The organism is Methylobacterium brachiatum (assembly GCF_020523825.1).
Classification (GTDB): Bacteria; Pseudomonadota; Alphaproteobacteria; order Rhizobiales; family Beijerinckiaceae; genus Methylobacterium; species Methylobacterium brachiatum.
Map to the genome: position 1 here is coordinate 447,576 of NZ_JAJALK010000002.1, position 110,542 is coordinate 558,117.

Consider the following 110,542-nt stretch of genomic DNA (forward strand, 5'->3'; position numbering starts at 1 on the left):
GAGGCCCGGCTGCTCTCCGTCGCGCAGGCGGTCGATGCGCACGTCCGCGGCCTCGCGCCGGATCGTCGGCAGCCATGACCCTCGATCAGCTTCGCATCTTCGTGGCGGTGGCCGAGCGACAGCACGTGACGCGGGCCGCCGAGGCGCTGAACCTCGTCCAGTCGGCGGTCAGCACGGCGATCGCCAACATCGAGGGGCGGCACGCGACGAAGCTGTTTCACCGGGTTGGCCGCGGGATCGAGCTGACCGAAGCAGGGCGCGTGTTCCTCGTCGAGGCCCGCGCCGTGCTCGCCCGGGCCGAGGCCGCCGAACTTGTGCTCGCCGACCTCAGCGGCCTACGACGCGGGACGCTGGCGCTTTTTGCCAGCCAGACCATCGCCAGCGACTGGCTGCCTCGCCACCTCGTCGCCTTCCGCCGGGCCTACCCTGAGATCGCTATCCGGTTGGCGGTGGGCAACACCACCGACGCCGCCGACGCGGTGCGCGCGGGGCAGGCCGAACTCGGCTTCGTCGAGGGGGCGCTGGACGACCCGACGCTCGCAAGCACGACCATCGCCCAGGACAAACTCGTCCTCGTGGTCGCCCCAAACCATCCCTTCGCCGGGGCGGCTGCACTCGCACCCGAAGACCTCGCCGGGGCCGACTGGGTGCTGCGCGAAGCGGGATCGGGAACCCGCTCGGCCTTCGAGGCGACCCTGGGTGCGGCCGGCCTTGCCGCGGCCCAGCTCCGGGTCATGCTCGAACTGCCCTCGAACGAGGCAGTGCGCGCCGCCGTCGAGGCCGGGGGCGGGGCCGCCGTCCTGTCCGAGACCGTGGTCGCCGCAGCGCTTCGAACCGGGACCCTGGTGCGGGCGGCGTTCGACTTACCGAGCCGGCCGTTCCGGGTGCTGCGCCACAAGGAGCGCTACCGCAGCCGGGCCGCCGACGCGCTTCTCGACCTGATCGCGACGGCGAACATCAAATGAGCGAGCCCGCGAAACCAGTGCCCCCCGACGACCCGCGGGTGAGGCTCGCCGAGGACCGGACGGTGCTGGCAGCCGAGCGTACGTTCGTGGCGTGGCTTCGAACCGGGCTCGCCTTTCTGGGCGTCGGCTTGGCCGCGCAGCGCTTCCTGCGGGAGGTGCTGGCGGTCTGGCCGCTGAAGGTGCTGTCGCTCACGTTGATCGGCTGCGCGCTTGCCTCGTTCGCCGGCGCCGCATGGCGGGACCGGGCGATCCGGGCGCGTCTCGCCCATGCCGAGATCCCGATGATGCCGCGCATCCTCACCATCGGGATCGCGGCCTTGCTGATCGCGATCTCGGGCCTCGCGGCCACCGCCTTGCTCTGGGCGTGATGATCAGGCCACGGTGACCCGCACCCGGTGCCATGCGGCGCTAAGGTAGCCCTTGTAGTTCCAGGTGTCGTCGGGGGCGGCCGGCTGGGTCTGGCCGGCGGAGTCCCAGGCCCGCACCGCAAGTTCGTGCTCGCCGGCCGTCAGCTCGCGCTCGATCTCCCAGAATGTCCACGCGTAGGGCGCGTCGGCATCGCGGTCGATCCGGGCCTGCGCCCAGCTGCGGCCGCCATCCGTCGAGACGTCGACGCGGGCGACCGCGCGGTCGCTGGCGATGGCATAGCCGCGGATCGCGTGCCGGCCGGCCTTCAACGCCGCGCCGCGGGCGGGCTCGCAGATCGCGCTGTTGAGCGGCATCGCCTCGATGGTGATGCCGTGGGCGGGGTCCGCGGTCTCGGCCGTCACGTCGGGCGGAAACAGCTTGTAGTCGTCGGCCTGCATCGGGTTGTCGGAGGGCCGGTCCTGCACCGTGATCCGGGCGAGCCATTTCGGGCTGCGGATGCCGGCAAATCCCGGCACCACCACGCGCAACGGATGGCCGTGCTCGGGGGCGAGAGGCTCGCCGTTCATCGCGAAGGCAAGCAGCGTCTCGGGCGCCAGCGCCTTGGCGAGAGGGATCGAGGCGCCGAAGCGCGTGTCCGTGTCCGCGATCCGGTCGTGGCTCTCGAAGGCGACGTAGCGCTCTTCATCTGCATCGATGCCGGCCGCGCGCAGCACCTCGGCGAGCCGCACGCCGGTCCATTCCGCGTTGCCGATGGCACCGGGCGCCCACGGGTCACCGGAGACCGGCGCCACCGCCAGCATGTCGGCCCGTCTGTTGCCGGCGCATTGCATCACCGCCGTGACGGTGGCGTGCGCAAAGCGCGCCTTGAGTTCCGCGAGGGAGAGTTCGAGCGGCATGGTGACCATGCCATCTACCGTCAGGCGGTAGCTGTCGGCGTCGAGGTCCGGGATGTCGCCGTGGCTGCGGACGTAGAAGTCGGCCTGTTCGGTGAGGAACGCCGCCCGCAGGCGATCGAGCGGCGGCTCGGCGTTGTAGGGCGCCTTTCCGTGGACGATGAGGCGGTCCTTGCGCTGGAACAGGCGGAGCATGGGGTCTTTGTCCTGCGTACTTGACATGTCGACGACGAGAACGCGCCGGGGGCGATAAGGCCCCCGGCGCGCGTCGCCTCAGGGCTTCATTGTCGAGACCACCGCATTCTTCGCGCGATCGACCACGGCGACGCTGAGATCGCGGTTGAGGACGTAGGCGCGGGCGTTGTCGGCCGAGAACGCGATCGCCTGGCGCGGCTCGTTCAGGCCGGTCACCGTGGCGACAACCTTGAGGGTGCCGGTGTCGATCACTGAGAGTGAGTTGTCCTTGAGGTTGCCGGAATAGACGAAGCGACCGTCCGGTGTCAGTGCGGCTCCGTAGGGGTCCTTGCCCACCTCCACCTCGGAGGTGACTTTGCGGGCGGCGATATCGACCACGCCGATGGTATTGCGGCCGCTGTTGGCGGCAAACAGCGTCTTGCCGTCCTTGGTGATCGAGATGGCGCGCAGCTTGTCGAACCCAGCGATCTCGCCGGTGATCTTGTTGGTGGCGGTATCGACCAACGTGATTTTGTCGCCGAGGAAGTTCGTCACGAACACGGTCTTGCCGTCGGGCGACAGCTTCACGCCCTGGCGCGGCTGCGCGAAGCCGGGAATCACGGCATCTGCCAGCATAGTCTTGGTGTCGAACACGGTCAGCGTGCTCGCGGCCTCGTTGTTGACGTAGAGCTTGCCCCCGTCGGCCGAGAGCACGGTGCCGAAGACCCCGGGCCCGGCGGCGAGAACGCCGGCTTCCTTGCCGGTGGCGGTCTCGTAGACCGTGATCCGGCCGGTGCCGCTGTCGGAGACGTAGAAGCGGGCGCCGTCCGGCGCGAACACGATGTTGCGCGGCGTGACGAAGCCGTCGAGGCGGCGCAGCACCGTGCCCTTGGCGACGTCGTAGACGACGACGGCGCTCTCCTCGCTGTTCGATACAGCGGCGACGGTCCCGGCAGCGTTCAGCGCCAAGGCGTTGTTCTTGATCGCGCCGTCGAAACCAGCGGCGGACCCGGGCTGGCCCTGGGCGAGAAGCAAGGCAGCTCCGGCGAGGAAGGCGCGGAGACTGGTGCGGATATGGGTCATGAAGCGGGTCTCTTGGGCATGCGCGCTCGTTCGGCGGCCGGGGCCAGCCGTGCGGGCGGGTTCGAAATCGGATTGCGTCGTGCGGGACCGGTCCGGCCATGCATCGCCTTAAGGAGATGCCAGCGAGGGCGGTCTATTCCCCGAGGCCGGCGAAAAAACGCGGCGGCCTCGGGATTCGGGAGTTCAGGGGGTCGGCTTCAACGCCGTGAGGTAGTCGACGATGGTCTGCACGTCGGCCTGATCGACCGGAGCCTTGTAGATGTGGACCATCTTGTTCACGGTCTCGGTCCACTGCGCCTTCGTGAGCTTGGGCTGGGTCAACACCATCCCGGCCGAATGGCAGGCGAGGCAGTTGTTGTTGACCGCCTCGGCCCCGGGCCCGTCGGGGAAGATCCGGTCGGAGGTCGGCATCTCGATCGATTGCGAGGTGAAGCGCATCGGCTCGGGAGCCGGGGCGGCGAGCGCCACCAGGGGAGACAGTATGAGCGCGACGCTGAGGGCTGCAGAGCGGATCGGGGTCATGGCTGTTCTCCTCAAGCGGCCTGGAAGGACACGGTTTCTATACCGTTCTGCATGAAGCCGGCCCCGTTCCAGACCCGGTCCGTGGGCTGCGCGACGCCGTTGGTGTTGGTGCAGCGGACCTTCACCGTGTGGGTGCCGGCGGCCAACGCCGGCAGGCTGCCCTCGAAGCGGCGGAAGCTGTAGGGGCCCTCGTCCGCGCCGAGCTGTGCTGGAAACCACGTCGCGCCGCCGTCGCCGGAGAAGTCGACCGCCTTCACCCCGCAATCGCCGCCGAAAGCGATGCCGCGCAACGCCACCGGCGCGCCGGCCGTCACCTTGGCGCCATCCTGCAGGTTGGTGACGAACGAGCGCGGTACCATCTTGTTGATCGGCACCGTCTTGAAGCCGGTCTGGCCGGGCTTGATGTTGGCGCCCGGCACGTCCGGGATGCGGTAGGCGGTCTTCATCCAGTACTGGTCGTCGGGCTTGTCCAGCACCTCGATCTCCGACAACATCTTGACCCAGTAGGTCGAGTACCAGCCCGGCACCACGAGGCGAAGCGGGAAGCCGTTGAGAAGCGGCAATTGCTCGCCGTTCATCGCGTAGGCGATCATCACCTCACCGTCGTTGGCGTGGTCGAGATCGAGCGACTTCTTGAAGTCCGGCGCGTCGTCCACGACCGGCTCATCGAGGCCGCTGAAGCGCACCTGCACGGCACCGGCCTTCACCCCGGCCTTTTCGAGCACGTCCTTGAGGCGCACCCCGGTCCAGCGGGCGTTTCCCATCGAGCCGTTGGCCCATTGCGCGCCGGGAACCCGCGGCTCGAACAGCCCGCGGGAGTTGCCCGAGCACTGGTTGACCGCGGCGATCTCGAAGCGCGGCAGGCCGGCGATGGCATCGAGGGAGAGCGAGAGCTCCTTCTCGACATGACCGTGGACCTTGAGACGGAAGGTGCCGGCATCAACCTCGGTTGGGATCGAGGCCCAGTGCCAGCGCACGTAGAAGCGGTCGTTGGGGGTGAACACGCCCTCATCGAACACCGCAAACGGCGTCTCCAGCAGCGGCGGATGGGTACGCTGGAGGATCATCTCGCCCTTGCCGGGAAAGGCCGTCGTGAGATCCCGCACATCCGGGCCGCCGGGTAGCGGCAGCTTCACCGAGCCCGCGGCCCAGGCCGGCATCGCGGCGGCAAGGCTGCCGAGCCCGAGCCCGCCCAACAGGAGGCGGCGGTTCGTCGGTCTTTCCAATCCGTGCATCGTCTCTCCCTTCAAAGTTCGTCGGCGTCGATGCGTTCGAGGGCACCGGACCCGTGGCGATTCCTTGCGACTAGGGAGATGCTACGGGATGCGTTTAATTCCCACCAACGGTCTTTCGCGATGCGAACGATCTCCCAATGCGATGATTTGAGAATTTTGGATCTCCGCGCCGGTGGTGCCAGATATCGTCTCGACGTCAGACCGCCGGTGCTTCGACAGGCGCGGTCCTGCGACACCCGAACAAGGCGTGACGCTCGGCGAAACCGCGAAGGGCGACAATGCCGAGCGGTTCGAGGGCATGCGCCAGGCCGTGGAGGAAGGTGTCGGTGGCGATCAGCGGCGTGTCGTAGGTCTTGCACAGGCGCTCGACGCGAGCGAGCACGTTGAGATCGCGGCCGATCGCCGTGAAGTCGACCCGGTCGCCGCCGCCGATATTGCCGTAGGCGACCTCCCCAACATGAAGTGCGACGCCGACCTCAAAGGCAGCCCTGTCACCGTCGCGCAGGGTCGCAAGCGCATCGAGTGCGGCCTCGGCGGCACGCAAGGCGGCACGGCGCGCCTCGGCCTCGTCGCGATCGGCATCGAACACGGCCAGCAGCCCGTCACCAATATACTTTAGCACCTCGCCGCCTTCCGCCTCGACGGCCGGCACGATGGCATCGAACATCCGGTTGAGGGCGGCCACGACATGGTCGGGGCTTTGCCGGTCGGACAGTTCACCGAACCCGCGCAGATCGGTCAGCATCATCGCGGCCCGCATGAGGCGTACGTCGCCGCGCCGCACTGTGCCGGCCAGGATTTGCCGCGCCGGGTCGCGCCCGACATAGGCGCTCAGGACCGCGCCAAGCATGTCGTCGAGCGCCTTGATTTCGAACAGCAGCGAGAACGGCTCGACCAGCGCTAGCAACGTCTCGATCTCGATCGGCGTGAAGCCGCCCGGTCTCGCCGTGGCCCAGGAGGCGGCACCCATGCGTCCACGCGCGGCATGCAGCGGCGCGATGAGGTAGTCGGTCAGACCCTCGTTGCGAAGCTCGCCAAGCACGGGAAACGGCAGCGGCCCATCCCCGTCGAGACGGCATTGGAGTGGGGTCCGCGTCTCGACCACGTGCTCGACGGTGTTGCCGTGGAAGGTCGGCGTGCCCTCGATGCCGTGGCGGCGACGCAGGGCTAGGCTCGACGTTCCTGGATGCCAGACGCGCATCACCCACCGGAACGACGGATGCAGGGTCGGCGCGTGGGTGGTGGCGCGGGCCAGCGGCAGGCCAAGCCCCGAGAGGCACGCACTGAACCCATCGAGAAGGGCTGCCGCGTCCACCGCTTCGCGACCCGGCCCCATCAACCATCCCGTCGCCTGCGCGACTGCCTCGGATGAAGATTGGGACGAACGTGTCACGGCAATTCTTCCATCAAGGGGTCGGATCGATGCCATAGCGTGGATCAGACGAGGCCGAGCACATGGATCAGGCCGAGGCTGACGGCGCCGAGGGCAAGGAGCGAGGCGACCACAGCGAGGGTCACCCGCGCCCCGGCCTTGGCGACGCTGCGCACGTCGACCCCGAGGCCGAGTGCCGCCATCGAGACTACGGTCAGCACGTTGGCGGTCTCCGACATCGGCGCGAGCGCGACTTGCGGGATCAGCCCGGCCGAGCGGAGTCCCGCGAGCGCCAGGAAGGCGAGGATGAACCACGGCACCAGGCGGTGGATCGCGAGGCCGCCGGGGGCCGGGCGGTCGCCGGTTGTGACGCCGGGGGCGGCCTCGTCGGTCTCCTCGCGCAGCCGGCTCGCGCCGAGGGAGAGCATCAGAACGACCGGCCCGAGCATCAGCACCCGGACGAGCTTCACCAGGGTTCCGACCTGGACGCTGAGCGCCGCGACCGGCGCGGTGGCGGCGAGGACCTGCGGCACGGCGTAGACGGTGAGGCCGGCGAGCACGCCGTACTGCATCGGCGACAGGCCGAGCAGCGGCACCAGCAGCGGCAGGCCGAGCACCACCAGCACGCCCAGCACCGCGGTGAAGGCGATGGAGGCGGCGACGTCCTCGCCGTCGGCGCCGATCACCGGGGCGGTGGCGGCGATCGCCGAGTTGCCGCAGATCGAGTTGCCGCAGGCGACGAGGATCGCCATGCGCGAATGCAGTCCGAGCGCCCGGCCGATGCCGTAGCTCGACAGGATCGCGACCACGACGACGCCCGCGATGCCGAAGAGCAGGCCCGGGCCGGCGGCGAGGATCGTCGCGAGGCTGAGCGACGCGCCTAGCATTACGACCGCGATCTCCAGCACGGTCTTGGCCCCGAAGGCGATGCCGGGAAAGAAACGCTGCGACGGGGTCCAGGCGGTGCGGATCGCGCTCCCGAGGAGGATCGCCAGCACCAGGGCTTCGAGCCAAGCGCGACCGAACAGGTGCGTCTCGACGGCTTCGAAGCCGACCGCTGCGGCGGTAACTGCCACGCAGAGGCCCAGTCCTGGAAGGATGGCTCTCGTGCCGGCCAGGGCACGCATCGATCGAGGGTGGGAGACAAGTCTGGGGGCGGACATGGGTGGCTCCGATGTGATGCCGGAGAATCCCACTTCCCTTTCATTCACTCCAACGGAATGATTAGATAATTCCAATCACTTAATTAGATCAAATGGGGATCCCTTCGAAGCGTGAGGCGACCCATTCTTGGGGGCCTACAGGCGGATTCAACCGTCGATCCAGCGGGCCTCGATCGTCGTGTCCGCAGCAAACTCATAGATCCTGACGGAGCCCGTCGCGAGTTCGAGTTGCTCGACCTCCGCCGGGCTGAGGTCGTCGAGCGCCATAACGAGCGCCCGCAGGCAATTACCGTGGGCGACGACGAGCACGTCCCCGCCCATGACCGCCGGTAGGATGGATCGGAGGTAGCATGGCACGATGCGGGCGACGGTATCGCGCAGGCTCTCACCGTTCGGCGGCGCCTCGGCGTAGGAGCGCCGCCAGGTCTCGATCCGCTCCGCCCCCCAGCGCGCATCGGCGGCGGTCTTGTCGAGCCCGCTGAGGTCGCCGTAGTCTCGCTCGTCGAGCGCGGCGAAGCGTTGAGGGATTAATCCGGGTTGCCCGAGCGTATCGAGGATAAGCCGGCCGCTCACGACGGCCCGCGTCAGCGTCGAGGTGAAGGCATCGGAAAAGCGCCAGCTGCGCTCGGCCAAACGCCGCCCGGCTGCCACGGCTTCTATCCGACCCTGCTCGGTCAAGGGCGAGTCCAGCAATCCCGTGAACAGACCGGATCGGTTGGCTACGCTCTGGCCATGCCGGACCAGCACGAGACGTCGCGTGATTGGGGCTTTGCGATCGTGAATCACTCTGTCTCCCAAGGCAACGCACTTTCGCGTCGGTCGCATCGCCTCTGATGAAAACGGCATCCGGCTTTAACGAACTTCGACCCTGAGATGGGTTGGACCGTCCATCCGGAGACGGCGATTCATCCTAGGTCCGCTTTAGAACGTCTTGCGACCGAAAGCAGCCAAGCTGCTTCCCACCCATGCCAGCCCTAGGGATAGCTCACGTAGCATCTCGAACGTAGCGCGCCCCTACACCATCGCGGAGTGCATGGAGGTTATGGCCTGAACCGACCGGCGGAAGCGTAGAGGCTTGGGACCGCGGACTTGATCCTTGATGCGGCCCTCTCAACCGTCGCCGGAAACGAGCTTCTGCGCGGTCTTCCCGAAGGTGCAGACAAGCACCACCCCCCAAAGGCATCGAGGTGACACTGACGGCATCCCCCGCGTTAGGTCTATTCGACCGACCTACGGCGTGAACTCGTCATCCGCCCATCAGGTGACGTCGCGGACCAAGCCTGAAGTCCCGGGCTCCGGTCTGGCGCCTTCTGCCGGCTTTAGACCCGCGGGGCATCCGCTTGTCGCCTAGTGCGGTGCCGGCGCCCGGGCGTGAGCCGTCGCCAGCCAGCTGCGCAGCGCGTCCGGGTTGATCCACTCCGCCTCCATGGCCGCGGTGAGAGCCGAAGCTTAAGCGCTGGCAGCCATTTGACAGGAAAAGGAGCGACCGTACGTCACCATCGACCTTATCGACCGCCACCTTCACCACGACCGGGCGCCACCATTGGCCCGACATAGTTTTGCCTTTCCCGGTGGCCGGTTCGCCGGGAAACCCGTGATGTCGCGGGGGGCGAGCCGTGGCACTCACAGGGCCTAACCGCCAACCCCGGACGATGCCACGAATTTGCTGCCCGGGTTATGGAGCGGTCGGGGTGGCCGACGGAGAAGAGGTGGTTGTGACGCTGTCGACGGGCCTCCGTCAGCTGACCCAGCTCACCGAGCGGATGCGAGGGAAGGAAAGCCCGACGTCCCGTCGGCGTGGAAGCAAGGTCGGTGGCGTGCCGGAGGATAGGTGTGCGTGGCTGTCGGGCGCAGTTGCTCGGTGCTGAAACAGTTTTCCATCGAACTTTAATGATTTACACCCATATGGTTTGATCTGCCGCCCGCTGAGATCCGATCTGGCGCCAACAGAGGTTCTATCTTCGAGTTCGGCGGCGTGCTCATCGATGTGCGCCTTGATGCAGGCAGCTGAGCATCCTCGTGGACCGATCTTCGAGCCGTGTAGGCCCAGCCAACCGGGAGTCGGGTGTTTGATGGCGCAGAGGCGTAAAAGTCGGCTCTTTGTTGGCGCGAAGTCGGGCTTAGAGTGCTTGGCGCTGACGCTAAAGGGTTGATATTGTTGAGGGGGTAGTCGCGCGTTATCTGACGTCCTAGACCCTTCTCAACGATTGAGAACCACTCGGCCCGGAGACCGGCGGTGCCACCGCATGGGATCTCTGGGTAGCCGTTCACGACCCGTCCGCCACCTTATGTCCGCGGCCGCGATCCTCGGCACCGTCGTGCGCTGGCCTAGGTCCACCGGGAGGCCTCCGACCATCCCGCCGGGCTCGATCGCCGCGGCAGGGAGGCGAGCGCTCGATCGTGCTGGGCCAAACCGCGCGCTTCCACGCGACCGCGAAAGCTGGCATCCTAGGCCCGTGATCCTCTGGTTGGCCCTTCGGCGGCTGCTTCCGCTTCTGGCGGTTCTGAGCCTTGCCCTGACGCCGGTCGCCGCGCCCGCGGCGGTCGCCGGCATGCATGCGCCGATGGCCCAGGAGGCCGCGGCGCCGCATGGGCACGACCACGGGATGGCCATGGCCGAGGACGCCATGGCGGCCAGGCCGTGCTGCCCGCCCGAGGCGGCGCTGGCCGATCAGCCGGCGGATGGCGCCAAGGGCTGCCTCAAGGGCTGCCCGCTGATGGCCCTGTGCCTGGGCAGCCTCGCCTCCCTGCCGCCCTCCGGGATCGGCCTGCCGATGCCCCGCGCCGCTGGGGCGACCGCCTTCGCGCTCAGCGCCGAGGGGTTCGCCAGCGTCACCGGGACACCGCCGCCCGAGCCGCCCCGAGCCTGAACCCGATGAAGCGGGCCGCCGCGCCCGCGTGAGGCCGCACGCCCGTGCGGCCGGCCATCGTGTTCAGGAGATTCTGCGTGACCCTTCATTCTGTTGCCCAATCCTGGGCGCGCGCCTGCGCGGCCGCGCTCGTCGGCGTCGCCTTGACGGTCCCAGCCCGGGCCGCATCCGCGGATTACCGGTTCGAGCTCGTCACCCAGGAGGCCAAGGTCGGCGAGGCCGTCCTGACGGTCCGCCTGGTCGACACGCGCAGCGGCCAGCCGGTCACCAATGCGGTGATCTTCGCCAAGCGCATCGACATGGCCCCCGACAGCATGGACGAGATGACCTCGACCCTGGCGCAGCTCCCGTCCACGGAGCCGGGCCTCTACCGGTTCAAGACCAAGCTCACCATGGCGGGCGGCTGGCGGCTGTCGCTCGGGGCCAAGGTCCAGGGCGAGACCGGCACGGTGAGCGACAGGCTCGTCTTCCGGGCCGTGCCGTGAGCCGCGCGGCCTGGCTGGCAGGGACCCTCGCCGCCCTGGCGGCGGGGGGCGCCGGCTACGGGGCGGGGCGCATGGGCGGCCCCGATCCGATCCCGCTCTTCGCGCGGGCCTGGGCGGGCTTCGCCGCCGGGCCGGAGGCCCCGCCGGAGGCCGCCACCGGGCCGGTGGTCTATTACCAGGATCCGGACGGCAAGCCGGTCTACTCGCTGTCGCCGATGATGACCGAGGACGGGCGCCTGTTCCGGGCCGTCCAGGCCAGCGAGGATCTGCGCTTCGACCGGCCCGCCGCCGAGGACGGTTCGGGTCAGGCCGGGCCGGGGGCGGGCGACGGGCCCAAGAATTCCGGCCGGACGGTGCGCTACTACCGCAACCCGATGGGCCTGCCCGACACCTCGCCGGTACCCAAGAAGGACTCGATGGGGATGGACTACATCCCCGTCTATGACGGCGACGATCCGGACCCGAGCACCGTCATGGTCTCGCCGGGCCGGGTCCAGCGCACCGGCGTGCGCAGCGCCGTGGTCGAGCGCCGGGTCGTGTCCCGGCCGGTCCGGGTGCCCGGCACCGTGGCCCTCGACGAGCGCCGGGTCACCGTGGTGGCGACCCGGGCCGACGCCTATGTCGACCATGTCGAGGACGTCACCACCGGCGACCGGGTCCGGCAGGGGCAGCCCCTGGTCTCGGTCTACGCGCCGGAGATCAACGCCGCCGCCGCGCAGCTCATCGCCAATCCGGGCTTCGACGGCGCCCGCCGGCGCATCCGCAACCTCAACGTCTCGGAGGCGGTGATCGCCGAGATGGAGCGGACCCGGACGGTGCCCCGCGCCATCACCTGGGCCGCGCCCCGCGACGGGCTGGTGCTCGAGCGCCGGGCGGTGGAGGGCATGAAGGCCGCGGCCGGCGACACCCTGTTCCGGATCGCCGACCTGTCGCGGATCTGGGTCCTGGCCGACGTGCCGGAGCACGATCTCGCCGGCATCCGCGTCGGCCAGGCTGCCACCGTGCGGGTACCCGGCCGCAGCCTCACCGCCCGGGTGGAGGTGATCTACCCGCAGGTGAACCGGGAGACCCGTTCGACCCGCATCCGCATCGAACTGCCGAACCCGGACGGGCTGCTCCTGCCCGACATGTATGCGGATGTGGAGATCGCCACGGGCGCCACCGAGCCGGTGGTGGCGGTGCCCGAAGGGGCGGTGATCGAGACCGGGTCGCGCCAGGCGGTGCTGATCGATGGCGGGGAGGGCCGGTTCGCGCCCCGGGCGGTCGAGATCGGGCGGCGCGGCGACGGCTATGTCGAGATCCGCGCGGGCCTCAGGGCCGGCGAGCGGGTCGTCACCGCGGCGAATTTCCTGATCGACGCCGAGAGCAACCTGAAGGCGGCGCTGGCGAGCCTCGCCGCCCCGCCGACGGACGGGGAGGGCGGCCGATGATCGCCCGGCTGATCGCCTGGTCGGCGCGCAACCGCGTGCTCGTTCTGATCGGCACCGTCTTCGCGGTGGCGGCGGGATTCCAGGCCCTGCGCACCCTGCCGCTCGACGCCATCCCCGACCTCTCGGACGTGCAGACCATCGTCTACACCGAGTATCCGGGCCAGGCCCCGCAGGTGGTCGAGGACCAGGTCACCTACCCGCTGACCACCGCCATGCTGACCGTGCCGCGGGCCAAGGTGGTGCGCGGGGTCTCGATGTTCGGGGTCTCCTTCGTCTACGTGATCTTCGCGGACGGCACCGACCCGTACTGGGCGCGCTCGCGGGTGCTCGAATATCTCAACGGTCCGGCGAGCCGCCTGCCCGCCGGGGTGATCCCGACGCTGGGGCCCGACGCCACCGGGATCGGCTGGGTCTACCAATACGTGATCCAGGCCCGGCAGCGGACGCTGGCCGAGCTGCGCTCCCTGCAGGATTGGGTCGTCCGGTTCGCGGCCTCGCGCGGGGAGGGCGTCGCCGAGGTCGCCCCGGTGGGCGGCTTCGTCAAGCAGTACAGCGTCGTGGTCGACCCGAACCGCCTGCGCGCGCAGGGCATCAGCCTGAACCGCCTGCGCGACGCCATCCGGGCGAGCAACGCCGATGTCGGCGGCCGCACGGTCGAGCTGTCCGAGTTCGAGGTGGTGGTGCGCGGCCGGGGCTACCTCAAGAGCACCCAGGATATCGGCGCCGTCGTGCTCAAGACCGATGCCGGCACGCCGGTGCGGGTGCGCGACGTCGCCCGGGTGGAGATCGGGCCCGACGAGCGACGCGGGATCGCCGAGCTCGACGGGGCGGGCGAGGTCGCCGGCGGCATCGTCGTGCAGCGCTTCGGCGCCAACGCCCGCGCGGTCATCGCGAGCGTCAAGGATCGGCTGGCCGAGATCGCCAGGAGCCTGCCCTCGGGAACCGAGATCCTGCCGGTCTACGACCGGTCGCAGCTCATCGACGCGGCGATCGCCACGCTGACCCACACCCTGGTCGAGGAATGCGCGATCGTCGCCCTGGTCTGCCTGGTGTTCCTGCTGCACCTGCGCAGCGCGCTGGTGGCGATCCTGATGCTGCCGGTCGCGATCCTGATGGCGTTTTCGGCCATGCGGGCGCTCGGGCTCAGCGCCGACATCATGAGTCTGGGCGGCATCGCCATCGCGGTCGGGGCGATGATCGACGCCGCCATCGTGATGATCGAGAACGCCCACAAGCACCTGGAGCGCGCGCCCCCGGATCGGCCCCGGGCCGAGATCCTGGTCGGGGCCGCCGCCGAGGTCGGGCCGTCGCTGTTCCTGTCGCTCCTGGTGATCACGGTCTCGTTCCTGCCGATCTTCACCCTGGAGAGCCAGGAGGGCCGGCTGTTCGGGCCGCTCGCTTTCACCAAGACCTTCGCGATGGCGGCGGCCGCGCTGCTGTCGGTGACCCTGGTGCCGGCGCTGATGATCCTGTTCGTGCGCGGCCGGATCGTGCCGGAGCACCGCAACCCGGTGAACCGGCTGCTGGTCGGGATCTACCGGCCGCTGATCGCCGCGGTGCTGCGGGCCCGGATCCTGACGCTCCTCCTGGCGCTCGGGGTTCTCGCCGCCACGATCTGGCCGGCCCGCCAGCTCGGCTCGGAATTCATGCCGGAACTCAACGAGGGCACCCTGCTCTACATGCCCACCACGCTGCCGGGCCTCTCCGTCACCAAGGCGGCCGAGCTGCTGGCGACCCAGGATCGGATCATCAAGACGTTTCCGGAGGTCGCCTCGGTCTACGGCAAGGCGGGACGGGCCGGCACCGCGACCGATCCGGCGCCGCTCGAGATGTTCGAGACGATCATCCGCCTGAAGCCCCCGGAGGCGTGGCGGCCCGGCGTGACGCTGGCGAGCCTGCGGGCCGAGATGGACAAGGCGCTGCAATTTCCCGGCGTGTCCAACGCCTGGACCCAGCCGATCCGCGCCCGGATCGACATGCTGGCCACCGGCATCCGCACCCCCGTGGGCGTCAAGCTGTTCGGCCCCGATCTCGCCGCCCTGGAACCGGTCGCCCGGGCCGTGGAGGCGGCGATCCGCACGGTTCCGGGCACGACGAGCGCCTATGCCGAGCGGGTCATGGGCGGCACCTTCCTCGACGTCACCCCGGACCGGGAGGCGCTCGGCCGCTACGGGCTCACCGTCGGCGACGTCCAGGACGTGGTCGCTACGGCGCTCGGCGCGGCCACCGTCACCACCACCGTGGAGGGCCGCGAGCGCTACGGCGTCACCGTGCGCTACCCGCGCGCTCTCCGGTCCGACCCCCAGGCCATCGCCAACGACGTCCAGGTGGCGCTGCCCGCCGGCGGGACCGTGCCGCTCGGCGCGGTCGCGTCGATCCAGCTCGCGCGCGGGCCGACCGCGATCCGCACCGAGAACGGACGGCCCGTCCTCTACCTCTACGTCGACATCGCCGGGCGCGACCTCGGCGGCTATGTCGGGGAGGCGCGGGACGTGGTGGCGCGCGCCGTGCCGCTGCCGGAGGGGATGACGCTGCAGTGGAGCGGCCAGTTCGAGGCCCTGGAGCGGGCCGAGGCCAGGCTGCGGCTCGTCGTGCCGGCGACCCTGATGGTAATCGTCCTGCTGCTCTACCTGGTGTTCCGCCGCGTGACCGAGACGCTGATCGTCCTGCTGTCGCTGCCCTTCGCGCTGGTGGGCGGCGTCTGGCTGATGTGGGCGATGGGCTTCCACCTCTCGGTCGCGGTGGCGGTGGGGTTCATCGCCCTGGCCGGCGTCGCCGCCGAGACCGGGATCCTGATGCTGGTCTATCTCGACCAGGCGCTCACCGAGCGGCGCAGCGAGGCCGCGCGGGCCGGGCGCCCCCTCACCCGGGAGGACCTGCGCGCCGCCATCATGGTCGGGGCGGTGGAGCGGGTCCGCCCGAAGATGATGACCGTGGTGGCGATCATGGCCGGCCTGGTGCCGATCCTGTGGAGCACCGGCGCGGGGTCCGAGGTGATGCAGCGGATCGCCGTGCCGATGATCGGGGGCATGGCCTCCTCGACCCTCCTGACCCTGATCGTGATCCCGGCGGTCTACGCCCTGATCAAGGGCCGAGGCCTGCCCGCGGAGGCCGAGCTGGCGGCTGCGGAGCCGGTCCGGGCCGCGGCGTGACCGCGATGCAGGCGGAGTGGGGGCCGGAGCCGGGCGCGTCTCCCCCTGCGGGCCCGCGGAGTCACACATCGGGTCCGGCCGCCAGCCTGTGAAGCACACCGCGCTTTCCCCTCCCGGCAAAGCGGAGGCGGGAAGGCGGCGCCTCGCCCCGCGCCATGTGTGGACATCGCAGCCGACAGAGGGGCGGGGAAAGGCGTGATGTTTCAGTGACCTAATCTGGAACGGCCCACCGGATGAAGACGCCGGCCTTCAGGCCGCCTGGATGTCCCGCAGGAAGTCGTCGACCTCCCGCTTGACCTTCAGGGATTGCGCGGCCAGCTCGGCGGCGGCGTTCAGCACCTGCGCGGCGGCGCTGCCGGTCTCGGCCGAGGAGGCCAGCACCCGCGCCACGTTGGACGACACGTCCTGCGTGCCCCGGGCCGCCTCGCCGGCATTGCGCGAGATCTCGCTGGTCGCGGCGGTCTGCTGCACCACCGTCGAGGCGATCGCCCCGCTGATCTCGTTCACCGTCGCGATGGTGCGGGCGATCTGCTCGATCGCCTCCGCGGCCTGGCCGGTGGCCATCTGGATCGCCGCGATCTGGCCGCCGATCTCCTCGGTGGCGCGGGCCGTCTGGCCGGCGAGCTCCTTCACCTCGGCCGCCACCACGGCGAAACCGCGCCCCGCGTCGCCGGCGCGCGCCGCCTCGATCGTGGCGTTCAAGGCCAGCAGGTTGGTCTGCCCGGCGATCCCGGAGATCGTCGTCACCGCCGCGCCGATCTGCTCGGCGGCCATCCGCAGGCTGGCCATGGCGGCGTTCGTGGTCTCGGCCTCGTGGGACGCATGGCCGGCGACCTCGTTGGAGCGGATCACCTGCCGCTCGATCTCTTGCAGCGACGAGACCATCTCCTCGGCGGCCGCCGCCACGGTCTGAACATTGGTCGAGGCCTGCTCGGCGGCGGCGCTGGAGGCCACCGCCTGGTTGTTGGTGTCGTCGGCGACCTGGGTCATCGAGCGCGCCGTGGCGTCGAGTTCGTCGGCGGCCCCGGTGACGATGTCGAGCGAGGCCGCGACGTTCTGCTGGAAGGTCCTGACCAGCTGGTCGACCCGCTCGACCCGGCTGAGGCGGGCGGCCTGCTCGGCGGCCTGGGCGGCCTCCAGCTCGGCCCGGGCGATGGCGTTCTGGCGGAACACGTCCACCGCCTTGGCCATGGCGCCGATCTCGTCGTTGGCGTCCTGGGACGGCACCGCCACGCTGGTGTCGCCCTCGGCCAGGCGCTTCATCGCCCCGGTCATGGCGGTGACCGGCCGGACGATGCTGCGGGCGATCAGGAAGGCCAGCAGGCAGCCGAGCATGCCGGCCACGCCGATCAGGCCGATCTGCACCCACCAGGCATACGCCACTGTTGTGGTCGTCTCGCGGGCGATCTTGTCGACCGCGACGTTAAGCAACTCGCGCACCTTGCGGAGGAGCTGATCGATCGCCTCCATGTGCGGCTTGATGCCGGTCTCGAACACCGTCCTCGCGGTCTCCATCGCCCGGACGGTCACGTCGAAATTGCGGGCATAGGCCTCGAGCGCCTCGGCGACGGCCTGGACCTGCGGCGCGAAGGCGGTGGTCCCTTCGGCCGCCTTGAACGCCGCAAGCGCGGCCTTGGCCTTCTCGACATTCGTGGCGAAGGTCGCCGGTCCCTTCGGGTCGAAGGTGGCGAGGAACCGCCAGTTGGCGACGCGGACCAGCAGGATGGCGCTCTCGACGCTCTGGGCCTCGCCGAGCGTCGCGCCCCCGGCCTGCGCGCGCACCGCCGCCACCAGGACTTTCGTCGCCTGGGTCAGGGTGTCGCCACCCGTGAACAGGGCGTCCTTGGCCGCGCTCAGGCTGGCGCCGGCGGCAGCCAGGCGATCCAGCTCCGGCTTCAGCGCCCGGGCGTGATCGCGCGTTCCCGTGTAGAGCCGCCGCCCCTCGTCCGAGATCGCCAGGGCGCTCAGCTGGTCAGCGATGTCCTCGGCCTCGCGCCGAACGGGCTCCAGGGCGGCGATCCGCTCGGGCTTGGGCGTGACCTGGTTCTGCTCGACTTCGCCGGCCAGCTTTACCGCCAGGCTGTTCAACGTGAAGACCTGGCGGGCGATCATATCCAGTCGACCCCGCAGCGTGTATTGATCGTTGACGACGCCTTGTTGATAGAAAGAATAAACTCCAACAACGCCGCCAAGCAGCATCATAATTATAAACCCGGCATAGATCCGGAAGCTAATTCCAAATTTCATCACAAGAATCCCGACAAATTGCCAACTCGACTTCCCATATCGCAATCAAGAATGTCATACCAGCTTTGACATGTGTCAACACCCGCATACATTCTGGCGCAATCATCGTTCATATTTGAATGATCGATCAACAGGACGCGTCGATAAGATTATTCCGTCGAATATATTTATTTCCTTAGTGAGCACTCAAGCATCCGGCACAGCCTTTTGCGGCCGCGAAGCGGGGCGGGACGGCGGAGCGCGTCTTCAGCCGCCGCTCCCCCTCCGGTCGGGGACCGGATCCCCGCGGCGGCGCGGATCTTCCGGGATCCGATCGACCGAGGCCGCCGCGGTTCAGGCCGCCCGCCGGGGCCGATCCTGTGCCGGCGCCGCGGCGGGACCGGCTTTCCCGAACCGCGCGTAGAGCGCCGGCAGCACCACCAGGGTCAGCAGGGTCGCGCTGATCAGGCCGCCGATCACCACGGTGGCGAGCGGCCGCTGCACCTCCGCGCCGGTGCCGGTGGCCAGCGCCATCGGGACGAAGCCGAGCGAAGCGACCAGCGCCGTCATGGCCACGGGCCGCAGCCGGGTCAGGGCCCCCTCCAGGATCGCCGCCCGCAGCGGCCGGCCCTCGGCGACCAGCTGCTTGATGAAGCTCAGCATCACGAGGCCGTTCAGCACCGCCACCCCCGAGAGCGCGATGAACCCGACCGCGGCCGGCACCGACAGCGGCATCCCCCGCAGCCACAGGGCCGCGATGCCGCCGGTGAGCGCCAGCGGCACGGCGGAGAACACCAGGAGCGCGTCGCGGACGCTGCCCAGCGCCGAGGTCAGCAGCAGCAGGATCAGGACGAAGCAGGCCGGCACCACCAGGGTCAGGCGCCGCCGGGCCGAGGCGAGGTTCTCGAACTGGCCGCCCCAGGTCACGTAGGAGCCCGCCGGAAGCGCGACCTGCCCGGCGACCTTGGCTTGCGCCTCCGTCACCAGCGAGCCGATATCCCGGCCGCGGACATTGGCGGTGACGACGACGCGCCGCTGGCCGTTCTCCCGCGAGATCTGGTTGGGCCCCTCGGTCACCGAGAAGCGCGCGACCTGCCGCAGCAGCACGGAGGCGACCTTGCCGTTGGCCCCCGGGGGCAGGGGGACCGGCAGGTTCTCCAGGGCCTCGCGGTCCTCCCGGACGGCGTCGGTCAGGCGCACCACGATCGGGAAGCGCCGGTCGCCCTCGAACACGAAGCCCGCCTCCCGGCCGCCGATCGCCGCGCCGATCACCTCCTGGATCGCCCCGGTGCTGAGACCCAGCCGCGCCGCCTCGGTCCGGTCGATCCCGATCTCGAAGACCGGCAGGCCGGCGATCTGCTCGACCTTCACGTCGTCCGCCCCGTCGATGCCGCGCAGGATCGCGGCGATCTGGTTGGCGGTCTTGAGCATCGGCTCGAAGGCGTCGCCGAACACCTTGACGGCGAGGTCGCCCCTTGTCCCGGCGAGCAGCTCGTTGAAGCGCAGCTGGATCGGCTGGGAGAACTCGTAGACGTTGCCGGCGAGCGCGCCCACGGCGGCCTCGATCTGCGCCTGGAGCGCCGCCTTGGTGAACGCGGGATCGGGCCATTCCGCCTGGGGCTTCAGGATCACGAAGGTGTCCGACGCGCTGGGCGGCATCGGGTCGGAGGCGATCTCGGCGGTGCCGGTCTTCGAGAAGACGGTGGCCACCTGCGGGAAGGCCGCGACCGCCTGCTCGACCTTCAGCTGCATGGCCTGCGACTGGGTCAGGGCGGTCGAGGGGATCCGGCTGGCGTTGAGCGCGATGCTCTTCTCGTCGAGCAGCGGGATGAACTCGGTCCCGAGCCGGGTGGACAGGAGCGCCGCCCCGGCGAGCAGCAGCAGCGCCGCCCCCAGGACCGGCGCCGGCGCCCGGACCGCCCCGGCGAGCAGCGGCCGGTAGGCGGCCTTGAGGCCCCGGATCAGCCGGTTGTCGGCCTCGGTGACCCGCCCGGTGATCACGATGGCGATCAGGGCCGGCACGAAGGTCAGCGACAGCAGGAACGCGCAGGCCAGCGCGAGGATCACGGTCAGCGCCATCGGCTCGAACATCTTGCCCTCGACCCCCGTGAAGGTGAGGAGCGGCGCGTAGACCAGGATGATGATCGCCTGCCCGTAGAGGGACGGGCGGATCATCTCCTCGGCCGAGGCCCGGACCGTCTCCAGGCGCTCCGCCAGGTCGAGCCGGCGGCCGATGGCGTGCTGGCGCTCGGCGAGGTGGCGGAGCGCATTCTCGGTGATGATCACCGCCCCGTCGACGATCAGCCCGAAATCCAGGGCGCCGAGGCTCATCAGGTTGGCCGAGATTCTGGCCTCGACCATGCCGGTGACGGTCATCAGCATGGCGACCGGGATCACCAGGGCCGCGACCAGGGCGGCCCGGACGTTGCCGAGCAGCAGGACCAGCACCGCGATCACCAGGGCCGCGCCCTCGGCGAGGTTCTGGCCGACCGTGCGGATCGTGGCCTCGACCAGCACCGTCCGGTCGAGCACCGTCTGCACCACGATCCCGGGGGGCAGGGTGCGGCGGAGCTGGACCATGCGCGCGTCGACCGCGGCCGCCACCGTGCGGCTGTTCTCGCCGATCCGCATCAGGGCGGTGCCGATCACGGCCTCCCGACCGTCCGCGCTGCCCGAGCCGGTGCGCAATTCGCGCCCGAAGCGCAGGGCCGCGACGTCCCGGACCCGCACCGGCACGCCGCCGCGGGTGGCGACCACCACGTCGGCGATCGCCTCCATGCTCTCCAGGCGACCGGCGGCGCGGACCACGTAGCCCTCGCCATTGTCCTCCAGGTAGCGGGCGCCCTGGTTGGCGTTGTTGGCCTGGAGCGCCCGGACCACGTCCCCGAAGGACAGGTCGAGGGCGGTCAGCTTCGTCGGGTCCGGCTGGACGTGGTACTGCTTCTCGTAGCCGCCGATGCCGTCGACCCCGGCCACCCCCGGCACGGTCCGGATCTGGGGCCGGATGATCCAGTCCTGGACGGTGCGCAGATAGGCGTTCCGTTCCAGCTCCGTGGCGAGGCTCTGGCCCTCCGGGGTGCGGAAGCTGCCGTCCGGCTGCCAGCCCGGGCTGCCGACGGGCACGACATTCCGCTCATCCGGCTCCGCGTAGCGGACCGACCACATGGTGATCTCGCCCAAGCCGGTCGAGATCGGGCCCATATGCGGCTCGGCGCCGGGGGGCAGGTCGCCCTTCACCTGGGCCAGGCGCTCGGCGACCTGCTGGCGGGCGAAGTAGATGTCGAGCCGCTCGTCGAAGATTGCGGTGACCTGCGAGAAGCCGTTGCGCGAGAGCGAGCGGGTGTGATCGAGCCCCTTGATGCCGGCCAGCGCGGTCTCGACCGGGTAGGTCACCTGGCGCTCGATATCGACCGGCGACAGCGACGGCGCGAGCGTGTTGATCTGCACCTGGTTGTTGGTGATGTCCGGCACCGCGTCGATCGGCAGCCGGGTCAGCGCCGTGGCGCCGAAGCCCGAAGCCAGCAGCACGAGGAGCAGGACCAGCCAGCGCTGGCGGATCGAAACGTCGAGGATGCGGCTGAGCATGTCCGGCGCCTCAATCGTCGTGGCCGGCTTCGGCCTTGCCGAGCTCGGCCTTCAGCAGGAAGGTATTGCCGACCGCGATCGCCTCGCCGGGGGCGAGCCCGGCTTTGACCGCGTAGGCTTCATCGTCGGAGCGCCCCAGCTCGACCGGGCGCATCGCGAAGCCTTCCGGGGTCCGGACGAACACAACCCGCGCGCCCGCGACGGTCTGGAGCGCGGCCTTGGGCACCCGGACCGGCACGTCGTCCCGGGCGATCTCCAGCTCGGCGGTGACGAAGGTGCCGGGCCGCCAGGCGAGGTCGGCATTGGGCAGGGCGACCACGACCCGGGCCGAGCGGGTCTCCGGGTTGAGGAACGGGCTCACGAAGATCACCCGCCCCTCCGCGCGGCGGTTGTCGCCCTCCCGGCTCGGGGTGACGGTGACCCGCGCGCCCTCCTGGACCTGGGCGAGGTCGAGGGTCGGCACCGACAGCTCGATCCAGACCGTGGTGAGGTCGGCCAGCAGGTAGAGGTCGGCCGGGTCGCCCTCCTTGCCCACCGCCGAGCCGACATCGACCCGGCGCTCGACCACGCGGCCGGCGAGCGGCGCGCGCAGCTCGTAGCGGCGCAGGGTCGAGAGGGTCGGGGTCGCCTCGTCGCGCCTCTGCGCGGCCGCGACCTCGGCGGCGTCGAGCCCGAGCGCCGACAGCTTCTGGCGGGCGAGGTCGGCCCGCAGCCGGGTCTCGAGATACGCCGCGCGGGCGCTCTGGAAGGCGGATTCCGAGGCCGAGCGCGAGGCCAGCAGCTTCTGCTGGCGCTCGAAGTTGATGGTCTGGAGTTCGACCTGGACCAGGGCGGTCAGGTACTCGCTCTTGGCGTCGGCGACCTCCCGGCTGTCGAGCACGGCGACGACCTCGTCCTTCCGGACGGAATCGCCCAGGCGCTTGCGCATCTCCACCACGGTCCCGACCACCCGGGCGGGGACGCGGGCGATCCGGTCGGTGTCGGGGGTGATGGTGCCGGGGACGAGGAGGTGGCGCGCCAGGATCCCGCCGGTGACGGGCGCCACCGCGATGTCCTGCGCCGCGACCTGCTCGGGGCTCATCCGGATCACCCCCGCTTCGGCCTGCTCCGCGTGATCGTGGTCATGGTCGTGCCCGGCCTTCTCGGGCGCGGGGCCGGCGGCGGGCCCGGCCAGGCCGAGCGCCGCGAGGCCGTCCCGGACGAGCCCGGACGCGGCGGGAACGGCAGCGCCGATGACGATGCCGACGGCCAGGACGGCCGCGGAGACGAGGATGCGCATGGTGAGCCTGCTCGGCCGGGACCGCGGAGCAGCCGTGCGGCAGCTCCGGGGATTCCCGTTCAGGGGACGCGTGAGGGCGAGCCGGGCGCCGCATGGGCGGCCCGGCGAGGACGCGGGCCGACGCGCGGCCGCGTCGGCTCAGGCGCGGGGAGGCCGGGGCAGGCGGTCGGGGGCGATGGAGGGGAGGGGGCGGGCGACCCGGATCGCGACCGGCCGGCCGGGGATCGCCGCCGGGCCCGAGAACCCGGTCTCCAGGGGCGCGGCCTGGTGGCAGCCGCAATGGAGATGCGCGCCCATGCCGGGATCGACGGCGCCACCGGCCTCCGCGACGGACGGCCCGACGCTCCGCTCATGATGGCCGCCGGCATGGAACGCCAGATCCGCCGCCAGGCCGACGCCCGGCCCGGCCAGGCACAGGGCCAGGACGAGCGCGAGCCTGCGGGCGGCGATCGCCCACCAGCCGCGCGTCGAGCGCCCCTGCCGAACCCGAGATTCCATGGCGGCCGTTATGGGCGATCCGGCCTCGGACGCACAAGACCCGTCGCGAGCGGGCAGGGGGCCGACGGCCCGCGCGGGATCGTCCGCGGCGCGCGGTGACGGAGCCGGACGGGCCCCCGGGGAGGGCGGATGCCTGCCGTCGGCGCAGCCGGGCCCCCCACCCTTGAACCCGCCATTTCGACCGGGCACGGCACAAAAAAACCCCGCGTCCTAGGTGGGACGCGGGGCTGAAAGGCTGCACGGTCGTCGGAGCGCGGGGCTCCTGGATCGACCGGTCTCTCGGCCGTTATGGTTAAGGCCGGGTTACCGAGGGCTTACTTGCCGCTGGGGGCCGCGCCGCTGCCGGTGGCGCCGTTGCCGGTGCTGTTGCTGCCGGCGGGCGAACCGGAGGTCGAGGTGTTGCCGTTCGGCGTGCTCTGGGCGGCCGCCATCCCGGCGCTGCCGGCGACGAGGGCGAGGGCGAGAAGCGTGGTCTGAAGGGTACGGTTGGTCATGATACGCTCGACTTCCCAAGGGCCGGCCCCAGCCGGCATGCCCCCGATAACAGCCCTGGCACCGTGGCTGTTCCCGGCCGCGGGTTACACCGACAGGGCGGCGGCGCTGGCGGGCTCGTGCAGCGGGCAGCCGTTGTGCTCGGCCCGGAACCCTGCCGATTTCGGGTAGACCGCCCGGCGCGCCCGCATGATCGAGCCGAGCGGCCGGTGCGCCGCCAGGCCGTGCCACGGGCTGAAGGCGAGGCCGTCGTCCAGCGCCGCGGCCTTGGCCTCGCTCCAGGCCGCCTGGCGCGGCACGGTGATCCGCGCCACGACCCGGTAGGGGCTCTCGGTCTCGGGCCACGGCACCGAGGCATCCTCCACCGGCATCGTCGCCGGATCGGTCATGAGCTGCGCCCGCAGCTCCCAGACCCCGTCATGGGCGGCGAAATAGGCCGCCACCGCCTCGCGCAGGCCGTTCGGCTTGCCGTTGACGTTGAGCGGCGCGTGGGTGAGCGCGGTCAGCTCCGGGGAGACCGGCGCCACCGAGACCTTGGCGACGTAATCGCCCCAGCGCACGGGCACCTGGCTGTAGAAGGTCTCGCCGAGGATATGGGTCTCCGGATGGCCGCCCAGGGCGATCACCGCCGGGCTCTGGGTGCCCAGCCCCTCCAGCACCGTCTCGACGCCGCGCAGCAGGGCCGAGAGCCCCTTCTTGAACACCTGCGGGGTGTCGGTGGTGGCGGCCAGGAGCTTGAGGGTCTTCAGGAAGGCGGCGCCGTCCTTGGCCGTGAAGGCCGGGGCGTTGGCCATCACGAAATCCTGCGTCGCGCCCTCCGACCCGGGCAGGCGCTCGCCGGCCACGCCCAGGATCTTGAGGGCGAGGCCCCGGGGGGTCGAGACGCTGTCGTCGAGGATGTCGCCGGGATTGGTCGAGAGCCGCAGCACCACGTCGTGCGTCCCCGGCGTCGCGAAAGCGCCCTGGGCGAGCTCGGGCGGCAGGTCCGGCAGCACTTCGAGCCGGCCCAGGAGCAGGCCATGGGCCTTGGCGTGCACGCCGCGCACCGCGTGGCCGTAATCCTTCAGCGTCGTCGTCTGGATCTTGGCGAATTGCGCGATCATGCCGGCGTGGATCGCGTCCTCGTCGGGCTGCGGCGTCTCCAGGTCGGGGGTGTAGCGGGTGAACGGGGCCATGGGTCGGGTCGCTCCGGGCGGCGATTGCGCGTTGGAGCCTCAACCGATGTGTTTCCGTGCCGTTCCGACCCATTCCAATGACAAACGCCCCGGGCGCGGGGGCACCCGAGGCGTTTACCTACGTCAGCAAGGCCCGGCCAATCCGGCCGGGCGGTGCTGGTCTTAGTACGAGCCGAACTTGTAGTTCAGGCCGGCGCGGACCACGGCGAACTCGTCGTCGCGGCGACCGATGTTGTTGTAGACCACCGGGAAGTTGTTGGCGGCGTTGATCACAAACGCACCCTGGTTGCGGGTGTTGCGGTCGAGGTTGACGTACAGGCCTTCGACCTTGAGCGTCACGGCCGAGGACCGGAAGAAGTTCAGGAACGAGTCGACCGGGAGGGCGTATTCCATGCCGCCGCCGACGGTCCAGCCGGTGCGGAAGCTGTCGTTGCCGGCGAAGCCGCCGAACGAGCGGTCAGCGCTGCCCGAGCCGTAGGCGAAACCGCCGGTGCCGTACACCAGGACGCGGTCGAAGGCGTAGCCGAGACGGCCGCGCACGGTGCCGAAGAAGTCGAGGCTCGACAGGCCGCGCGGATCGGTCAGGTAGACGCCGGGGGCCAGCGGGCCGACCACGAAGGCGTTGTTCCGGCTGCGGCCGAAATCGAGGTACTGGGCGTCGGCCTCGACGCCGACCACCACGCCCGAACCCGGGGTGAACTGGAAGTTGTAGCCGACCTGGCCACCGCCGGAGAAACCTTCCTGGTTCCGCTGGCTGAAATAGGCCGTGGTGCCGGCGCCGTACGGGGCCGGGACGGCGAAGCTGGAGGTGTTGTTGCTGCTGGCGTCGAACGCGTAGCCGGCGTTGATACCGAAATAGGCGCCGGTCCAGGTGAACACGGGCACCGGGGTGAAGACGGGCGGCGGGGCGGCGCGACGCGGCAGGTCGGCGGCCGAAGCGGCGGCGGTCAGGGCGGTAAAGGCGGCCAACGAGGCCAGAAGCGTCTTCATGACTGGTCTTTCCCCAGCGAATGTTCCTATCGAGCGTGAAATTACCCGGTTTTCCACACTCAAGCTGTATCGCCGCTGCCACAGGTGTGGCGGAAGCCAAAGATCGCCCGATCCGGGCTCCGGCCGCGAACCATCCCGCCGCCGGCCCGTTGGCGCTCCACGGTAGCGGAGGCCCCCCCATGACCAAGCTGTTCATCGCCCAGATCCGCGACGCGGACGGAGACAAGCCGCTCGTGACGGTGCGGGCCGAGGCCGAGGGCGAGGCGCGCCTGTTCCTGGCCGCCGCCTACCCGGAGGCGGAGATCGCCAGCGTCACCGAGCCGAGCGACTGGACCAGCGACGCGGATACCGGCGCCCGGGCCGGCGACATCCGCGAGCATCCCGGCACAACCTGGCAGACGCCCTCGAGCCTCGCGGATTGACGCGCATTCGAGCGATGATCTTCACGGGCCGTCAGCCCGCATCGTCGAGGCTGGCGCGGTGATGTCCGGCGATCCCACACCCCGGCTGCTCGCAGCCGCGGCCGCCCTAACCGGCGCCGCCTTCCTGATGCTCCGCTCGGAGCCGTCCTGGACGGGGGTTCTGGTCGGCCTGGCCTGCCTCGCCCTCTGGGCGCTGGGCACCCTGGCGGCCAAGCCCGGCCGGACGCTCGCCCTGACCAAGCCGCCGCGCCCGATGGTGCTGGAGGCGGTCGTCGTCGAGACGCCCCGGTCCAGGCCGGAACTGCTGCCGGCCCCACCGCGCCCGGACCGCCAGGCGATCGCGGTGCGCCCGACACAACTTCCGGAGGTTCCGAGCCGTCGCCTTCGGGTGACCGAGCGGCGCATGCGCGGCCGGCGGTAGGGCCCTGTCGCACCCGTCGAAGACTTGGCGCGCGGACAGGCCGATCCGTCGAGGAGACGCGCCGTGGCGGCCGTCCGCTCGCGCAGCCCGCGACGAGTCCGCGACGCGAGCTTCTGCCGCAGGGCCGATGCCGGACATGCCGCGTTGCCCGCAGCCACCCGAGGAGACAGGCATGGCCGACAAGGCTGACGTGATCACCTACACCATCAAGCAGGCCCTGGCCGCCAAGGTCGACGACCATATCGAGATCGCCGTGGAGGCCGAGGACGGCACCACGCTGAAGCTCAAGGCCACCGCCGATCAGCTCGACGCCCTGGTCGGCGACCTGGAGACCATCCTGGACGCGGACGATTCGGAAGAGGAAGCCGCCTGAGGCAGGCCTCCGGGGCCGCCGCCGGGATACGCCCGGGCCGGCGGCCCTCTCTTATAAGACGTGTCCCGCTTACCGCTTCGCCTCGAGCGCCTGCATATCGAGCAGCGGAATCAGCGGTTCCAGGTCGATGATCGGGCCATCGACATCGAAGAACTCGCCCTCGCCGGGCAGGGTCAGTTCCTCCTCCTCGTCCCGCCGGCCGAACGGCAGGAGAGAGGAGAGCATCCCGAGGCACAAGGCTCCCGCGATGAGGGCAACCAGAATCGCGACACTCATGGCGGAACACTCGGGCGCAGCAGGCGAGCGGAATCAAGCCGCATCAAGATTAAGACGAAGTTCCTTAGGCATGCAACGCGAAACGTGACCGGGTCACGACCGCGCCGGGACCTTGTCCTGCTGGTGCTCGACCTCGTCGCGCACGCCGTGACCGGCCATCAGGATCTCGGTCATGAACGCCCCGATCGCCGCCACGGTGCAGATCAGGGCCGCGCCGAAGCAGGCGAACAGGATTGAGGCGGTCGCGGCATCGCGCATCGCCCCGACGAACAGGGTCAGCACCGCCAGCCCGATCAGGCAGCCGGCGAGCGAGGCGAGGACGACCGCCACATCGAGGACGAGGGAGCGCCGCCGCAGGAACGTCAGCCGGCGGGACAGGCGCACGGCCTCCGCCTCCGTCGCCCGGGCGATCTCCCCCGAGAGGGTATCGACCTTGTCGGAGATCCGGCCGAGCCGGGTGGAGAACACGTTCAGCAGGGTCGCGAGCGCCGAGAGGAGGAAGGCCGGCGCGAGCGCCACCTGGATGATGTGCGCGATGCTGTCGGGCTCGGTGGAGCTCAGGGAGAAGCCGAACATGGGCGCGCTAGGCTCGCGCGCCGGACGCGACCGCCCGGCCTTCGGCACCGTTCCCCGCGGCGGCGGATGATCTGGGATCCAGCATGCCGGGAGCGTCACCACAGGATGCCGGCCGAGCGCAACCCGATGCCCGCACCGACGGCCGGTATGCAGGGGCCGGGAGCGTTAATTAATCTTAACTGCGATCAACAGTCCCGGATGGGCTTGCGGGCCGCCGGCTACTCGGATCTAACAGAGGATGAAGCTTCCTGGTTGGTCCTGGGAATGTTCTCGAGCAAACTAAAGCCCCGTCAGCCCTGTGCGGCGGGGTTTTTTGCTGCCGGAAACGTCGAGATACAAATCTTCGGGCCGAAATCGGCCTTCTTGGGCGCGGGATGTGCTCAAGCGCACGCGCCCAACCACCGGTCCGGGGCGCCCAGGAGCGCTGTTGCAGCGCTGCACTATCGCGTGTCCTCAACCTGCCGTCTCTGTTGCCGGGCACACATCCCGCCGAACGGGAGACAGAGGACCAGATGATCAAGAAGCTTCTTCTCGCGAGCGCCGCCACGGCCCTCCTGACCGGCGCCGCCTCGGCCGCCGACCTGCCGCGTCGCGCCGCCCCGCCGCCCGTCTTCACCCCGGTGCCCGTGTTCACCTGGACCGGCGCCTATTTCGGTATCAACGCCGGCTACGCGTTCGACGCCAGCAGCCGCTCGAACAACTCCACCTTCGGCGTGCCCTTCCCCTACGCCGCCCCCGGCACCACCGCCACCTTCAGCAACCGCAGCCAGGACGGCTTCTCCGGCGGCGCCCAGGTCGGCTACAACGTCCAGTTCACCCCGGGCTCGGGCGTGGTGGTCGGCATCGAGGCCGACGCCCAGTACCTCGACTTCGGCCGCGGCCGGAACAACGCCTTCGTGAGCGGCGCCGTGGCCCCGGGCTACTACGTCACCGACCCGCGCGGCCTGTCGAGCCTCGACTACTTCGGCACCGTGCGCGGCCGTCTCGGCTACGCCTTCGACCGCACCCTCGTGTACGGCACCGGCGGCTTCGCCTACGGCTCGGGCAGCGCTGACCGCTCGTTCGGCGGCTACGCCGGCAACGACAGCTTCCGCACCGGCTACGCCGTCGGCGGCGGCATCGAGTACGCGCTCCCCACCGACTCGTTCCTGAACTTCTTCCGCTCGTCGGCCGTGACGCTCAAGGTCGAAGGCCTGTACGTCAACCTCGACCGCAACACCCGCAACCAGGGCGCGCTGGTGGTCAACGCCGCCAACAACTTCCCGGTCGCCTACAGCAATGTCGGCCGCCGCGACGACGAGTTCGCCGTGGTCCGCGCCGGCCTGAACTACAAGTTCGGCTCGTACTAAGACCCAGGACGCTCCCGGCCTCCGGGCCGGGAGCGTTTCGGATGGACGGGGGCCTCCCCAGGCCCCACGCCCGACCGGCCGCTTCGCCTCGGCACCCCGGCCCGATCGGTCGGGACGCCCAGGTCAGCACAAAGCCCCGGATGCCCATGGCGCCTGGGGCTTTGTGCTGTCTCAAGGAGAGGAGACCTGCGTTCCCCGTGCCGCCTCACCCGCGCCAGGGCGAATGGCGGATCACGCTGCAGAAGTTTCCGGCGTGGAAATGCGGCTCCTTGTCGGCGATCACATCGGCCTTGACATTGCCGAAGGTCGTGTCCGGCTTGTGCCGGATCCCTTCGTAGAAGGCCTGGATGATATCCTCCTTGAAATGCGGGGGCCGGGGATGCGCCCGCACGACGGCCTCGCGCTCGGCGTCGCTGTACTGGGCGTAGGTCAGCCCAAGCACGTCCATCTCGACCCCGGCGGTGACCAGGGCGACCACGGGATGCATGTGCTGCGGGATGCCCGGCGTGGTGTGCAGCGCGATGGCGGCCCACACCGTGTCGATATCGGCCTGGGCGATGCCGTAGCCGCGCAGGAAGTCCCGGGCCGCGTTGGCGCCGTCGACCTCGAAGCGCTCGGTCGCGCTGCTGTGCTGCGGCGTCAGCCCCATGTCGTGGAACATCGCGCCGACATAGAGCAGCTCCGGATCGTAGGTCAGGCCGCGCTGCTTCCCGGCCAGGGCACCGAAATAATAGACCCGGCTGGAATGGTGGAAGAGCAGCGGCGATTCCGTATCCCGGACGAGCTCGGTCACCGCGCGGGCGAGCGTGCTGTCGGGAATGGCGACGCCGTCGATGGGATGAGCCATGGCTTTCACTCCTTGCTGCCCCCGGGAGGTTAGCGCCGCGCGTTACGTCCGGAGTTGACGGAACACGTCCCAGACGGCCAAATCGCGCGTCCGGCGGACGTGAGGGCGTACAGCGTGGAGCGGAGACTCGTGATCGTCGCGGGACCGGGCGTGCAGATGCTCGACGTCTCCGGCCCGCTGGACGTGTTCGCGGAGGCGAATGTCCAGGCCGGGCGTGCCGTCTACCGGACCGAGATCGTGTCCGCGCAGGCCACCACGATCGCGACCTCGTCCGGCGCGCGGCTGCTCGCGGACCGGACGATCTTCGACGCCGATCCCGGGGCCCCCGACACGGTGCTGGTTGCGGGATCGCCGGACGCGCCGCATCGGCGTCCCGCCGCCGCCCTGCTCGACTGGTTGCGGCGCACGGCCCCATCGGCCCGGCGCTTCGGCTCGGTCTGCACCGGTGCCTTCGCGCTGGCCGAAGCCGGGCTGCTGGACGGGCGCCGGATCACCACCCATTGGGCGGCGGCCGACGCCCTGGCCCGACGCTACCCCGCGATCCGGGTCGAGCCGGACGCGATCCAGGTCCGCGACGGCCCGGTCTGCACCGCCGCCGGGGTGACGGCGGGCCTCGACCTGGCGGTGACCCTGGTCGAGGAGGATCTCGGCCGGGAGCTGGCTAAGCGCGTCGCCGCGCAGCTCGTGATGTTCTTCAAGCGGCCCGGCGGCCAGATGCAGTTCAGCCGCAGCGGCGCGGCCGAACCGTCGGGCCGGGCGGTGCTCCAGGAGGTCCAGCGCTGGATCGCGGCCGCCCCCGCGGAGGACCACAGCGTGGCCCGGCTGGCCGAACGGGCCGGCCTCAGCCCCCGGCACTTCGCGCGGCTGTTCCGGAGCGAGGTCGGCATGACCCCGGCCGACTGGGTCGAGGCCGCCCGGGTCGCGGCGGCGCGACGCCGCCTGGAAGCGGAGGGCCTCTCCCCCAAGCAAGTCGCCGCCCTGACCGGCTTCGCCAACGCCGACACCCTGCGCCGAGCCTTCGTGCGCCACGTCGGCATCACCCCGGCCGAATTCCGCAGGCGGAACGGCGTGGGGTGAGGTGGCTCGGTTCTAACAATCTACCATGATGGAGGCTTACATCGGTGGCGCCGAAGTGGGTGGCCTCGCCGTCTCGTTCGAGATTGGGGCAGGCCCTCGGCCGTTCATCGAATTCGTGATCGATTGGCCAGGGGCGCCCGAACGCGTCCACCCGGCAGCCGAGCGGGCCAGCCGGTGACGGATGACCCGCTCGGCGGACGCCGCGCAGCCCAGGCAGCGGCGCGTCAGCCGATTCAGGAGGCTGCGGGGCCCCGCACGTCCCCCTCGATCTCCGGCGCCGTCTGCCGGGGCCGGAGGCCGAACGGGGGTGGGCGAGCGCTCACGGGGTCGGCCTGCCGACGGCGCAAGGCCGTTACCGGCGGTTCGTCAGGCTGAACAGGGCGAAGCCGGCCAGCGCGGCGAGGCCGAGGGCGAGGGAGCGGTTGCCGTGCAGGAAGTCGGCCGCCTGCTCGCCGGCCTGGCGCAGATCGTTGCCCAGCGGCGAGCCGGTCAGGATGCGCTCGGCCCGATCCCGGTTCTCCTCCCGGGTGTTGATCGAGACCGCGAACACGTCGCCATGCCGCTCGATGTCGATGCTGTTGCGCGCAAACCCGGCACGGGCGAGGCGGTCGCGCGCCGATCGCGCGGCCTTCAGGGAGGGGACCGTTACTGAAGCCAAGGTGCTGTCCGACATCATGTTCTCCGTGCCGCGGGGCGGACCTCGTCGGGGTCGACCGCGCTCCTAGAAGGGCTAACCCCGCTGCGGCCTTCGGGGTCCTTGGCCACACGCCCCGGCCCGCAACCTCTGCGCGATGGCAGCGCCTCACCACCTCACCCACCGGAGGAGGTTTGGCGCCGGGATCCCGCTCCGGGGCGCAATGGACGCGGCCTCGCTGCGCGGCACCGAGGATCCCCGCGGAGGCCTCGCGCGCGGTTACGCACCGGAGCCCGGCGCAGGGCCATGTCCAGACGGGCCGATCGCCGTATAGGATCGGCGCGCGATGGATACGAAAGCTGAGGATGTCCTGAGTGGGCTCGCGCCGCTGCTGCGCGTGCGCCCACACTTGGACGATGTCTGCCGCTTCGGCGGAGCCTGGGCTGCCATCCATGAGCCCGAGCCGGCCGGGCAGGCGTATTTCCACATCGTCACGCGCGGCCGCGCCACGCTCCAGCGGCCGGGATCTGAGCCGTTGCATCTGGCCGCCGGGGACATCCTGCTTCTGCCGCGCGGCGATGCGCACACGATGCGCGATGCGGGACCGAACGCTGAGCCGCCTGTGCCGGTCGGCGTCCGGCATCACGGCACGCTCCGGTTCAAGACCAGCCTCGGCACCGAACCGGATGTCGAGCTGGTCTGCGGCCGCCTGCGGTTCGAAGCGGCGCCCCAGAGCCTGATCGTGGCCGCGTTGCCGGATCTCGTCGTGCTGCGCGTCGGCGAGCAACCGCTCTCCACCCGCTTCCACCCCCTGCTGGTGGGGATCCGCGAAGAGCTGAGCGACGTGCAGGCCGGAGCGGTCGCCATCGCCGAGAACCTGGCCAGCGCGCTGTTCATGCTGATGCTGCGCGCCCACCTCGACACCGCGGCCCCGGCCGAGGGTGTGCTGCGCCTTCTCGCCCAGCGGATGACGGCCCAGGCGGTGCTCGCCATGGTCGGCGATCCACGCCGTGCCTGGACGCTGGACGAACTCGCCTCCGCGGCAGCGGCGTCCCGGGCGAGCCTCGTGCGGGCCTTCCGCAAGGCGGCCGGCGTCGCGCCGCTGGCGTTCCTGACGGACCTCCGGCTCGGGCTGGCCCATCACCGGCTGCAGACCCAGCCGATCCCGCTGGATCGCCTCGCCGACGAGGTGGGGTACCAATCCGCGGCCGCGCTGAGCCGCGCCTTCCTGCGCAAATACGGACTCCGCCCCGGGCAGGCGCGCCACGGCGCGCACGCCGCGGCGTCAGCTTGATCCCCGCGGTCATCCGCTTGCGCCGGACGGTCATCGAGGACGGGACGGCCGCCGACTACCTTCCGTGTCATCACACAGGAGGTCGTCATGCACATGATGGATTGGAACACCTACCGGCAGCAGGTCACGGCCGGCGTCGGGCATTTCGCCAAGCTCAGCCCTGAGACGATCCGGGGCTACGGCGCCCTGAGCACGGCCGGCCAGAAGACCGATCAGCTCGATGCCAAGACCCGCGAGCTGATCGCCGTGGCCGTCGCGATCACGCTGCGCTGCGACGGCTGTATCACGGTCCACACCGACGCCGCGCGCAAGCTCGGTGCGACGGAAGCCGAGATCGCCGAAGCGCTCGGCGTCGCCACCAGCGTCAACGCGGGAGCGGCCGTCGTCTACGCGACGCGCGCCCTCGATGCCTATGCGGCGTCCTCCGAAGCCTGACCCCGCATTCTCCCCCTCGAGCGAAGGAATCGTGTCATGAACACGCACATCCGGCAGGTCCTCGGTCTGGTGTCCGGACCGGGCTCGAACCGCATCGGCCTCCAGGCGATGCGGCTGGCCATCGCGGTCATCTTTCTCTGGATCGGCGCTCTGAAGTTCGTGCCCTACGAGGCCGACAGCATCACGCCGTTCGTCGCCAACAGCCCGGTGATGTCGTTCTTCTACGCCCATCCCGATCAATACGCGCAGCACCTCACCCACGAGGGGGAACTCAAGCTGGCGGAGCGGACCTGGCAGGCGGCCAATCACACCTACGCGTTCTCCCGCGGCCTCGGGACCGTCGAGCTGCTGATCGGCGTGCTCGTCCTCGTCGGGATGGTGTCGCGGCGCCTCGGGCTGGCCGGCGCGGTGCTGGCTTTCCTCACGCCGGTCGTGACCCTGTCGTTCCTGGTCACCACGCCGGAGGCCTGGGTCTCGGCTTTGGGCGACGCCCAGCACGGCTTCCCGTACCTGTCGGGTGCAGGCCGGCTCGTCCTGAAGGATGTGACGCTGATGGCCGGCGCGTGGCTCGTGCTCGCCGACAGTGTGCGGGCCGTGCTCGACCACGACGCCCGGCGGCTCCCGGCCGCGGCCGGTTTCAGCCTCGCGAGGAAGGCGGCTTCGCGGTCGCTCCGAGCCTCGTAGCAACGAAAACACCCCGGGCGCGGGAGCGCCTGGGGTGTCGCCGACCTCGCGGCCGGTGTGATCGGGCTGGGGATGCGAAGGTCAACCGGATGGTTGCCCTCTCTGCGCAGCAGGCGAGGAGGAGGACCAACACCCCCTCGCCCGCCGCACCGTCTCCCGGCCCGGAGGCCGGGAGCGTCCTGGGTCTTAGTACGAGCCGAACTTGTAGTTCAGGCCGGCGCGGACCACGGCGAACTCGTCGTCGCGGCGGCCGACGTTGCTGTAGGCGACCGGGAAGTTGTTGGCGGCGTTGACCACCAGCGCGCCCTGGTTGCGGGTGTTGCGGTCGAGGTTGACGTACAGGCCTTCGACCTTGAGCGTCACGGCCGACGAGCGGAAGAAGTTCAGGAACGAGTCGGTGGGCAGCGCGTACTCGATGCCGCCGCCGACGGCGTAGCCGGTGCGGAAGCTGTCGTTGCCGGCGTAGCCACCGAACGAGCGGTCGGCGCTGCCCGAGCCGTAGGCGAAGCCGCCGGTGCCGTACACGAGGGTGCGGTCGAAGGCGTAGCCGAGACGGCCGCGCACGGTGCCGAAGTAGTCGAGGCTCGACAGGCCGCGCGGGTCGGTGACGTAGTAGCCCGGGGCCACGGCGCCGCTCACGAAGGCGTTGTTCCGGCCGCGGCCGAAGTCGAGATACTGGGCGTCGGCCTCGATGCCGACCACCACGCCCGAGCCCGGGGTGAACTGGACGTTGTAGCCGACCTGGGCGCCGCCGGAGAAGCCGTCCTGGCTGCGGTTGCTGAAGGTGGCGGTGGTGCCGGGGGCGGCGTAGGGGAAGGGCACGCCGAAGGTGGAGTTGTTCGAGCGGCTGCTGGCGTCGAAGGCGTAGCCGGCGTTGATACCGAAATAGGCGCCGGTCCAGGTGAACACGGGCACCGGGGTGAAGACGGGCGGCGGGGCGGCGCGACGCGGCAGGTCGGCGGCGGCAGCCGCGCCGGTCAGGGCGGTGAAGGCGGCCAGGGAGGCGATGAGCTTGGTCATGTTGGGCGGTCCAGGGTTTCTATCTGTCGGTAAGCCTACCGGCACGTGGACCAAATAGCTGTAGTTTTACGGACACACCCAGCGATAACGGCGCGGGCGACATAGTAAACCATTTATGAAGCCGCGATGGATTGCGAAATACATTGCGCTGTACTGGGCCCTGCACCACGACCTGGGACAAACCCGGCATCCGACTGTTGCCGCTGCCACCGGATCGACGATCTCCAGACTGTCCGGAGATGATGCGTGCGGATGCCGCTCCGCCGGAAAGCTCGGGGGTGCCCCATCCGGAGGGCCCCGCGCGCCTGTCGCCGGGACCGCTTCCTGCCGCGCTGGGATAGCGGGCGCCGGACCGGGGGGAGCCGCGCTCCGGGGGCCATGCCCGCGCGGGTTGCCCGCACCTGTGACACCGATGCCGGGACACGGGATGAGAGACGGCCGGTTTCCCTCATTCGACAGGTGGAGACCGATCCCCATGCCCAAACGCATCTTGATGGCCGCCACGGCCGCACTCCTCGCGACCCCGGCCCTAGCCCAAAGCATCCCGACACCTCCGAATACGACGGGCCATGCCTCGCCCGGAACGCCGGGCGTCGTCACCCAGCAGCCGGGATCCACCGGCGCCGAAGACGCGGCAACCATCTCGCCGACCGGCCGGCCGCAGGACGGCGCCGCCCCCGACTCGGCGGCGGGCGGGAATGCCGGGCAGCCCTCGCGCACCGGCACGACCGGCAGCGGCGGCGGCGGTGCCGGGAACGGTGGCGGGGGCTGAGCGCATCCGCATCGGGCGCGCGGCCCCGGTGACCGCCTGACCCGACGCGCCCGGTCGTCCGCGCGCCTTTCTATCAAGGATGGCGCCGGGTGGCCGTGGCTGCCTCCGGAGGTGGAAGCCGGATCGGCACCGACCACAGAACAAGTCCGTCCGAGCACGGTTGAGCATAGGCCAAACCAACACAGTGGAGGACGCTCACATGCGACGGCTCAATCTGATGTGCGGGGCTGCAGCCCTGGCAGCCCTCACCGTCTTCCCGGCCGTTGCGTTCGCCCAGGAAGGCGGCCCGTGCTCGGACGACATCGCCAGGCTGCGGCGGGACATGGACAAGCAGGTCGGAATGGGGGCGCCCACCTCCGAGCCGGATTACGGCCAGCGCAAGGGGCCTGAGAACGCGTCGGGCCAGCAAACGGCAGGCACGACCGGCGGCACCGCGAAACCGGTGGGCACGCCGGATACGGATCGGGCGCAGCAGGGCGGCGCCTCGCGCGAGAGCGGCGGCACGCCCGGGACGGTCGGCGGCGTATCGGGCCCCGTGGGCGCGGCGACGGGCAGCGGACAAGCGGACGGCATCGCCAGCAGTCGGGTCGCGACCTCGCCGGACGATGTCCGCCGGCAATCGGAGAACCGTCCGACCGCCGCGGCCGCCGCGGCGAAGGGCGGGGACCCCAAGGCCTCGCCGGGTTTGGCATCGGAGGACAAGGTTTCCCAGGCCAAGACGGCCCTGCAGCGGGCCGTCGATCTGAACGCCAAGGGGGACCAGAGCTGCCGCGACGCGGTCAAGGAAGCGCGCAACCTCCTGCCGCAACAGGGGCAGTGAGAGCCGGATCCGCGCGCGCCACAGCTGCGCTCGCCTTCGATCGGCCCATGGCATGATTGGTCCTGCCGACGGTGCACGCCGTCAGCAGGGCCCCGCCCTCGTGTTCCTCCAAGAGGCTCGGGTGGGGCCACGTCCCGGATCGACCGGTTCGCTGGCGCGCCGACGCCGCCCTCGAGCCGTTCCGTTGGGATCGCAGCATCGCGGTCGCCGGGGCCAGGAGCGGCGGATATTTCCAGCGATCAGTATTCGCCCGCGCTCACGCCGCCGCGAACACAGCATTGCCCCAATCGCAGTTCCAAGAGGGACCGGAAGGGGCGCCGGCGGCGCGCCTGATCGCGGGCGGCCCGGCGCGCCGCCCTTCGGCTGCGGACCCGGATCGAAACAGGGGCGCTGGGGATGCTGTTCATCTGGTCGGGCTGGGGGATCGTGGTCGTCCCCGTCGCGCTCGGCACCGCCGTCGCGGTCGGGGCCCTGGGCGGCCTCGCGTTGCGCGCCCTCGGCCATCCCGAACTCACCTTCCTCGCCGTCAGCCTCGGGCTGTTCGCGGCCGCGGCCGCCACCTGGATGGTCGGCCGACGCCTGAACAATACGCCGCCGCGCGCCCTCATCGACCCGGCCACGAACGCGCGCATCCTGCTCCGCCGCCGCCACACGCTGTTCTGGGTGCCGGCGCAGTACTGGTCCGTGCCCGTCGCGCTCGGCGCCCTCGTCCCGCTGCTGGCCCTCCGCACGCTCTGAGCGCGCTAGCCCCCACCCGCCCGACCGACCGTTCCAGGAGATGAGGATGCCGCGCGTCAGATCCGTGGTGAGGCCGCCACGGGGTCGCCTCACCGCAGCGTGTCTCGCCGCCGTGCTGGCGACGCCGGCCGCGGCCGTGACGCCGCTCACGCCGGTCGGCGTGGAGAGCTGCGACGCCTTCCTCGACGCCTACGCGCAATGCGCGGCGAGCCCCGGCGTGCCGGAGCCCGCCCGTCCCGGCATCCGCCAAGGCATCAACACGATGCGCGAGAGCTTCCGGGACTCGGTGGCCCGCAACCCGGCAGCCCGGCCGACCGTCGCCTATCAATGCGCCCAGGCCCACGAGGCCGTGCGCAAGAGCCTGGTCGACGCCTTCAAGTGCGATTTCCCCGCTTTGCCCGCGGCCTCGCAGGCGCTCCTGCAAGCGGCGCCCCCCGTGGCGGCCGCGCAGGCGCCCGCCCGGGCCGCGCCGCCGCCGCAGAGTCCCGAAGCGCAGGCGGTCGCGAAGGTGAACGCCTACACGGAGGCGCAGAACCATCTGGTGCGCTCCCACCCCCTGGAGCGCCAGCTCGCCGAATACCGGCGCGACAACGAGCGCGTGCTCAAGCTCGGCACCAAGCTGGGCGCCAACGCCTGGTACCATTTCGGCATCGTCGATTTCGACGGGGTGATCGACGAGTTGGAGAAGGCCGTCGCCCTGCCGGGAAGCATCCCCGAGGTCGATCCCCAGGCGGCTCGGCTGCTGGCGGCGCTGCGCGACGTCAACCCGACCCTCAAGGCCCTGACCCGCTACCAGACGACCCGGGAATTCAAGGAGGACGGATACACGTTCGCCCGCCAGCAGCACCCGATCCTCGTGCCCAAGGTCGAGGCGGCCGCCAAGGCGATGGATGCCTACGGCACCGCCCTGTTCGAGCGCGAGCTTGCCCGCGACGAGCGGCGGATGACCGCCCTGCCCGAGGATGCCCCCGCCCGCCGGCTCCTCGCGACCAGCCTCGCCCTGCGCCGGGCGGTGCAGCGCTTCGAGGCGCTGGGCCCGAAGGCCGACGTGGCGCCGTTCCTGGGGGCTTTGGGCGAGGTCTCGACCGCCAACCGGCAGCTCGGGACGAGTCTCGACGGCATGAGCCCGAAGCCGAGCGCGTCGTGCACGGGCTACGCCGACACCGTGGCCAGCGTGATCGGCCACGGCCGGGACGTGGCCCGGGACATCCGGGCGAAAGGCGACCCGAGCCAGCCGGCGCAATTGTTCAACGACACCTACAACCGCTCGGTGCGGGATCTCGAATCCTGCCAGCGGTCCGAGACCCGCGTCCGGCCCGGCTGAGGGCAGGCCCTTCGTCGCGAACGGAAGCGTATCGTGCAGGGGGGCGGTGGACCGGCACCAGCCCCCGCCGATCGCCGGGTTCCATGGCGGAGGCGACCGACCCGAGGTCGAGCGCGCCGCCGCGGAGCAGGTCAGCCGCCGCCGATACCGGTGGTCACCTTGCCGGTCCCCTTGCAGTCCGGGCAGGAGACGGTGTCGACCTTGCCGGTCCCGCTGCACGCGCGGCAGAGGTTCTCGCCCGTTCCGGGCGCGCCCGGAGGCGCCTCGTCGCCGGGTTTCGCGGCGTCTGACGTGCTCATGACCTGTCTCCTCCCTGTATCGAGAGGAAACCGGAGGGAGTCGAACCCCGTTCCCGCCTCTCGGCGAACGCCGGGCGCTCAGATCACGGGAGGCGAAGGCGGCGTCCCACCCGAACACAACGCAGGGATCTGCCGGATTCAACAGGCGCCCGCCGGCCGGACAGCCCGGCGCGAGACGATGCCACCGCGTTGCGTTGCCTGGCGACCCCGGTTGGGCTCGAACCAACGACCTGCCGCTTAGAAGGCGGCTGCTCTATCCAGCTGAGCTACGGAGTCTCGGGTGCCAGCGCCCTCAAAAGCCATGGGCTTGCCCGAGGGTCAAGCGTCTGGCCCCTCGGGGCCGGGTTCGTCGCCGCCGGCACCGTCCGTGCCCGGGCGGGGTTGCGGCGCGGGAGGGATCCGGACAGGGCGGGGCGCGGTTCATGCCGGGGCGCCGCGCGCCCGAACAGGAGTCCGAGGTTGGCTGGCCCGAATCCCTCCGCATCGCCCCCCGGGCGCGCCCCGCGCCGCCGGGCCGCCGGCCGGGGCAGCCTCGGCCGGCCCGGGGCGGATCTGCGGCGCCTGCCGACCGGCCTGGACCTGCGCAATATCCGGCTGGTCGAGGGCGTGCGCGCCGCCTTCGCGTTCGGCGTCGTCATCCTGATCAACATCTGGGTGCAGTGGCCGCCGCTGCTCACCATGGCGCTGGCCGCCAACCTCGCCTGCTTCTGCGACACGGGCGGGCCGATGCGGGTGCGCCTGCGGGTGCTGACCGCGTTCTCCCTGCTCGGCGGCCTGCTCTGGGCGGGGGTCGGCCTGCTGCAGCCCCTGGGGCTTCCGGTCGTGGTGCCGGTCGCCTGCGCGCTGATCTTCGCCTGCTCGTATGCCCGGGTCTGGAGCGTGCAGGCGCAAGCGGCCGGGAACGTGCTGGTGGTCGTGCTGTGCATCGCCCTCGACCGGCCGCTCACCCTGGAGCAGGCCGGGATCGTGGCGCTGATGTTCGCGGCGGGCGGGCTCTGGGCGACGCTGCTCGCCCTGGTGATCTGGCGCCTGCACCCGTACCGGCCGGCGCACCGGGCGGTGGCCGAAGTCTGGCACGGCCTGGCGCGGCTCTGCGGCGATCTCGAGCGGCTCGTCGCCCTGGGCGAGCCCGATGCGGCCGCGTTCGACGGGCATGCGCGCGGCCACCGGCGGGGCGTGCGCGCCAGCATCGAGACCGCCCGGACCATGATCCTCGACCTCGCCCGCTCGCGCGAGCGCGTCTCCGAGCGCACCGCCCAGGCGTTGCTGCGCCTGGAGAGCGCCGAGCAGATCTTCTCCGCGCTGATCGCGGTGGCGGAGCTGATCGAGAGCCGGCCCGCGCCGAGCCGGCGGGCCCTGACCAAGACCTTCCTGCGGCGGCTGCGCCCGCTGCTCGTCACCATCGCCCGGGCGATCCGCGACGATGCCAGCCTCGATCTCGGCCGGCTCGAACACTCCATCGCCCGGGCCGCGGAGGGCTTGGCGGAGGACGCGACCCTGGCGCGGCTGGCGGAGCGGATCGTCGGACGGGTGCGGATCGGCGCCAAGCTCTCGACGCCCGAGGGCTACCGGCCGGGCGGCACCCTCACGGACGGGCGCAGCCTCGACCGCTGGACCCGCTATGTCGAGCCGCTGGCGCAGAACTTCACCCTCGCCTCGCCGAATCTCCGGCACGCCCTGCGGGCCACCGCGGTCTCGGCGCCGGCGCTCGCCGCCACGCTGACCTATGCCGGCGCGTTCACCCACTGGCTGGTGATGACCGTGGTGCTGACCATGCAGCCGTTCTACGCCGCGACCTGGCAGCGGGCGCTGGAGCGGATCGGCGGCACGGTGCTGGGCGGGCTCGCGGGGGCGGTGCTGGCCTATTACGCCACGACCCCGCTGGTGGAGGCCGGGCTGATCCTCGTGCTCAGCGTGGTCGGCTTCGCGGCGCGCCAGATCTCCTACGGCTTCTTCGTCACCTGCCTGACCCCGCTGGTGGTGCTGCTGGTCGAGCTGTTGGAGCCCGGCCACAGCTCCTGGGAGATCGTCGGCATGCGCGCCGGCTTCACGGTGCTGGGCGGCCTGATCGCGGTGGCGAGCTGCCTGGTTCTGTGGCCGATCTGGGAGCCGGACCAGGTCCGGCAGGAATTGCGGCGGGCGCTCAAGGCCCATGCCGACTTCGCCGAGGCGGTGCTGCTTGCCGCCCCCGGGGAGGCGCGCGAGGCCGCGATCTCGGCCCGCGCCCGGGCGGCGGGCCTGGCCCTCAACGATCTGGAGGCGGCCCTGTCCCGGGCCCTGCAGCAGCCCCGGGCGGGCGGCCACCCGGAGGTGGAAGCCGCCATGGTGGCGGACGCGACCCTGCGCCGGATCAGCGCCCGGCTCACGGTGCTGCGTCACGCTCCCGAGGCGGCCGCCCCGGAGGCGCAAGGCTGGCGGAGCTGGATCGCCGCCACCCTGGCCGCGCTCGGGCAAGACCGGCCGCTCCCCGAGCGGCCCGATCTCGACCGGGGCCAGTCCCTGGCCCGTCTGGTGAGCCAGGTCGACCTGCTGACCGGGACGCTGCGCCCGGGCGAGCTGCGCGCGATCGACGTCGCCGGACCGCAGGGTGAGACCGCCGGGCGCGACGGTCGGGCCGTTCCGGCGACCTGACGGGCGGCGGGCCCTGGGCGATCCGGGACCCGCGCCGCCTCAGTACCGCGGCAGGGCGTTGGCCGGGCCGCCGGCATGCGGGCCGGCATAGCGGTAGGCGGAGGCCTGCGCCGGCCGGGTCCGATCCTGCTGCAGGACGCCGGCATTCCCGGCCCAGCCCGAATAGGCCGAGGCCGGATAGGGCGAATGCTTCGAGTCCAGCCCCTGCGCGAGGGCCGGCGAGGCAGCGGCGGCAAACAGGGCGGCGGCGGCGAACATGCGCATGGTCATGAGGATCTCCTATTGTCTGCGTCTGACTTCGACGGGAAGTCATCCGGTCAACCGTGTCGAGTGAGGAAGATCGTCGGTCCGGCGGTCTTGATCGCTCCGGCTTTGCTTGGCCGAATGTGACCTCTCAACCGGGATCCTCTGCCGGCGGTTCGACCGATGCCGTGCGCTGGCGCACGGTTGGCGCGCGGTCGACCCCGAATGCTTCACGCAGGATCCGAAGAGGCCGGTACGGACGGCGCTGAGGCGCGGCGCCCGGGACCGGAGCGGGGATGCGTCGCGCGAGGAAGCGTGCCACAGACCGCCCCGAAAGGGATGCCCCATGACCGGGAGCGCGCCAGGGACTCTGCCATGCGGTTGATCGTCGGCCTCGGAAACCCCGGTTCGCGCTACGCGAACAACCGGCACAATATCGGCTTCCTGGCCGTCGACGCGATCGCCCGCCAGCACCGGGCGAGCCCGTTCCGGCACCGGTTCCAGGGCGAGGCCGCCGAGGTGGTGCTGGGCACCGAGCGGGCGATCCTGCTCAAGCCCTCGACCTTCATGAACGAGTCCGGGCGCTCGGTCTCGGAGGCGCAGCGCTTCTACAAGATCCCGCTCGGCGACGTGATCGTGCTGCACGATGAGCTCGACCTCGCCCCGGCCAAGCTCCGGGTGAAGCTGGGCGGCGGCAATGCCGGGCATAACGGCCTGCGCTCGATCACCGCCCAATGCGGCAACGAGTATCGCCGGGTGCGGCTCGGCATCGGCCATCCCGGCGACAAGGCGCTGGTGCATTCCTACGTGCTCAACGATTTCGGCAAGGCCGAGCTGCCCTGGGTCGAGGATCTCTGCCACGCGGTCGCCGACCATGTGGCGCTGCTGGCGGCGGGCGAGGATGCGAGCTTCCAGAACAAGGTCCACCTCGCCATGGCCGGCCGGGGCTGGGACGAGGTGAAGACGCTCGGCGCCAAAAATTGACACGAAAACACGGGAACACGATATAGCCGGCAGAGGCTGCCATGAAGAACGTCACCGTGACGATGGACGAGGATCTGCTGCGCCGCGCCCGCGTGGCGGCGGCGCACGAGGGCAAGAGCCTGTCGCGCTTCGTCGCCGAGACGGTGGAGCAGCGCGTCGGCCGCCCCGTCTCGCAGAGCGAGGCCCTCGCGCAGTTCCTGGCCGGACCGCCGCTTCACGTCCTCGACGAGAATGGGCGCGCGCCGTCGCGCGACCAGCTCTACGATGAGTGAGCAGAGACCCGGGGCCCCGCGCGTCTTCATCGATTCGAACATCCTCCTCTATGCCCGGGATGACCGCTTCCCCGAGAAGCAGGAGCGAGCCCGGCTCTGGCTGGCGACGCTGTCGGCGCGAAACACCGCCGTGGTCAGCCCGCAAGTTCTCGGCGAGATTCACAACGCCCTTCTGCGGGGCCGGATTCGCGTCGCGGCCGACGAGGTGCGGCGGACGACCCTGGCGATCGAAACATGGTCGCACGGCGCGACGGACCTTGAGCTCATTGCGAGCGCATGGTCTCTGCGCGCTCAGACCGGCTTCCAGTGGTGGGACTGCGTCATCCTCGGCTCTGCGATCCGGGCGGGATGTCGCTACCTCCTCTCGGAGGATTTTCAACACGGCCGCGAGGTCGAGGGCATTACGATCGTGGACCCATTCCAGGCAGGTCCTGAAACGATCATGGCGGACCATTAGGACGGATCATGGGCTTCAAATGCGGCATCGTCGGCCTGCCGAACGTCGGCAAGTCGACCCTGTTCAACGCGCTGACGCAGACGGCGGCCGCCCAGGCGGCGAACTACCCGTTCTGCACCATCGAGCCGAATGTCGGCGAGGTGGCGGTGCCGGATCCGCGCCTGGACGACCTCGTCCGGATCGCGAGTTCGAAGGAAAAGATCCCGACGCGGCTGACCTTCGTGGACATTGCCGGGCTGGTGCGCGGCGCCTCCAAGGGCGAGGGCCTGGGCAACCAGTTCCTGGCCAACATCCGTGAGGTCGACGCCATCGCCCACGTGGTGCGGTGCTTCACCGACGGCGACGTCACCCATGTCGAGGGCAAGGTCGATCCGGCGGCCGATATCGAGACCATCGAGACCGAGCTGATGCTGGCCGATCTCGACAGCCTGGAGCGCCGGGCCGTCGCCCTGGAGAAGAAGGCCAAGGGCGCCGACAAGGAGGCCAAGGAGACCCTCGACCTCGTCAACCGCGCCCTGCCGCTGCTGCGCGAGGGCAAGCCGGCCCGCCTGGTCGAGCGCAAGCCGGACGAGGAGAAGCTGTTCCAGTCCCTCGGCCTGATGACCGCCAAGCCGGTCCTCTACGTCTGCAACGTCGACGAGGGTGATGCCGACAAGGGCAACGCCTATTCGGATTCGGTGTTCGCCCGGGCCAAGGCCGAGGGCGCCGTGGCGGTGGTGGTCTCGGCCAAGATCGAGAGCGAGATCGCCGTGATGCCGGAGGCCGACCAGGCCGAGTTCCTGGAGGCGGTGGGGCTGACCGAGCCCGGCCTCAACCGGGTGATCCGCGCCGGCTACGATCTCCTCGGACTCGTGACCTACTTCACGGTCGGCCCCAAGGAGGCCCGGGCCTGGACGATCACCAAGGGCACCCGTGCGCCCGGCGCCGCCGGGGTGATCCACTCGGATTTCGAGAAGGGCTTCATCCGCGCCGAGACCATCGCGTTCAAGGACTACACCACGCTCGGCGGTGAATCCGGCGCCCGGGATGCCGGCAAGCTGCGGCTGGAGGGCAAGGACTACGTGGTGCAGGACGGCGACGTGCTGCATTTCCGCTTCGCCAACTGAGCTCCTGACCCACCCGACGAGGCTGCCATGCCGGACCCCGCGGTCGAGGATTTTTCCGTCGGCGACGTGATCGTTGGCGAGCCCCTGACGGTCGGCCGCGACGACATCGTCGGCTTCGCGCGGGCCTTCGACTTCCAGCCGTTCCACCTCGACGAGGCGGCCGCGGAGGGGACCTTCGCGGGACGGCTGATCGCGTCGGGCTGGCACACGGCGGCGCTGGGGATGCGGCTGCTTCAGAAAGGGCCGTTCCGCGGCGGCTCCTCGCTCGGCGCGCCGGGGATCGACGAGCTGCGCTGGCTGGCGCCGGTCCTGCCCGGGGACGCCCTGACGCTGACCTTCCGGGTCGTCGGGATGCGGGATTCGGCCTCGAAGCCGGGGCTCGGCTTCGCGACCGCGGAACTCGCCCTCGGCAACCAGCGCGGCGAGACGGTGCTGACCCAGCGCTTCACCTTCATGCTGGCCCGGCGCGGCACCGATCCCCTGCCGCCGCGCCCGGTGGCGATCGGCGAGCCGGGGCCCGTGACCGAGCCGGAGGATGCCGAGATCCTGCCGTTCCTGCGCGACGCCGAGATCGGGATGGTCCGCGACCTCGGCGCCTACCCGTTCAGCGCCGCGGCGATCGTGGCCTTCGCCGAGGCCTACGACCCGCAGGCCTTCCATCTCGACCAGGCCGCGGCCAGCCGCAGCCATTTCGGCGGCCTCTGCGCCTCCGGCTGGCACACCGCCGCCGCCTACATGAACCGGCTGCTCACCACCCGCGCCCGCGACGCCGCCTACACGGCCACCCGCGGCCCCGTCCCGGAAGCCGGCCCCTCCCCGGGCTTCAAAAATATGCGCTGGCTCAAGCCGGTCTATGCGGGCGACACGGTCCGGTTCAGCACGAAGCTGACCGACAAGCGCGCCTCCGCCTCCCGCCCCGGCTGGGGCCTGGCGTTTGCCCGCAACACCGGCGTGAACCAGCGCGGCGAGCCGGTCTTTTCGTTCGACAGCGCCGTGTTCCATCGCTGGGAGCCGTGAGGGGCAGCGGTTCCCGCCCCCGCGCGTTGTCGCGTCGGACACGGAAGGGATCCCGCGCACATGTATCAGAAGAAGCTCGGCAACACGGGACTGTTCGTCTCGGAACTCTGCCTCGGCACGATGACCTTCGGCGGCGGCGGCGGGATGTGGCGCCAGATCGGTGCCCTCGACCAAGCGGAAGCCGGGCGTCTCGTCGGGCGGGCCCTCGATGCCGGCATCAACTTTCTCGATACGGCCGACGTCTACGCGGAAGGTCTCTCCGAAGAGATCACCGGCCAGGTTCTGCGCGACCTCAAGGTCTCGCGCGACAGCGTTGTCGTCGCCACCAAGGGCTACGGGCCCATGGGATCGGGCGCCAACGCCCGCGGCGCCTCGCGCCTGCACCTGATCGACGCCTGCAAGGCGAGCCTGAAGCGGCTGCAGCTCGACCATATCGACCTCTATCAGGTCCACGGCTTCGATCCGGCGACCCCGATCGAGGAGACGATGCGGGCCCTCGACATCCTCGTGCAGCACGGCCACGTCCGCTATGTCGGCGTGTCGAACTGGGCGGCGTGGCAGATCGTCAAAGCGCTCGGGATCAGCGAGCGGGCCGGGCTCGCCCGCTTCGAGACGCTGCAGGCCTACTATTCCATCGCGGGCCGCGACCTCGAGCGGGAGATCGTCCCGATGCTGCGCTCCGAGAACCTCGGTCTGCTGGTCTGGAGCCCTCTGGCGGGCGGCCTGCTGAGCGGCAAGTATTCCGGCGGAACGGGAGAGGGCCGGCGCGCGAGCTTCGATTTCCCGCCGGTCGACCGGGGCCGTGCGGATTCCTGCATCGACGCGATGCGGGTCGTCGCGGAGGTGCGGGGCGTTTCGGTGGCGCAGGTGGCGCTCGCCTGGCTCCTGCACCGCAAGGCGGTGACCAGCGTGATCGTCGGCGCCAAGCGCCTCGATCAGCTCGAGGACAACATCGCCGCGACCAAGCTCCAGCTCACCGCGGAAGAGCTCGATCGCCTCGACGCGGTGAGCGCGCTGCCGGCCGAGTATCCGGGCTGGATGTTCGAGCGCCAGAACGCCCGGGCTCAGCAGCTCGCCGAGTCCGGCCGGCCCGGCGAGCGGTGAGGCGGCTCACGCCGCCTTCCGGCGCTCCGGATACAGCCCGTAGAGCCCCTCTTCGCTCGCCTCGCAGATGCCGCGCTCGGTGATGATCCCGGTCACGAGGCGGGCCGGGGTCACGTCGAAGGCCGGGTTGGCCACCGGGCTGCCGGGGGAGACCACCTCGATCGTGGCGAAGCCGCCATCGGCCAGCCGGCCGGTCATGTGGGTGACCTCGCGGCCGTCGCGCTCCTCGATCGGGATCTCCTTCACGCCGTCGTGCAGCGTCCAGTCGATGGTCGAGAACGGCAGGGCCGCGTAGAACGGCACGCGGTTGTCGTGGGCGGCGAGCGCCTTCAGGTAGGTGCCGATCTTGTTGCAGACGTCGCCCGACGCCGTGGTCCGGTCCGAGCCGACGATGCACAGGTCGACCCCGCCATGCTGCATCAGGTGGCCGCCGGCATTGTCGGCGATCACCGTGTGCGGCACGCCGTGGCCGTGGAGCTCGAAGGCGGTGAGCGCCGCGCCCTGGCTGCGCGGCCGGGTCTCGTCCACCAGCACGTGGACCGGCACGCCGCGCTCGTGGGCGGCGTAGATCGGCGCCAGGGCGGTGCCCCAATCCACCGTCGCGAGCCAGCCGGCGTTGCAATGGGTCAGCACCGTGACCGGCCGCCCGCCGTTCGCCGCGTGCAGGTCGGCGATGATCTGGCCGCCATGGGCGCCGATCGAGCGGCAGCTCGCCACATCCTCCTCGGCGATGCGGCCGGCCTCCGCGAAGGCGCGGGCGAAGCGCTCGGCCGGCTGGATCTGCCGCAGGTTGCCGGCGACCCGATCGAGCGCCCAGCGCAGGTTGATCGCCGTCGGGCGGGTCGCGGCGAGCGCCGCCACCGCCCGGTCGATCCCCTCCATCGAGGGATCGGCCCGCATGGCGAGCGCCAGCCCGTAGGCCGCGGTGACGCCGATCAGCGGCGCGCCGCGCACGATCATGGTGCGGATCGCCAAAGCCGCATCGTCGAGCGTGGCGAGCCGCTTCAGCTCGAACGCGAAGGGCAGGCGCGTCTGGTCGATCACCTGGACGCTGACGCCGTCCGGGTCCGGGAAGATCGTGCGATAGGGCGTGCCGTCGATATGCATGGCGGTTTCTGTGCCATAGCGAGGCGGTTTTTGCACCACCCCGCGCCGGATCCCGCGCGATCCTGGGGGCGCGGGGTCAGGCTTCCTCAACCTTAGCAGGTCGTTAAGGCCGGCATGACTAGCCTCGGGCGAGAGAGTCCCCGTTCGCGTCCGGTCCCGCATGCGCTCGCTTCGCCGTCCCGCGTCGCCCTACGACACTTACGTCGACAGCGTTCGCCCGTTCCTGGGCAAGCGCCTGACGGAGCTCGGAGGGTTCGTGCTGTTCACCGGGGCGGTCGCCCTGACCGTCGCCCTGGCCACGTGGTCGATCGACGACCCGAGCCTCAACCACGCCACCGACCATCCGGCCCACAACGTGCTCGGCCAGCCGGGCGCCGTCGTGGCTGACCTCGCCATGCAGATCCTGGGGCTCGGCGCCCTCGCCTTCGTGTTGCCCCCCGTCCTCTGGGGCGTGCGGCTGATGCGCGAGCGCGACCTGCCGCAGGGAGGCATGCGCCTGGCGCTCTGGATCATCGGCTTCTGCGCGGCGAGCGCCGTGGCGAGCGCCCTGCCGCCCACGGCCCGCTGGCCGCTCCCGACCGGGCTCGGCGGCGTGGCCGGCGACGGCCTGCTGTCGATGGCCCGGGTGATCGTCGGGGCGGTGTCCTCGGCGGCCGCCCATCTCGTCGGCTTCGTCTACGCCGCGGTGGCGATCCTCAGCCTCACCGGCGCCTGCCGGTTCGGGACCGTCGAGGAGGAATCCTTCCACGACGAGCCCTATCCCGCCCGGCATCCGGCCCTGCGGGGCCGCGACGAGCGCGAGGATGCCGATGAGCCGAGCCTCGGCCTCGTGGGCATCGGCGCCCTCGCCCAGGGCCTGATGCGGATGCGCGTCGCCCTGGCGCGGCGGATCGAGACCTGGCGGACCGGCCGGGCCGAGCCGTTCGACAGCGCCTCGCCGGCGCTCGCGGCGCGCCGCGCCTTCACGGATGCGGACCTGCCCTGGGCCGAGCACCTGCCCGAGGCGCCGCAGGCGGGCCCGGAGCGGCGCGAGCCGGTGTTCGAGTCGCACGACGAGCCGGTCGCGGCGCCCGCCCGCCGGGTCGCCCTGCCGCCGGACGACGACGAGCCGGACGCGTTCGAGGCCCCTGCCCGGCCGGCGGCACCGCGCGCCCCGGAGCCGACCGCCTCGCGGGTCGCGGCGCCGGCCGCCGCGCCGGTCCCGGCCCGCCGGGCGCCCGCGCCGCAGATGCGGCCCGAGGATTACGCCCTGCCGGCCCTCGACCTGCTGGCCGCCCCGCGCGGTCCCTCGCCGGCGAGCCTGGTCTCGGCCGATGCCCTGGAGCAGAACGCGACCCTGCTCGAGGCGACGCTGGGCGATTTCGGCGTGCGCGGCGACATCCTGGCGGTGCGCCCCGGCCCGGTCGTGACCCTCTACGAGCTGGAGCCGGCCCCCGGCACCAAGTCGAGCCGCGTGATCGCGCTGGCCGACGATATCGCCCGGTCCATGTCGGCGGTCTCAGCCCGCGTCGCCGTGGTCCCTGGCCGCAACGCCATCGGCATTGAGTTGCCCAATGCCAAGCGCGAGACGGTGTTTCTGCGCGAGCTCCTGGCCTCCACGGATTTCGCCGAGAGCAAGCACAAGCTCGCCTTGTGCCTCGGCAAGAACATCGGCGGCGAGCCGATCATCGCCGACCTCGCCCGGATGCCGCACCTCCTGGTCGCCGGCACCACTGGCTCGGGCAAGTCGGTGGCGATCAACACCATGATCCTGTCGCTGCTCTACCGTCTGAAGCCGGAAGAGTGCCGTCTGATCATGGTCGATCCCAAGATGCTGGAACTGTCCGTCTATGACGGCATCCCGCACCTCCTCTCCCCCGTCGTGACCGACCCCAAGAAGGCGGTGATCGCCCTCAAATGGGCCGTGCGCGAGATGGAGGAGCGCTACAAGAAGATGTCCAAGATCGCGGTGCGGAACATCGACGGCTACAATGCCCGCGTCTCGGAGGCCGCCGCCCGCGGCGAGGTGCTGACCCGGACCGTGCAGACCGGCTTCGACCGGCAGACCGGCGAGGCGATCTACGAGGACGAGGCCATGGACCTCGCCCCCCTCCCCTACATCGTGATCGTGGTCGATGAGATGGCCGACCTGATGATGGTGGCGGGCAAGGACATCGAGGGCGCGATCCAGCGTTTGGCCCAGATGGCGCGTGCGGCCGGCATCCACCTGATCATGGCCACGCAACGCCCGTCGGTGGACGTGATCACCGGCACGATCAAGGCGAACTTCCCGACCCGGATCTCTTTCCAGGTCACCAGCAAGATCGACTCGCGCACGATCCTGGGCGAGATGGGCGCCGAGCAGCTGCTCGGTCAGGGCGACATGCTGTTCATGGCCGGCGGCGGGCGCACGACGCGCGTGCACGGGCCGTTCTGCTCGGACAGCGAGGTCGAGAGCGTGGTCGCCCACCTCAAGCGCCAGGGCCGCCCCTCCTACCTCGACGCCGTCACCGCCGACGACGAGGAGGCCGCCTCCGAGAAGGGCGCAAAGGGCAAGGCCGGCGCGGCCGAGCTGGAACTCGACGGTGCCGTGTTCGACCAGGGCTCCTTCGGCGAGGCCGGCGGCGACCTCTACGACCAGGCCGTGCAGGTGGTTCTGCGCGACCAGAAGGCGTCGACCAGCTACATCCAGCGCCGCCTCCAGATCGGCTACAACCGCGCCGCCTCCCTGATGGAGCGGATGGAGACCGAGGGCATCGTCGGCCCGGCCAACCACGCCGGCAAGCGCGAGATCCTGCTGGAGGAGGCTGCGGGCTGAGCCTCTTTGGGCTCGGCCGGGGGGCGGCTTCCTGTCGCCTCCGCGCCCCGATGCTCAGCCATCGCACCTTGCTGGCCGCGACAGGCCCCCTCTCCCGGGCGGGAGAGGGTTGGGGTGAGGGAAGCGCCCTCTCCGGATAGACCTGTCCCCTCACCCTGTCCCTCTCCCGCACGGGAGAGGGGACCCGCGCCTCATCCGGAGATGCCTGGACCCAGTCGTCCAGGGAAGAGGGGTTGGCAAAGACGCACGCGTCCGCCCGCCGGTCTCATCGGGAGCGATGCGTGAACCGCACGGTCCCGCGCGCAAGGCTTCGGGATCCCGGCTGAGGCAACGAAGGCAAAATCCCACGAAAAAATCGCCCCTCTCGCGGAACCTCCCCGCAAGGCAAACGTTACGCGCGTGCGAGGCTCGGAAACGAGCTCGCCTGTTGGGCGCCGGCCATGGTGTCCGGCGTCTCTTGTAGTCACGTTGCTCAATGGAGGATGTGGTTATGAGGACTTACGACGTTGCGCCCCTGTTCCGGTCGTCCATCGGGTTCGACCGTCTGTTCGAGCTGCTGAACCAGCCCGAGCGCGTCGAGACCACGGCCGCCTGGCCGCCCTACAACATCGAGAAGGTCGCGGACGACCAGTATCGGATCACCATGGCGGTTGCGGGCTTCACGCCCGACGAGATCGAGCTGACCCAGCAGGACACGGTGCTGCTCGTGTCGGGCCAGAAGAAGACGCCGGAGAACGAGCGGCAATACCTGCACCGCGGCATCGCGGCCCGCACGTTCCGTCAGACCTTCAACCTGGCCGACCACGTGAAGGTCGTGGGTGCGAACCTGGAGAACGGGCTCCTGACCGTCGAGCTCAAGCGCGAGGTGCCGGAGGCCCTGAAGCCCCGTCGCATCGCCATCGGCGGCGTCACGGCCACGTCCGGGCAGGACAACGCGCCCGCGCAGATCACCGAGAGCAAGGTCGCGCAGGCCAAGGCCGCCGAACCCCGGGTCGCCGAAGCCAAGGCCGCCTGATCGCGGCCGGTCCGAGCCCGGGCCGCCCGATCCGCGGACCGCCCGGGTTCCCCGCTTTGGACGAACGCCATCCCTCGGGGGCCCGCAGGCCCGCGGGCCGCCGACGGTCGATCCCATGAGATGCCCATGATGCCAAACTGAAGGAGGTCCCTATGAGCGTGAGAGATCTGATTCCGTGGAACCGCACGACCGGAACCCCGGCGCCGACCGCCCTGTCGAACGAGGCGGCCAATCCTTTCCTGACGCTCCACCGCGAGGTGAACCGCCTGTTCGACGACGTGTTCACCGGGTTCGGCTCGGTTCCGAGCCTGGCCAATCGCAGCTTCGGCTGGCCCAATGTCGAGCTGGTCGAGGCAGATGGCGGGCTGCGGCTCTCGGCCGAGCTTCCCGGCCTCGACGAGAAGGACGTCGAGCTCCTGGTCGAGGACGGCGTGCTGACCCTGCGGGGCGAGAAGCGCGCCGAGAACACCGACAAGGCGCGCGGCTACTCGGAGCGCAGCTACGGCCGCTTCGAGCGGGTGATCGCCCTGCCCTTCCCGGTCGAGGAAGAGAAGGTCGAAGCGTCGTTCCGCAACGGCGTGCTCACCGTGACGCTGCCGCGCTCGGAAAAGGCGCCGGAGCGGGGCCGCCGCATCGCCATCAACAGCGGCAACAACGGCGGCCAGAAGACGGCGCATTGAGGCGCGCCGCCGCTCGGGCGGGATCACGACGCCTGACGCGGTGGCCCGGCCCGGACCGGCAGGACGATCGAGCGAGGACCTGCCGGCCGTGCCGGCCGCCCTGGAGCCGGCCCAGACCGCCTGGCGGCCGGGGCCGGCTCTCGGTCCTTGGTCTGACGCGCTCGCCCGTGCCGAACCGCAATTCCCCGGGCGGCGAGCGGTTCAGCCTTCGCTGACGAGCAGGAGGGTCGCATGCAGCCAATCGATACAACCCCGATCGACACGCATATCGAGCGCCTCGGCCCGATGGCCGCGGCCAACCTGAGGGCGACCGCGGTCGACCCGTTCGAGGCCTTCGTGGCGCCGGGCGACGTGTTCCGGCATCCCCGGGAGGTCCTGTCCTATCCCGGCCTGTCGCGGGCCGAGAAGCGGGCGATCCTGGCCTCCTGGGCCTCGGACGCGCGCGCCGTGGATTCCTGCCCGACGCTGCGCTGCCTGCCCGGCTGCCGCGCCGAGCCGGTGCCGATCGACGACGTCCTGGCCGCGCTCCAGGCGCTGGACGGCACGCCCGCGCCCAGCGGACAGGCGACCGGCAAGGCGCGGATCCCGGTGGTGCTCGGCCGCCGCCTGCGGCGCGGCTTGGCAGCCCGGGACGCCGTGCTGAACTGAGACCCGGAGGCGATCGATGACGACCTTCGACCTGAAGGACCGCTATCGGTGGTCGGCCCGGCTCCGGCGCAGCCGGGCCGCGCCGCCGGCCGAGGCGGCGGAGCGGGCGACCTGGTCCACCCTCACGGGCTGGATCGCGTCCGCCGCCCTCTGCCTCGCCCTGGCGGCCCTCAGCCCGGCGCCGGCCATGCCCTGGGTCCTGGCGGGATTGCTGAGCGTGTCGGGCTTCGTCTGGCTCGGCGCCGCGATCACCCGGGCCGGGCCGCCGGCCAACGCCACGCACCTCACCGCCTGGGACGCCGCCCTCCTCGCCTTCGCGGCGAGCTTCGGCGTCCAATCCGCGGCGCGCCTCGGGCTGCTGGGCGCCTGAGCGCACCGCATCACCACCATCGCGCCGCCCGACGGCCCGGCTGTCGGGCGCCGCTTCAGGGAGGCACCTATGCAGACGACCATTCAGGATCGCGTGATCGGACTCGGACACAACAATCCCCCCGCCTTCATCGCCACGGCCCCGTGGCTCGCCGGCCGGAAGGCCCTGATCCGGCGCCAGCAGCGCCCGGTGGAGACCTCGGGCCGCGCCCGGGAAGGCACCTGGGTCCTCACCTTCGCGCGCGAGACGCCGCCCGAGATCGAGCCGCTGATGGGCTGGACCGGCGGCAGCGACCCCCTCGCCACGGATGTCCGGCTCACCTTCCCGACCCGGGCGCAGGCCATCGCGTATGCGGAGCGCCAGGGCCTCGACTACGATGCGGATCCGGACCCCGCCGAGGCACCCCGCAAACGCCCGGTCGGCGCGGCGCGCTCGGATGATCGGCGGCACCCCGAACGCGCGCCGCTTCGGGTGGTGCTCGGCCGGAAACAGGCGCCGGCCGCGCCGCCGGACTTTCCGGACGGGCCGGAGCTGGAACGGGCGCTGGTCAATCCGGCCGCGGTCTTCGCCACGCCGTCCGCCGTGCTGAACCACCCGCGGCTGCTGCGCGAAGGGAAGCGCGAAATCCTGCGGCGGTGGGCCTGGGACGAGTACCTGAAGGAGGTCGCCGCCGCCGAAGGCATGGCCGAGGGCGAGCCCTCGCAGCTCGAAGCGGTCAAGGCCGCGCTCCTGGCGCTCGGCGAGACCTGGCGTCCGAAACCCTCCGCCCCGGCGGTCGCCGTGCCGGTGCCGCAGGAGGACGAGGAGATGGTCCTCGCCGCGTGATCCACCTCAGGGCGGATCGAGGCCGAGCTCGGTCTTCAAGCCGGCCCAGCCGCGCCGGGTGACCTGCACGGCCCGCGTCGTCTCCGAGCGCCGCAGCCAGCCTTTCGCGCAGAGCTGGCGCATGAGCTGCACGCCGAGCGGACCGGCGAGATGGTGCTCGCGCTCGGTCCAATCGAGGCACGCCCGCGCCAGCCCATGCCGGCCCGGCCTGAGTTGGTGGACCTCCACGCCCAGGCCGGCGAACCAGGCGAGGCCGGCGGCTGGCAGATCGTAACGCTGGCCCTCCGCGGGGCTGAGATAGCCCCGCTCCACCAGGGCACCCGTGACGGCGACGCCCAGCCGACCGGCCAGGTGATCGTAGCAGCAGCGGGCGAATCCGAGGTCCCGCGCGTCCCGGGTTGAGGGCCTCGACCGGACAGGGCCCGTCGCGCCGATCGCCGCGAGCGATTCCAGCGCCAGGGCAACCTGGGAGCCGGCCAGGCGATAGTAGCGATGGCGGCCCTGGGTCTCGACTGCCAGGAGGCCGCCCGCCAGCAGCTTGCCGAGATGCGAACTCGCGGTCTGCGCCGTGACGCCGGCCGCCCAGGCCAGATCTCCGGCGGGCCGCGCCCGGCCATCGAGCAGTTGCATCAGCATCAGGGATCGCGCCGGGTCCGCGATCAGGAACGCCGCCGTGGCGAGACTCGGTTGCGGATTCATGGTCGATCTCCAGCGCAGCCGACCCATCCTGCCACCGGAGCGGCGTGGATGCTTCGACACGCATCGAAGCATCCGGCCTCAAGCCGCCTTTAGGATTCCGGTCATCGCTACCGATCCGAGGCCGCCATGACCGATACCACCGAGGCCGACATCCGCCACATCTACGAACGCTGGCACGCGACGGTGCGGGGCCGCGACATCGACGGTCTGACGGCACTCTATACGAGGACGCCGTCCTGGAGAGCCCGCTGGTCTTCGCCGAGTCGGGCGGCGGCGCCTCCGGGATCCTGAGGGGCAAGGCGGCGATCCGGCGCTTCTTCGATGCCTCGCTGCGCAAGCCCGGGAGCGTACTCGGCCGCTGGTACCGCACCGGCACTTTCTTCTCTGACGGCCGACAGCTCGTCTGGGAATATCCCCGCGCCACGCCGGAGGGCGATCAGGTCGATCTGGTCGAGGTGATGGATCTCGCGGCCGGGCTCATCGCCCACCACCGGGTCTATTGGGGCTGGGTCGGGTTCCGGGCGCTGGCACCGGGCCTGAACGGACCGGTCGGGTGATCGGTCGCCCTCGGCTCACGCCACCGAGAACCGGAATGTCGTGACCGCCCGGAACACCTCCCCCGGCCGCAGGACCGCGGAGGGGAAGCCCGGCTGGTTCGGGGCGTCCGGAAACCCTTGCGTCTCGAAGCAGACGCCGTCGCCGGAGCGGTAGATCCGGCCGGAGGGGCCGATCAGCGTACCGTCCAGGTTGTTGCCGGTGTAGAGCTGCAGGGCCGGCTGGGTGGTCGCCACGTCGAGCCGCCGGCCGCTGGCGGGATCGATGCAGGTCGCGGCCGGGCGCAGGGTGCCGGCGGGGCCGCGCAGCACGAAGGTGTGGTCGTAGCCCTTGGCGAAGGCCAGTTGCGGATCGCCGACCCGGATGCGCTCGCCCAGCGCGTGCGGGGTGCGGAAATCGAACGGGGTGCCGGCCAATGCCCGGATGTCGCCGGTGGGGACCTGCGTCGCGTCGGTGGGGGTGAACGCGTCGGCCTCGAGCTGGACCACGTGGTCGAGGACGCTGCCGGCCCCCTCCCCGGCGAGGTTGAAGTAGCTGTGATTGGTGAGGTTCAGGACCGTCGGCAGGTCGGTCACGGCCTCGTAAGCGATGCGCAGCACCCTGTCCTCGGGCAGGCTGTAGCGCACGCGGACGTCGAGATTGCCGGGAAAGCCCTCCTCGCCGTCGGGGGAGCGGCGGGCCAGGCTCAGGCTCGTGCCGTCGGCCGCCTCCACGCGCCAGAGATGGTTTCCGAAATTCCGGTCGCCGCCATGCAGGGTGTTGGGGCCCTCGTTCACCGGCAGCCGGTAGGTGTGGCCGTCGAGGCTGAAACGCCCGCCCGCGATGCGGTTGGCGTAGCGCCCGACCACGGCGCCGAAGCTCGGGCTCACCGTCTCGTAGCCCGCCAGCGTGTCGAGCCCGAGCACGACGTTGGCGCTGCGGCCGGCGCGGTCAGGCACCTCGATCGCCGTGATCACCGCGCCGAAATCGATGACGTGGACGCGCAAGGCTCCCCGGGCCAGCACGTGCCGGGTGACCGGCTGCCCGTCCGCGGTGACGCCGAAAAGGTCGCCCGGCATGCCGCGATCCCCGCTCAGCGCTTCCAGACGCCGAGCCGCTCGCTGCGCGCGTGGTCCTCGGCCGCCACGAGTTCCGGGCTCGCCTCCGGGGAGGCCCGGCCGCCGCCGTTGAACAGCACGACCTCGGACAGGTCGCGCCCGTTCACCAGGCAATTCATGGTCTCGCTGCCCGGTGCCGGCTGGCAGGTGACCGTGCGTCCGCCGATGTAGCGGGCCAGCTCGTCCGCCTGGCCGCCCCGCACCCACTCGACACCGAACAGATGCACGACTTTGCCGCCGACCTTCAGGGTCGCTGTGTCGATCACCTGGGCCGGGCCGGTGATGGCGTTCGCCGCGGGCGGCGGCGTGTCGGGCTCGGGCTCGCCGCCGGTCTCGGGCGGCGGCGTCACCGTGTCGGCGGCCGCGGGGGGGGATCCGGCCTGGGACGCCGTCTGCGGGGGATTCGTCGGCGCATTGGACGCCTGGGGCGGCGTCGGCTGGGTCGTCGGGGTGCTCGCGGAATCGGGCCGCGGGGGTTCTGGCTCGCGACCGGCCAGGACCAGCCCCGCCGCGACCACCGCCACCAACGCGGCCGTGCTCGCGCCCACGAGCCAGCGGCGATGCCGACGGCCGCTCTCATCCCCGATGCCGGTGCCGAAGCCGAGCCGATCGCGCAGCCGGGGCAGGCCGTCGCGCAACGTTTCGCCGAGCCGGCCCGGCCCCTCGTTCCACGCCGCGACCGGGTCCGAACCGCGCTCGGGCGCGGCGCTCTCCTCGGCGACGGGGTGGCCGAACCGCGTCCGCAAGCCCGTCCGCAGGCTCGCGAACCGGCCGGCCGCGTTCTGCGCCAGCACCCGCCCCTGCACCGAGGAGCGCTCGGCGAGCGAGCGGGCACGCTCGGATTGGGTCTCGACGAAGCGGGCCGTGGCCGCCTTCATCTCGTAGGCGCCGGTCAGGATCGGCGAATCCTTGGCCTCTTCCGCGACCGGTACGGGGGCCGGCTCGGGTTCCGCCGGCAGGAACAGGGCCGGGTGCCGCGCCTGAAGCTCGGCCACGAAATCCGCGAGCGTCATCGGCTCCGAGGTGCCCGGGCGCAGGCGTGGCACGCCGTGGCGGTCGAGCACCCGGTAGCCGTACGCCCCGGGCACGATCGCAGCCTCGGCCATGAGTTCGAGGGTCCGCACGGAGACCGGGCGCGGCCGCGCTCGGGCGATCGCCGTCCGGATCGCCTCGCGGAGGGCGGCGCGCTCCGGATCGTCGAGCGCCGGACGCGCCGGCGCCGCTTCCTGTTCCGCCACGGTTGAAGACGTCATAAACCCGATCCCGGCATCACCGTGCGCCGCACGGATGCCGCTTTACGCTTTGCCGGGCGAAGGGGCCAGGGTGCCGGCCTGGACGCTCCGGCGCAGGACCCGCCCGCTCTCGCCGACGATCACCGGGCGCGCCCCCGCGAAGCTCACCTCCAGGACCAGCTCGGCCGCCCCGGTGGAGATGGCGCCGCGATCCGGATTCGCGGTGCGGAAATCCACGATCGTGCGGATCGTGCAGGTCTCGGAATCGCAGGCGGTGCGGATCGACCGCGGCTCGTAGCGCCGCTCGGGCCAGCGCTGGACGAAGCTGCGCTTCTCGGCCACGAGGCCGGCCAGGGTGATCGGATGGCCGTAGAACCGTACCCGGCTCCCGTAGAAATGCGGCGCCGCGTCGACCATGGTCTCGCCTGAGCTCGAGACGGTGGCGAGGTAGTTCGCCGCGAGCGCCCGCGCGATGGCGGCCCGCTCGGCGGACGCCGCCGAGACCGGCGCCGGGGCGATGGCGGCCGGCGTGTCGGCGAGCCGGCGGGGATGCGCCGCATGGCGCCGCAGGGGCTCGCGGCTGGCCGGGCGTTCCAGCGCGGCCGCCCGTCTCGGGGCGGCGGCCCGGGTCGAAGCGGCCTTGGGTAGGGCGTCATCCGCGGGCTCGGGCTTGGCCGCCTGCCTGACCGGCTTCCGGTCCTGAGCCGGCGGCTTGGCCTGTTCCTGAGACGCGGCCTTCGTCGGCTCCTTGGCCGGGGTGGCCGGCGCGGAAGCCGCGGTACGTGCCGGCGGATCGACCCAGGAACTGGCAGACGTCGCCCCCTGCTGCTGGGCCGCGGCACCGCCGATGAGGGCCAGGGGCAGGATCACGCCGAGCGCGAGCGCACGGGCAGGGGTCGGAATGGTGGCGGACATCGGTGCCTTCCTGGCGGCCGGGGCGGACGTGATGAGAACGCGCCCGCATGCCGAAGCGGTTCCACGGGTGTTCCGGGCGCGCCCACGACTCTGCCGATCCGCAGGGCCAGCACCAGACGGGGATTGCGTGGATGACGGGGTTGCGCTCGCTCGTTTTGCCACCAAGTCGGGGACAATCTTGGCTGTCGCCCGTTCTAGGTTCTCCTCGGGCCATTCCGCCGCCCAGCACATCGAGGTTCCCGTGGCCCCACCCGAGACCGAGGCGACCTCAGACCTGCATCGGAGTCCCCGGTGAGCGCGGGGCAGCGTCGGGCGCTGCTGATCTGCAACGCGAAGGCCCGCAACGGCGGCCTCGACCTCGACGAGGTGCGCAGCATCCTGCGCGCCGGCGGGATCGAGCCGGTGGAGCCGCCGCCGGATGCCGATTGCCGGGACGAGATCCGGGCCCGCGCCAAGGACGTCGATCTCGTGATCCTCGGCGGCGGCGACGGCACCATGAACATGGCCGCGCCGGCCCTGGTGGAGAGCGGGCTGCCGCTCGCTATCCTGCCGCTGGGCACCGCCAACGATCTCGCCCGGTCCCTCGGCCTGCCGCTGGATCCGCTGGCGGCGGCCCGGTTCATCCCGACCGCCCAGCCGCGGCCGGTCGATCTCGGCTGGGTCAACGGCCACTATTATTTCAACGTCGCCAGCATCGGCTTCTCGGCCGAGCTCGCCGGCGAGCTCACGGCCGAATCGAAGAAGACCTGGGGGGTGTTCGGCTACGCGGTCGCGGCCATCCGGGTCTTGCGCCGGGTGCGGCCCTTCACCGTGACGATCGAGCATGACGGCACGACCGAGAAGGTGACCACCATCCAGGTCTCGGTCGGCAACGGCCGGCACTACGGCGGCGGCATGACCGTGGAGGAAGCCGCCACGGTCGATGACGGCAAGCTCGATTTCTACAGCCTCGAAGTCGCCCATTGGTGGCGGCTGATCGCGCTCCTGCCGGCCCTGCGCCGGGGCACCCAGGGACGCGCGGCGGACGTGCGCGCCTTCCAGACGCGGGAGATCAAGATCTCGACGCGCAGGCCCCGGCCGGTGAACACCGACGGCGAGCTGACCACGCACACGCCCGCCCATTTCAAGGTCGTCCCGAAGATCCTCCAGGTCTTCGCCCCCGACCCGGCGAGCCGCCCCGGCCCGTTCCACTTGACTGCCCTCGGCAGCCGCCTCTTCCCGACCAGCGAGACGCCCGAGCCGTGACCGACCTGATTCAGCTTGCCACGCAGCCGGCCGTCTGGGTCGCGCTCGCGACCCTCGTGGTGATGGAGGTCGTGCTCGGCGTCGACAATCTGATCTTCATCTCGATCCTGACCAACAAGCTGCCCGCCGATCAGCAGACCCGGGCGCGTCGGATCGGGATCGGGCTGGCCCTGATCCTGCGGCTCGGGCTGCTGGGAACGGTCGCGTTCATCGTGCACCTGACCGAGCCGGTCTTCTCGGTGCTGGGCCAGGACTTCTCCTGGCGCGACCTGATCCTGATCGGCGGCGGCCTGTTCCTGCTTTGGAAGGCCACCAAGGAGATCCACCACAGCGTCGATCCCGATGAGACCGGCGAGAAGACGGTCGGCGGCACGATCGGGTTCGGCGCGGCCATCGGCCAGATCCTGCTCCTCGATCTCGTGTTCTCGATCGACTCGATCATCACCGCGGTCGGCATGACCGAGCATGTGCCGGTGATGATGGTGGCTGTTGTCGTGGCGGTGATCGTGATGCTGGTAGCGGCCGAGCCGCTCTCGGCCTTCATCGCCCGCAACCCGACCGTGGTGATGCTGGCGCTGGGCTTCCTGATCATGATCGGCATGACGCTGATCGCCGAAGGGTTCGGCGCCCACGTGCCGAAGGGCTACATCTACACCGCCATGGCGTTCTCGGCCGGGGTCGAGGGCCTGAACATGCTGGCCCGCGGGCGTCGGCGGGCGGCGGGCGGAGGCCGGAACCAGGCCTGACCACGCGCCCGGAGAGGACGGGATCGACCATGCGGATCGCCGCGGCCCTGTGCGCCCTGCTCGTCTCCGCCCCGGCCCATGCGGAGCCCCGGATGACGCCCTCCCCCGCGACCCTGCACGACCTCGCCCCCACCGGCACGCTGCGGGCGGCGATCAATCTCGGAAATCCGGTGCTGGCCCAAGCCGGACCGGACGGCCCTACGGGCGTGTCGGTCGATCTCGCCCGGGCGCTGGCGCGGAAACTCGGCGTGCCGGTGGCCTTCGTGACGTTCCCCGGGGCGGGCGCGGTCTCGGGCTCGGCCGGATCCGGAACCTGGGACATCGGCTTCCTAGCGATCGACCCGAAGCGCGCCGAGGGCATCGCCTTCACGGCGCCCTACGTGCTGATTGCCGGCAGCTACCTCGTGCCGGCCGCCTCGCCGATCTCCAGCATGGAGGCCGTCGATCGCGACGGGATCCGCGTCTCGGTGGGGCGCGGCAGCGCCTACGACCTGTTCCTGACCCGCGCGCTGCGCCACGCCACCCTGGTGCGGGCGCCGACCTCGGCGGAGGCGATCACGGCCTTCGCCCGGGACGGCCTCGAGGTCGTCGCCGGGGTCCAGCAGCCGCTTGCCGCCCACGCGTCCACCCACAAGGCGGTGCGGCTGCTGCCGGGGCATTTCATGGCGATTCCGCAGGCGATGGGCCTGCCGGTCGGACGGGATGCGGGCGCGGCCTATCTGGCCGAATTCCTCGCGTGGGCGAAGGCAGACGGACTCGTCGCGCGGAGCTTGGAGGCCAACGGGCAGGATCCCGGGCTGGCGGCGCCGTAGGGATGAGGTTACGGCAAGTCCAATCCACCACCTCATCCTGAGGCGCGAGCGCAGCGAGCCTCGAAGGAGCCCTCCCGCCGGCCGCGCGATTCCTGGAGGCCTCCTTCGAGGCCTCCGCTTCGCTACGGCACCTCAGGATGAGGGGGTGCGCGGGATAGACAGGCCAATTCCCGGCCAATCATCACACCACCAAATTCACGATCCGCCCCGGCACCACGATCACCTTGCGCGGCGGCTTGCCCTCCAGGATCTTCTGGACCGTCTCCAGGGCTAGGGTGGCGGCTTCCACCGCCTTGGCGTCGGCGTCGCGCGGCACGGTCACGTCCGCCCGCTTCTTGCCGTTGATCTGGACCGGCAGGGTGACCTCGTCCTCGACCAGGAGGCCGGCTTCGGCCTCGGGCCACAGGGCCTGGGCGGCCAGGCCGGGCCGGCCGAGCACCGTCCAGCATTCCTCGGCGAGGTGCGGCATCATCGGGGCGATGAGCTGCACCAGGATCCCCGCCGCCTCCGTCGCCGCCGCGCGCGAGACCGGCCCGCGCAGCCCGTCCTCGAGGGCGTTGGCCAGGGTGTAGATATGGGCCACGCAGCGGTTGAAGCGCAGCCGCTCGATATCGTCCTGCACGGCGGCGAGGGCCCGGTGGGCGGCCTTGCGCAGGGTGAGGTCGGCCGCGCCGACACCGGTCGCCACCTGGGCGGCGTTGACCAGGCGCCAAACCTTCTGGACGAACCGGGCGGCGCCCTGCACGCCCTCCTCGCTCCAGATCACGTCGCGCTCGGGCGGCGAATCCGAGAGCACGAACCAGCGCGCGGTGTCGGCCCCGTAGCTCGCGATGATGTCGTCCGGGTCGACCACGTTCTTCTTGGACTTCGACATCTTCTCGATGGAGCCGATCGCGATCGGCGCCTGAGTTTTCACGTGAAACGCGCGGCGCTCGCCCTCCTCGGTGGAGAAGCGGATCTCGGCCGGAGGCACCCAGGCGCCGGTCGCGTCCTTGTAGGTCTCGTGGACGACCATGCCCTGCGTGAACAGGCCGGCGAAGGGCTCGGAGACGCCGGCCCAGCCGGTCTCGCGCATCGCCCGCATGAAGAACCGGGCGTAGAGCAGGTGCAGGATCGCGTGCTCGATGCCGCCGATATACTGGTCCACCGGCAGCCAGCGGTCGACAACCGCGCGGTCGGTGGGGGCGTCGGTCAGCCAGGGCGCGGTGAAGCGGGCATAGTACCAGGACGAATCGACGAACGTGTCCATCGTGTCGGTCTCGCGCCGGGCCGGCCCGCCGCATTGCGGGCACGGCACGTTGCGCCAGGCCTGGTCGCGCTCCAGCGGATTGCCGGGCTGGTCGAAGGACACCTCCTCGGGCAGTTGCACCGGCAGGTCAGAGACCGGCACCGGGACCGGGCCGCAGCTCTCGCAATGGATGATCGGGATCGGGCAGCCCCAGTAGCGCTGGCGCGAGACGCCCCAGTCGCGCAGGCGGAACTGGACCTTGCGCTTGGCAACCCCCTCGGCTTCCAGGCGCTGCGCCACGGCCTCGAAGGCCTCCGCGGTGGTCATGCCGTTGAGGAAGCGCGAATTGATCATCCGCCCGTCCTCGACATAGGCGGTGGTGGTGATCAGGAAGGCTTCCGGATCCTGGCCCTCGGGGCACACCACCGGGACGTTGCCGAGCCCGTACTTGTTGGAAAAGTCGAGGTCGCGCTGGTCGTGCGCCGGGCAGCCGAACACCGCGCCGGTGCCGTATTCCATCAGCACGAAATTCGCGACGTAGACCGGCAGCGTCCAGGCCGGGTCGAGGGGGTGGCGCACCGTGAGGCCGGTATCGAAGCCGAGTTTTTCCGCGGTGTCGATCGCCGCCTGGGCCGTGCCCGTGCGCCGGCATTCCTCGATGAAGGCCTGGAGATCCGGGTTATGCGCGGCGACCGTGGCGGCCAACGGATGGTCGGCGGCGATCGCCAGGAACCGGGCGCCGAACAGGGTGTCGGGCCGGGTGGTGTAGACCGTCACGGATTCGGCCGCACCCGCCGACGGCTGGGCGAGGACGAACCGGACCTCCAGACCCTCGGACCGGCCGATCCAGTTCTTCTGCATCAGCCGGACCTTTTCCGGCCAGCGGTCCAGACCGTCGAGGGCCGTGAGCAGGTCCTCGGCGAAGTCGGTGATCTTGAAGAACCACTGGGTCAGCTCGCGCTGCTCGACCAGGGCGCCGGAGCGCCAGCCGCGCCCGTCGATCACCTGCTCGTTGGCCAGCACCGTGTGATCGACCGGATCCCAGTTCACCTTGGCGGTGCGCCGGGTCACCAGACCCTTGTCCAGGAAATCGAGGAACATGCGCTGCTGGTGCTTGTAATAGTCGGGATCGCAGGTCGCGATCTCCCGGCTCCAGTCGAGCGACAGGCCCATGGCCTTCAGCTGGTCGCGCATCGACGCGATGTTGGCGTAGGTCCAGTCCCGCGGGTTGACCTTGCGCTCCATGGCGGCGTTCTCGGCCGGCAGACCGAACGCGTCCCAGCCCATCGGGTGGAGCACGTTGAAGCCCCGGGCACGCTTGTAGCGGGCGACCACGTCGCCCATCGCGTAGTTGCGCACATGGCCCATATGGATCCGTCCCGACGGGTACGGGAACATCTCCAGGACGTAGTATTTCGGGCGCCCGTCGGCGTTGTCGGTCTCGAACAGCTTCTGCTCGGCCCAGGCGGCCTGCCAGCGCGGCTCGGCATCCTTGGCGTTGTAGCGCTCGACGGCGGAGGGGGCGGTGCTGGTCATGGGTCCGGCTGGGTCAGGGGCTCGGCGGCTGATCGGGGCCAGCCGCGGCACGTTGCGGCCCAGTAGCATATCTGCGCCGGAGCCGGTCAACGGATGCAAGGAGCCGGGCTTGCGCGCGACGCACGACAGCTTAGGTCGGCGGACAACATACACGGTACACGAGAGGGCCCGCACCAGGTCGGTCCCACCCATCCCCCTCATCCTGAGGCGGCGGAGCGAAGCGGAGACCTCGAAGGAGGTTTCCAGCCAGCCGCGCGATCTCTGGAGGGCTCCTTCGAGGCCCAGCGATCTTCGATCGCTGGGCACCTCAGAATGAGGGGGTGGGTGGGATCGCCCTTCTCCTGGGACGGGCCCGGCAGCGACAGGACAAGCCCATGACGGACGACGCGATCACCGCCCCGAACGCCCCCCCGACGGACGGGATGGGCCAGCCGACCGCCAAGCCGCCGGTCGGCGAGGCCGATGTCGCCGCCGGGCTCGCCGAGGTCCGGGCCGCCATCGCGCAGGCGGCCGAGGATTCGGACCGCGACCCGGCGACGATTCAGCTCGTGGCGGTCTCCAAGACCGTGCCGGCGGCGGGCATCGTCCCGGCCCTGGAAGCGGGGCACCGGGTGTTCGGGGAGAACTACGTCCAGGAATCCACCGCGAAATGGCCGGCGCTGCGCGCCCGCTATCCGGATGTCGAGCTGCACCTCGTCGGGCCGCTGCAATCCAACAAGGCCCGCGAGGCGGTGGCCCTGTTCGACGTGATCCACTCCCTCGACCGGCTATCGCTGGCGGCCGCGCTCGCCAAGGAGATCGACCGCGCGGGCCGGGTCCCGAAGCTGCTGATCCAGGTCAATACCGGTGCGGAGCCGCAGAAGGGCGGGGTCCTGCCGGACCAGCTCGCCACCCTGCTGGCCGAATGCCGCGACACCCACGGCCTGGCGATCCAGGGCCTGATGTGCATCCCGCCCGCCGAGGATCCACCCTCGGCCCATTTCGCCCTGCTCGCCCGGCTGGCGCGCGAGCACAACCTGCCGATCCTCTCCATGGGCATGAGCGCCGATTTCCCGGCAGCGATCCAGCAGGGCGCCACCCATGTCCGGGTCGGGACGGCCATCTTCGGGGCTCGGGCCCGGAAGGCGTGAGGGCGACCTGATCTGAGGCGGTCGGCGGTCGACGTGCTGAACGGGCTATCAAATGTCGTGATCCGTGATATGCTTTTTCACGCATATATCGAGTCTCGGTCGCGGACTCATGGTCCTAGGCAAGAAGCCGCTTCGGGGCACAACATCGCGCATAGCGAATGCTCCTCACGAAGCTTGGTCGGTTTCATTTCTCGACGAGACTGTCGTTGCTGAAGTCGACGCCTGGCCGATCAAGCTTCGTGCTGCATTGGACCGGATCGTTGCGCGAATTGAGACGCGGGGCCTGCTGAGCCTCACCGAGGAGCATGCGAAACACATTCGGGGTCGGATCTGGGAATTGAGAGCTCGGACTGATGGCACCATCGGCCGTGCCCTCTACGTCACGGTGACTGGCAGGCGTGTGATCATCGTTCTCTGCGCGATCAAGAAAACACAGGCTACGCCGAAGCGATGGATCGATCTCGCCGAGGCTCGGGCCCGGAACATCGACACAGGAGAAACGGGGTGACGATTCCCTTCAAGACCGTCCGGGAACGCTGGCATGCGGATCCCGCCTATCGTGAGGCGCACGCAGCGATCGGACCCGAGATGGATCTCGGCTTCTCCATGGCGGAGGCACGGGCACGAGCCAAGCTGACCCAGGAAGAGGTCGCCCGGCGGATGCAGACATCCCAGGGGCAGATCGCCCGATGGGAGCGCGGACAGGTTATGCCATCGACCGCCTCGCTGCGCCGCTACGCCGAGGCCGTCGGTGCCCGCCTCCGGATTCAGCTCGAGGTCACGGAGGCCTAACGGCCCTCGTCACCCGATCCGCAGGTGTGTGCGCGGGCCGAGGCGCTTGAGCAGCCGCAGCAGGTCCGCCCGGGCGAGCGCCACGCAGCCCTCGGTGGGGCGGTAGCCGTCCCGGGCGATGTGCAGGAAGATCGCCGAGCCCCGCCCCTTCCGGATCGGGGCGCGGTTGTAGTCGAGGTCGATCACCACGTCGTAGAGCCCGTCGTCCCGCCACATCGACTCGGCGCTGACGCCCGGGGCCGGCAGGCGGATCGGCCGGTTGTAGCGGCGGTCCCGGCTTTCGTCGCACCAGCCGTCATCCGGGCGGGTCGCCCGCAGGGGTAACGCCGTCGGCGGCCGCAGGCCCAGATGATCCGGCCGGTAGGCGCCACCCCGCAGGCGGAAGCGTCCGCGCGGCGAGCCGCCGTCGCCCTCGCGCTTGTCGCAGACGATGCCGCCCGCCCCGAGGGCGCAGGGGATCACGGCCGGGCCGACCAGGAGTTGCCCCCGGCGGCGGTCGCCGACCATCGCCCGGACCCGGATCTCGCTCAAGGTCACGCGAACGGGTCCGGGCCGCTCACGCCGATGTCCACGCACCAAAGCCCCCTCCCCTGCCGGCGACACGCGCCCCGTCCGGCCCGCGCTGCCGCGGGTCTGGGACGGATCGGTGGGCGTTATGCCCGGTATCCAATACCGAAACCGCGAAAAATTGCGCGCAAGGCAATTTCCGGCCACAAACGCAGCCCTATCCTTGCCGTGGAACCCAGGCCGTCGAAGCCGGGATTCGGGAGCGAACCAGCCCACCGCCCTGCGACGGGGGGACCGAACGCCCTCGGATTCCGGAGCGCCGGCCCCGTTTCCCTGGAGCCAGCCGTGTTGTCACACGATGGGCGGCGTGCTCCAGATCCTTGTCATCGCACGCTGTTTCCGGACCTCGAATCGTCCGGTCCCGCAGCGTGTTCCAGGGCCCCGGACGATGTCGAATGTCTATCGCCTGCTGATCTGTGACGACGACGCGATCCTGCGCGACACGCTCACCGAGCAGCTCGATCTCTGCGAAGAATTCACCGTGGTCACCGAGGCCAATGCGGCGGATGCGGTCCGGCGGGTCGGGGCCGAGCGCATCGACCTGGCGGTGATGGATGTCGGCCTGCCCGATCTCGACGGGCGCGAGGCCGTGCGCCGGATGCGCGCCGGCGGCTTCCGCGGCCCGGTGATCATGCTCACCGCGCAGGATTCCGAGGCGGACCACGTCGAGGGCCTCGAGGCCGGCGCCAACGACTACGTCACCAAGCCGTTCAAGTTCGGCATCCTGCTCGCCCGGATCCGCGCGCATCTGCGCAGTCACGAGGCCTCCGAGGACGCGGTGTTCCAGATCGGCCCCTACACGTTCCGGCCCGGCGCCAAGCTGCTGGTCGGCGAGCGCGGCTCGAAGCTCAAGCTCACCGAGAAGGAGACCGCGATCCTGCGCTTCCTGTACCGGGCCGGCCGGGCCGTGGTGAACCGCGACACGCTGCTCGCCGAGGTCTGGGGCTACAACGCCCACGTCACCACGCACACGCTGGAGACGCACATCTACCGGCTGCGCCAGAAGATCGAGCCGAACCCCGCCACCGCGGCGATCCTCGTCACCGAGGGCGGCGGCTACAAGCTGCTGCCCTGATCGGCGCGCGTCAGGGCGAGACCCCGGAGCCGGGCCCGATTGCCACGCGATCGGAAACCGCTTTAGGGATTTGCGTGTAGGCGAGACCGAGGCTCGTTTGCGCGCAGGTGGTGGGGCGGTTCTTTGGGGCTCGACGACGACATCGCGATCCTCGCAGACGCGCCGCTGTTCGGCTTCCTCGACCGGGACGCCCTGCGCCTGCTGACCTTCGCGGCCGAGCGGCGCGAGCTGGCCGACGGCGACCTGCTGTTCGCCCGCGGCGACCCGGCCGATGGCGGCTTCGTGGTGATGTCGGGCACGATCCGGCTGGCGCCCCGGGTCCCGGATGCCGAGCCGGTGCGGGCCGGGCGCTCGGCGCTGATCGGGCAGCTCGCCTTGTTCGTGCGCGGGACCCGCCCGACCGAGGCCCGGGCCGAGGGCGCCGCCGAAGTCATGCGGATCACCCCCACGCTGATGCGCCGCGTGCTGGAGGAATTCCCCGCGGCCGCGCAATCCGTCTACGACACGCTGGCGATCGACTTGGTCGACCTGGTCGCCGATCTCGACCGGGTGCGGGTGCTGCTGGAGGATTGAGCGGGGTGGATTGCGGCTGCCCCGGGTGACAGCCCCGGTGCCCGCTTGTAAGCACGGGCTTCCGCAGAATGTCCCTCCGCAAGAGCAGCGTGCGCCCATGTCCACCTCCGACCTCGCCAAGACCATCGAGACGGCCTGGGAGGAGCGCGCCGGCATCTCGACATCCACGCAGGGCGCCGTGCGCGAGGCGGTCGAGGAGGCGCTGAACCTGCTCGATTCCGGCAAGGCCCGGGTCGCCGAGAAGAGCGGCAATCAGGATTGGGTCGTCAATCAGTGGCTGAAGAAGGCGGTTCTGCTGTCCTTCCGCCTCAACGACATGGCGGCGATCGAGGGCGGCCCCGGCGGCGCGCCCTGGTGGGACAAGGTCGCCTCCAAATTCGCCGGCTGGGGCGAGGCCGAGTTCCGCGCCGCGGGCCTGCGCGCCGTCCCGGGCTGCTTCGTGCGCCGCGGCTCCTACATTGCCCCGGGCGCCGTGCTGATGCCGAGCTTCGTCAATCTCGGCGCCCATGTCGGCGAGGGCACGATGGTCGACACCTGGGTGACGATCGGCTCCTGCGCGCAGGTGGGGAAGAACTGCCACATCTCCGGCGGCGCCGGCATCGCGGGCGTGCTCGAGCCGCTCCAGGCCAACCCGGTGATCATCGAGGACGATTGCTTCATCGGCGCCCGCGCCGAGGTTGCCGAGGGCGTGATCGTCGGCCAGGGCAGCGTGCTGTCCATGGGCGTCTATATCGGCGCCTCGACCAAGATCGTCGATCGCACCACCGGCGAGGTGATGTATGGCCGCGTGCCGCCCTACTCCGTGGTGGTGTCGGGCACGATGCCCGGCAAGGCGCTGCCGGACGGCACCCCGGGCCCGGGCCTGTACTGCGCGGTGATCGTCAAGCGCGTCGATGCCGGCACCCGCTCCAAGACCGCCATCAACGAGCTGCTGCGCACCTGATTCTTCGGGACTCGAGGACGGTCCGGTGGAAACGACGCGCAAGAACCTGGACCTGATCGTGGCGGGCCGGCCCGTGCCGACTCCCTGCGACGTGATCGGCACGGGGCGGGACGCGCTGCTGCTGCCGGCCCTGTCCACGATCTCGGATCGGGCCGAGATGCGCGACCTCGCCCACGCCCTCGGCTCGGCGTACCGCTGCCTGGTGCCCGACTGGCCGGGCTTCGGCGCCCGGCCGCGGACCCGCCTGCCGCTGGAGCCGGGCACCCTGCACGCCTTCCTGGACGCGCTGCTCGCCGCCGCCCCCGGCCCCTACGCGATCGGGATCGCGGCGGGTCATGCCGCCGGCTACCTGGTCGCCGCGGCGCGACGACACCCGAAAGCCTTCGAGCGCCTGGTGCTGGTGGCGCCGACCTGGCGCGGGCCGCTGCCCACAGCGATGCCGAGCCGGGCGCACTGGTTCCTGCGGATCCGCCGGGCCGTGGAGGCGCCGGTGCTCGGCGATGCGCTCTACCGGCTCAACATCAGCCCGCCGATCATCGGCCGGATGATGCGCGCCCATGTCTACGCCGATCCGGCCCACGTCACCCCGGCCCTGGTCCGGGCCAAGCACGCGGTCACCCGCCAGCGCAACGGCCGGTTCGGCACCGCCGCCTTCGTCACGGGCGGCCTCGACCCCGTGGGCGACCGCACCGCCTTCCTGGACCTGTTCGGCGACGGCCTGCCGCCGACCCTGGTGCTGCGCCCCGAGAAGGCCCCGCGCCGCTCCGGCGCCGAGATGGACGCGCTGATCGCCCACGGCCGGGTCACGGGCGTCCCGATCCCCGGGGCACTCAGCCCGCACGAGGAGTTCCCCAGCGCGGTAGCGGCCGCGATCCAGGCAATGTGACCTTCGTGAGCGTAGGCAAACAAGAAATCCATTGGCGGCATCAACAGATCTGGCTCAGAAGGTTGGATGGGATGCGACCGTCCGCCGATAGCCGGGAGAGCTGCCAGACCTGTGCAGTTTGAGCGTCTCATAAAATGCTTGATCACCGCACCCTCTGCACAAGACAGCGCGGAGGGTGATGTTTGTGAAACTCTTTGGATCGGCGTGAAATCAAATATTCCTATCCTGATGATTTACTCGCTTCCAACCCCGACGCAGGATCCCACTTGATTAGTGGTTTCATCGCGATATTTCTTTCATCGACTTCGTAAATCCCATCATAACTTACGCCGCTAAATTTTAATCCATTTTTGAAGAAAAATAGATGCGAGATTAGCTCCAGCAGAAACGTAAACGGCTTTTCATTTCGATACGTATTCGTCAGTCGAACGTAGTGCGCAGGGTTATTAATAAGATTCCATTTAGTATCTAAGAATCTTCGTATGAATGGCAAATAAAAATTGACATATTCAACCAAATGATCTCTCGAATGGAATCCAATGTAATTGCAAAAAAAGTCTGAGAAATATTTATATTGATCAATGTATCTCACACCATAAAATCCATCGATATATGCTATACCCTCATCCTTGATCCCGAGATACCCTACCAATTTATAGTAAGATAGGTCTTGAAAATTGGCTGGCCGATCGTAGGACGGCAGATATCCCCACCCATATTGTTCAAGCGATTCGAACGCTTCGGTCAACACACGTGAAAAATCAGCCGTGAGCATCGCGTTCTTTTCGAAAAAGCGCGATGATACCATGTAGAATGGATAAGTTGCGAAAGGTTTTTCCAGTTCTATAAGTAAAAATGACCATTCTGCGATCATCCTCGATCCAATTCCGGTTATACTCGGATTGATTAGCCTTTCCTCGACATGAAAATGATTGAATTCATCTGGCGCACCGGCCGCATCTACAAAATAGAATTTTGCGTTGATATCTGCTTCAAAGAATCTTGTATCGATCGGCCTTGATCGATCAACATGATTGAATTTATAAGCGGTTATCACATACAATGACCCAGGCTTTGAAATATTCACATCATTTTTCATCATAACTGCCCCGGCGTACGCAAGTGCTCCATTCACGCAACCTAGAAAATATCGATGTTTTAATTTTGGATCAAGTCAGGTGGCAATAAATTAGAATCAAACCCAGTTTAATAATTGTAAAAAATATAGCTATTAAATAATTCCCCCAAATAGCGCTCAAAAAAATAAAGAATCGAACGAATACGACTTGGCGCCCCGTATCGAGACGAGAACACTTTTCGAGGCTTTGAGGCGAGCGCGTTGTGCTGCCTTATCATTAGCAGCAAACCGAATTTTGGCCGGAGCGCGGAGGGAGGCCTTGCCCTATGAGCAACGCGGATGGCGACACTTCGAAGCGTGCGTGCTCTAACGATGCCTGACAAGACCGTCTGATCCGCCTCGGATTCATGAGGTCGCGGCGCGGATGGTTAAGGCCTGGATGCAGTCTGGCATCATAGGCTTCGTCGCTGCGTCGCTCGTGTGCATGGTATTGCGGCGGCCCGCTACGCAAGGCCGGTATGGCATCGGAGGGCGCTGTCCCAGCTCGCTCGCGTCCAGTCGATCTCACCGGTCGCCTGCAGGCGCTCCAGCCGTATCTGACGCAGACGGGCTACACGCCGGCGCTGGCCCATCGCGCAGGCGCAGCCCATCGCAGCTAGTCGCATCTCCCATGGAACGCCCGAGCGCGGGCCGAACAGGATGCCCGTCTGCGTAGCTTCGTTCTCGATTGGCCGCCGACCGCCGTTGGGACGGGGGCGGGTTGCGACAGACGCGCTGCAATCTGGGTCCGACGATCATCGGGCAGAAGCGCACGGGGCATAACCATCAACGCTTACCGCGCGATCCATCCCCCTTCTGCTGAACGCCCTGAGTGCAGGCCAGTGACAAGCCGGCCACCATTCGCAAACCAGCGGGTCAGAGATTTCTTGACGACGATCTTTGCGGGCCATCAGCTGCCCATAGTATCCGCGGTATAAAGTCGGCGATCCGTGATCAATTTTGGCGACATCGCGGCTGGACAGCGCACTGCACCTGTGCGCGGACTGAACCGTCCGGCCGAGCCGTTCGTTTGTCTGCGGGAGCGGCCCGCCTCCTTGCTCGACACCGCCACGGATCCGATGCTGCGCACCCTGTCCCTGCCGGCCCTCGCCGTCCTGATCGCCGCCGCGACACCTGTGCGCGCCGAGGATACGCCCTCCCCTGCCCCGTCGAACCCGCCGGCGGCGCCGTCCGTGGGCGCCGAAACGCTCAAGCCCGGCAAGCCGGCGGTGAAGCCCTATCTGGCCGACACGGCCGTTCCCGACGCCCTCCAGATCCTGCCGCCGCCGCCGGCCCACGATGCCCCCCTCGACAAGGCCGACCGGGCGGCCTTCAACGGCACCCGCGCCCTGAAGGGCAGCGCCCGCTGGGAGATCGCCGCCAACGACGTGTCGGAGGGCGCGACCGCAGTCCTCGACAATTTCGCCTGCGTGCTCGGCACCCGGCTCGACCAGACCCGGGTGCCGGCAGTGCTCAACCTCCTCGAGCGCGCCCGGCTCGACCTCGCGCGCGCGACCCGCGGGCCGAAGGTCCATTACCGCCGGCTGCGCCCCTTCGTGGGGAACGAGGCGCCGATCTGCGTCCAGCGGACCCAGGCGCTGACCGACAGCTTCAGCTACCCGTCCGGCCACGCGACCCAGGGCTGGGCCTACGCGCTGATCCTGGCCTCCCTGGTGCCCGAGAAGGCGACCCCGATCCTGGCTCGCGGCCGGGCCTATGGTGAGAGCCGGGTCGTGTGCGGGGTGCACTGGCTCAGCGACGTGGCGGCCGGGCGGATCACCGGCTCCTCGGTCCTCGCCACGCTGATGGGCGATCCGGGCTTCCGGGCCGACCTGGAGAAGGCCCGCACCGAGTTGCGCGGCGCCCTGTCCGGCGGCGGCACGGCACCCGACCAGGCCACCTGCACCCGCGAAGCGGAGGCCCTGCGCGAGCCGCCGCTGGAGTTCTGAATGCGAATAACTTCAGATTTTAACAGCTCTAAGTGTGTGATTTGCAACACATTTTTGGGTTGATCAACGACGCGTGAACGATGAATCCTGAGAGCGAAGCGCCGTCAAACAGCGCATCTCAGGGTTTGTCCATGTCCATGCGTACCGGCCGCCTCGGGCTGCTCCTCACCTCCACGGCTCTGGCCACCGCTGCCATCGCACCGCACGCCGCCGCGCAGGGCGCCAACGTGCAGCTCAACGAGATCTCGGTGGAGGCCGCCCGCCCGGCTTCCGCGCCGGCGGCCGGAGCCGGCTTCGGCGGAGCGAATGTCAGCGGCGGCGACGGCAACAGCGCGGCCACCAGTGGCGGGGGCGGCGGTCCGTCGGGGGTGACCGGCTATGTCGCGCGGGTGAGCCCCACCGCCACCAAGACCAACACACCGCTGATCGAGACCCCGCAATCGGTCTCCGTGGTCACGCGCGAGCAGCTCAACGATCGCAATGTGCAGGATCTGGCCCAGGCGATCGCCTACACGCCGGGTGTATCGAGCAGCGTGTTCGGCTTCGATCCGCGCTACGACGCCTTCTTCATCCGGGGCTTCAGTGCGACCTACAACGGCATTTTCCGCGACGGCCTACGCCTCAACGCCGTAGGCCTCACGATCCCGCGCAGCGAGCCCTATGGGCTGGAGGCGATCACCATCCTGCGGGGACCAGCCTCGGGGCTCTACGGTCTGGGCTCGCCCGGGGGCATCGTCGATTCGATCTCGAAGCGCCCGGTTTTCGTGCCCTTCGGCGAGGTACAGTTCCAGGCGGGCAATTACGACCGCTTCCAGGGCAATTTCGACATCGGCGGCCCGGTCGACGGCACCGATGGGACGGTGGCCTATCGCGTGACCGGCGTGAAGCGCCAGTCCAACACCTACCTGCCGGGCGGGGACGACGACCGCATCTTCATCGCCCCGTCCTTCACGTGGCGGCCGGATTCCGATACCAGCTTCACGTTCCTGAGCGAATACTTCGAATCCCGCCTGCCCGGCACGTCGTTCTTCTTCAACGATCCCGGCTTCAGGGTGACGAATTTCTACTCCGGCGACCCGGCATTCAACCAGTACAAGCAGCAGCAGTACCGCATCGGCTACGCGTTCGAGCACAAATTCTCGCCGGACCTGATCTTCCGCCAGAACTTCCGCTACTATGATGTCCGCGCCGACTACGATTACACGTCGATCACGCGTCTGAATCCCGCCCGGACCCTCGGCTCACGCAGCGCCGCCGCTTATCTGGACAGATTGAGCCAGATCTCCATCGACAACCAGCTCGAAGGCCACTTCGCCACCGGACCGATCCAGCACACCCTGATTGGCGGGGTTGATTATGCGCATTACGACTACACGCGCACCTTCGGCTCCGGTGCCGCGCCCGATCTCAACCTCCTGACGCTGAACTACGGGCAGCAGGTCATCGCCCGGCCGCGGTTTACGAACTTCCAGAGCCAAGCGCAGGACCAGGTCGGCGCCTACCTACAGGAGCAGGCCAAGTTCGGGCGCTTCGTCCTGACGCTCACCGGACGACACGACTGGGTGTTCCAGAACACCGCCGACCAAACCGCCGGTACGGTTTCCAACCAGGCTGACCGAGCCTTCTCCGGCCGGGTCGGCTTAAACTACCTGCTCACCGACTTCCTGGTGCCCTACGCCAGCTACGCGACGACGTTCACGCCCCAGGTCGGCATCGACGTGAACGGGAACCCGTTCAAGCCCGCGACCGGCGATCAGATCGAGGCCGGCGTGAAGGCGGCAATCCCCAACACCAACATCACGGGTTCCTTTGCTGGGTTCGACATCGTCCAGTCCTCGCTGCTGCGCCAGGATCCGAACAACATCGCCAACGTCGTCGCCAGCGGCTCGGTCGAATCCAAGGGATTCGAGGCCGAGTTGACGGCCAATTTCGCGCCTGGGACCAACCTAACGCTGTCCTACACCCATCTCGACTTCCGGTTCCTGCGCCAGACCTCGCTGGTCACCGGCCAGCCGATCGACGGCAATGCCCTCTCAGGCATCCCGGGCGATACGTTCACCGCCTTTGCGACCTACTTGTTCCCGCCCGCGTCGCCGCTCGCCGGTCTGCAACTCGGCGGCGGCATCCGTTATGCCAGCACGAGCTTCGCCGACGATGAGAACACGGTCCGCAACCCCACCGTTACCCTGTTCGACGCACTGATCGCCTATGACTTTGCGGCCCTCGATCCGAAGTACAAAGGTTTCCGCGCGCAGATCAACGCATCCAATATCTTCGACCGTAGCTACACAAATTGCCAGGCCGGCTTCTGCTACCGCGGCGCGCCCGCCACGGTGATCGGCAGCCTGATCTACCGCTGGTAGACGCCGGACCGGGCTGGGGCAGGGGAGCATGGCAGGTCCCCGCTCCCGGCATTGGAGGTCGGCGGCACATCCGTCCTAAGGCCGGAGCATAATCCTCCGACTTGGGCCGCCCATGCTCTCGACCCTCCTGGTCGTGCTGCCGATCTTCGCGCTGATCTTTTCGGGCTGGCTGGCCCGGCGGCTCGGCGTGCTCGGCGCTGCCGCGACCACCGAACTCAACCGCTTCGTGGTGTTCCTGGCCCTGCCGGCGCTGCTGTTCGACGTCACCGCGCAGGTCCATTGGAGCGAGATCTGGAAGCCCGGCTTCATCGGCGCCTTCGGGTTGAGCAGCCTGGCGGTCTTCGCGGTCACCGTGCTGCTCCGGCGGGCCGGAGGGCATCCGCTCAGCGATGCCGCCGTGGACGGGCTCAATGCCGGCTATCCCAATACCGGCTTCATGGGCTTCCCCGTGGCACTGCTCGCCTTCGGCCCGGAGGCGCTGGCCCCGACCACCGTGGCGGCGATCCTGACGGTCTGCGGGGTGTTCGCCGTCGCGATCGTGCTGATCGAGATCGGGCTCCGGCGCGAGGCGCGCGGTGCCGGTCGGGACCGGCCGGGCGTTCCGGTCTGGCTCGCGGCCGGCCGGTCGCTGATCCGCAACCCGCTCCTGGTCTCACCGGCGCTCGGCGCCCTGATACCGATTGCCGGCCTCACCCTGCCGGCGTCGGTCGAGTCCTTCCTGAAGCTCCTCGGCGGGGCCGCCTCACCCTGCGCCCTGGTGGCGCTCGGCCTGTTCCTGGCCCAGAAGCGCCGGCCCGGAGCCGCGCAGCCCCGGGCGGCCGCCCTGCTGGTCGGCCTCAAGCTCGTCGGGCAGCCCGCGCTCGCCTACGCGCTCGGCCGTTACCTGTTCGACCTGCCGCCGCTGCTGCTGCATGTCGCGGTGCTGATGGCCGCCCTGCCCACCGGGACCGGCCCGTTCATGCTGGCGGAGTTCTACCGCCGGGAGGCCGACCTCACCTCCACGGTGGTGCTGGTCTCGACGATCCTGTCGATCCTCACGGTCTCGGGCTATCTGGCGACAGTTTGAAACGACACGACCACGCTCTTGCCGCAGACAAATCGTAACGGTTGCTGCGTAGCGTCATGGCGCGGCCCTCCGGGTCCGCGCTAAACACGATCGAACAGAGCGGGGCGGACGGCGACGTGATGGTGCGTTCGGGAGTATCGGTTGCGGGCCGGATCGGCCGCCTCGCCTGCGTCGCCGGCCTGGCGCTGAGCCTGTCGGCCTGCTTCCGCCCCCTCTACGGACCGACCGCCTCCGGCGAGACCGTGCAGGCGCTGCTCGCCGCCGTGCAGGTCGACGACGTGGCGATGGCTCAGGGCCAGGAGCGGCTCGGGCATTACCTGCGCAGCGAGCTAATCTTCGAGCTCGACGGATCGGGCCAGCCCGCGAGCAAGCGCTACCGGCTGAAGCTCTCGGGCTCCGAGATCGTGCAGACCCCGATCGTCTCCTCCACCACCGGCCGCGCCGAGGCCGGCACGCTGGTGGCCAACATCAAGTACAGCCTGGAGGATATGGCCGGCGCCAAGGTCTACACAGAGGGCGTGGCGACCTCGACCGCGACCTACGACCGCTCGGTCCAGCGCTTCGCCAGCCAGCGGGCGGCGCGCGACGCCGAGATCCGCCTGGCCAGCGTGCTGGCGGACCAGATCAAGACGCGCTTGGCCGCCGTGCTCTCGACCAAGCCGTGAGCCGACTTTGACCGCGGTCAGGGCGGGCGAGATCGAGGGGCTGATCCGGCGCGGGCCGGATCCGCGCATCCCGGTGATCCTGGTCTACGGGCCTGATACCGGCCTCGTCACCGAACGCGCCCGCAAGCTCGCCGAGGACTTCGTCACCGACCCGGGCGATCCCTTCGCGCTGGTGCGGATCGACGGCGACACCCTCGCCTCCGATCCCGGCCGGCTCTGCGACGAGGCCGGGACGATGGGACTGTTCGGCGGCCGCCGGTCGATCTGGGTGCGGCCGGGCAGCCGCAACTACGCGCCGGCGGTCGAGGCGGTGCTGGGTGCCGCGGTGGCCGATGCCCGCATCGTCGTCGAGGGCGGCGACCTCGCGAAGAACAACCCGTTGCGCGTCCTCTGCGAGCGCTCGCCCAAGGCGCTGGCGATTCCCTGCTACGCGGATGACGAGCGCACGCTCTCCGACCTGATCGAGCGCACCCTGCAGGAGCGCGGCCTGCGCATCGACCGCGCCGCCCGGGAGGTCCTGGCCCGCAGCCTCGGCGGTGACCGCCGGGCCAGCCTGATGGAGATCGAGAAGCTCGCCCTCTACGCGGCCGGGGAGGGGCACGGGGACACGGTCGTCACCCTCGACCATGTCGAGGCCATCACCAGCGATGTGGCGGCCAGCGTGCTCAACACCCTGATCGACGCCGCCTTCGACGGCCGTCGCGAGGCGGTGGAGCGCGACTATCGGCGCTTCCGGCACGAGGGCCTGGATCCCGGCGTGGTGCTCGGCTCGGCCCTGCGGCACGCCCTGACCCTGCTGGCGACCCGCCTCGACAATCCCGACAAGACCCCGGCCCTGATGGCGGCCTCGTGGCGGGGGCTGCATTTCAAGCGCAAGGCCAGCATCGAGGGGCAGCTCGCCACCTGGCCGGCCGGTACCCTCCGGCAGGCGGTCAAGGCCCTTCAGGACGCGATCCTGGCCTGCCGGCGGGCCGAGCCGGAGCTGGCGCACGCCCTGGCCTCCGCGGCGCTGCTGCGGGTGGCGGAAGCGGGCGCCCGGCGGCGGCGTTAGGCCATCCAGCAGTTTCGCCTTCGACAAGGCAGATTGCCTGCATCCATCCCATCCGCGCCCTCATCCTGAGGTGGGCCCGCGCAGCGGGCGCCTCGAAGGAGCCCTCCAGACGCCTCTGCGATCCCTGGAGCTCTCCTTCGAGGCCTTCGCTTCGCTCCGTCACCTCAGGATGAGGGAAGGGGTGGGATGGACGCCGGAAAGAAGCTTTCCTCAGCTCTCCTCCGACACCTTGAACCGGTTGAGCAGCGCCTCGAGCTCGTCCCGGGTCTCGTAGCGGATCCGGATCTCGCCCGAGGCCTCGTCCTTGGGCTTGTAGGTCACCTCGACCCCCAGGGCCCGGCGGATCCGCAATTCCAGGTCGCGCACCGGGGCAGGGCGCTCGGCGGAGAGGCGCGGGCGGCCGGGGCGGGGGGTATCGGGGGCCGCAGCCTCGGCCGCCTCGGCGGCCGCCACCGCCTCGACCTCGCGCACCGACAGGCCCTCGGCCACGACCCGGCGGGCCAGGGTCTCGGGATCGCGCACCGCCAGGAGCGCGCGGGCATGGCCGGCCGTGAGCTCCCCGGCGGTGACCCGGTCCTGCACGGCGGGCGGCAGGTTGAGCAGCCGCAACGTGTTGGCGAGGTGGCTGCGGCTCTTGCCGAGGATCTCGGCCAGTTCCTTCTGCGTATAGGCGAAGTCCTGCATCAGGCGCTCGTAGCCCGAGGCTTCCTCGATCGGGTTGAGGTCGGAGCGCTGGACGTTCTCCAGGATGGCGAATTCCAGGGAGGCGCGATCGTCGATCTCGACGATCACCACCGGCACCTCGTCGAGCCCGGCCTTCTGGGACGCCCGCCAGCGGCGCTCGCCGGCCACGATCTCGAAGGCGCCCGGCACATCGGCCAGCGGCCGCACCACGATCGGCTGGATGATGCCGCGCTGGGTGATCGAGGTCGCCAGTTCCGCGAGTTCCGCCTCGCCGAAGCTCCGGCGCGGGTTGCGCGGGTTCGGGCGCAGGAACTCCACCGGGACCTTCCGCTGCGGCTCGATCTTGCCGTCGGTCTTGGCCGCCTGTCCGGCATCGCCGAAATCGCCGATCAGCGCCGCGAGCCCGCGCCCGAGACGGGGTCGTGCCCCCTCCTCCGCCATCCTTGTCACCCGTGTCACGCTCCGCACTCGATCCGTCCGAATAGGAAAAGGATCACACAATCACGCCGCCGCCGGCACGCGGCCTTCACGCTGGATCACCTCGGAGGCGAGGCGCAGATACGCCTGGCTGCCGGCGCATTTCAAATCGTAGAGCAAAGCCGGCTTGCCGTGGGACGGCGCCTCGGAGATGCGGACGTTCCGGGGGATCACGGTCTCGTAGACCTTGTCGCCCATGAAACCGCGGACATCCGCCACCACCTGGGCGGAGAGGTTGTTGCGCGGGTCGAACATCGTCAGCACGATGCCCTGGATGGTCAGCTTCGGGTTCAGGGCGCCGCGGACCTGCTCGACGGTGCGCAGCAACTGGCTCAGGCCCTCCAGGGCGAAGAACTCGCATTGCAGCGGCACCAAAACCGCGTCGGCGGCGGCCAGCGCGTTGATGGTCAACAGGTTGAGCGAGGGCGGACAATCGATCAGCACGTAGCTGATCCGCTCCAGACCCTTGGCCTGGGCGATGTCCTTCAGCACGCCGCGCAGCCGGTGGGCGCGGTCGGGCAGGGTGGCCAGCTCCATCTCCAGGCCGAGGAGATCCATGGTGGAGGGCGCGATCGACAGGCGCGGCACCGCCGTGGGGATCACCGCCTCGGCGAGCGACGCCTCGCCGGTCATGACGTCGTAAGTCGAGACCTGGCGGCGGGCCCGGTCGATCCCCAGCCCCGTGGAGGCGTTGCCCTGCGGGTCGAGGTCGAGCACCAGCACGTCCTCGCCGATCGCCGCTAGGGCCGTGCCGAGGTTGATCGCCGTGGTGGTCTTGCCGACGCCGCCCTTCTGGTTGGCCAGCGCCAGGATCCGCAGGGGATGTCTCACGGACGGTCTTTCGGCAGGGGTTAAGACGGGATCGCTGGACGGATCCACGGACCGGTCGGCGGAATCGCCGAGGATCGCTTCGGTCATCGATGGCTCGGGGCGGCGAGGGCAGTGACGCGCACGATCCGGGCTTCGGAATCAGTCCGGCTCGGCACGAGGTCGTTAACGACTCTCCACTGCGCGGCCGCCTGGGTCAATTCAGCTTGCACGTCCCGGCCCTTCGGAAACAGGCCGGTGGTGCCCGTTTTCAACAGCGGCTCCGTCCAGGCGAGGAGCTGCGTCATGGGCGCGAGCGCGCGCGCGCAGACGATGTCGACGCCCTGATACTCGCCGATCACCGCCTCGATCCGGGCGTTGCGTACCCGCGCCGGCGCACCGGTGAGGCGGGCGGTCTCGGTGAGGAAGGCGCATTTGCGCGCGTTGCTCTCGACCAGTTCGACCTGGATGCCGCGCTCGCGGCCCGCGATGGCGAGGATCAGGCCCGGGATGCCGGCGCCGGAGCCGAGATCCAGCCAGGTCCGGGCCTCTGGGGCGAGGTCGAGCAGCTGGAGCGCGTCATCGATATGGCGGCTCCAGACCTCCTCAAGCGTGGCGGGGCCGACGAGGTTCTTGATCGGCTGCCAGCGCCGGAGCTGCGCGACGTAAAGGTCCAGCAGCTCGGCTGTTTCACGTGAAACACCGGAGGCGGCGAGGATTCGGGTTCGGTCCGGATCGCTCATGGGACGCGCCGTCCGGCATCGGGCGCGGCCCGTCGGGCATGGGCGGCCAACAAGGTGAGGGCGGCCGGCGTCACACCCTCGATCCGGGCGGCCTGGCCGAGGGTGCCCGGCCGGACGGTCTCGAGCTTCACCCGCATCTCGTTCGAGAGCCCGCTGATCCCGGCATAATCCAGGCTCGCGGGCAGCCGCACCGCCTCGTCGCGCCGGAAGGCGGCGATGTCGGCGTTCTGCCGGTCGAGATAGACCGCGTAGGTCGCATCGGTCTTGAGGCGGTCCGCGATCCGGGGCGCGGTCTCGGCCAGCTCCGGCCAGATCGCGGCGAGCTGCGCCCAGGTGATCTCGGGATAGGCGAGCAGCTGGAACGCGCTGCGGCGTATGCCGTCGCGGTTCAGCATGATCCCGTGCACGGCGGCCTGGCTCGGGGTCAGGCTCACGGCATCGAGCCGGGCCCGCGACGCCTGCAATTCCTGCTGCGCGGCCGCGAAATGGTCGGCCCGATGCCCGCCGACGCAGCCCAGCGCGAGGCCCCGCGGCGTCAGCCGCTCGTCGGCATTGTCGACCCGCAGGGACAGGCGGTACTCGGAGCGCGAGGTGAACATCCGGTACGGCTCGCTGACCCCGTGGGTCACGAGGTCGTCGATCATCACACCGAGATAGGATTCGGCCCGGTCGAAAGCCGCGAGGTCGAGACCGCCGGCGCGCCGGGCGGCGTTGAGCCCGGCCACGAGACCCTGGCCGGCCGCCTCCTCGTAGCCGGTGGTGCCGTTGATCTGGCCGGCCAGGAACAGGCCGGGCAGGCGCTTCACCTGAAGCCCGGTATCGAGCTCGCGCGGATCGACGTAATCGTACTCGATGGCGTAGCCTGGCCGCAGGATCGCGGCGTGCTCCAGCCCCGGGATCAGCCGGATGATCTCGCGCTGGACCTCCTCGGGCAGGGCCGTGGAGATGCCGTTCGGGTAGATGGTCGGGTCGTCCAGCCCCTCCGGCTCGAGGAAGATCTGGTGCCCCTCCCGGTCGCCGAAGCGCACGACCTTGTCCTCGATCGACGGGCAGTAGCGCGGCCCCCGGCTGGCGATGCCGCCGGAATACATCGGCGAGCGGTGCAGGTTGGCGCGGATCAGGTCGTGGACCGCCTGGGTGGTCCGGGTGATGCCGCAGCGGATCTGCGGCGTGGTGATTTTCTCCGTCAGCGTCGAGAACGGCACAGGCTCGGCATCGGCCTCCTGCATCTCCAGGCCCGACCAGTCGATGGTCCGGCCGTCGAGGCGGGGCGGGGTGCCGGTCTTCAGGCGGCCGAGCCGCAGGCCGAGCCGGTCGAGGGTCTGGGCCAGCCCGATCGCCGGCGCCTCGCCGACGCGGCCGGCGGGGATCTGGCGCTCGCCGATATGGATCAGTCCGCGCAGAAAGGTGCCTGTGGTCAGCACCACGGCGGCGCAGGTGATCACCCGCCCATCCGCCAGCACGACGCCGGAGAGGCGGCCCTCCGGGTCGCGGATGAGGTCCTCGCAGGCGCCTGCCACCACCGTGAGGCCCGCGGTCTCGGCCACGGCCGCCTGCATGGCCGCGGCGTAGAGCTTGCGGTCGGCCTGGGTGCGGGGGCCGCGCACGGCCGGTCCCTTCCGGCGGTTAAGCAGGCGAAACTGGATGCCGGCCGCGTCGGCGACCCGGCCCATCAGCCCGTCGAGGGCATCGACCTCGCGCACGAGATGGCCCTTGCCGAGCCCCCCGATGGCGGGATTGCACGACATGGCCCCGATCGTGGCGGGGTCGTGGGTGACCAGGGCCGTGCGGGCGCCGCAGCGCGCCGCGGCTGCGGCCGCCTCGACGCCGGCATGGCCGCCGCCGACGACCACGACGTCGAACCGGTCGGATGAGGTGGTGAGCATGCGAGTGATTACGCGGGCGCAGCGGGAGCGGTCAACGCGTCCGGCAAGCGCTGGGGATGCGCGCGGTCGGTGGGGCGGCCTTCGCCCGGCCGCCGACCGATGCGCTTCCGCTGAGGCCCCTTACGACGAGGCCGGGGAGGGGGACAAGCCGGTGAGAGAGAACGCCGCTCAGCCGGTCATCGCCGTGGCGGTGTAGCCGGCCTTCGTCAGCGCATCCGCGATGACCAGGGCCTGGGCATCGGTGCGGATCGCGACACGCCCGGCTTCGCGGTCGACCTGGATCTCGGCCGCCGGGTCGATCCGGTTGACCGTACGGGTCACCGCGGCAGCGCAGCCGTCGCAGGTCATCCCCTCCACCTGCATCAGCAGGTCGGCGCGCATCTCGTTCATCCGGGCCTCCATGAACCGTATCATCGGCATGTCGGGGCGGAGCACGGCCGGCGCAAGCGTCAGAACTGCGCCGGCATGCGGAACGCGTAGTCGACCTTGAGGCCGAACTGGTACTGGTCGGGATTGCCGAACGGGCGCCGCACCAGGGGGCTGTCGCCCGAGGCGCCCAGGATGCGGGTGTAGCCGGCATAGGCCGTGTAGGCCCAGGTCTCGCTCTGCGTGTAGGTCACGGCGCCGAGCACGCCCGCCGAGTAGAACCCGCCGGGATTGTACGGGACGACCCGGCCATTGAGCGCGGCCTCGGCCGGCGACACGCCGAAATACTTCCGGGCGTAGCTGGCATCGCCGATGTTGAGGCGCGGGCCGATCGAGAACAGGAACGGGCCCGTGGGCATCAGGTAGTCGGCCGCCACCGAGCCGACCGTGCCGTGATGCCCGTACACGCCCTGGCGGATCTCCACGCGCGTGCGGATGGAGGGGGAGGGGTAGAACTCCGCGAACATCCCGGGCTCGAGGGCGATGCGCGCGTCCCGGAAGCCGAGCAGGTGGCGTCGGTCGTCGCCGTAATAGCGGCCGGGCACGATGCGGGCGGTCGGCCCGATGCTGAACATGGGGTTGTCGTAGACCGAGACGCTGAAGCCGTCATCCGGTGTCGAGAAGCGGCGCGGCTCGCCGGCCTTGCGGATGTCGATCCCGGGATAGCCGACCGCGGTGTAGTCCGAGGCGCCGGGATAGCGCGGGATCGCCTGGAGCGAGGCGCTGACCGTGACGATCCAGGTGCTGGGATCGACGGCATTCGGATCGACCCGCGTGAAGACCGGTCCCGAGCGGGAGGATGCCGACCCGAGATCAGCCGCGACGGTCGGCGCAGCACCGAAGGCGAGAACGAGGGCGCCGACGGACGAGCCGACGCGACGGAAAGAACGGAGCATCGGAACGCTTGGAGACACTGTGGTCATAGCCACGCTTTATGGCGCCTTTTCTTTCCGTTCACATGAGCGCGCAGTGCAACCCTCTTCCGAGCATTCGCAAACCGCCGGGACGTGGCGATTCCGCAACGTTCCCGCTTGCGCCGGCACCACACAATGCGGAATTCGCCGTCCCTCGCCTTGCCGTGGGGGCCGCGCGGCGACAAAGATCGACGAATCGGTCTTCGCCCGCCGAATCATCCCGGGACTTCCCCCGGCGGCCGGTGCGTGACCCTGGTAGGTGTTCTGACGATGGTCCCGGTCCTCGGCCGGTACGCGGGGCTGTTGGCGGCCGGGCTCCTGGCGCTCGTCGTGCTCGGGCCGCTGGCGGTGTTCGCGCCGCTCATGAGTGCCCTGGCGCTCGGTGGGCTCGCCGCCGTCGCGGCCGGCATCGCCCAGGCGCGTACCGCCTCCCTGAAGGCACGCTGCGAGAAGCTGTCCGGCGAGGTCGATCTGCTGTCCCGGCGCCTGCTGAAGGCCGAGACCGCCGCCGTGCCGCCGCGGCCGGAGTCCGGCGACGCCGCGCTCCGGGCCGAGGTCGAGGAACTGACCGTCGAGCTCGGGCTGCTCAGCGGCATCGTCCGTGACCTGACCACGGTGGTCAGCACCCAGGATTCCGAGATCGCCAGCCTCAAGGCCCGGCCCGAGCCGCGCCCGGAGCTGCCGCCCGCTGCTGTGCCGGAGCCGGCGCAGGCCCAGACCGCCCCGGAACCCGACGGCCCGGCGCTCACGAGCCGTCCGCATCCAATCCCGCCGGCAGCCCCGAGCGAGCGGGTCCCGGCCGCCCAGCCGCTCACGCGGGAACTGCCCCCCGAGCCGGCACCGGCACCGCGGCCGATCCCGCCCCGTCCCGTCGCCCGCGCGCCCGCCCCCTGGGTCGAGAGCGAGGCGGAGATCGTCCGGGCCTTCGAGGCGGACGCGCTCGAGATCCACCTGCAACCGGTGGTGACCCTGCCCCAGCGCAAGGTGACGGCCTACGAGGCCCTGGCCCGCCTGCGGGTCGACGGCCGCCTCGTCGAGCCGGAGGCGTTCCTGCCGGTGCTGGAGCGCTACGGCCGCACCACCGAGCTCGACCGGCGCATGCTGCAGCGGGCCTCCATCGTGGTGCGCCACCTCGCCCGCCGGGGCAGCGAGACCCTGCTGACCTACGGCCTGTCCCCGCTCTCGCTGTTCGAGCCCGGCCTGCTGCGGGAGCTGGCGCGCACGGTCGCGGACGATCCCGCCCTGGCGGGGCTGGTGATCGCCCTGCCGCAGGCCAGCTGGAACGGCCTCGATGGCGGGCAGCGCGGCCTGCTCCTGTCCCTGCGCGGCCGGATCGGGTTCAGCCTCGACCGGGCGGAGGATTTACGCTTCGACGTGGCCCAGCTCGCCGGGCTCGGGGTCGGCCAGGTCAAGGTGCCCGCCGACATGCTGCTGCGTCCCGGGGCGGACCGGCGGCTCCTGTCGGACATCGCGATCGAGGATCTCGCCCCGGCTTTGGCCCGGGCCGGCATCCGCCTGGTCGCGACCGGCGTCACCGACGAGGCGGACGTGCCGGACCTGATCGACCTCGACATTCCGTACGGCCAGGGTGCGGCCTTCGCGGCGCCGCGGCCCGTGCGCGCCGAGGTCCTGGCCGCACCGCCCGAGGCCCCGCCGCCCCCGCCGGTGGAGCCGGAGCCGGAGCGGCGGCCGTTCCGCTCGGTCCTGCGCCGGGCGGTCTGAGCGCCGCCCGTCACCAGTAGATCTGCAGACGCCCCAGGATCGTGTCGACCGAGAAGGGTGCGGTCCCCAGCGCGTCGGACTGGGCCGCGCCCGGCTGCACGCGACCGTGGATGACGTTCGCGATCAGGCGCAGGTTCGGCTCCGGGTACCAGCTCAGGCCCAGGGTCACGTCCCGCTCGGCGCCGCCGCGAAAGCCCCGGGCGTTCAGCTCGATGGCGCTGTAACGGGCGGACAGCTCGAAGACGCCGATCCCGCCCCGGGAGATTCGCTGGTCGTCGCGCGGCTGGATGCCCTTGAACGTCGCGTAGGTCGTGCCGCCCTTCGGGACCAGCGCGTAGGCCCGGCCCGCGCCGTTCAGCACCCAGCCGGCCTCGACATAGCCGCCCTGGAACCCGAGGCTCGGAAGGGCGCCGCCCGGCCCGGCGAACCGATCGATGGCGGCGTGGATATACTCCGCCTGCACCAGGATCGGGCCGTTGCGATAGGCGAACTCGGCGCCGATCCGCGACACGCGCGCCGCGTCCGGCAGGTCACCGGTATCGACGAAGGGCCGGGCGAACAGGAACGCCTCGGCCGGGGTGGAGAAGTTGAACGCGCCATCGCCCCGGGCGCGGCTCTGGACGATGCCGGCCACCCCGAGATGCAGGGTCTCGCGTTCCTCCAGGATCGGCGCCACGGTGGCACGGCCCGCAGCCGCCACCCCGTCGCCGGTGATGCCGTTGCTGGCCGCGTCGCCGAACACGCTCGCGACGGCGGTCCAGGCCTGACCGTGATGCCCGATCGCGAAGCCGAAGCGCCGGTCCGGCACGAAGGCGTTGGCCAGGGAGCGCTCGGCGAACAGCGTGTCGTTATTGCTCTGCAGCCATTCGAGGCTGAACGGCACCTTCATGTTGCCGAGAGTCAGGATCGTGTCCGGCAGCCCCTTCCAAGCGACGAACGCGTCGTTGATCGGCAGGATCGGGTCGCTGAAATCGTACTGGAAGGCGACGACCCAATCCTTCCCGATGGTCAGCGTCGGCTCGATCCAGGAGCGCCGCACCGCCACGGTGTCGGGGAAGGTCGCGCCCAGGCCGGGCCGGCTGAAGCGCGCCGCGCCGGCATCGATGTGCAGGCGGCCGCCGATCTGGAGCTTCACCTCCGGCTCGGGGAAGCTGAGCGTCAGGCCCTTCGGGTCGTAGCGCAGGCGCTCGCCATACGGGCCGGCCATGCCCTCGATCGCGTCATCGGCCGCGTCGGCGGGCGAGGCAGCCGCCAGCGATAGGAGCAGGAGGGCAGGGGCGCGGCGCATTCCCATCACCGGGCACAGAGCAGGTTGACGGGCGCGCGCCAATCACATCGGGGAGGGAATGCGCGAATCAGCGAGCCCGTGGCCCGGCGGACACGGCGCCTCAGTCCCGGGCCGCCCCGTCCAGCTGCGCCCGGATGTAGCGCCCCGCGCTCGCCAGCGACCGCCGCCCGGCCGCCACCTCCGGGTAGAACAGGTGCCAGGCGTGGATCATGTGCGGCCAGACCTGCAGCGTGACGGCCACGTCCGCCGCCGCCGCGACGCCGGCGAGCCGCAAGGCGTCGTCGAGCAGGGTCTCCGCGGAGCCGACCTGGATCAGCGTCGGGGGCAGGCCGGCGAGGTCCGCGTAGATCGGGGAGACCAGCGGGTCGCGCGGGTCGGTGCCGTTGAGATAGGCGCTCGCCAGCTCGGCCAGGTAGGCCCGGCTGATCAGCGGATCGACCGACGCCTTGGCGTCCAGGCTGCCGCCGGTGAGCGCGAGATCGGTCCAGGGCGAGCTGAGCCACAGGCAGCCGGGCAGCGGCAGGCCCCGCTCCCGCAGGGACAGGATGGCCGCCACGGCGAGGCCGCCGCCCGCGCTCTCGCCGGCCAGCGCGATGCGCTCGGGCGTGAACCCCGATTCGAGCAGGAACCGGTAGCCGGCCAGGGCATCACCGATCGCCGCCGGGAACGGGTGCTCGGGCGCAAGTCGATAGGCGAGGGCGAGGGTGCGCGTTCCGGCCTCCCGGCCGGCCTGGGCCACGACGTGGCGATGGCTCGCCAGCGACCCGGAGACGTAGCCGCCCCCGTGCAGGAACAGGATCACCCGGTCCCGATCCGCCCCCGGCGTCGCGGTCCATTCCGCGGGCAGGTCGCGTATCTTCGTGGGCTGGACATAAACATCGTCGGGCAGCGGGTCGTTCGCCCCGAGCGCATCCACGCGGGCGCGACGGGCCGCGAGATCGGCCGGGCGCGGGCTGGCGGCGAGGCGGGCGCGGATCCGGTCGATGTCGCTCACATCGGGCGAGGGGGTGGGCATCGGCGGGTCTCGGCGCGGCGGGCATTGGCGTCACGATGGCCGGGGCCGCGTGATCGGCCCAGATGAGCGCGATCCGGATGCTGACGCAACGGGGTTCGGCCGGGCGAAGGGATTGCAGGGCTCCGCCCGGCACCGGCACAAGGTCGACGACCCTCTGAAGCCGGGGGTTATTTGCCGATGCAGCCGGTCCGGCGAGGGGTCAGATCGATGCGATCCCGACTCCCCCGATCCTGAGGTGCGAGCGCAGGGAGCCACAGGATGGGGGGTCGGAACGACCGGCCGAGCGGCCCTTCAGACCGCGACGTTATCGATCAGCCGGGTCCGGCCGAGGAACGCGGCGACGAGAACCCGGGCGGGTCCGTCCACCCGCTCGACAGGTGCCAGGGTCCGGGCATCGCAGACCGCGAGATACTGCACCTGGAAGCCCGCGGCCTCCAAGGCGGCGCGACCCGCGGCGATCGGCGCCGCGACCGGGGTGCCGTCTCGGGCCGTGGCGGCGATCTCGGCCAGCACCGCGTGGAGTCTCGGCGCCACCGTCCGCTCCTCGGGCGAGAGGTAGCGGTTGCGCGACGACAGAGCGAGGCCGTCCGCCTCGCGCACCGTCGGCACGCCCTGGATCTCCACCGGGACGTCGAGATCGGCCACCGCCTGCTGGATCACCCGAAGCTGCTGAAAATCCTTCTCGCCGAACAGGGCGACGTCGGGCCCGACCTGGTTCAGCAGCTTGGTCACCACCGTGGCGACCCCGGAGAAATGCCCGGGCCGGAGCGGGCCGCACAGCCCTTCGGTCAGGCCCGCGACATCGATCCGGGTGCTGAAGCCCGGCGGGTACATGGTCTCCACGGCGGGCGTCCAGGCGGCGTCGGCGCCGGCCTGGCCGAGCAGCGCCAGGTCGGCCTCGAGATCGCGCGGGTAGCGCGAGAAATCCTCGTTCGGGCCGAACTGGGTCGGGTTGACGAAGATGCTCGCGACGACCCGCCGGCCGATCCGCCGGCCCTCCGCCACAAGGGCGAGATGGCCCTCGTGCAGCGCTCCCATGGTCGGCACCAGGACGACCCGCTCGCCGGCACGCCGCCAATCGGCCACGCTCCGGCGCAGGGAGGCGAGATCGCTGAAACGCTGGGGGATCGATTCGGACACGGGTCAGGCTCCGCGGCGGGGCGCCGATCTAGAGCATGATCCGCGGGCGCGAAAGCCGCCTAGGCCGGTTCAGGGGCAGTAGGGCAGGAGCGACCGGCCGAACGGGTCGTCCACGCCGAGCGGCGGCGTGAAGCCGTAATAGCTCGGATGCGACAGGCCGTATTCCGAGCCGACGTAACTCGGATCGTCCGGCGCGTTGGTCGGCACCGGCACGCGACGGGGCGTGCAGCCCACCGGGACGGCTCGGCTGCGGATGGCGTAGACGGGCCGGCGCTCGATCCCGTCGTTGCGCGGGAAGAAGCGTGGGCCGCTGCGGGTGATGGCCTCGTAGCCGCCGGGCCCATCGAGATCCGCCCCGCGGGCGCCAGGCGCGGCGACCAGCAGAGCGAGGCCGAGGGCCGTCCCGATCCCGTGCCGCACCGTCCCCTGCATGCCGAACCCGTCCCCGATACCGGCCCAGGGTGCGGGAGCAGGGTAAACAGGGACTTACGCGAGCGGCGTTCCTAGACCAGCGCCACCACCAGAGCCGACAGCGCGGTCACCAGATCCCCCTCCGTCAGGCGGATCTGCAGGCCGCGCCCGCCACCATTGATGTGGATCTCGGCGACCGGGTTCGACAGCGAGCCGGCATCGATCGCGGTCGGAAAGACCCGCTTCTGTCCGAGCGGACTGATGCCGCCGACATGGTAGCCGGTGAGGCGTTCGGCATCCGCGGGTTTGAGCATCGCGGCCGTCTTGCCGGAAAAGGCCGCCGCCACCCGCTTCATTGACACCTCCTTGTCGGAGGCCACCAGCAGGCAGACCGTCTTTCCGTCCACCGCCGCCATCAGGGTCTTCAGGACCCTGCCGGGCTCGACACCCAGCGCCTCCGCGGCCTGAAGGCCGATGCGCGGCGCCTCGGGATCGTAATCGTAGGCGTGCAGGCTGTAGCGGAGACCAAGCCTGTCCAGGGCCTGGGTCGCTCGGGTCGTCTTAGCGGGCGTCTTCGCCATCTCGGTCTCGGCTCACGCGGCGCCGGCCCGGGCGGCGACGAGGCGGCCGATCTCCGCATGGGCCGCCTCGACGACCTCCGTCGGGGCCTGGGCCCCGGTGACGTACACGCAGGCGAGGATCGGCGCACGCCCCGGCGGTCGCAGGATCGCGACGTCGTTGACCGTGCCGTGATCGCCGGTGCCGGTCTTGTCGCCGACGGTCCAATCCGGCGGCAGCCCGGCCCGCAGGCGCTTGAACCCAGTCTGGGACGCGACCATCCAGGCTTCCAGCCGCGCGCGCGAGGCCGCCGACAGGCTCGGTCCGAGGAGCAGGCGCGCGAGCGTGGCGCGCATCGCCTCCGGGCTGGTTGTGTCGCGCGGGTCGCCTTGCAGGGCGGTGTTCAGGGTGGGCTCATTGCGGTCGAGGCGGGTCACCGTATCGCCGATGCCGCGCAACCAGAGGGTCAGCGCCTGCGGGCCGCCCAGCGCCGCCAGCAGCAGGTTGGCGGCGCTGTTGTCGCTCCATTCGAGCGCGGCGGCGCAGAGATCCGCGACGGTCATGTGCCCGGTGCCGCCGCCGGCCTCCAGGCCCTTCCGGATCACCGGCGCGTAGCTCAGAAGAACGTCGTTCCCGTAGGTGACGAGCCTGTCGAGGGATTCAGTGCCCGCATCGACCCGTGCCAGCACGCAAGCCGCGGCCAGGACCTTGAAGGTGCTGCACATCGGGAACAGTTCATCCGCACGATGGCGCAGGAAGACGCGCTCCTGCGTTCCGGCCGAGACACCGAGGCGTCCGCCGAGCCGCTTCTCGATCGCCGCGAGTGCAGATTCGATTGCCTCGGCCTGCGCATGTCCGCGTCGCAGGATCAGCGGCGCCGTGAGGGCGCCGAGGCAGGCGGCGCGGCGGGTCCAGGACGTCATGGCGCGATTCGATCTTCCGAGGGCATCGGCAGCTCAGGTGATGGCCGAGCTTGGCCATTCCGTGGCCGCGGATGGAGTGGCCGCGCCGAAATCGTTACAGGGGCGGGACGCCGTGTTTCACGTGAAACGCGCCCTCCGGATCCATGCGGATGCCGACATCTGCCAACGCCATGATCGAGACGGAAACCCTCTTCGCCCCAGCCAGCGGCTTCGGCCGCGCCGCCGTCTCGGTGATCCGTGTGAGCGGCCCGGCGGCGGGGCACGTGCTGGTCGCCCTGGGCGGCACGCTCCCGCCGCCCCGGCGCCTGTCGTTGCGAACCTTGCGCGATCCCGCGGACGGCACCGAGCTCGACCGGGCGCTGGTCGCGTGGTTCCCGGGGCCCGACACCTATAGCGGCGAGGACATGGCCGAGCTGCACCTGCATGGCGGCACGGCAGTCCGCATGGGGGTCCTCACCGCCCTGGCCCGGATGCCCGGATGCCGGGCCGCCGGGCCAGGCGCCTTCACCCGCCGGGCGGTGCTCAACGGCCGGATGGACCTGGCCGAGGCCGAGGCGGTCGCCGACCTGATCGACGCCGAGACCGAGGGACAGCGCCGCCAGGCTCTGCGCCAGCTCGACGGCGCGCTCAGCCGCCAGGTCGCGGCGTGGCGGGAGGAAGCGATCGACTGCCTCGCCGCCGCCGAGGCCGCCCTCGATTTCGCCGATGAGGGCGATGTCGACGATGTCGGCCTCGACGCCGCCCTGTTCAGCCGTGCCGACGCCCTGCGCCAGGACATCGCAAAAGCCCTGCAGGATGGCCGCCGGGGCGAGCGCCTGCGCGAAGGTTTTTCCGTCGTCCTGGCCGGGGAACCGAATGCCGGAAAATCGACCCTGCTCAATGCCCTGAGCCGGCGGGACGTGGCGATCGTATCCGATGTGCCCGGGACCACCCGGGACGCCATCGAGGTGCGCCTGGATCTCGGCGGCCTCCCGGTATTCCTCGTCGATACCGCGGGCCTGCGCGACACCGCCGAGCCGGTGGAGGCGGAAGGCATCCGCCGCAGCCGCGCCCGGATCGGCGCCGCCGATCTGATCCTGGCCCTCGTCCGACCGGGCGGGACCACGCCGGACCTCGGCGCGTCCGCAATTCGAACGCTGACCGTGCACACCAAGGCGGATCTCTTTGCCGGCTCATTAGAGCCGTCGCCCTCCGGGGCGATCGCCGTCTCGGCACGGACCGGCGCCGGCTTGGAGTCCTTGCTCGACGCGATCCAGGCCGAGGCTCAGGCGGGGCTCGGAACCGGGGATGCGCTGGTCACTCGAGCCCGCCACCGGGCGGCGCTCGAAGCCTGCATCACGCATCTCGACCGGTTGCTCGCAGGGGAGGGGGCCCTGCCCGAACTCGCCGCTGAGGACCTGCGGCTCGCCGTCCGATCCCTCGGCGAGGTCGCCGGTCATGTCGGTGTCGAGGACGTCCTGGACCGGCTGTTCTCGGGGTTTTGCATCGGAAAGTAATTTCCATAGCCGGCATATTATTTACGGAAGTCCGTTCGTCCCGCGATGCTCCTGCAAGGGGAAGAGCGGCCTCTCCCACCCAACCCCCTGACCCTGAGCTGCCGCGTCAGCGGCTTCGCAGGACGCCTCCGGTCCACCGCGCGATCCCCGAAAACCTTCTGCAAGCGCGAACGGTCTTCGAGCGCCCGGCACCTCAGGACAGGGGGAGATCTGGAGCCCTGCCGGTTTCGGACCTCAAGCGGTGAGGATCAGGCGTCGCCGGTCCTCTCCGACCCGGCTCTATTGCGGGATCCGCAGGATCCGCGGGCGCCAGATCCCAAGCACGACGTTGGCGGTAGCCACTGCCAGCAGCACCCAGAGCGTCCCGCGCTCACCCTCGAGCGAGGCCGCCAAGGCTGTGGGATCGAGGAGACCCGCCAATGCCTGGGCGCTCTGCTCGGCCTCGCGCCTCATCGGGCCCTGCACGTAGACCAGGCCGCCCTCGAACATCAGGACGCCGGTGGCGAGCTTCACCCATGCCCAGCCGGCGTTGAGGTAGCCGCGGTTGAGCGCCATCGCCAGCAGCCCCGACAGCAGGGTCACGGCGAGCGACGGCAGGAACACCCAGGTGGCGACGGCCCCCATGGCACCCCGGATCGCGGCGTAGCCGGGGAGGGCGGCCGGCGCCGGGGCGAGGGCCAGCATCACGACCAGGGAAGCCATCGCGCCCAACACGCCGGCGGCGCCCATCGTGTGCAGGAACTTCAGCAGGCGTCGCACGGCGTCTTTGCCCCGGCCCAATCCACGCCAGCTTAGCGTCGGATCCCGCGCCGGCGTGAGGCCTTAAGGTCGCGCCCGGGGGCCCTCAGCTGCGCAGCCCCGGCGCCTCCTGACCGGTGCGGGCGACGTATTCGGTGTAGCCGCCGCCATACTGGTGGATGCCCTCCGGGGTCACCTCCAGCACCCGGTTGGACAGGGCCGCCAGGAAGTGCCGGTCGTGCGAGACGAACAGCATCGTGCCCTCGTAGGCGCCGAGCGCCGCGATCAGCATCTCCTTGGTGCCCATGTCGAGGTGGTTGGTCGGCTCGTCGAGCACCAGAAAATTCGGCGGGTCGTAGAGCATCAGGGCCATCACCAGCCGGGCCTTCTCACCGCCCGAGAGCACCCGGCAGCGCTTCTCGACGTCGTCGCCCGAGAAGCCGAAGCAGCCGGCCAGCGCCCGGAGCGAACCCTGGCCCGCCTGCGGGAACGCCTCCTCCAGAGTCTGGAACACGGTGCGGTCGCCGTCGAGCAGGTCCATGGCGTGCTGGGCGAAGTAGCCGAGCTTGACGCTGCCGCCGACCGTGACCGAGCCGTCATCCGGCTCGGTGGTGCCGGTGACGAGCTTCAGGAGCGTCGACTTGCCGGCGCCGTTGATGCCCATCACGCACCAGCGCTCCTTGCGGCGCACCGAGAAGTCGAGCCCCTCATAGATCGTGCGGCTGCCGTAGCGCTTGTGCACGCCCTTGAGCATCACGACGTCGTCGCCCGAGCGCGGCGCCGGCTGGAACTCGAAGGCCACGGATTGCCGCCGCCGGGGCGGCTCGACGCGCTCGATCTTGTCGAGCTTCTTCACCCGGCTCTGCACCTGGGCGGCGTGGGAGGCCCGGGCCTTGAACCGCTCGATGAAGGCGATCTCCTTGGCGAGCATCGCCTGCTGGCGCTCGAACTGCGCCTGTTGCTGGGCCTCGTTCAGCTTCCGCTGGCCCTCGTAGAAGGCGTAATCGCCCGAGAAGGTGGTCAGCGCGCCGCCGTCGATCTCGATCACCTTGGTGACGATCCGGTTCATGAACTCGCGGTCGTGCGAGGTCATGAGCAGCGCGCCGTCATAGGCCTTCAGGAACGATTCGAGCCAGATCAGGCTCTCGATGTCGAGATGGTTCGAGGGCTCGTCCAGCAGCATCACGTCCGGGCGCATCAGGAGGATGCGGGCGAGCGCCACGCGCATCTTCCAGCCCCCCGAGAGGGCGCCGACATCGCCCTCCATCATCTCCTGGCTGAAGCTGAGGCCGTCCAGCACCTCGCGGGCCCGGCCTTCCAGAGCATAGCCGTCGAGCTCCTCGAACCGGGCCTGGACCTCGCCGTAGCGCTCGACCAGGGCATCCATCTCGTCGGTGCGGTCCGGGTCGGCCAGCGCCGCGCCGAGCTCGGCGAGCTCCGCCGCCACCGCGCTCACCGGGCCGGCGCCGTCCATCACCTCGGTGACCACGCTGCGGCCGGACATCTCGCCGACATCCTGGCTGAAATACCCGATGGTGATGCCCCGGTCGGCGGAGACCTGGCCCTCGTCGGGCTGCTCCTGGCCGATGATCATCCGGAACAGGGTGGTCTTGCCGGCCCCGTTGGGCCCCACGAGCCCGACCTTCTCGCCCCGCTGGAGGGCGGCCGAGGCCTCGATGAAGACGAGCTGCCGCCCGTTCTGCTTGGTGATTTTGTCCAGGCGTATCATGAAGGCTGGTGACTGTGTCCGGGGGAGATCGCTCCGGGCCGCTTACGGCATGGATCGAGACGGCGCAAAGACGGAGCCGGGATCGCGGGCTTTCGGCTGCTTCATGCAACGCAGCTCCGGTATCGGGAGCCGAGCGCCGGCTGGGCCGTTGCCCGGTGCGACGCCTTCGGTTGGGCATCATCCTTCCCTAGAAGCCGGCAAACACCTTTCGGGCCGCGGCCCTTGAGACGAGGAACACGATGCTGTTCGGTTGGTGGAAGACGAGCCTGGACATGGCCATGCTGGGGCTGGAAGCGCAGGGGGTGATCGCCCAGCGCATGGCGATGTTCGCGGTGGGCGGCCCGGCCGCGCAGCTCGAGGCGCAGCGCATGGTCACGGAGAAGATCATGGCGGCGAGCGAAGCGGCCCTGATGGTCGCCTCCGGCGCCTCCAACAGCAAGGTGATCCGCAGCTACCGCCGGAAGGTCCAGGCCAACGCGAAGCGGCTGAGCGAGCGCTGAGGGACTGTTCAGCTCGCAGCGTCATTGCGAGCGTAGCCAAGCAACCCAGTGTAGCGCGGGCCCTCAGATCATCGCGGATCCCTAGGTTGCTTCGCTACGCTCGCAATGACGGATGGACCACCGGCCGGTTCCGTCTCAGTTGTTCGCCGTCCGGAACGTGTCGCAGGCCTTGGTCTGGCCGCTCTTGAAGCCGGCAGTGAACCAGCGCTGGCGCTGCGCCGAGGAGCCGTGGGTGAAGGAATCCGGCACCACGTAGCCCTGCGAGCGCTTCTGGAGCGAATCGTCGCCGATCTGGGCGGCCGCGTTCAGGGCCTCGTCGATATCGCCCTGCTCGAGCTCGGCGTACTTGTCGTTGGAGTTCTTGGCCCAGACGCCGGCGAGGCAATCGGCCATCAGCTCGATCCGCACCGACAGGGCGTTCGCCTCGGCCTTGCTGGAGGCCTGCTGCTGGCGGGCCTGGACCTTGCCGAGGATCCCGAGCACGTCCTGGACGTGGTGGCCGACCTCGTGGGCGATGACGTAGGCGTAGGCGAAGTCACCCTTCACGCCGAACTTGGTCGCCATCTCCTTGAAGAAGCCGGTGTCGAGATAAACTTTCTTGTCGAGCGGGCAGTAGAACGGCCCCATGGCGGCCTGGGCCGAGCCGCAGCCCGAGCGGGTGCCGCCGGTGTAGAGCACCAAGGTCGTCGGGGTGTATTGCTTGCCGGTCTGCTGCGGCAGGATCTGGCTCCACACGTCCTCGGTGTTGCCCAGGATCTTCGAGGCGAACCGGCCGCTCTCATCCGTGGGCGCCTGGCGGCGCCTGGCCTGCGTCTGCGGGTCGGCCTGCTGTTCCTGATGGCCGCGGCCGCCGATCTGCTGCGCGCCCCCGATCAGGATCGCCGGGTTGATGCCGGTGAAGTAGCCGATGATCATCAGCACCACGATGGTGCCGATCCCGAGGCCGCCGGCACCGCCGCCCGGGAAGCCCATGCCACCGCCGCCACCCTCGCCGCGGCGGTCTTCGACGTTGTCGGAGCTGCGTAGATCGTCCCAGCGCATGGTCCCGTCCTGATGCCGCGCCCACCGGTTCCGGCAGGGCACGGTTCCTACCTGTGCATCGCCTATGTCCGAAAGCCGGCAGACACCGTTCGGGACGAAGCTCTAATGACGGGAGGGAACGCCCGGTTCCGCGCCCATGGTCAAGCTTTTCCGTCGAGCAAGGCGCGCAGGGCCCGGAAATCCCGCCAGGCCAGGCGCTTCTGCACCGGCTGGCGCAGCAGGAAGGCCGGGTGGAGCGTGGCGAGCAGCTTCGCCTCGCGGGTCGGCAGCTTGTAGGGGAACAGCCGGCCGCGGGTGCGCAGGATGCCGTCCTTGGTGCCGGTCAGGGTCTGAGTCGCCGGCGCACCGAGGCAGACGATCACCTCGGGATCGACCAGCTCGATCTGGCGCTCCACGAAGGGGCGGCACACGGCCACCTCCTGGGGGGTCGGGTTGCGGTTGCCCGGGGGCCGCCAGGGCACGATGTTGCCGATATAGGCGCTGGTCCGGTCGAGGCCGATCGCCGCCATCATCTTGTCGAGGAGCTGGCCCGACCGGCCCATGAACGGCTTGCCGATCCGGTCCTCGTCGGCCCCCGGCGCCTCACCCAAGAACATCACCCGGGCCTCGGGGTTGCCGTCGGCGAAGACCAGGTTCTTGGCGGTGAAGCGCAGCGGGCAGGCGTCGAAATCCGCCAGGATCTTTTCCAGCTCGGCGAGGCTCTTGGCCTCGCGCGCCCGGGCTCGCGCATCGCTCGCCGCCTCGTCCGGCTGGGCGCTCGCCGCGCGCCCGAAGGTCCGGGCCGGGGCTGCCGGCGGCGGCGAGCCCGGGGGCGGCACGAGGGAATTGGACTGGGCAACGGGCCGGGGCGCTTCGGCTTGGCGCCGGGGCGCCCGCAGGGTCGGGGCCGGCATGTCGGCCTCGCCGAACCGGTCATGCGGCTGCTCGTCGAGGGCCGCGTCCGCGCCGGCCTCCACGTGGAAGTCGAGATAGGCGATGAGGTCGGCTTGCGCGTCGTTGGGGCTCGGCATGCTGATCAGCATGTGGGGCGCTCGATGCCTGTGGACAACTCCTGAAACCCGCTCGACGGCAAGGACTTGCGTGACCGAACGGCGCGGCCCCGGCCGCCGTGCCGCGCATGCCCGTTACCGCTGAGTCGCCCCGAACCCGTCCGCATTCCCCACCCATGCGGCATAGGGGAGCTTTCGCTCAAGTCCGGGCTCCGGCAGCTTGCCTTTCCAGTCTGGAATCGCTTGAGACGGCAGCACGCAATGCCGATCCGGCAACGGATCGGGCCAATCGACAAGAAAACAGGAGGCTCGACGATGGCGCTGCCCGAACGCGAAAGCATGGATTTCGACGTGGTCGTGGTCGGCGCCGGCCCGGCCGGGCTCGCCACCGCGATCCGCCTGAAGCAGCGCGCCGCCGAGATCGGCGAGGAGATCTCCGTCGTCGTGGTCGAGAAGGGCTCGGAGGTCGGCGCCCACATCCTGTCGGGTGCGGTGATCGACCCGATCGGCCTCGACCGGCTGCTGCCGGACTGGCGCACCGATCCGGAGCGGCCGCTGAAGACCGAGGTCCAGCGCGACGAGTTCATGATGCTCACCAAGAACAGCGGCATCACCCTGCCGAACGTGTTCTTCCCCAAGCTCATGTCGAACCACGGCAATTTCGTCGGCTCGCTGTCGAACACCTGCAAGTATCTGGGCGTCCAGGCCGAGGCGCTCGGCGTCGAGATCTATCCGGGCTTCCCGGCCTCCGAGGTGCTGTTCGACGAGTCCGGCGCGGTGGCGGGCATCGCCACGGGCGATCTTGGGATCGGCAGGTCGGGCGAGCCGCGCGACGACTACACCCGCGGCATGGAGCTGCGCGGCAAGTACACGGTGTTCGGCGAGGGCGCCCGGGGCAACCTGACCAAGGGGCTGGTCCAGCGCTTTGCCCTCAACCGGCACAGCGACCACCAGAAATACGGGCTCGGCGTGAAGGAGCTCTGGCAGCTGCCGGATTCCACCTTCGAGCCGGGGCTGGTGCGCCACACGATGGGCTGGCCCCTGCCCAACAAGGCCGGCGGCGGCTCCTGGCTCTACCATTTCGACGACAACCTGCTCTCGGTCGGCTTCGTCACGCACCTGAACTACGAGAACCCGACCCTGTCGCCGTTCGAGGAGTTCCAGCGCTTCAAGACCCACCCGATGATCGCCGAGACCTTCGTGGGCGCCAAGCGGATCGGCTACGGCGCGCGCGCCATCATGGAGGGCGGCTGGCAATCGGTGCCCAAGCTGGTCTTCCCGGGCGGCTGCCTGGTCGGCTGCTCGGCCGGCTTCGTCAACGTGCCGCGGATCAAGGGGTCGCACAACGCGATCCTGTCCGGGATGCAGGCGGCCGACGCCATCGCGGACGCCCTGAAGGCCGGCCGGGCCGGCGACGAGCTCACCGCCTACGAGGCCGGCTGGCGCGACAGCCCGATCGGGCAGGACCTCAAGGCCGTGCGCAACGTCAAGCCGCTCTGGTCGCGCTACGGCACCCTGGTGGGCGTCGGCCTCGGCGGGGTCGACATGTGGGCCACCAGCCTGCTCGGCGCCTCGCCGTTCGGCACGCTCAAGCACGGCAAGCCGGACCATGCCTGCCTCAAGCCGCTCTCGGAGGTGACGCCGATCACCTACCCGAAGCCCGACGGCAAGCTGACCTTCGACCGGCTCTCCTCGGTCTATCTCTCGAACACCAACCACGAGGAGGACCAGCCGCCGCACCTCAAGGTCCGCGACATGGAGCTCCAGAAGCGCTCCGAGCACGACGTCTACGGCGGCCCCTCGGCCCGCTACTGCCCGGCCGGTGTCTACGAATGGGTGGAGGATGCCGCCGCCAGCGACGGCGTGCGCTACCAGATCAACGCGCAGAACTGCGTCCACTGCAAGACCTGCGATATCAAGGACCCGAACCAGAACATCGATTGGGTGACCCCGGAGGGGCCGGGCGGGCCGAACTATCCGAATATGTGAGGGCGTCGGGCCGGGAGGGCGCGGCGCCATCCTTTCGCCTTGCGGGGCTGGCGGGATGGGTTCAGTGTCCCCGGCGTTTTTCACGGGGATAACCCGCCATTCTCGCGCCCGGCCCCTTGGCTGGCCGGCGCCCAGGAGCCGCGACCGGTTCATGATGACAACACGCGCCCGCCGGAGCGTCTCGGCGCTCGCCCTGCTGCTCGCCGCCGGTCTGCCCCAGACCGTGCTCGCCGCACAGCCGCGGGAATCGAGCCCGGTGCTGGATTACGAGCCCGCGGAATCCCTGGAGGGCAACTTCCTGTCCGCCTACATCGCCGGCGCGTCCCGGGACACGGCGGCGGCGGCGACCTTCTACCGGGAGGCGGTCAAGGCCGATCCGCGCAATGCCGAGCTGGTCGAGCGCGCCTTCATCTCGCTCTTGGCCGACGGCGCCCTGCCGGATGCGTTCCGGGCCGCCGAGAAGCTGATCGCACGCGATCCGACCAACGGGCTCGCCAACCTCTCCCTCGGGGTGCGCCAGATCAAGGCCGGCCAGTGGGCCGCCGCCCGCCAGAATTTTTCCCGCAGCGGCCGCGGTGCGGCCACCGACCTGACCGCGACCCTGCTGACTGCCTGGTCCTATGCCGGCGCGGGCGACGGCAAGAAGGCGCTGGAGACGGTCAACAAGCTCCGGGGCGAGCGCTACTACAACACCTTCCGCGACTACCATGCCGGCCTGATCGCCTCGGTGATCGGCGACAACGCCGAGGCCGAGCGTCGCCTCAAGGCCGCCTACGAGGCCGACCGCAACACCCTGCGCATCGTCGACGCCTATGCCCGGCTCGAGGCCAGCCTCGGCCGCACCGACCTGGCGATCCAGGCCTATTCCGACTTCGACCAGCTCTCGCCGCGCCACCCGCTGGTGCGCGATGCCCTGGACAAGCTGAAGGACGGCAAGCCCCTGACCCGGCTGATCGGCACCGCCCAGGAGGGCGCCGCCGAGGTGCTCTACGGGCTCGGCTCGGCGGGCTCGACGCAGGGCGACGAGCTGCCCGCGGTGATCTACCTGCGGCTGGCGCTCTACCTCGCTCCGGACCACGCCCTCGCCCGGCTGACGCTCGCCGACACCCTCGACCGGATGAAGCAGACCGAGCGGGCCAACGAGGCCTACGCGCAGATCCCCGCGACCTCGCCGCTCAAGCTCAACGCCGACATCCAGATCGGCCTCAACCTCGAGCAGATGGGCAAGGGCGACGAGGCGCTCGCCCATCTCGACGCCGCCATGAAGGCGCATCCCGACGACATCGACGTGATCACCGCGCTGGGGAACGTCCAGCGGGCGCGCAAGAAGTACGAGGAGGCGGCCGCCACCTATTCCCGCGCCATCGCGCTGATCGGCGACCGGCCGCTGTCGAATTACTGGACGACCTTCTACTTCCGCGGCACAGCCTACGAGCGCGCCAAGCAATGGCCCAAGGCCGAGGCCGACCTGAAGAAGGCCCTGTCCCTGGTGCCGGCGAGCCAGCCGGCCGCCAAGGCGCAGGTGATGAACTACCTCGGCTATTCCTGGGTCGACCAGAAGATCAACATCGACGAGGCGTTCAAGCTGCTGCAGCAGGCCGCCGATGCCAGCCCCCGGGACGGCATGATCGTCGACAGCTTGGGCTGGGCCTATTACCGCCTCGGCCGCTGGGACGATGCGGTGCGCGAGCTGGAGAAGGCGGTCGAGCTGAAGCCCGGCGACCCGACCATCAACGACCACCTCGGCGACGCCTATTGGCGGGCGGGCCGGCGCCTCGAGGGCAAGTTCCAGTGGCAGCACGCCAAGGACCTGAACCCCGAGCCGGACGACCTCGCGCAGATCAACGAGAAGCTCAAGGACGGCCTGCCCGACACCGAGAAGCCGACCGCCACCGCCGAGACCACGCCGGCTCCGGTCGCCGTGCCGCACAACGCCGAGAACCCGGAACTGCCCAAGGGCGCGCCGCAGCCGCACGAGGCGCCGGGCGCCGCCGACAAGGCCAAGAAGTCCGGGGGCTGAAACCCCTCAGGGCCGCATCCTCTCCGGCGCGGCAAGAGTAATTTGTCGGCCGGCTCATAAAAATCGACGGGCATTTCCGTCCGGTTTGACGCACAGTGCTGCCGCTGCTCGCGGGGCGGCCTCGCCGTGCGTCCGCGCCCGTGCGAGACCGGCGCGACACGTCATCGTGAGGCAAGATCCCCGTACGATAACAGTCGACGGGTGGGCGGGCGCCGTGCCCGCGGAGCCAGGGAGGAACGCCCATGCCCTCAGATATCGAGATCGCCCGCGCGGCGACGCTCAAGCCGATCGCGCAGGTCGCCGAGAAGCTCGGCATCCCGGATGCGGCGCTGCACAATTACGGCAAGCACATCGCCAAGCTCGACCACGGCTACATCGCCGGGCTCGAGGGCAAGGCGCCCGGCAAGCTCGTGCTGGTGACGGCGATCTCGCCGACCCCGGCGGGCGAGGGCAAGACCACCACCACGGTGGGCCTCGGCGACGCGCTGAACCGCATCGGCGAGAAGACCATGATCTGCCTGCGCGAGCCCTCGCTCGGCCCCTGCTTCGGCATGAAGGGCGGGGCGGCCGGCGGCGGCAAGGCGCAGGTCGTGCCGATGGAGCAGATCAACCTGCACTTCACCGGAGATTTCCACGCCATCACCTCGGCCCACAGCCTCGCGGCCGCGCTGATCGACAACCACGTCTACTGGGCCAACGAGCTCAACATCGACGTGCGCCGCATCCATTGGCGCCGCGTCGTCGACATGAACGACCGGGCCCTGCGCCAGATCACCCAGTCGCTCGGCGGCGTCGCCAACGGCTTCCCCCGGGAGGACGGGTTCGACATCACCGTCGCCTCCGAGGTGATGGCGGTGTTCTGCCTCGCCAAGGACCTCGCCGACCTGGAGGAGCGCCTCGGACGGATCGTCATCGCCGAGACCCGCGACCGCAAGCTCGTCACCCTGAAGGACGTGAAGGCCACCGGTGCCATGACGGTGCTGCTCAAGGACGCCCTGCAGCCGAACCTGGTGCAGACGCTGGAGGGCAACCCGGCGCTGATCCATGGCGGCCCCTTCGCCAACATCGCCCATGGCTGCAACTCGGTGATCGCGACCCGGGCCGGCCTGCGGCTCGCCGACTACACCGTGACCGAGGCCGGGTTCGGCGCCGATCTCGGCGCGGAGAAGTTCCTGGACATCAAGTGCCGGCAGGCCGGCCTGACGCCCTCGGCGGTCGTGGTGGTGGCCACGATCCGCGCCCTCAAGATGCATGGCGGCGTCGACAAGAAGAGCCTCGGCGGCGAGAATATCGGCGCCCTGGAGAAGGGGTTCGCCAACCTCGCCCGGCACGTGACCAACCTGCGGGGCTTCGGCCTGCCCGTGGTGGTGGCGGTCAACCACTTCTACGCCGACACCGATGCCGAGCATGCCCGGCTCAAGGAGCTGTGCCGCGAGCGTCTCGATGTCGAGGCGATCACCTGCCGCCACTGGGCCGAGGGCGGCGCCGGCGCCGAGGATCTCGCCCGGGCCGTGGTGCAGCTCGCCGCCGCCGAGCCCGCCCCGATCCGCTACGCCTACGAGACCGAGGCGCCGCTCACCGACAAGATCCGGGCGATCGCCACCAAGCTGTATGGCGCCGCCGACATCCAGATCGAGACCAAGGCCGCGGGCAAGCTCGCCACCTTCGAGAAGGACGGCTACGGCCACCTGCCGATCTGCATGGCCAAGACCCAGTACTCGTTCTCCACCGACCCGAGCCTGATGGGCGCCCCCGAGGGCCACGTCGTCGGCGTGCGCGACGTCCGCCTCTCGGCGGGCGCGGGCTTCGTGGTGGCGATCTGCGGGGAGATCATGACCATGCCCGGCCTGCCCCGGGTCCCGGCCGCCGACACGATCCGCCTGGATGCCGACGGGCAGATCGACGGGTTGTTCTGAGCCGGAGCGCTCGGGCCGCCTTTCTGCGGGCTACGATGTTCACACATCGGTTCGTGTAGGCGCGACGCGCCCCCTCTCCCGCACGGGAGAGGGGACCCGAGCCTCATTCGGCGAGGTGTGAATCCGGTAGCCCCTTCCAGGCAGAAGGACTGGGTTACCGCTTCAAATCACACTTTTTCAGCTGAGCTGGCTCGGTTTACTGAGAAGGCCCTCACGAGGTCTCGCGACGAGCAGAAACATCAGTCGAGATCAGCGCCTTGAGCGAGGTCGCGCGTGTGGGGAAACTCCACCGCCACGTTTTCGACGCCTGCCGGTTGGCCCAGGGTTTGGGTGATGAAGTTTTGTCCCTCGGCCGCAGCCTTCTCGGCGCGGTCGGTATCGTGTTCGGATTCTCCGCCGGAGCGAGTGGCGATCGTCATGGGCGGCCTCCCCAACCTCGGCGCAGCTTCGTAGCAACGCCTACGAACTTCAGCCTTCAAGTCTCACCGAGACCGGGCAGGGTTCCACCCTGCACCCGCAAAAGGTCCCGGACCTTTTGAATCCGGATCCTTCGAGCCTCACCCCACTCCGAACAACGCCTTCGCCAGCCGCGAATGGTCCTCCCGCAGGCGGACCGCATCGACACCGAGCGGCTGGCCGTCGATCACCCGCCATTGACCCGCCACCATCACCCGGTCGGCCCGGGTCGCGCCGCACAGGACCAGGGCGGCCAGCGGATCGTGGGCGCCGGAGAAGCGCAACTCGTCCAGGGTGAACAGGGCGAGGTCGGCCTCGCGGCCCGGCTCGATCCGGCCAATATCGGAGCGGCCCAGGCAGGCGGCCGAGCCCTCGGTGGCCCAGCGGAGCGCATCGAGATGGGTCACGGTCTCGGCTCCGTAGGTGAGCCGGTTCAGCATCAGCGCGTGGCGCACCCCCTCCATCAGGTTCGAGCTGTCGTTCGAGGCCGACCCGTCGACGCCGAGGCCGACGGGCGAGCCCGCCGCCTCCAGCTCGCAGGTGCGGCAATGGCCGGACGCGAGGGTCATGTTCGAGGTGGGGCAATGGCAGACGCCGACCCCGGCCTTGCCGAGCCGGGCGACCTCGGCATCGTTGAAATGGATGCCGTGGGCGAGCCAGACCCGGTCGCTCATCCAGCCGACCTCCTCCAGGTAATCCACCGGACGGCAGCCGAACATCGACAGGCAGAACTGGTCCTCGTCGAGCGTCTCGCCGAGATGGGTGTGCAGGCGGCAGCCGTGCCGGGCGGCGAGGTCCGCGCTCTCGCGCATCAGCCGCTTCGTCACCGCGAAGGGCGAGCAGGGCGCCAGCCCGACCTGCACCATCGCCCCGGGGGCCGGGTCGTGGAACAGGTTCAGCACCCGCTCGCAATCGGCCAGGATCGTGTCGTCGTCCTGCGTCAGCGTCTCGGGGGGCAGGCCGCCCTCGCGATCGGACAGGCTCATCGAGCCGCGGGTGATGGCGGCGCGGATCCCGAGGCTGCGCGCCTCCTCGACCTGGATGTCGACCGACTGCTCCAGCCCCTTCGGGAACAGGTAATGGTGGTCGCCCGCCGTGGTGCAGCCCGACAGCAGCAGCTCGGTATAGGCGACCCGGGTGGCGAGCCGGAACGCCTCCGGGGTGATCCGACCCCAGACCGTGTAGAGCGCCTTCAGCCACGGAAACAGCGGCTTGTTGATCGCGATCGGGTGCGCCCGCGTCAGGGTCTGGAACGCGTGGTGATGCGTGTTGACGAGGCCCGGGATGACCACGTGGCGCGAGGCGTCGAAGGTCTCGTCCACCGGGGCGGCCGGCTGGGCGCCGACGGCGACGCGCTCGACGATCCGGCTCCCGGCCACCACGATGCCGCCCCCGGCCTCCGCCGCCAGGATGGCCAGCGGATCGCGGATCCAGACCCGGCGGGCCCGTGCGTCGGCGTCGCTCATGCTGTTCCCCTCGGGTCCCGGTATCGGACCGGTCCGGTATCGGACCCGGAGCGGCGGCCGGCAAGCCCCGGATCGGTCCGGCATGGCTGTCTCGCGCGCGGGCGTCCTCGGGCTTGACGCTCCCGGGCGGCGCTGAGACATGTCAGCGGGACTGACCTTCTTGCCATCCGGACGGTCCCCACGTGACGGCCTGCCCCCCGTGACCTCATCGGCACAGCGCGACGGCCTCGGCGTCTCCGGGCTCTCTGCCGCGCCCGGTCCCGCCACGCCGAGTCCTGTCACGGCGAGTCCTGTCACGCCGAGTCCTGTCACGCCGAGCCCCGCACCCCGCCGGGCCGACGGCGTCGCGGCGGCTCCGGCGCATGGCCTCGGCAGCGACGACCTGATCGAGCTCCTGTTCTTCGCCTACCGGGATTTCGTCGGCGATCCCGACCGGATCCTGGCCGCCTACGGCTTCGGCCGGGCGCATCACCGGGTGCTGCATTTCGTCGACCGCTATCCGGGTCTGACCATCGCGGAGCTGCTCGACATCCTGCGGATCACCAAGCAGAGCCTCAACCGGGTCCTGAAGGACCTGATCGGCCAGGGCTACGTCGCGCAGAAGACCGGCCCGAGCGACCGGCGCCAGCGCCTGCTGTATTGCACGCCGTCCGGTGCGGAGCTGGCCGCGGACCTCACCCGGGTCCAGGCCCGGCGCCTCGCCCGGGCGCTCGCCGCCCCGGACGCGCTGGGCTCCCCGGAGGATTTCCTGATGGCGATGATCGAGCCGGAGGATCGCGCGGCGGTGCGACGCCTGATGGCCCGGCGCGGATCCAGCGCGGGTGGCGACGCGTGACGGCCGCCCCCCGGGCCGACCTGCCCGACACGGCGCCGCACGTCCTCGTGGTCGACGACGACCGGCGCCTGCGCGAATTGCTCGCCCGCTACCTGACCGACCAGGGGTTCCGCGTCACCGTGGCGGCCAGCGCCGCCGAGGCCCGGGCCCGGGCCCAGAGCGTCGTGTTCGACGCGATGGTGCTCGACGTGATGATGCCCGGCGAGAACGGCTTCGACTACGCCCGCAGCGTCCGCGAGACCTCCCGGGTGCCGATCCTGATGCTCACCGCCCGCTCCAACCCGAACGACCGGGTGATGGGCCTGGAGATCGGCGCCGACGATTACCTGCCCAAGCCGTTCGAGCCCCGGGAGCTGACCCTCCGGCTCAACAACATCATCAAGCGCAGCGTCGGCCCGCGCGAGGCGGCCGAGGCCGTGACCTTCGGGCCGTTCGCGTTCCGCATCGACCGGGGCGAACTGCGCCGGGACGACGCGCTGATCCGCATCACCGAGCGCGAGCGCGAGATCCTGACCATCCTGGCCGCGGCCGGCGGCGCCAATGTCGAGCGCGAGCAGCTCGCCGGCCCCGGGGGCGCCGCCGCGGAGCGCACGGTCGACGTGCAGATCAACCGCCTGCGCCGCAAGACCGAGGTCGATCCCGCCAACCCGGTCTTCCTGCAGACGGTGCGGGGCGTCGGCTACCGGCTCGCGGTGGATTGAGGCCGGCTCGTCAGACGAGACGCGGCTCTCCGGGCTTCAGCTTCAGGCCCTTGGAGACCCGGGTGGAGAGGCTGCCCACGACAGCGACCACCATGGGCCCCTCGGCCAGGGCGCGGACCGCCTCGATCGCCGCCTCGGCATTGGGCTTCATGACCGCGTAGACCGCGGGAGCGGGTTTGGGACCCGACCGGCCGCGACGGCCGGATCGCTCCGGGGTCATGGACACCAGGTAGGTCGTGTAGCGGCTCCGTGCGCGTCCAGGCATGTCTCAGCATGTGGCATGTCGGCTAATTATCGCCAAAGCCCGACGCTGCGGCGGAGCCGGGGCGGAGGCGATGACGGACGGCACAGGGCGAATCCCGTGCCGCACGAGACCGCCCGATCCCGCCATACCGCATCCGGCGCCATGCGCGACGGATTTCGTGCGGATGCGCAGCGGCTTTGTGCCGGACAGACGCGCGGCGGTGCGGTCAGGCCAGGCTGAGGTCGAAGCCGGGCAGCGGCAGGCCGGACAGACGCGCGGTCCAGACCTGCCCGGGCGCGACCGGCAGGGCGTCGGTCAGCGTCCCGGTCGTGACGACCTCGCCGGCCGCGAGGGGTGGGCTACCAAGATCCTTAGCCAGCACATCGACGAGGTGCCGGAGCGCCGCCAGGGGGCCGCCCCCGAGCACGTTGCCGGCACTGCCCCGGTCGGCGACCACACCGTCGCGCAGAAGTTCGACGGAAAAGCCCGCCAGCCCGTCGCTCCAGCTGTGCGCCGCGTCCGGGTCGATCCGGACGCGCTCGCCGAGCACCAGCAGGCCGTGCAGACCGAAGGCCGCCACCGTGTCGGGGGCGGCGAAGCGCCAGCCGGGGAACAGCGACTGCACGATCTCGAAGCCCTGGGCGACCCAGGCGAGGCAACCGGTCAGCGCCGCGTCGTCCATGCCGGGCTCCGGCACCCGGGCAAGCCCGAACACGATCTCCGGCTCGATCCGCGGCTCGACCAGGGCGGCGAGCGGGACCGGGCCGGTCAGGGCGGCGTGGTCGTGCAGGGTCGTGTCGTAGACATGTCCCCAGATCGGCGCGTGGACGCCGTAGGTTTCCCAGAGGGTCGTGTTGGTGAAGCCGATCTTGCGGCCCACCGGCTTTTCGCCCCGCCCCGCGCGCAGGCGCCTGACCTCCTCGGCCACCCGGTAGGCCGCCGCGAGGTCGAGGCCGGAATCCCAGCCGGTCAGGGGCGCGATCTGCCGGCGATGCTCGTGCGCCGCCAGGATCGTGCGGGCATGGGTGGCGGCGGGGACGGGATCGCTCATCCCCGCTCTGTAGCATGGCCGCCGGGGCCGGTGCTCTACCAGACCAGCCGCTCGATCACCGCGTCCGGATGCACCGCCTGGCGGCCGAGCCACTCGGCGACGTCGCCGAGGCGATGGTGCTCGGCCGAGACGCCGAGTTCCTCGGCATGGATGCCGCGGGCCACCAGCAGGCTGGCGATGCCGAAGCCACGGGCGCCGGCGATGTCGGTGCGGATCGCGTCGCCGATCGCCATCACCCGGGCCGGATCCACCGGCGCACCCGTGAGCTCGGCCCCCTTGGCCAGCGCCGCCTCGTAGACCGGGCGGTGCGGCTTGCCGGCATAGATCACGGCGCCGCCGAGCTCGGCATAGGCCGCCGCGAGCAGGCCCGCGCAGGGGATCAGCCGGTTGCCGCTCTCGACCACGAGGTCGGGATTGGCACAGATCATCGTCAGCCCCCGGGCCGCCAGCCGCATGAGCTCGTCGCGGTAATCGTCGGCGGTCTCGCTGCGATCATCGAACAGGCCGGTGCAGACCACGAGGTCGGCCTCCTCCTCCGGGACGAGGCTGAGATCGAGGCCCTGGAAGATCCCGAGGTCGCGCTCCGGCCCGAGATGCCGGATCCGCGCCCCCGGGCGTGCGGCAATCAACTCGCGGGTGAGGTCCCCCGAAGTCAGGATCGCGTCGTAGGCCTCGCGCGGCACGCCGAACCGGTCGAGGATGCGGCCCACCCCGTCCCCGGGCCGGGGCGCGTTCGAGACCAGGACCACCCGGCGCGGCCGCGCACCCGGCAGGCCGCGGAACCGGATCAGCGCCTCGCCGGCCGGGACATGGGCCTTCTGGCCGTCATGCAGCACGCCCCAGACGTCGCAGAGGAGCAGGTCGTAGCGCTCCGCCACCTGCGCGAGGCCGTCGAGGGTCGGGATCGGTGCGGTCATGGATGGGTCCGGTCACGGTTTCAAAAGGTCCGGGACCTTTTGCGGGTGCAGGGCCGCGCCCTGCAAGTCTCCGGACGCGCGCGCGTTTACTGCGGCCCGAGCCGATGCGCGGCGAAGAAGTCGAGCATCGCCCGCGAGGCGTCGGGCCCGTCCGTATCGGTGTAGCTGCCTTCGGGGCGGCCACCGGACCAGGCATGGCCGGCGCCGCGCACCCGCCAATCCTCGACCATGACCCGACCGGCCTCGTCCTGGTAGCGGGTGCGGGTGAACGGGTGGCCGCGGCCCTCGAAGGTCTCGGACCGGGCCGTCAGGCCGGCGACGTTGGCCTGGGCCAGCACCTGATCCGCGTTGCGCACGCTCACGGTGCCGTCATCCTCGCCGTGGAACACGATGGTGGGGATGCGCTGGCCGACGGGCGCTGCGCCGAAGGACGGCGCGGTGCCCAGGCCCGGCGCGCCGACCTGCATGGCCATCAAGGCCGAGCCGAGATCGCGGGCGCAGCCGGCCGCGAGACCCGAATGCACGCCCACCGCGGCGTAGAGATCCGGATAGGCCCGGGCGATGTTCAGGGCGGCCGCGCCGCCCGCCGACATGCCGGCGATGTAGACCCGGGTCGGGTCGATCGGGTGAGCCGCCATCACGG

The 110,542-nt window shown here is 70.4% G+C and carries 107 protein-coding genes, 1 tRNA gene and 1 pseudogene (2 of these 109 only partly in view); 56 read left to right on the plus strand and 53 right to left on the minus strand.

Annotated features, from left to right (window positions below):
- The 3 genes in view from LGR69_RS05795 to LGR69_RS05805 are tightly spaced (each overlapping or abutting the next) and all read left to right on the plus strand, a layout consistent with a single transcriptional unit that may run on beyond the window.
- On the plus strand, positions 1–78 hold the 3' portion of the coding sequence (locus tag LGR69_RS05795) for an anti-sigma factor family protein (protein WP_007557745.1). It extends 732 nt beyond the left edge of the window; 78 of the gene's 810 nt are visible here — the last part of the coding sequence; the start codon falls outside the window, past its left edge; its stop codon occupies positions 76–78.
- A complete protein-coding gene (locus tag LGR69_RS05800) occupies positions 75–965 on the plus strand; it encodes a LysR family transcriptional regulator (protein WP_007557747.1) in 891 nt (296 codons plus the stop codon). Before LGR69_RS05795 ends, LGR69_RS05800 begins: the two co-directional genes overlap by 4 nt.
- Positions 962–1,333 carry a YidH family protein gene (locus LGR69_RS05805; RefSeq protein ID WP_007557749.1) on the plus strand — a complete coding sequence of 124 codons (372 nt, stop codon included), beginning with the start codon at positions 962–964 and terminating at the stop codon, positions 1,331–1,333. Before LGR69_RS05800 ends, LGR69_RS05805 begins: the two co-directional genes overlap by 4 nt.
- Positions 1,334–1,336: 3 nt before the next feature.
- Here the strand turns inward: LGR69_RS05805 and LGR69_RS05810 are convergent, their stop codons facing one another.
- The 7 genes from LGR69_RS05810 to LGR69_RS05840 all read right to left on the minus strand — a co-directional run bounded on the left by LGR69_RS05810 (position 1,337) and on the right by LGR69_RS05840 (position 8,538).
- On the minus strand, positions 1,337–2,422 hold the full coding sequence (locus LGR69_RS05810) for a sulfite oxidase (RefSeq protein ID WP_007557751.1): 1,086 nt from the start codon (positions 2,420–2,422) through the stop codon (positions 1,337–1,339).
- A 78-nt stretch (positions 2,423–2,500) separates the two neighbouring features.
- Entirely contained in the window at positions 2,501–3,484 is a 984-nt protein-coding gene (locus tag LGR69_RS05815; protein ID WP_007557753.1) for a beta-propeller fold lactonase family protein, read from the minus strand.
- A 183-nt stretch (positions 3,485–3,667) separates the two neighbouring features.
- On the minus strand, positions 3,668–4,006 hold the full coding sequence (locus tag LGR69_RS05820) for a c-type cytochrome (RefSeq protein ID WP_007557755.1): 339 nt from the start codon (positions 4,004–4,006) through the stop codon (positions 3,668–3,670).
- An 11-nt stretch (positions 4,007–4,017) separates the two neighbouring features.
- Positions 4,018–5,241, minus strand: coding sequence for a molybdopterin-dependent oxidoreductase (locus LGR69_RS05825; protein ID WP_007557757.1), 1,224 nt, complete (start codon positions 5,239–5,241; stop codon positions 4,018–4,020).
- Between the two features lie 196 nt (positions 5,242–5,437).
- Entirely contained in the window at positions 5,438–6,577 is a 1,140-nt protein-coding gene (locus LGR69_RS05830; protein WP_007557758.1) for an adenylate/guanylate cyclase domain-containing protein, read from the minus strand.
- Positions 6,578–6,678: 101 nt separating this feature from the next.
- Positions 6,679–7,740, minus strand: coding sequence for a YeiH family protein (locus tag LGR69_RS05835; RefSeq protein WP_047170696.1), 1,062 nt, complete (start codon positions 7,738–7,740; stop codon positions 6,679–6,681).
- A gap of 183 nt (positions 7,741–7,923) precedes the next feature.
- Entirely contained in the window at positions 7,924–8,538 is a 615-nt protein-coding gene (locus LGR69_RS05840) for a 2,3-bisphosphoglycerate-dependent phosphoglycerate mutase (protein WP_193375331.1), read from the minus strand.
- 1,694 nt (positions 8,539–10,232) lie between these two features.
- On the opposite strand from LGR69_RS05840, the gene LGR69_RS05845 reads away from it, so the two are divergent.
- From LGR69_RS05845 to LGR69_RS05860, 4 genes are all read left to right on the plus strand, one after another.
- Positions 10,233–10,646: a hypothetical protein gene (locus LGR69_RS05845; protein WP_230365444.1), complete on the plus strand. Its 414-nt coding sequence runs from the start codon at positions 10,233–10,235 to the stop codon at positions 10,644–10,646.
- Between the two features lie 77 nt (positions 10,647–10,723).
- Positions 10,724–11,131, plus strand: a complete 408-nt coding sequence (locus tag LGR69_RS05850) for a FixH family protein (protein ID WP_230365445.1) — start codon at positions 10,724–10,726, stop codon at positions 11,129–11,131.
- Entirely contained in the window at positions 11,128–12,561 is a 1,434-nt protein-coding gene (locus LGR69_RS05855) for an efflux RND transporter periplasmic adaptor subunit (RefSeq protein ID WP_230365446.1), read from the plus strand. Before LGR69_RS05850 ends, LGR69_RS05855 begins: the two co-directional genes overlap by 4 nt.
- Positions 12,558–15,713 carry an efflux RND transporter permease subunit gene (locus tag LGR69_RS05860; protein WP_230365447.1) on the plus strand — a complete coding sequence of 1,052 codons (3,156 nt, stop codon included), beginning with the start codon at positions 12,558–12,560 and terminating at the stop codon, positions 15,711–15,713. The genes LGR69_RS05855 and LGR69_RS05860 overlap by 4 nt, the downstream gene beginning before the upstream one ends.
- A gap of 249 nt (positions 15,714–15,962) precedes the next feature.
- On the opposite strand, the gene LGR69_RS05865 is transcribed toward LGR69_RS05860, so the two are convergent.
- From LGR69_RS05865 to LGR69_RS05895, 7 genes are all read right to left on the minus strand, one after another.
- Positions 15,963–17,960 (minus strand): methyl-accepting chemotaxis protein, encoded by a 1,998-nt coding sequence (locus LGR69_RS05865; RefSeq protein WP_230365448.1) that lies wholly within the window; start codon positions 17,958–17,960, stop codon positions 15,963–15,965.
- Between the two features lie 333 nt (positions 17,961–18,293).
- Positions 18,294–21,524 carry an efflux RND transporter permease subunit gene (locus LGR69_RS05870; RefSeq protein WP_230365449.1) on the minus strand — a complete coding sequence of 1,077 codons (3,231 nt, stop codon included), beginning with the start codon at positions 21,522–21,524 and terminating at the stop codon, positions 18,294–18,296.
- Positions 21,525–21,534: 10 nt separating this feature from the next.
- On the minus strand, positions 21,535–22,803 hold the full coding sequence (locus LGR69_RS05875; protein ID WP_230365450.1) for an efflux RND transporter periplasmic adaptor subunit: 1,269 nt from the start codon (positions 22,801–22,803) through the stop codon (positions 21,535–21,537).
- A gap of 138 nt (positions 22,804–22,941) precedes the next feature.
- Complete coding sequence (locus LGR69_RS05880; RefSeq protein WP_230365451.1) at positions 22,942–23,301, minus strand: hypothetical protein; 360 nt, start codon at positions 23,299–23,301, stop codon at positions 22,942–22,944.
- A gap of 314 nt (positions 23,302–23,615) precedes the next feature.
- On the minus strand, positions 23,616–23,795 hold the full coding sequence (locus LGR69_RS05885) for a hypothetical protein (RefSeq protein WP_230365452.1): 180 nt from the start codon (positions 23,793–23,795) through the stop codon (positions 23,616–23,618).
- Between the two features lie 84 nt (positions 23,796–23,879).
- On the minus strand, positions 23,880–24,968 hold the full coding sequence (locus tag LGR69_RS05890) for a catalase family protein (RefSeq protein WP_230365453.1): 1,089 nt from the start codon (positions 24,966–24,968) through the stop codon (positions 23,880–23,882).
- Positions 24,969–25,130: 162 nt separating this feature from the next.
- The gene (locus tag LGR69_RS05895) at positions 25,131–25,958 is read right to left on the minus strand and encodes an outer membrane protein (protein WP_050735579.1); all 828 of its coding nucleotides are present in this window, start codon (positions 25,956–25,958) and stop codon (positions 25,131–25,133) included.
- A gap of 179 nt (positions 25,959–26,137) precedes the next feature.
- On the opposite strand from LGR69_RS05895, the gene LGR69_RS05900 reads away from it, so the two are divergent.
- The 3 genes from LGR69_RS05900 (at position 26,138) to LGR69_RS05910 (ending at position 27,174) form a co-directional block, all read left to right on the plus strand.
- On the plus strand, positions 26,138–26,380 hold the full coding sequence (locus LGR69_RS05900) for a hypothetical protein (protein ID WP_007566988.1): 243 nt from the start codon (positions 26,138–26,140) through the stop codon (positions 26,378–26,380).
- Positions 26,381–26,441: 61 nt separating this feature from the next.
- A complete protein-coding gene (locus LGR69_RS05905; protein WP_230365454.1) occupies positions 26,442–26,801 on the plus strand; it encodes an energy transducer TonB in 360 nt (119 codons plus the stop codon).
- 172 nt (positions 26,802–26,973) lie between these two features.
- A complete protein-coding gene (locus LGR69_RS05910) occupies positions 26,974–27,174 on the plus strand; it encodes a hypothetical protein (protein WP_007566985.1) in 201 nt (66 codons plus the stop codon).
- A gap of 69 nt (positions 27,175–27,243) precedes the next feature.
- On the opposite strand, the gene LGR69_RS05915 is transcribed toward LGR69_RS05910, so the two are convergent.
- Together LGR69_RS05915 and LGR69_RS05920 are read right to left on the minus strand one after the other, a co-directional pair.
- Positions 27,244–27,450 (minus strand): hypothetical protein, encoded by a 207-nt coding sequence (locus tag LGR69_RS05915; protein ID WP_091865202.1) that lies wholly within the window; start codon positions 27,448–27,450, stop codon positions 27,244–27,246.
- Between the two features lie 93 nt (positions 27,451–27,543).
- Entirely contained in the window at positions 27,544–28,026 is a 483-nt protein-coding gene (locus LGR69_RS05920) for a DUF2721 domain-containing protein (RefSeq protein ID WP_007566981.1), read from the minus strand.
- A 512-nt stretch (positions 28,027–28,538) separates the two neighbouring features.
- On the opposite strand from LGR69_RS05920, the gene LGR69_RS05925 reads away from it, so the two are divergent.
- Complete coding sequence (locus tag LGR69_RS05925; protein WP_091864142.1) at positions 28,539–29,375, plus strand: outer membrane protein; 837 nt, start codon at positions 28,539–28,541, stop codon at positions 29,373–29,375.
- A gap of 205 nt (positions 29,376–29,580) precedes the next feature.
- On the opposite strand, the gene LGR69_RS05930 is transcribed toward LGR69_RS05925, so the two are convergent.
- Entirely contained in the window at positions 29,581–30,222 is a 642-nt protein-coding gene (locus tag LGR69_RS05930) for an HD domain-containing protein (protein WP_230365455.1), read from the minus strand.
- Positions 30,223–30,336: 114 nt separating this feature from the next.
- On the opposite strand from LGR69_RS05930, the gene LGR69_RS05935 reads away from it, so the two are divergent.
- Positions 30,337–31,299, plus strand: a complete 963-nt coding sequence (locus LGR69_RS05935) for a GlxA family transcriptional regulator (RefSeq protein WP_230365456.1) — start codon at positions 30,337–30,339, stop codon at positions 31,297–31,299.
- Positions 31,300–31,651: 352 nt separating this feature from the next.
- Here LGR69_RS05935 and LGR69_RS05940 read toward each other — a convergent pair whose 3' ends face one another.
- Positions 31,652–31,972, minus strand: a complete 321-nt coding sequence (locus tag LGR69_RS05940; RefSeq protein ID WP_007569243.1) for a hypothetical protein — start codon at positions 31,970–31,972, stop codon at positions 31,652–31,654.
- Positions 31,973–32,279: 307 nt separating this feature from the next.
- Between LGR69_RS05940 and LGR69_RS05945 the strand changes: the two genes are divergently transcribed.
- The 3 genes from LGR69_RS05945 to rclC all read left to right on the plus strand — a co-directional run bounded on the left by LGR69_RS05945 (position 32,280) and on the right by rclC (position 34,346).
- Positions 32,280–33,227, plus strand: a complete 948-nt coding sequence (locus LGR69_RS05945; protein WP_230365457.1) for a cupin domain-containing protein — start codon at positions 32,280–32,282, stop codon at positions 33,225–33,227.
- 87 nt (positions 33,228–33,314) lie between these two features.
- Positions 33,315–33,662 (plus strand): carboxymuconolactone decarboxylase family protein, encoded by a 348-nt coding sequence (locus LGR69_RS05950; protein WP_091864147.1) that lies wholly within the window; start codon positions 33,315–33,317, stop codon positions 33,660–33,662.
- A gap of 36 nt (positions 33,663–33,698) precedes the next feature.
- Complete coding sequence (gene rclC / locus LGR69_RS05955; RefSeq protein ID WP_230365458.1) at positions 33,699–34,346, plus strand: reactive chlorine resistance membrane protein RclC; 648 nt, start codon at positions 33,699–33,701, stop codon at positions 34,344–34,346.
- 186 nt (positions 34,347–34,532) lie between these two features.
- Here the strand turns inward: rclC and LGR69_RS05960 are convergent, their stop codons facing one another.
- A complete protein-coding gene (locus LGR69_RS05960; protein ID WP_230365459.1) occupies positions 34,533–35,366 on the minus strand; it encodes an outer membrane protein in 834 nt (277 codons plus the stop codon).
- A 475-nt stretch (positions 35,367–35,841) separates the two neighbouring features.
- Between LGR69_RS05960 and LGR69_RS05965 the strand changes: the two genes are divergently transcribed.
- The 4 genes from LGR69_RS05965 to LGR69_RS05980 all read left to right on the plus strand — a co-directional run bounded on the left by LGR69_RS05965 (position 35,842) and on the right by LGR69_RS05980 (position 39,020).
- On the plus strand, positions 35,842–36,138 hold the full coding sequence (locus tag LGR69_RS05965; protein ID WP_230365460.1) for a hypothetical protein: 297 nt from the start codon (positions 35,842–35,844) through the stop codon (positions 36,136–36,138).
- Positions 36,139–36,337: 199 nt separating this feature from the next.
- Positions 36,338–36,958: a hypothetical protein gene (locus LGR69_RS05970; RefSeq protein ID WP_230365461.1), complete on the plus strand. Its 621-nt coding sequence runs from the start codon at positions 36,338–36,340 to the stop codon at positions 36,956–36,958.
- Between the two features lie 396 nt (positions 36,959–37,354).
- A complete protein-coding gene (locus tag LGR69_RS05975) occupies positions 37,355–37,696 on the plus strand; it encodes a hypothetical protein (protein ID WP_230365462.1) in 342 nt (113 codons plus the stop codon).
- A gap of 46 nt (positions 37,697–37,742) precedes the next feature.
- Positions 37,743–39,020, plus strand: coding sequence for a DUF3829 domain-containing protein (locus LGR69_RS05980; RefSeq protein WP_230365463.1), 1,278 nt, complete (start codon positions 37,743–37,745; stop codon positions 39,018–39,020).
- Between the two features lie 131 nt (positions 39,021–39,151).
- Here LGR69_RS05980 and LGR69_RS05985 read toward each other — a convergent pair whose 3' ends face one another.
- Positions 39,152–39,319 (minus strand): hypothetical protein, encoded by a 168-nt coding sequence (locus LGR69_RS05985; RefSeq protein WP_007559184.1) that lies wholly within the window; start codon positions 39,317–39,319, stop codon positions 39,152–39,154.
- A 199-nt stretch (positions 39,320–39,518) separates the two neighbouring features.
- Positions 39,519–39,595, minus strand: a tRNA-Arg gene (locus LGR69_RS05990).
- 183 nt (positions 39,596–39,778) lie between these two features.
- On the opposite strand from LGR69_RS05990, the gene LGR69_RS05995 reads away from it, so the two are divergent.
- On the plus strand, positions 39,779–41,950 hold the full coding sequence (locus LGR69_RS05995) for an FUSC family protein (protein WP_230365464.1): 2,172 nt from the start codon (positions 39,779–39,781) through the stop codon (positions 41,948–41,950).
- A 39-nt stretch (positions 41,951–41,989) separates the two neighbouring features.
- Here the strand turns inward: LGR69_RS05995 and LGR69_RS06000 are convergent, their stop codons facing one another.
- Positions 41,990–42,220 carry a hypothetical protein gene (locus LGR69_RS06000; protein WP_007559187.1) on the minus strand — a complete coding sequence of 77 codons (231 nt, stop codon included), beginning with the start codon at positions 42,218–42,220 and terminating at the stop codon, positions 41,990–41,992.
- 348 nt (positions 42,221–42,568) lie between these two features.
- Between LGR69_RS06000 and pth the strand changes: the two genes are divergently transcribed.
- The 6 genes from pth to LGR69_RS06030 are packed head-to-tail and all read left to right on the plus strand — an operon-like array spanning position 42,569 to position 47,133.
- Positions 42,569–43,177 (plus strand): aminoacyl-tRNA hydrolase, encoded by a 609-nt coding sequence (gene pth, locus LGR69_RS06005; protein ID WP_007559188.1) that lies wholly within the window; start codon positions 42,569–42,571, stop codon positions 43,175–43,177.
- A 41-nt stretch (positions 43,178–43,218) separates the two neighbouring features.
- Positions 43,219–43,449, plus strand: coding sequence for a hypothetical protein (locus LGR69_RS06010; protein WP_007559190.1), 231 nt, complete (start codon positions 43,219–43,221; stop codon positions 43,447–43,449).
- Positions 43,409–43,906, plus strand: coding sequence for a PIN domain-containing protein (locus LGR69_RS06015; protein WP_081496925.1), 498 nt, complete (start codon positions 43,409–43,411; stop codon positions 43,904–43,906). The genes LGR69_RS06010 and LGR69_RS06015 overlap by 41 nt, the downstream gene beginning before the upstream one ends.
- Before the next feature lie 8 nt (positions 43,907–43,914).
- Positions 43,915–45,012, plus strand: coding sequence for a redox-regulated ATPase YchF (gene ychF / locus LGR69_RS06020; protein ID WP_007559194.1), 1,098 nt, complete (start codon positions 43,915–43,917; stop codon positions 45,010–45,012).
- A 27-nt stretch (positions 45,013–45,039) separates the two neighbouring features.
- The gene (locus LGR69_RS06025; RefSeq protein WP_007559195.1) at positions 45,040–46,029 is read left to right on the plus strand and encodes a MaoC/PaaZ C-terminal domain-containing protein; all 990 of its coding nucleotides are present in this window, start codon (positions 45,040–45,042) and stop codon (positions 46,027–46,029) included.
- 60 nt (positions 46,030–46,089) lie between these two features.
- Positions 46,090–47,133 (plus strand): aldo/keto reductase, encoded by a 1,044-nt coding sequence (locus tag LGR69_RS06030; RefSeq protein ID WP_230365465.1) that lies wholly within the window; start codon positions 46,090–46,092, stop codon positions 47,131–47,133.
- A gap of 6 nt (positions 47,134–47,139) precedes the next feature.
- Here the strand turns inward: LGR69_RS06030 and mtnA are convergent, their stop codons facing one another.
- Positions 47,140–48,240 carry an S-methyl-5-thioribose-1-phosphate isomerase gene (gene mtnA / locus LGR69_RS06035; protein ID WP_230365466.1) on the minus strand — a complete coding sequence of 367 codons (1,101 nt, stop codon included), beginning with the start codon at positions 48,238–48,240 and terminating at the stop codon, positions 47,140–47,142.
- 160 nt (positions 48,241–48,400) lie between these two features.
- On the opposite strand from mtnA, the gene LGR69_RS06040 reads away from it, so the two are divergent.
- From LGR69_RS06040 to LGR69_RS06065, 6 genes are all read left to right on the plus strand, one after another.
- Positions 48,401–51,037, plus strand: a complete 2,637-nt coding sequence (locus tag LGR69_RS06040) for a DNA translocase FtsK (RefSeq protein ID WP_230365467.1) — start codon at positions 48,401–48,403, stop codon at positions 51,035–51,037.
- A 490-nt stretch (positions 51,038–51,527) separates the two neighbouring features.
- Complete coding sequence (locus tag LGR69_RS06045) at positions 51,528–52,052, plus strand: Hsp20 family protein (protein ID WP_007563478.1); 525 nt, start codon at positions 51,528–51,530, stop codon at positions 52,050–52,052.
- A 152-nt stretch (positions 52,053–52,204) separates the two neighbouring features.
- A complete protein-coding gene (locus tag LGR69_RS06050; protein ID WP_007563476.1) occupies positions 52,205–52,732 on the plus strand; it encodes an Hsp20/alpha crystallin family protein in 528 nt (175 codons plus the stop codon).
- Positions 52,733–52,963: 231 nt separating this feature from the next.
- On the plus strand, positions 52,964–53,380 hold the full coding sequence (locus LGR69_RS06055; protein WP_230365468.1) for a hypothetical protein: 417 nt from the start codon (positions 52,964–52,966) through the stop codon (positions 53,378–53,380).
- A 16-nt stretch (positions 53,381–53,396) separates the two neighbouring features.
- Positions 53,397–53,750, plus strand: a complete 354-nt coding sequence (locus LGR69_RS06060; RefSeq protein WP_091863478.1) for a hypothetical protein — start codon at positions 53,397–53,399, stop codon at positions 53,748–53,750.
- 69 nt (positions 53,751–53,819) lie between these two features.
- Complete coding sequence (locus tag LGR69_RS06065; RefSeq protein ID WP_230365469.1) at positions 53,820–54,575, plus strand: NADH dehydrogenase ubiquinone Fe-S protein 4; 756 nt, start codon at positions 53,820–53,822, stop codon at positions 54,573–54,575.
- A 6-nt stretch (positions 54,576–54,581) separates the two neighbouring features.
- Here LGR69_RS06065 and LGR69_RS06070 read toward each other — a convergent pair whose 3' ends face one another.
- Positions 54,582–55,274, minus strand: coding sequence for an ArsR/SmtB family transcription factor (locus tag LGR69_RS06070; RefSeq protein ID WP_230365470.1), 693 nt, complete (start codon positions 55,272–55,274; stop codon positions 54,582–54,584).
- 44 nt (positions 55,275–55,318) lie between these two features.
- Between LGR69_RS06070 and LGR69_RS06075 the strand changes: the two genes are divergently transcribed.
- Positions 55,319–55,831, plus strand: a complete 513-nt coding sequence (locus tag LGR69_RS06075) for a nuclear transport factor 2-like protein (RefSeq protein WP_230365471.1) — start codon at positions 55,319–55,321, stop codon at positions 55,829–55,831.
- A 15-nt stretch (positions 55,832–55,846) separates the two neighbouring features.
- On the opposite strand, the gene LGR69_RS06080 is transcribed toward LGR69_RS06075, so the two are convergent.
- Genes LGR69_RS06080 through LGR69_RS06090 form a run of 3 tightly spaced genes read right to left on the minus strand, consistent with a single transcriptional unit; the run spans position 55,847 to position 59,073 of the window.
- Positions 55,847–56,887 (minus strand): aldose epimerase family protein, encoded by a 1,041-nt coding sequence (locus LGR69_RS06080; protein WP_230365472.1) that lies wholly within the window; start codon positions 56,885–56,887, stop codon positions 55,847–55,849.
- A 14-nt stretch (positions 56,888–56,901) separates the two neighbouring features.
- Entirely contained in the window at positions 56,902–58,179 is a 1,278-nt protein-coding gene (locus LGR69_RS06085) for a thermonuclease family protein (RefSeq protein ID WP_230365473.1), read from the minus strand.
- Positions 58,180–58,221: 42 nt separating this feature from the next.
- Positions 58,222–59,073: a hypothetical protein gene (locus tag LGR69_RS06090; RefSeq protein ID WP_230365474.1), complete on the minus strand. Its 852-nt coding sequence runs from the start codon at positions 59,071–59,073 to the stop codon at positions 58,222–58,224.
- 291 nt (positions 59,074–59,364) lie between these two features.
- On the opposite strand from LGR69_RS06090, the gene LGR69_RS06095 reads away from it, so the two are divergent.
- From LGR69_RS06095 to LGR69_RS06105, 3 genes are read left to right on the plus strand one after another with little or no spacing between them, the layout of a single operon-like run.
- On the plus strand, positions 59,365–60,318 hold the full coding sequence (locus tag LGR69_RS06095) for a lipid kinase (protein ID WP_122161814.1): 954 nt from the start codon (positions 59,365–59,367) through the stop codon (positions 60,316–60,318).
- The gene (locus LGR69_RS06100) at positions 60,315–61,064 is read left to right on the plus strand and encodes a TerC family protein (RefSeq protein WP_122161813.1); all 750 of its coding nucleotides are present in this window, start codon (positions 60,315–60,317) and stop codon (positions 61,062–61,064) included. The genes LGR69_RS06095 and LGR69_RS06100 overlap by 4 nt, the downstream gene beginning before the upstream one ends.
- Before the next feature lie 29 nt (positions 61,065–61,093).
- Positions 61,094–61,876: an ABC transporter substrate-binding protein gene (locus LGR69_RS06105; RefSeq protein WP_230365475.1), complete on the plus strand. Its 783-nt coding sequence runs from the start codon at positions 61,094–61,096 to the stop codon at positions 61,874–61,876.
- A 181-nt stretch (positions 61,877–62,057) separates the two neighbouring features.
- Here LGR69_RS06105 and leuS read toward each other — a convergent pair whose 3' ends face one another.
- Positions 62,058–64,640, minus strand: coding sequence for a leucine--tRNA ligase (leuS, locus tag LGR69_RS06110; protein ID WP_230365476.1), 2,583 nt, complete (start codon positions 64,638–64,640; stop codon positions 62,058–62,060).
- A 422-nt stretch (positions 64,641–65,062) separates the two neighbouring features.
- Between leuS and LGR69_RS06115 the strand changes: the two genes are divergently transcribed.
- From LGR69_RS06115 to LGR69_RS32005, 3 genes are all read left to right on the plus strand, one after another.
- Entirely contained in the window at positions 65,063–65,770 is a 708-nt protein-coding gene (locus tag LGR69_RS06115; protein WP_230365580.1) for a YggS family pyridoxal phosphate-dependent enzyme, read from the plus strand.
- 109 nt (positions 65,771–65,879) lie between these two features.
- Positions 65,880–66,278 carry a type II toxin-antitoxin system RelE/ParE family toxin gene (locus tag LGR69_RS06120; RefSeq protein WP_230365477.1) on the plus strand — a complete coding sequence of 133 codons (399 nt, stop codon included), beginning with the start codon at positions 65,880–65,882 and terminating at the stop codon, positions 66,276–66,278.
- A complete protein-coding gene (locus LGR69_RS32005) occupies positions 66,275–66,562 on the plus strand; it encodes a helix-turn-helix domain-containing protein (RefSeq protein ID WP_230365478.1) in 288 nt (95 codons plus the stop codon). The genes LGR69_RS06120 and LGR69_RS32005 overlap by 4 nt, the downstream gene beginning before the upstream one ends.
- A 9-nt stretch (positions 66,563–66,571) precedes the next feature.
- Here the strand turns inward: LGR69_RS32005 and LGR69_RS06130 are convergent, their stop codons facing one another.
- Entirely contained in the window at positions 66,572–67,069 is a 498-nt protein-coding gene (locus tag LGR69_RS06130; protein ID WP_091863600.1) for a L,D-transpeptidase family protein, read from the minus strand.
- Positions 67,070–67,517: 448 nt separating this feature from the next.
- Here LGR69_RS06130 and LGR69_RS06135 point away from each other — a divergent pair, with 448 nt between their 5' ends.
- The 4 genes from LGR69_RS06135 (at position 67,518) to LGR69_RS06150 (ending at position 70,606) form a co-directional block, all read left to right on the plus strand.
- Entirely contained in the window at positions 67,518–68,204 is a 687-nt protein-coding gene (locus tag LGR69_RS06135; RefSeq protein WP_007563457.1) for a response regulator transcription factor, read from the plus strand.
- 123 nt (positions 68,205–68,327) lie between these two features.
- Positions 68,328–68,777, plus strand: a complete 450-nt coding sequence (locus LGR69_RS06140; protein WP_091863490.1) for a cyclic nucleotide-binding domain-containing protein — start codon at positions 68,328–68,330, stop codon at positions 68,775–68,777.
- Positions 68,778–68,874: 97 nt separating this feature from the next.
- Positions 68,875–69,720 carry a 2,3,4,5-tetrahydropyridine-2,6-dicarboxylate N-succinyltransferase gene (dapD, locus tag LGR69_RS06145; RefSeq protein WP_050734628.1) on the plus strand — a complete coding sequence of 282 codons (846 nt, stop codon included), beginning with the start codon at positions 68,875–68,877 and terminating at the stop codon, positions 69,718–69,720.
- A 25-nt stretch (positions 69,721–69,745) separates the two neighbouring features.
- Positions 69,746–70,606: an alpha/beta fold hydrolase gene (locus LGR69_RS06150; protein ID WP_230365479.1), complete on the plus strand. Its 861-nt coding sequence runs from the start codon at positions 69,746–69,748 to the stop codon at positions 70,604–70,606.
- 220 nt (positions 70,607–70,826) lie between these two features.
- Here the strand turns inward: LGR69_RS06150 and LGR69_RS06155 are convergent, their stop codons facing one another.
- Positions 70,827–71,741 (minus strand): hypothetical protein, encoded by a 915-nt coding sequence (locus LGR69_RS06155; RefSeq protein WP_230365480.1) that lies wholly within the window; start codon positions 71,739–71,741, stop codon positions 70,827–70,829.
- Between the two features lie 473 nt (positions 71,742–72,214).
- A pseudogene (locus tag LGR69_RS06160) lies at positions 72,215–72,504 on the minus strand (transposase family protein); the annotation flags it as partial.
- Positions 72,505–72,802: 298 nt separating this feature from the next.
- Between LGR69_RS06160 and LGR69_RS06165 the strand changes: the two are divergent.
- The 5 genes from LGR69_RS06165 (at position 72,803) to holA (ending at position 78,817) form a co-directional block, all read left to right on the plus strand.
- Positions 72,803–73,672: an acid phosphatase gene (locus tag LGR69_RS06165; protein ID WP_122162921.1), complete on the plus strand. Its 870-nt coding sequence runs from the start codon at positions 72,803–72,805 to the stop codon at positions 73,670–73,672.
- Between the two features lie 131 nt (positions 73,673–73,803).
- Positions 73,804–76,035 carry a TonB-dependent siderophore receptor gene (locus tag LGR69_RS06170; protein WP_230365481.1) on the plus strand — a complete coding sequence of 744 codons (2,232 nt, stop codon included), beginning with the start codon at positions 73,804–73,806 and terminating at the stop codon, positions 76,033–76,035.
- 112 nt (positions 76,036–76,147) lie between these two features.
- Entirely contained in the window at positions 76,148–77,101 is a 954-nt protein-coding gene (locus LGR69_RS06175; RefSeq protein ID WP_091863493.1) for an AEC family transporter, read from the plus strand.
- Positions 77,102–77,220: 119 nt separating this feature from the next.
- A complete protein-coding gene (lptE, locus tag LGR69_RS06180; protein ID WP_039902944.1) occupies positions 77,221–77,766 on the plus strand; it encodes an LPS assembly lipoprotein LptE in 546 nt (181 codons plus the stop codon).
- Positions 77,767–77,773: 7 nt separating this feature from the next.
- A complete protein-coding gene (gene holA / locus LGR69_RS06185; protein WP_230365482.1) occupies positions 77,774–78,817 on the plus strand; it encodes a DNA polymerase III subunit delta in 1,044 nt (347 codons plus the stop codon).
- Between the two features lie 210 nt (positions 78,818–79,027).
- Here the strand turns inward: holA and LGR69_RS06190 are convergent, their stop codons facing one another.
- From LGR69_RS06190 to LGR69_RS06215, 6 genes are all read right to left on the minus strand, one after another.
- A complete protein-coding gene (locus tag LGR69_RS06190) occupies positions 79,028–79,942 on the minus strand; it encodes a ParB/RepB/Spo0J family partition protein (protein WP_091863494.1) in 915 nt (304 codons plus the stop codon).
- 60 nt (positions 79,943–80,002) lie between these two features.
- Positions 80,003–80,896: a ParA family protein gene (locus LGR69_RS06195; protein WP_007563442.1), complete on the minus strand. Its 894-nt coding sequence runs from the start codon at positions 80,894–80,896 to the stop codon at positions 80,003–80,005.
- Positions 80,893–81,528 (minus strand): 16S rRNA (guanine(527)-N(7))-methyltransferase RsmG, encoded by a 636-nt coding sequence (gene rsmG, locus LGR69_RS06200; protein ID WP_230365483.1) that lies wholly within the window; start codon positions 81,526–81,528, stop codon positions 80,893–80,895. The genes LGR69_RS06195 and rsmG overlap by 4 nt, the downstream gene beginning before the upstream one ends.
- Positions 81,525–83,414 carry a tRNA uridine-5-carboxymethylaminomethyl(34) synthesis enzyme MnmG gene (gene mnmG, locus LGR69_RS06205; protein WP_230365484.1) on the minus strand — a complete coding sequence of 630 codons (1,890 nt, stop codon included), beginning with the start codon at positions 83,412–83,414 and terminating at the stop codon, positions 81,525–81,527. Before mnmG ends, rsmG begins: the two co-directional genes overlap by 4 nt.
- A 168-nt stretch (positions 83,415–83,582) precedes the next feature.
- Positions 83,583–83,804, minus strand: a complete 222-nt coding sequence (locus tag LGR69_RS06210; RefSeq protein WP_007563439.1) for a heavy-metal-associated domain-containing protein — start codon at positions 83,802–83,804, stop codon at positions 83,583–83,585.
- A 59-nt stretch (positions 83,805–83,863) separates the two neighbouring features.
- Positions 83,864–84,736, minus strand: coding sequence for a MipA/OmpV family protein (locus tag LGR69_RS06215; protein ID WP_230365485.1), 873 nt, complete (start codon positions 84,734–84,736; stop codon positions 83,864–83,866).
- A 288-nt stretch (positions 84,737–85,024) separates the two neighbouring features.
- On the opposite strand from LGR69_RS06215, the gene LGR69_RS06220 reads away from it, so the two are divergent.
- Positions 85,025–86,476, plus strand: a complete 1,452-nt coding sequence (locus LGR69_RS06220; protein WP_230365486.1) for an EAL domain-containing protein — start codon at positions 85,025–85,027, stop codon at positions 86,474–86,476.
- Positions 86,477–86,486: 10 nt separating this feature from the next.
- Here the strand turns inward: LGR69_RS06220 and LGR69_RS06225 are convergent, their stop codons facing one another.
- The 6 genes from LGR69_RS06225 to bla form a co-directional block, all read right to left on the minus strand.
- Positions 86,487–87,764, minus strand: coding sequence for an OprO/OprP family phosphate-selective porin (locus LGR69_RS06225; protein ID WP_230365487.1), 1,278 nt, complete (start codon positions 87,762–87,764; stop codon positions 86,487–86,489).
- Positions 87,765–87,864: 100 nt separating this feature from the next.
- Positions 87,865–88,779 carry an alpha/beta hydrolase gene (locus LGR69_RS06230; RefSeq protein WP_230365488.1) on the minus strand — a complete coding sequence of 305 codons (915 nt, stop codon included), beginning with the start codon at positions 88,777–88,779 and terminating at the stop codon, positions 87,865–87,867.
- Between the two features lie 291 nt (positions 88,780–89,070).
- Complete coding sequence (gene panC / locus LGR69_RS06235) at positions 89,071–89,919, minus strand: pantoate--beta-alanine ligase (RefSeq protein WP_230365489.1); 849 nt, start codon at positions 89,917–89,919, stop codon at positions 89,071–89,073.
- Positions 89,920–89,988: 69 nt separating this feature from the next.
- Positions 89,989–90,351, minus strand: coding sequence for a hypothetical protein (locus tag LGR69_RS06240; protein ID WP_230365490.1), 363 nt, complete (start codon positions 90,349–90,351; stop codon positions 89,989–89,991).
- Positions 90,352–90,422: 71 nt separating this feature from the next.
- Positions 90,423–90,911: an aminoacyl-tRNA deacylase gene (locus LGR69_RS06245; RefSeq protein WP_007563429.1), complete on the minus strand. Its 489-nt coding sequence runs from the start codon at positions 90,909–90,911 to the stop codon at positions 90,423–90,425.
- Positions 90,912–90,923: 12 nt separating this feature from the next.
- Positions 90,924–91,811, minus strand: a complete 888-nt coding sequence (bla, locus tag LGR69_RS06250; protein ID WP_230365491.1) for a class A beta-lactamase — start codon at positions 91,809–91,811, stop codon at positions 90,924–90,926.
- A gap of 170 nt (positions 91,812–91,981) precedes the next feature.
- Here bla and mnmE point away from each other — a divergent pair, with 170 nt between their 5' ends.
- Positions 91,982–93,307 (plus strand): tRNA uridine-5-carboxymethylaminomethyl(34) synthesis GTPase MnmE, encoded by a 1,326-nt coding sequence (mnmE, locus tag LGR69_RS06255; RefSeq protein WP_230365581.1) that lies wholly within the window; start codon positions 91,982–91,984, stop codon positions 93,305–93,307.
- Between the two features lie 279 nt (positions 93,308–93,586).
- Here the strand turns inward: mnmE and LGR69_RS06260 are convergent, their stop codons facing one another.
- Together LGR69_RS06260 and LGR69_RS06265 are read right to left on the minus strand one after the other, a co-directional pair.
- On the minus strand, positions 93,587–94,066 hold the full coding sequence (locus LGR69_RS06260; protein WP_230365492.1) for a hypothetical protein: 480 nt from the start codon (positions 94,064–94,066) through the stop codon (positions 93,587–93,589).
- Between the two features lie 85 nt (positions 94,067–94,151).
- Positions 94,152–95,774 carry an ABC-F family ATP-binding cassette domain-containing protein gene (locus LGR69_RS06265; RefSeq protein WP_230365493.1) on the minus strand — a complete coding sequence of 541 codons (1,623 nt, stop codon included), beginning with the start codon at positions 95,772–95,774 and terminating at the stop codon, positions 94,152–94,154.
- Between the two features lie 239 nt (positions 95,775–96,013).
- Here LGR69_RS06265 and LGR69_RS06270 point away from each other — a divergent pair, with 239 nt between their 5' ends.
- Positions 96,014–96,274, plus strand: a complete 261-nt coding sequence (locus LGR69_RS06270; RefSeq protein WP_007563424.1) for a hypothetical protein — start codon at positions 96,014–96,016, stop codon at positions 96,272–96,274.
- Between the two features lie 135 nt (positions 96,275–96,409).
- Here LGR69_RS06270 and ypfJ read toward each other — a convergent pair whose 3' ends face one another.
- The gene (gene ypfJ, locus LGR69_RS06275; RefSeq protein WP_091863506.1) at positions 96,410–97,315 is read right to left on the minus strand and encodes a KPN_02809 family neutral zinc metallopeptidase; all 906 of its coding nucleotides are present in this window, start codon (positions 97,313–97,315) and stop codon (positions 96,410–96,412) included.
- 140 nt (positions 97,316–97,455) lie between these two features.
- The gene (locus LGR69_RS06280) at positions 97,456–98,337 is read right to left on the minus strand and encodes a uracil-DNA glycosylase (RefSeq protein ID WP_230365494.1); all 882 of its coding nucleotides are present in this window, start codon (positions 98,335–98,337) and stop codon (positions 97,456–97,458) included.
- Positions 98,338–98,619: 282 nt separating this feature from the next.
- Here LGR69_RS06280 and LGR69_RS06285 point away from each other — a divergent pair, with 282 nt between their 5' ends.
- From LGR69_RS06285 to LGR69_RS06295, 3 genes are all read left to right on the plus strand, one after another.
- On the plus strand, positions 98,620–100,293 hold the full coding sequence (locus LGR69_RS06285) for an electron transfer flavoprotein-ubiquinone oxidoreductase (RefSeq protein WP_007563421.1): 1,674 nt from the start codon (positions 98,620–98,622) through the stop codon (positions 100,291–100,293).
- 151 nt (positions 100,294–100,444) lie between these two features.
- Entirely contained in the window at positions 100,445–102,313 is a 1,869-nt protein-coding gene (locus LGR69_RS06290) for a tetratricopeptide repeat protein (RefSeq protein ID WP_007563420.1), read from the plus strand.
- A 242-nt stretch (positions 102,314–102,555) separates the two neighbouring features.
- Complete coding sequence (locus LGR69_RS06295; protein WP_230365495.1) at positions 102,556–104,229, plus strand: formate--tetrahydrofolate ligase; 1,674 nt, start codon at positions 102,556–102,558, stop codon at positions 104,227–104,229.
- 239 nt (positions 104,230–104,468) lie between these two features.
- On the opposite strand, the gene LGR69_RS06300 is transcribed toward LGR69_RS06295, so the two are convergent.
- Positions 104,469–104,648, minus strand: coding sequence for a hypothetical protein (locus LGR69_RS06300; protein WP_230365496.1), 180 nt, complete (start codon positions 104,646–104,648; stop codon positions 104,469–104,471).
- Between the two features lie 138 nt (positions 104,649–104,786).
- Positions 104,787–106,151, minus strand: a complete 1,365-nt coding sequence (locus LGR69_RS06305; protein WP_230365497.1) for an 8-oxoguanine deaminase — start codon at positions 106,149–106,151, stop codon at positions 104,787–104,789.
- A 382-nt stretch (positions 106,152–106,533) separates the two neighbouring features.
- On the opposite strand from LGR69_RS06305, the gene LGR69_RS06310 reads away from it, so the two are divergent.
- Both LGR69_RS06310 and LGR69_RS06315 read left to right on the plus strand, forming a co-directional pair.
- Positions 106,534–106,986 (plus strand): MarR family winged helix-turn-helix transcriptional regulator, encoded by a 453-nt coding sequence (locus tag LGR69_RS06310; RefSeq protein WP_128755000.1) that lies wholly within the window; start codon positions 106,534–106,536, stop codon positions 106,984–106,986.
- Positions 106,983–107,687 (plus strand): response regulator, encoded by a 705-nt coding sequence (locus LGR69_RS06315; protein ID WP_230365498.1) that lies wholly within the window; start codon positions 106,983–106,985, stop codon positions 107,685–107,687. Before LGR69_RS06310 ends, LGR69_RS06315 begins: the two co-directional genes overlap by 4 nt.
- Before the next feature lie 10 nt (positions 107,688–107,697).
- Here the strand turns inward: LGR69_RS06315 and LGR69_RS06320 are convergent, their stop codons facing one another.
- From LGR69_RS06320 to LGR69_RS06335, 4 genes are all read right to left on the minus strand, one after another.
- On the minus strand, positions 107,698–107,952 hold the full coding sequence (locus tag LGR69_RS06320) for a hypothetical protein (RefSeq protein ID WP_007563415.1): 255 nt from the start codon (positions 107,950–107,952) through the stop codon (positions 107,698–107,700).
- A gap of 205 nt (positions 107,953–108,157) precedes the next feature.
- On the minus strand, positions 108,158–108,982 hold the full coding sequence (locus tag LGR69_RS06325; protein ID WP_230365499.1) for a 2-keto-4-pentenoate hydratase: 825 nt from the start codon (positions 108,980–108,982) through the stop codon (positions 108,158–108,160).
- A 35-nt stretch (positions 108,983–109,017) separates the two neighbouring features.
- Complete coding sequence (locus tag LGR69_RS06330; RefSeq protein WP_230365500.1) at positions 109,018–109,899, minus strand: TIGR01459 family HAD-type hydrolase; 882 nt, start codon at positions 109,897–109,899, stop codon at positions 109,018–109,020.
- A gap of 86 nt (positions 109,900–109,985) precedes the next feature.
- Positions 109,986–110,542, minus strand: partial view of an extracellular catalytic domain type 1 short-chain-length polyhydroxyalkanoate depolymerase gene (locus LGR69_RS06335; protein WP_230365501.1) — the 3' portion only. It continues 718 nt past the right edge of the window; only the last 557 of its 1,275 coding nucleotides appear in the window; the start codon falls outside the window, past its right edge — the gene reads right to left on this strand; it ends in the stop codon at positions 109,986–109,988.

Excerpts from the sequence above, each read along its gene's own strand:
- LGR69_RS05895 (WP_050735579.1), bottom strand. The coding sequence starts at position 25,958 with ATGAAGACGCTTCTGGCCTCGTTGGCCGCCTTTACCGCCCTGACCGCC.
- LGR69_RS06325 (WP_230365499.1), bottom strand. The coding sequence starts at position 108,982 with ATGAGCGATCCCGTCCCCGCCGCCACCCATGCCCGCACGATCCTGGCG.
- LGR69_RS06120 (WP_230365477.1), top strand. The coding sequence starts at position 65,880 with ATGGTCCTAGGCAAGAAGCCGCTTCGGGGCACAACATCGCGCATAGCG.
- LGR69_RS05875 (WP_230365450.1), bottom strand. The coding sequence starts at position 22,803 with ATGCGCATCCTCGTCTCCGCGGCCGTCCTGGCCGTCGGCATCGTCATC.
- LGR69_RS06300 (WP_230365496.1), bottom strand. The coding sequence starts at position 104,648 with ATGACGATCGCCACTCGCTCCGGCGGAGAATCCGAACACGATACCGAC.
- LGR69_RS05865 (WP_230365448.1), bottom strand. The coding sequence starts at position 17,960 with ATGAAATTTGGAATTAGCTTCCGGATCTATGCCGGGTTTATAATTATG.
- LGR69_RS06030 (WP_230365465.1), top strand. The coding sequence starts at position 46,090 with ATGTATCAGAAGAAGCTCGGCAACACGGGACTGTTCGTCTCGGAACTC.
- LGR69_RS06175 (WP_091863493.1), top strand. The coding sequence starts at position 76,148 with ATGCTCTCGACCCTCCTGGTCGTGCTGCCGATCTTCGCGCTGATCTTT.
- LGR69_RS06000 (WP_007559187.1), bottom strand. The coding sequence starts at position 42,220 with ATGACCATGCGCATGTTCGCCGCCGCCGCCCTGTTTGCCGCCGCTGCC.
- LGR69_RS05975 (WP_230365462.1), top strand. The coding sequence starts at position 37,355 with ATGCTGTTCATCTGGTCGGGCTGGGGGATCGTGGTCGTCCCCGTCGCG.
- LGR69_RS05980 (WP_230365463.1), top strand. The coding sequence starts at position 37,743 with ATGCCGCGCGTCAGATCCGTGGTGAGGCCGCCACGGGGTCGCCTCACC.
- LGR69_RS06105 (WP_230365475.1), top strand. The coding sequence starts at position 61,094 with ATGCGGATCGCCGCGGCCCTGTGCGCCCTGCTCGTCTCCGCCCCGGCC.
- LGR69_RS05945 (WP_230365457.1), top strand. The coding sequence starts at position 32,280 with ATGGATACGAAAGCTGAGGATGTCCTGAGTGGGCTCGCGCCGCTGCTG.
- LGR69_RS06195 (WP_007563442.1), bottom strand. The coding sequence starts at position 80,896 with ATGACCGAAGCGATCCTCGGCGATTCCGCCGACCGGTCCGTGGATCCG.
- LGR69_RS05880 (WP_230365451.1), bottom strand. The coding sequence starts at position 23,301 with ATGGAATCTCGGGTTCGGCAGGGGCGCTCGACGCGCGGCTGGTGGGCG.
- LGR69_RS06045 (WP_007563478.1), top strand. The coding sequence starts at position 51,528 with ATGAGGACTTACGACGTTGCGCCCCTGTTCCGGTCGTCCATCGGGTTC.
- LGR69_RS06230 (WP_230365488.1), bottom strand. The coding sequence starts at position 88,779 with ATGCCCACCCCCTCGCCCGATGTGAGCGACATCGACCGGATCCGCGCC.
- LGR69_RS05940 (WP_007569243.1), bottom strand. The coding sequence starts at position 31,972 with ATGTCGGACAGCACCTTGGCTTCAGTAACGGTCCCCTCCCTGAAGGCC.
- LGR69_RS06085 (WP_230365473.1), bottom strand. The coding sequence starts at position 58,179 with ATGACGTCTTCAACCGTGGCGGAACAGGAAGCGGCGCCGGCGCGTCCG.
- ypfJ (WP_091863506.1), bottom strand. The coding sequence starts at position 97,315 with ATGCGCTGGGACGATCTACGCAGCTCCGACAACGTCGAAGACCGCCGC.
- LGR69_RS05890 (WP_230365453.1), bottom strand. The coding sequence starts at position 24,968 with ATGGCCCCGTTCACCCGCTACACCCCCGACCTGGAGACGCCGCAGCCC.
- LGR69_RS06055 (WP_230365468.1), top strand. The coding sequence starts at position 52,964 with ATGCAGCCAATCGATACAACCCCGATCGACACGCATATCGAGCGCCTC.
- LGR69_RS06290 (WP_007563420.1), top strand. The coding sequence starts at position 100,445 with ATGATGACAACACGCGCCCGCCGGAGCGTCTCGGCGCTCGCCCTGCTG.
- LGR69_RS05830 (WP_007557758.1), bottom strand. The coding sequence starts at position 6,577 with ATGGGGCCGGGTCGCGAAGCGGTGGACGCGGCAGCCCTTCTCGATGGG.
- LGR69_RS06040 (WP_230365467.1), top strand. The coding sequence starts at position 48,401 with ATGCGCTCGCTTCGCCGTCCCGCGTCGCCCTACGACACTTACGTCGAC.
- mtnA (WP_230365466.1), bottom strand. The coding sequence starts at position 48,240 with ATGCATATCGACGGCACGCCCTATCGCACGATCTTCCCGGACCCGGAC.
- LGR69_RS06165 (WP_122162921.1), top strand. The coding sequence starts at position 72,803 with ATGCTGCGCACCCTGTCCCTGCCGGCCCTCGCCGTCCTGATCGCCGCC.
- LGR69_RS05960 (WP_230365459.1), bottom strand. The coding sequence starts at position 35,366 with ATGACCAAGCTCATCGCCTCCCTGGCCGCCTTCACCGCCCTGACCGGC.
- rclC (WP_230365458.1), top strand. The coding sequence starts at position 33,699 with ATGAACACGCACATCCGGCAGGTCCTCGGTCTGGTGTCCGGACCGGGC.
- LGR69_RS06080 (WP_230365472.1), bottom strand. The coding sequence starts at position 56,887 with ATGCCGGGCGACCTTTTCGGCGTCACCGCGGACGGGCAGCCGGTCACC.
- LGR69_RS05920 (WP_007566981.1), bottom strand. The coding sequence starts at position 28,026 with ATGTTCGGCTTCTCCCTGAGCTCCACCGAGCCCGACAGCATCGCGCAC.
- pth (WP_007559188.1), top strand. The coding sequence starts at position 42,569 with ATGCGGTTGATCGTCGGCCTCGGAAACCCCGGTTCGCGCTACGCGAAC.
- LGR69_RS06025 (WP_007559195.1), top strand. The coding sequence starts at position 45,040 with ATGCCGGACCCCGCGGTCGAGGATTTTTCCGTCGGCGACGTGATCGTT.
- LGR69_RS06285 (WP_007563421.1), top strand. The coding sequence starts at position 98,620 with ATGGCGCTGCCCGAACGCGAAAGCATGGATTTCGACGTGGTCGTGGTC.
- LGR69_RS06090 (WP_230365474.1), bottom strand. The coding sequence starts at position 59,073 with ATGTCCGCCACCATTCCGACCCCTGCCCGTGCGCTCGCGCTCGGCGTG.
- LGR69_RS05905 (WP_230365454.1), top strand. The coding sequence starts at position 26,442 with ATGTCCGGCGATCCCACACCCCGGCTGCTCGCAGCCGCGGCCGCCCTA.
- LGR69_RS06210 (WP_007563439.1), bottom strand. The coding sequence starts at position 83,804 with ATGAACGAGATGCGCGCCGACCTGCTGATGCAGGTGGAGGGGATGACC.
- LGR69_RS06070 (WP_230365470.1), bottom strand. The coding sequence starts at position 55,274 with ATGAATCCGCAACCGAGTCTCGCCACGGCGGCGTTCCTGATCGCGGAC.
- mnmE (WP_230365581.1), top strand. The coding sequence starts at position 91,982 with ATGATCGAGACGGAAACCCTCTTCGCCCCAGCCAGCGGCTTCGGCCGC.
- LGR69_RS06265 (WP_230365493.1), bottom strand. The coding sequence starts at position 95,774 with ATGATACGCCTGGACAAAATCACCAAGCAGAACGGGCGGCAGCTCGTC.
- LGR69_RS05825 (WP_007557757.1), bottom strand. The coding sequence starts at position 5,241 with ATGCACGGATTGGAAAGACCGACGAACCGCCGCCTCCTGTTGGGCGGG.
- LGR69_RS06170 (WP_230365481.1), top strand. The coding sequence starts at position 73,804 with ATGTCCATGCGTACCGGCCGCCTCGGGCTGCTCCTCACCTCCACGGCT.
- LGR69_RS06050 (WP_007563476.1), top strand. The coding sequence starts at position 52,205 with ATGAGCGTGAGAGATCTGATTCCGTGGAACCGCACGACCGGAACCCCG.
- LGR69_RS05915 (WP_091865202.1), bottom strand. The coding sequence starts at position 27,450 with ATGAGTGTCGCGATTCTGGTTGCCCTCATCGCGGGAGCCTTGTGCCTC.
- LGR69_RS06015 (WP_081496925.1), top strand. The coding sequence starts at position 43,409 with ATGGGCGCGCGCCGTCGCGCGACCAGCTCTACGATGAGTGAGCAGAGA.
- bla (WP_230365491.1), bottom strand. The coding sequence starts at position 91,811 with ATGACGTCCTGGACCCGCCGCGCCGCCTGCCTCGGCGCCCTCACGGCG.
- mnmG (WP_230365484.1), bottom strand. The coding sequence starts at position 83,414 with ATGCTCACCACCTCATCCGACCGGTTCGACGTCGTGGTCGTCGGCGGC.
- LGR69_RS06305 (WP_230365497.1), bottom strand. The coding sequence starts at position 106,151 with ATGAGCGACGCCGACGCACGGGCCCGCCGGGTCTGGATCCGCGATCCG.
- LGR69_RS06065 (WP_230365469.1), top strand. The coding sequence starts at position 53,820 with ATGCAGACGACCATTCAGGATCGCGTGATCGGACTCGGACACAACAAT.
- LGR69_RS05965 (WP_230365460.1), top strand. The coding sequence starts at position 35,842 with ATGCCCAAACGCATCTTGATGGCCGCCACGGCCGCACTCCTCGCGACC.
- lptE (WP_039902944.1), top strand. The coding sequence starts at position 77,221 with ATGGTGCGTTCGGGAGTATCGGTTGCGGGCCGGATCGGCCGCCTCGCC.
- LGR69_RS05860 (WP_230365447.1), top strand. The coding sequence starts at position 12,558 with ATGATCGCCCGGCTGATCGCCTGGTCGGCGCGCAACCGCGTGCTCGTT.
- LGR69_RS06240 (WP_230365490.1), bottom strand. The coding sequence starts at position 90,351 with ATGCAGGGGACGGTGCGGCACGGGATCGGGACGGCCCTCGGCCTCGCT.
- LGR69_RS05800 (WP_007557747.1), top strand. The coding sequence starts at position 75 with ATGACCCTCGATCAGCTTCGCATCTTCGTGGCGGTGGCCGAGCGACAG.
- LGR69_RS06215 (WP_230365485.1), bottom strand. The coding sequence starts at position 84,736 with ATGCTCCGTTCTTTCCGTCGCGTCGGCTCGTCCGTCGGCGCCCTCGTT.
- rsmG (WP_230365483.1), bottom strand. The coding sequence starts at position 81,528 with ATGAGCGATCCGGACCGAACCCGAATCCTCGCCGCCTCCGGTGTTTCA.
- LGR69_RS05885 (WP_230365452.1), bottom strand. The coding sequence starts at position 23,795 with ATGACCAACCGTACCCTTCAGACCACGCTTCTCGCCCTCGCCCTCGTC.
- LGR69_RS06330 (WP_230365500.1), bottom strand. The coding sequence starts at position 109,899 with ATGACCGCACCGATCCCGACCCTCGACGGCCTCGCGCAGGTGGCGGAG.
- LGR69_RS06115 (WP_230365580.1), top strand. The coding sequence starts at position 65,063 with ATGGGCCAGCCGACCGCCAAGCCGCCGGTCGGCGAGGCCGATGTCGCC.
- LGR69_RS05925 (WP_091864142.1), top strand. The coding sequence starts at position 28,539 with ATGATCAAGAAGCTTCTTCTCGCGAGCGCCGCCACGGCCCTCCTGACC.
- LGR69_RS05870 (WP_230365449.1), bottom strand. The coding sequence starts at position 21,524 with ATGCTCAGCCGCATCCTCGACGTTTCGATCCGCCAGCGCTGGCTGGTC.
- ychF (WP_007559194.1), top strand. The coding sequence starts at position 43,915 with ATGGGCTTCAAATGCGGCATCGTCGGCCTGCCGAACGTCGGCAAGTCG.
- LGR69_RS06010 (WP_007559190.1), top strand. The coding sequence starts at position 43,219 with ATGAAGAACGTCACCGTGACGATGGACGAGGATCTGCTGCGCCGCGCC.
- LGR69_RS05805 (WP_007557749.1), top strand. The coding sequence starts at position 962 with ATGAGCGAGCCCGCGAAACCAGTGCCCCCCGACGACCCGCGGGTGAGG.
- LGR69_RS06245 (WP_007563429.1), bottom strand. The coding sequence starts at position 90,911 with ATGGCGAAGACGCCCGCTAAGACGACCCGAGCGACCCAGGCCCTGGAC.
- LGR69_RS06220 (WP_230365486.1), top strand. The coding sequence starts at position 85,025 with ATGGTCCCGGTCCTCGGCCGGTACGCGGGGCTGTTGGCGGCCGGGCTC.
- LGR69_RS05810 (WP_007557751.1), bottom strand. The coding sequence starts at position 2,422 with ATGCTCCGCCTGTTCCAGCGCAAGGACCGCCTCATCGTCCACGGAAAG.
- LGR69_RS06060 (WP_091863478.1), top strand. The coding sequence starts at position 53,397 with ATGACGACCTTCGACCTGAAGGACCGCTATCGGTGGTCGGCCCGGCTC.
- LGR69_RS05910 (WP_007566985.1), top strand. The coding sequence starts at position 26,974 with ATGGCCGACAAGGCTGACGTGATCACCTACACCATCAAGCAGGCCCTG.
- LGR69_RS05815 (WP_007557753.1), bottom strand. The coding sequence starts at position 3,484 with ATGACCCATATCCGCACCAGTCTCCGCGCCTTCCTCGCCGGAGCTGCC.
- LGR69_RS06320 (WP_007563415.1), bottom strand. The coding sequence starts at position 107,952 with ATGCCTGGACGCGCACGGAGCCGCTACACGACCTACCTGGTGTCCATG.
- LGR69_RS05835 (WP_047170696.1), bottom strand. The coding sequence starts at position 7,740 with ATGCGTGCCCTGGCCGGCACGAGAGCCATCCTTCCAGGACTGGGCCTC.
- dapD (WP_050734628.1), top strand. The coding sequence starts at position 68,875 with ATGTCCACCTCCGACCTCGCCAAGACCATCGAGACGGCCTGGGAGGAG.
- LGR69_RS05820 (WP_007557755.1), bottom strand. The coding sequence starts at position 4,006 with ATGACCCCGATCCGCTCTGCAGCCCTCAGCGTCGCGCTCATACTGTCT.
- LGR69_RS06270 (WP_007563424.1), top strand. The coding sequence starts at position 96,014 with ATGCTGTTCGGTTGGTGGAAGACGAGCCTGGACATGGCCATGCTGGGG.
- LGR69_RS05930 (WP_230365455.1), bottom strand. The coding sequence starts at position 30,222 with ATGGCTCATCCCATCGACGGCGTCGCCATTCCCGACAGCACGCTCGCC.
- LGR69_RS05900 (WP_007566988.1), top strand. The coding sequence starts at position 26,138 with ATGACCAAGCTGTTCATCGCCCAGATCCGCGACGCGGACGGAGACAAG.
- LGR69_RS06225 (WP_230365487.1), bottom strand. The coding sequence starts at position 87,764 with ATGCGCCGCGCCCCTGCCCTCCTGCTCCTATCGCTGGCGGCTGCCTCG.
- LGR69_RS06190 (WP_091863494.1), bottom strand. The coding sequence starts at position 79,942 with ATGGCGGAGGAGGGGGCACGACCCCGTCTCGGGCGCGGGCTCGCGGCG.
- LGR69_RS06130 (WP_091863600.1), bottom strand. The coding sequence starts at position 67,069 with ATGGTCGGCGACCGCCGCCGGGGGCAACTCCTGGTCGGCCCGGCCGTG.
- leuS (WP_230365476.1), bottom strand. The coding sequence starts at position 64,640 with ATGACCAGCACCGCCCCCTCCGCCGTCGAGCGCTACAACGCCAAGGAT.
- LGR69_RS05950 (WP_091864147.1), top strand. The coding sequence starts at position 33,315 with ATGCACATGATGGATTGGAACACCTACCGGCAGCAGGTCACGGCCGGC.
- LGR69_RS06135 (WP_007563457.1), top strand. The coding sequence starts at position 67,518 with ATGTCGAATGTCTATCGCCTGCTGATCTGTGACGACGACGCGATCCTG.
- LGR69_RS05985 (WP_007559184.1), bottom strand. The coding sequence starts at position 39,319 with ATGAGCACGTCAGACGCCGCGAAACCCGGCGACGAGGCGCCTCCGGGC.
- LGR69_RS05970 (WP_230365461.1), top strand. The coding sequence starts at position 36,338 with ATGCGACGGCTCAATCTGATGTGCGGGGCTGCAGCCCTGGCAGCCCTC.
- LGR69_RS06295 (WP_230365495.1), top strand. The coding sequence starts at position 102,556 with ATGCCCTCAGATATCGAGATCGCCCGCGCGGCGACGCTCAAGCCGATC.
- LGR69_RS06280 (WP_230365494.1), bottom strand. The coding sequence starts at position 98,337 with ATGCTGATCAGCATGCCGAGCCCCAACGACGCGCAAGCCGACCTCATC.